General features: G+C 62.6%; 103 protein-coding genes, 2 tRNA genes and 3 pseudogenes (2 of these 108 running past the window's edge). 49 read left to right on the top strand and 59 right to left on the bottom strand.

Annotated elements, in window-relative coordinates; translation table 11 throughout:
* Nucleotides 1-336 carry the 3' end of a tetratricopeptide repeat protein gene (locus tag K2U94_RS06120; RefSeq protein WP_243066358.1) on the top strand. Its footprint begins 519 nt before the window's first position, so 336 of the gene's 855 nt are visible here — the last part of the coding sequence; its start codon lies beyond the left edge, outside the window; it ends in the stop codon at nt 334-336.
* Nucleotides 337-354: 18 nt separating this feature from the next.
* Here the strand turns inward: K2U94_RS06120 and K2U94_RS06115 are convergent, their stop codons facing one another.
* From K2U94_RS06115 to K2U94_RS06080, 8 genes are all read right to left on the bottom strand, one after another.
* Nucleotides 355-852 (bottom strand): RNA pyrophosphohydrolase, encoded by a 498-nt coding sequence (locus K2U94_RS06115; protein WP_243068813.1) that lies wholly within the window; start codon nt 850-852, stop codon nt 355-357.
* A gap of 7 nt (nt 853-859) precedes the next feature.
* A complete protein-coding gene (locus K2U94_RS06110; RefSeq protein ID WP_243066357.1) occupies nt 860-2,080 on the bottom strand; it encodes a divergent polysaccharide deacetylase family protein in 1,221 nt (406 codons plus the stop codon).
* Nucleotides 2,081-2,302: 222 nt separating this feature from the next.
* Nucleotides 2,303-3,826, bottom strand: coding sequence for a S41 family peptidase (locus K2U94_RS06105; protein WP_439329678.1), 1,524 nt, complete (start codon nt 3,824-3,826; stop codon nt 2,303-2,305).
* Nucleotides 3,823-5,175 (bottom strand): murein hydrolase activator EnvC family protein, encoded by a 1,353-nt coding sequence (locus tag K2U94_RS06100; RefSeq protein ID WP_243066355.1) that lies wholly within the window; start codon nt 5,173-5,175, stop codon nt 3,823-3,825. Before K2U94_RS06100 ends, K2U94_RS06105 begins: the two co-directional genes overlap by 4 nt.
* A 113-nt stretch (nt 5,176-5,288) precedes the next feature.
* Nucleotides 5,289-6,659, bottom strand: a complete 1,371-nt coding sequence (locus K2U94_RS06095; RefSeq protein WP_243066354.1) for a PAS domain S-box protein — start codon at nt 6,657-6,659, stop codon at nt 5,289-5,291.
* Between the two features lie 71 nt (nt 6,660-6,730).
* Entirely contained in the window at nt 6,731-7,213 is a 483-nt protein-coding gene (rlmH, locus tag K2U94_RS06090; protein ID WP_243066353.1) for a 23S rRNA (pseudouridine(1915)-N(3))-methyltransferase RlmH, read from the bottom strand.
* A 13-nt stretch (nt 7,214-7,226) separates the two neighbouring features.
* Entirely contained in the window at nt 7,227-7,559 is a 333-nt protein-coding gene (gene rsfS / locus K2U94_RS06085; RefSeq protein WP_243066352.1) for a ribosome silencing factor, read from the bottom strand.
* Nucleotides 7,560-7,755: 196 nt separating this feature from the next.
* Nucleotides 7,756-9,243, bottom strand: coding sequence for a methyl-accepting chemotaxis protein (locus K2U94_RS06080; RefSeq protein WP_243066351.1), 1,488 nt, complete (start codon nt 9,241-9,243; stop codon nt 7,756-7,758).
* Nucleotides 9,244-9,485: 242 nt separating this feature from the next.
* On the opposite strand from K2U94_RS06080, the gene K2U94_RS06075 reads away from it, so the two are divergent.
* The 3 genes from K2U94_RS06075 to K2U94_RS06065 all read left to right on the top strand — a co-directional run bounded on the left by K2U94_RS06075 (nt 9,486) and on the right by K2U94_RS06065 (nt 13,191).
* Complete coding sequence (locus tag K2U94_RS06075; RefSeq protein WP_243066350.1) at nt 9,486-9,989, top strand: hypothetical protein; 504 nt, start codon at nt 9,486-9,488, stop codon at nt 9,987-9,989.
* Nucleotides 9,990-10,011: 22 nt separating this feature from the next.
* Entirely contained in the window at nt 10,012-10,989 is a 978-nt protein-coding gene (locus tag K2U94_RS06070) for a crotonase/enoyl-CoA hydratase family protein (protein WP_243066349.1), read from the top strand.
* A gap of 531 nt (nt 10,990-11,520) precedes the next feature.
* On the top strand, nt 11,521-13,191 hold the full coding sequence (locus K2U94_RS06065; RefSeq protein WP_243066348.1) for a putative bifunctional diguanylate cyclase/phosphodiesterase: 1,671 nt from the start codon (nt 11,521-11,523) through the stop codon (nt 13,189-13,191).
* A 39-nt stretch (nt 13,192-13,230) separates the two neighbouring features.
* On the opposite strand, the gene K2U94_RS06060 is transcribed toward K2U94_RS06065, so the two are convergent.
* Genes K2U94_RS06060 through K2U94_RS06050 form a run of 3 tightly spaced genes read right to left on the bottom strand, consistent with a single transcriptional unit; the run spans nt 13,231 to nt 15,579 of the window.
* Nucleotides 13,231-13,638 (bottom strand): hypothetical protein, encoded by a 408-nt coding sequence (locus K2U94_RS06060; RefSeq protein ID WP_243066347.1) that lies wholly within the window; start codon nt 13,636-13,638, stop codon nt 13,231-13,233.
* Nucleotides 13,639-13,696: 58 nt separating this feature from the next.
* Nucleotides 13,697-14,290 carry a nicotinate-nucleotide adenylyltransferase gene (locus K2U94_RS06055; protein ID WP_336606151.1) on the bottom strand — a complete coding sequence of 198 codons (594 nt, stop codon included), beginning with the start codon at nt 14,288-14,290 and terminating at the stop codon, nt 13,697-13,699.
* Entirely contained in the window at nt 14,287-15,579 is a 1,293-nt protein-coding gene (locus K2U94_RS06050) for a glutamate-5-semialdehyde dehydrogenase (RefSeq protein ID WP_243066345.1), read from the bottom strand. Before K2U94_RS06050 ends, K2U94_RS06055 begins: the two co-directional genes overlap by 4 nt.
* Before the next feature lie 236 nt (nt 15,580-15,815).
* Between K2U94_RS06050 and mgtE the strand changes: the two genes are divergently transcribed.
* Nucleotides 15,816-17,159, top strand: a complete 1,344-nt coding sequence (gene mgtE / locus K2U94_RS06045) for a magnesium transporter (RefSeq protein ID WP_243066344.1) — start codon at nt 15,816-15,818, stop codon at nt 17,157-17,159.
* A gap of 17 nt (nt 17,160-17,176) precedes the next feature.
* On the opposite strand, the gene K2U94_RS06040 is transcribed toward mgtE, so the two are convergent.
* The 6 genes from K2U94_RS06040 to rplU all read right to left on the bottom strand — a co-directional run bounded on the left by K2U94_RS06040 (nt 17,177) and on the right by rplU (nt 23,393).
* Nucleotides 17,177-19,366 carry a carbamoyltransferase C-terminal domain-containing protein gene (locus K2U94_RS06040; RefSeq protein ID WP_243066343.1) on the bottom strand — a complete coding sequence of 730 codons (2,190 nt, stop codon included), beginning with the start codon at nt 19,364-19,366 and terminating at the stop codon, nt 17,177-17,179.
* A 156-nt stretch (nt 19,367-19,522) separates the two neighbouring features.
* Nucleotides 19,523-20,656, bottom strand: a complete 1,134-nt coding sequence (gene proB, locus K2U94_RS06035) for a glutamate 5-kinase (RefSeq protein ID WP_243066342.1) — start codon at nt 20,654-20,656, stop codon at nt 19,523-19,525.
* A 124-nt stretch (nt 20,657-20,780) separates the two neighbouring features.
* Nucleotides 20,781-21,851 carry a GTPase ObgE gene (gene obgE / locus K2U94_RS06030; RefSeq protein ID WP_243066341.1) on the bottom strand — a complete coding sequence of 357 codons (1,071 nt, stop codon included), beginning with the start codon at nt 21,849-21,851 and terminating at the stop codon, nt 20,781-20,783.
* 57 nt (nt 21,852-21,908) lie between these two features.
* Nucleotides 21,909-22,520: a GNAT family N-acetyltransferase gene (locus K2U94_RS06025; RefSeq protein WP_243066340.1), complete on the bottom strand. Its 612-nt coding sequence runs from the start codon at nt 22,518-22,520 to the stop codon at nt 21,909-21,911.
* Between the two features lie 217 nt (nt 22,521-22,737).
* Entirely contained in the window at nt 22,738-23,010 is a 273-nt protein-coding gene (gene rpmA / locus K2U94_RS06020) for a 50S ribosomal protein L27 (protein WP_243066339.1), read from the bottom strand.
* Nucleotides 23,011-23,081: 71 nt separating this feature from the next.
* Nucleotides 23,082-23,393, bottom strand: a complete 312-nt coding sequence (gene rplU, locus K2U94_RS06015; RefSeq protein WP_243066338.1) for a 50S ribosomal protein L21 — start codon at nt 23,391-23,393, stop codon at nt 23,082-23,084.
* 113 nt (nt 23,394-23,506) lie between these two features.
* On the opposite strand from rplU, the gene K2U94_RS06010 reads away from it, so the two are divergent.
* Nucleotides 23,507-23,779: a hypothetical protein gene (locus K2U94_RS06010; RefSeq protein ID WP_243066337.1), complete on the top strand. Its 273-nt coding sequence runs from the start codon at nt 23,507-23,509 to the stop codon at nt 23,777-23,779.
* Nucleotides 23,780-23,878: 99 nt separating this feature from the next.
* Here K2U94_RS06010 and K2U94_RS06005 read toward each other — a convergent pair whose 3' ends face one another.
* Nucleotides 23,879-24,136: a hypothetical protein gene (locus K2U94_RS06005; protein ID WP_243066336.1), complete on the bottom strand. Its 258-nt coding sequence runs from the start codon at nt 24,134-24,136 to the stop codon at nt 23,879-23,881.
* Between the two features lie 762 nt (nt 24,137-24,898).
* Between K2U94_RS06005 and K2U94_RS06000 the strand changes: the two genes are divergently transcribed.
* The gene (locus K2U94_RS06000) at nt 24,899-25,354 is read left to right on the top strand and encodes an ion channel (protein ID WP_243066335.1); all 456 of its coding nucleotides are present in this window, start codon (nt 24,899-24,901) and stop codon (nt 25,352-25,354) included.
* Here the strand turns inward: K2U94_RS06000 and K2U94_RS05995 are convergent.
* Nucleotides 25,351-26,609 (bottom strand): IS3 family transposase gene (locus tag K2U94_RS05995; protein ID WP_243065398.1). Its coding sequence is split into 2 segments (ribosomal slippage): nt 25,351-26,270 and nt 26,270-26,609, totalling 1,260 coding nucleotides; the frame shifts between segments, so codons are not numbered across the junction. The genes K2U94_RS06000 and K2U94_RS05995 overlap by 4 nt on opposite strands.
* A gap of 100 nt (nt 26,610-26,709) precedes the next feature.
* Between K2U94_RS05995 and K2U94_RS05990 the strand changes: the two genes are divergently transcribed.
* The 4 genes from K2U94_RS05990 to K2U94_RS05975 all read left to right on the top strand — a co-directional run bounded on the left by K2U94_RS05990 (nt 26,710) and on the right by K2U94_RS05975 (nt 30,022).
* Complete coding sequence (locus K2U94_RS05990; RefSeq protein WP_272884845.1) at nt 26,710-27,486, top strand: IS5 family transposase; 777 nt, start codon at nt 26,710-26,712, stop codon at nt 27,484-27,486.
* Between the two features lie 143 nt (nt 27,487-27,629).
* On the top strand, nt 27,630-28,079 hold the full coding sequence (locus K2U94_RS05985; protein ID WP_243066333.1) for a Ros/MucR family transcriptional regulator: 450 nt from the start codon (nt 27,630-27,632) through the stop codon (nt 28,077-28,079).
* Nucleotides 28,080-28,258: 179 nt separating this feature from the next.
* Nucleotides 28,259-28,576, top strand: a complete 318-nt coding sequence (locus tag K2U94_RS05980; RefSeq protein ID WP_243066332.1) for a hypothetical protein — start codon at nt 28,259-28,261, stop codon at nt 28,574-28,576.
* An 843-nt stretch (nt 28,577-29,419) separates the two neighbouring features.
* Nucleotides 29,420-30,022 (top strand): alpha/beta hydrolase family protein, encoded by a 603-nt coding sequence (locus K2U94_RS05975; protein ID WP_272884844.1) that lies wholly within the window; start codon nt 29,420-29,422, stop codon nt 30,020-30,022.
* 69 nt (nt 30,023-30,091) lie between these two features.
* On the opposite strand, the gene K2U94_RS05970 is transcribed toward K2U94_RS05975, so the two are convergent.
* Nucleotides 30,092-30,454, bottom strand: coding sequence for a hypothetical protein (locus tag K2U94_RS05970; RefSeq protein WP_243066330.1), 363 nt, complete (start codon nt 30,452-30,454; stop codon nt 30,092-30,094).
* Nucleotides 30,424-30,816: a hypothetical protein gene (locus K2U94_RS05965; RefSeq protein WP_243066329.1), complete on the bottom strand. Its 393-nt coding sequence runs from the start codon at nt 30,814-30,816 to the stop codon at nt 30,424-30,426. Before K2U94_RS05965 ends, K2U94_RS05970 begins: the two co-directional genes overlap by 31 nt.
* Before the next feature lie 91 nt (nt 30,817-30,907).
* Between K2U94_RS05965 and K2U94_RS05960 the strand changes: the two genes are divergently transcribed.
* Nucleotides 30,908-31,570, top strand: coding sequence for an SOS response-associated peptidase (locus tag K2U94_RS05960; RefSeq protein ID WP_243066328.1), 663 nt, complete (start codon nt 30,908-30,910; stop codon nt 31,568-31,570).
* 41 nt (nt 31,571-31,611) lie between these two features.
* Here K2U94_RS05960 and K2U94_RS05955 read toward each other — a convergent pair.
* The 3 genes and pseudogenes from K2U94_RS05955 to K2U94_RS05945 all read right to left on the bottom strand — a co-directional run.
* A pseudogene (locus tag K2U94_RS05955) lies at nt 31,612-32,366 on the bottom strand (IS5 family transposase); the annotation flags it as partial.
* A 1,158-nt stretch (nt 32,367-33,524) separates the two neighbouring features.
* Nucleotides 33,525-33,743, bottom strand: coding sequence for a hypothetical protein (locus tag K2U94_RS05950; protein ID WP_243066327.1), 219 nt, complete (start codon nt 33,741-33,743; stop codon nt 33,525-33,527).
* A 65-nt stretch (nt 33,744-33,808) separates the two neighbouring features.
* Complete coding sequence (locus tag K2U94_RS05945) at nt 33,809-34,186, bottom strand: hypothetical protein (RefSeq protein ID WP_243066326.1); 378 nt, start codon at nt 34,184-34,186, stop codon at nt 33,809-33,811.
* A gap of 357 nt (nt 34,187-34,543) precedes the next feature.
* Between K2U94_RS05945 and K2U94_RS05940 the strand changes: the two genes are divergently transcribed.
* The 4 genes from K2U94_RS05940 to K2U94_RS05925 all read left to right on the top strand — a co-directional run bounded on the left by K2U94_RS05940 (nt 34,544) and on the right by K2U94_RS05925 (nt 37,841).
* Nucleotides 34,544-34,837: a GYD domain-containing protein gene (locus K2U94_RS05940; RefSeq protein ID WP_243066325.1), complete on the top strand. Its 294-nt coding sequence runs from the start codon at nt 34,544-34,546 to the stop codon at nt 34,835-34,837.
* 227 nt (nt 34,838-35,064) lie between these two features.
* A complete protein-coding gene (locus tag K2U94_RS05935; RefSeq protein ID WP_243066324.1) occupies nt 35,065-35,826 on the top strand; it encodes an acetoacetate decarboxylase family protein in 762 nt (253 codons plus the stop codon).
* Between the two features lie 280 nt (nt 35,827-36,106).
* A protein-coding gene (locus tag K2U94_RS05930) for an IS3 family transposase (protein WP_243065816.1) occupies nt 36,107-37,476 on the top strand; the annotation gives its coding sequence in 2 pieces (ribosomal slippage) (nt 36,107-36,443 and nt 36,443-37,476; 1,371 coding nt in all).
* A 273-nt stretch (nt 37,477-37,749) separates the two neighbouring features.
* Nucleotides 37,750-37,841 (top strand) — tRNA-Ser (locus K2U94_RS05925).
* 107 nt (nt 37,842-37,948) lie between these two features.
* Here the strand turns inward: K2U94_RS05925 and K2U94_RS05920 are convergent.
* From K2U94_RS05920 to K2U94_RS05905, 4 genes are all read right to left on the bottom strand, one after another.
* Nucleotides 37,949-38,407 (bottom strand): EVE domain-containing protein, encoded by a 459-nt coding sequence (locus tag K2U94_RS05920; protein WP_243066323.1) that lies wholly within the window; start codon nt 38,405-38,407, stop codon nt 37,949-37,951.
* 101 nt (nt 38,408-38,508) lie between these two features.
* Nucleotides 38,509-39,702 carry an IS256 family transposase gene (locus K2U94_RS05915; RefSeq protein WP_243065387.1) on the bottom strand — a complete coding sequence of 398 codons (1,194 nt, stop codon included), beginning with the start codon at nt 39,700-39,702 and terminating at the stop codon, nt 38,509-38,511.
* A gap of 119 nt (nt 39,703-39,821) precedes the next feature.
* Nucleotides 39,822-40,733 carry an SDR family oxidoreductase gene (locus tag K2U94_RS05910; protein ID WP_243066322.1) on the bottom strand — a complete coding sequence of 304 codons (912 nt, stop codon included), beginning with the start codon at nt 40,731-40,733 and terminating at the stop codon, nt 39,822-39,824.
* Between the two features lie 22 nt (nt 40,734-40,755).
* Nucleotides 40,756-41,127 (bottom strand): VOC family protein, encoded by a 372-nt coding sequence (locus tag K2U94_RS05905; protein WP_243066321.1) that lies wholly within the window; start codon nt 41,125-41,127, stop codon nt 40,756-40,758.
* Nucleotides 41,128-41,214: 87 nt separating this feature from the next.
* Between K2U94_RS05905 and K2U94_RS05900 the strand changes: the two genes are divergently transcribed.
* On the top strand, nt 41,215-41,637 hold the full coding sequence (locus K2U94_RS05900) for a MarR family winged helix-turn-helix transcriptional regulator (RefSeq protein ID WP_243066320.1): 423 nt from the start codon (nt 41,215-41,217) through the stop codon (nt 41,635-41,637).
* Between the two features lie 260 nt (nt 41,638-41,897).
* Here the strand turns inward: K2U94_RS05900 and K2U94_RS05895 are convergent, their stop codons facing one another.
* Entirely contained in the window at nt 41,898-42,110 is a 213-nt protein-coding gene (locus K2U94_RS05895) for a hypothetical protein (protein ID WP_243066319.1), read from the bottom strand.
* Between the two features lie 160 nt (nt 42,111-42,270).
* On the opposite strand from K2U94_RS05895, the gene K2U94_RS05890 reads away from it, so the two are divergent.
* Nucleotides 42,271-42,519 (top strand): hypothetical protein, encoded by a 249-nt coding sequence (locus K2U94_RS05890; RefSeq protein ID WP_243066318.1) that lies wholly within the window; start codon nt 42,271-42,273, stop codon nt 42,517-42,519.
* A gap of 31 nt (nt 42,520-42,550) precedes the next feature.
* On the opposite strand, the gene K2U94_RS05885 is transcribed toward K2U94_RS05890, so the two are convergent.
* From K2U94_RS05885 to K2U94_RS05825, 13 genes are all read right to left on the bottom strand, one after another.
* Nucleotides 42,551-43,306 carry a COG4705 family protein gene (locus tag K2U94_RS05885; protein WP_243066317.1) on the bottom strand — a complete coding sequence of 252 codons (756 nt, stop codon included), beginning with the start codon at nt 43,304-43,306 and terminating at the stop codon, nt 42,551-42,553.
* 117 nt (nt 43,307-43,423) lie between these two features.
* Complete coding sequence (locus K2U94_RS05880) at nt 43,424-44,014, bottom strand: hypothetical protein (protein WP_243066316.1); 591 nt, start codon at nt 44,012-44,014, stop codon at nt 43,424-43,426.
* A gap of 28 nt (nt 44,015-44,042) precedes the next feature.
* The gene (locus tag K2U94_RS05875; RefSeq protein WP_243066315.1) at nt 44,043-44,690 is read right to left on the bottom strand and encodes a nucleotide-binding protein; all 648 of its coding nucleotides are present in this window, start codon (nt 44,688-44,690) and stop codon (nt 44,043-44,045) included.
* Nucleotides 44,691-44,764: 74 nt separating this feature from the next.
* Entirely contained in the window at nt 44,765-45,508 is a 744-nt protein-coding gene (locus K2U94_RS05870) for a hypothetical protein (RefSeq protein ID WP_243066314.1), read from the bottom strand.
* A 73-nt stretch (nt 45,509-45,581) separates the two neighbouring features.
* Entirely contained in the window at nt 45,582-46,139 is a 558-nt protein-coding gene (locus K2U94_RS05865; protein WP_243068922.1) for a hypothetical protein, read from the bottom strand.
* A gap of 111 nt (nt 46,140-46,250) precedes the next feature.
* Nucleotides 46,251-46,814, bottom strand: a complete 564-nt coding sequence (locus K2U94_RS05860) for a hypothetical protein (protein ID WP_243066313.1) — start codon at nt 46,812-46,814, stop codon at nt 46,251-46,253.
* A 12-nt stretch (nt 46,815-46,826) separates the two neighbouring features.
* On the bottom strand, nt 46,827-47,297 hold the full coding sequence (locus tag K2U94_RS05855) for a hypothetical protein (protein ID WP_243066312.1): 471 nt from the start codon (nt 47,295-47,297) through the stop codon (nt 46,827-46,829).
* Entirely contained in the window at nt 47,294-51,064 is a 3,771-nt protein-coding gene (locus tag K2U94_RS05850; protein ID WP_243066311.1) for an efflux RND transporter permease subunit, read from the bottom strand. Before K2U94_RS05850 ends, K2U94_RS05855 begins: the two co-directional genes overlap by 4 nt.
* A gap of 9 nt (nt 51,065-51,073) precedes the next feature.
* On the bottom strand, nt 51,074-52,318 hold the full coding sequence (locus K2U94_RS05845; protein WP_243066310.1) for an efflux RND transporter periplasmic adaptor subunit: 1,245 nt from the start codon (nt 52,316-52,318) through the stop codon (nt 51,074-51,076).
* Between the two features lie 65 nt (nt 52,319-52,383).
* Nucleotides 52,384-52,788: a hypothetical protein gene (locus K2U94_RS05840; RefSeq protein WP_243066309.1), complete on the bottom strand. Its 405-nt coding sequence runs from the start codon at nt 52,786-52,788 to the stop codon at nt 52,384-52,386.
* Between the two features lie 523 nt (nt 52,789-53,311).
* Entirely contained in the window at nt 53,312-54,142 is an 831-nt protein-coding gene (gene fghA, locus K2U94_RS05835) for an S-formylglutathione hydrolase (RefSeq protein WP_243066308.1), read from the bottom strand.
* Nucleotides 54,143-54,223: 81 nt separating this feature from the next.
* On the bottom strand, nt 54,224-54,796 hold the full coding sequence (gene gfa / locus K2U94_RS05830) for an S-(hydroxymethyl)glutathione synthase (protein ID WP_243066307.1): 573 nt from the start codon (nt 54,794-54,796) through the stop codon (nt 54,224-54,226).
* 102 nt (nt 54,797-54,898) lie between these two features.
* On the bottom strand, nt 54,899-55,384 hold the full coding sequence (locus K2U94_RS05825; protein ID WP_243066306.1) for a DUF2380 domain-containing protein: 486 nt from the start codon (nt 55,382-55,384) through the stop codon (nt 54,899-54,901).
* Nucleotides 55,385-55,584: 200 nt separating this feature from the next.
* Between K2U94_RS05825 and K2U94_RS05820 the strand changes: the two genes are divergently transcribed.
* The 6 genes from K2U94_RS05820 (at nt 55,585) to K2U94_RS05795 (ending at nt 60,667) form a co-directional block, all read left to right on the top strand.
* On the top strand, nt 55,585-56,808 hold the full coding sequence (locus K2U94_RS05820; RefSeq protein WP_243066305.1) for an ABC transporter substrate-binding protein: 1,224 nt from the start codon (nt 55,585-55,587) through the stop codon (nt 56,806-56,808).
* Nucleotides 56,809-56,860: 52 nt separating this feature from the next.
* A complete protein-coding gene (locus tag K2U94_RS05815) occupies nt 56,861-57,841 on the top strand; it encodes a PQQ-dependent catabolism-associated beta-propeller protein (protein WP_243066304.1) in 981 nt (326 codons plus the stop codon).
* Between the two features lie 36 nt (nt 57,842-57,877).
* A complete protein-coding gene (locus K2U94_RS05810) occupies nt 57,878-58,489 on the top strand; it encodes a hypothetical protein (RefSeq protein WP_243066303.1) in 612 nt (203 codons plus the stop codon).
* A 271-nt stretch (nt 58,490-58,760) separates the two neighbouring features.
* Nucleotides 58,761-59,465 carry a response regulator transcription factor gene (locus tag K2U94_RS05805; protein ID WP_243066302.1) on the top strand — a complete coding sequence of 235 codons (705 nt, stop codon included), beginning with the start codon at nt 58,761-58,763 and terminating at the stop codon, nt 59,463-59,465.
* A gap of 184 nt (nt 59,466-59,649) precedes the next feature.
* Nucleotides 59,650-60,315 (top strand): hypothetical protein, encoded by a 666-nt coding sequence (locus K2U94_RS05800; RefSeq protein WP_243066301.1) that lies wholly within the window; start codon nt 59,650-59,652, stop codon nt 60,313-60,315.
* On the top strand, nt 60,296-60,667 hold the full coding sequence (locus K2U94_RS05795; protein WP_425332505.1) for a hypothetical protein: 372 nt from the start codon (nt 60,296-60,298) through the stop codon (nt 60,665-60,667). The genes K2U94_RS05800 and K2U94_RS05795 overlap by 20 nt, the downstream gene beginning before the upstream one ends.
* Nucleotides 60,668-60,697: 30 nt before the next feature.
* Here the strand turns inward: K2U94_RS05795 and K2U94_RS05790 are convergent, their stop codons facing one another.
* From K2U94_RS05790 to xoxF5, 3 genes are all read right to left on the bottom strand, one after another.
* Nucleotides 60,698-61,555 carry a quinoprotein dehydrogenase-associated putative ABC transporter substrate-binding protein gene (locus K2U94_RS05790; RefSeq protein WP_243066300.1) on the bottom strand — a complete coding sequence of 286 codons (858 nt, stop codon included), beginning with the start codon at nt 61,553-61,555 and terminating at the stop codon, nt 60,698-60,700.
* Nucleotides 61,556-61,559: 4 nt separating this feature from the next.
* The gene (locus K2U94_RS05785; protein ID WP_425332504.1) at nt 61,560-62,114 is read right to left on the bottom strand and encodes a c-type cytochrome, methanol metabolism-related; all 555 of its coding nucleotides are present in this window, start codon (nt 62,112-62,114) and stop codon (nt 61,560-61,562) included.
* A gap of 143 nt (nt 62,115-62,257) precedes the next feature.
* Nucleotides 62,258-64,018 (bottom strand): lanthanide-dependent methanol dehydrogenase XoxF5, encoded by a 1,761-nt coding sequence (xoxF5, locus tag K2U94_RS05780; protein ID WP_425332543.1) that lies wholly within the window; start codon nt 64,016-64,018, stop codon nt 62,258-62,260.
* Between the two features lie 880 nt (nt 64,019-64,898).
* On the opposite strand from xoxF5, the gene K2U94_RS05775 reads away from it, so the two are divergent.
* The 8 genes from K2U94_RS05775 (at nt 64,899) to K2U94_RS05740 (ending at nt 73,570) form a co-directional block, all read left to right on the top strand.
* Nucleotides 64,899-65,135 (top strand): hypothetical protein, encoded by a 237-nt coding sequence (locus K2U94_RS05775; protein WP_243066298.1) that lies wholly within the window; start codon nt 64,899-64,901, stop codon nt 65,133-65,135.
* 153 nt (nt 65,136-65,288) lie between these two features.
* Nucleotides 65,289-66,410 carry an S-(hydroxymethyl)glutathione dehydrogenase/class III alcohol dehydrogenase gene (locus K2U94_RS05770; RefSeq protein WP_243066297.1) on the top strand — a complete coding sequence of 374 codons (1,122 nt, stop codon included), beginning with the start codon at nt 65,289-65,291 and terminating at the stop codon, nt 66,408-66,410.
* Nucleotides 66,411-66,528: 118 nt separating this feature from the next.
* Nucleotides 66,529-68,034, top strand: coding sequence for a glycerol-3-phosphate dehydrogenase (gene glpD / locus K2U94_RS05765; RefSeq protein ID WP_243066296.1), 1,506 nt, complete (start codon nt 66,529-66,531; stop codon nt 68,032-68,034).
* Nucleotides 68,031-69,512, top strand: coding sequence for a glycerol kinase GlpK (glpK, locus tag K2U94_RS05760; protein WP_243066295.1), 1,482 nt, complete (start codon nt 68,031-68,033; stop codon nt 69,510-69,512). Before glpD ends, glpK begins: the two co-directional genes overlap by 4 nt.
* A 49-nt stretch (nt 69,513-69,561) precedes the next feature.
* Nucleotides 69,562-70,908 carry a (Fe-S)-binding protein gene (locus K2U94_RS05755; protein WP_243066294.1) on the top strand — a complete coding sequence of 449 codons (1,347 nt, stop codon included), beginning with the start codon at nt 69,562-69,564 and terminating at the stop codon, nt 70,906-70,908.
* A 61-nt stretch (nt 70,909-70,969) separates the two neighbouring features.
* Nucleotides 70,970-71,929, top strand: coding sequence for a thioredoxin-disulfide reductase (gene trxB, locus K2U94_RS05750; RefSeq protein WP_243066293.1), 960 nt, complete (start codon nt 70,970-70,972; stop codon nt 71,927-71,929).
* Nucleotides 71,930-72,053: 124 nt separating this feature from the next.
* Nucleotides 72,054-72,422: a response regulator gene (locus tag K2U94_RS05745; RefSeq protein ID WP_243066292.1), complete on the top strand. Its 369-nt coding sequence runs from the start codon at nt 72,054-72,056 to the stop codon at nt 72,420-72,422.
* A 140-nt stretch (nt 72,423-72,562) separates the two neighbouring features.
* On the top strand, nt 72,563-73,570 hold the full coding sequence (locus K2U94_RS05740) for a zinc-dependent alcohol dehydrogenase family protein (protein WP_243066291.1): 1,008 nt from the start codon (nt 72,563-72,565) through the stop codon (nt 73,568-73,570).
* Nucleotides 73,571-73,834: 264 nt separating this feature from the next.
* On the opposite strand, the gene ctrA is transcribed toward K2U94_RS05740, so the two are convergent.
* Nucleotides 73,835-74,536: a response regulator transcription factor CtrA gene (gene ctrA / locus K2U94_RS05735; protein ID WP_243066290.1), complete on the bottom strand. Its 702-nt coding sequence runs from the start codon at nt 74,534-74,536 to the stop codon at nt 73,835-73,837.
* A 512-nt stretch (nt 74,537-75,048) separates the two neighbouring features.
* Between ctrA and K2U94_RS05730 the strand changes: the two genes are divergently transcribed.
* Together K2U94_RS05730 and K2U94_RS05725 are read left to right on the top strand one after the other, a co-directional pair.
* Entirely contained in the window at nt 75,049-75,447 is a 399-nt protein-coding gene (locus K2U94_RS05730) for a flagellar export protein FliJ (RefSeq protein WP_243066289.1), read from the top strand.
* A 127-nt stretch (nt 75,448-75,574) separates the two neighbouring features.
* Entirely contained in the window at nt 75,575-76,609 is a 1,035-nt protein-coding gene (locus K2U94_RS05725) for a putative bifunctional lysylphosphatidylglycerol flippase/synthetase (RefSeq protein ID WP_243068810.1), read from the top strand.
* A 54-nt stretch (nt 76,610-76,663) separates the two neighbouring features.
* Here the strand turns inward: K2U94_RS05725 and sciP are convergent, their stop codons facing one another.
* Nucleotides 76,664-76,939, bottom strand: coding sequence for a CtrA inhibitor SciP (gene sciP / locus K2U94_RS05720; RefSeq protein ID WP_243066288.1), 276 nt, complete (start codon nt 76,937-76,939; stop codon nt 76,664-76,666).
* 417 nt (nt 76,940-77,356) lie between these two features.
* Here sciP and mnmA point away from each other — a divergent pair, with 417 nt between their 5' ends.
* The 3 genes from mnmA to K2U94_RS05705 all read left to right on the top strand — a co-directional run bounded on the left by mnmA (nt 77,357) and on the right by K2U94_RS05705 (nt 79,358).
* Nucleotides 77,357-78,550 carry a tRNA 2-thiouridine(34) synthase MnmA gene (gene mnmA / locus K2U94_RS05715; protein ID WP_243066287.1) on the top strand — a complete coding sequence of 398 codons (1,194 nt, stop codon included), beginning with the start codon at nt 77,357-77,359 and terminating at the stop codon, nt 78,548-78,550.
* Nucleotides 78,547-79,206, top strand: a complete 660-nt coding sequence (locus tag K2U94_RS05710) for a class I SAM-dependent methyltransferase (protein ID WP_243066286.1) — start codon at nt 78,547-78,549, stop codon at nt 79,204-79,206. The genes mnmA and K2U94_RS05710 overlap by 4 nt, the downstream gene beginning before the upstream one ends.
* Before the next feature lie 75 nt (nt 79,207-79,281).
* Nucleotides 79,282-79,358, top strand: a tRNA-Met gene (locus tag K2U94_RS05705).
* A 69-nt stretch (nt 79,359-79,427) separates the two neighbouring features.
* Here the strand turns inward: K2U94_RS05705 and K2U94_RS05700 are convergent.
* From K2U94_RS05700 to K2U94_RS05690, 3 genes are all read right to left on the bottom strand, one after another.
* Nucleotides 79,428-80,003: a zinc ribbon domain-containing protein gene (locus tag K2U94_RS05700; protein WP_243066285.1), complete on the bottom strand. Its 576-nt coding sequence runs from the start codon at nt 80,001-80,003 to the stop codon at nt 79,428-79,430.
* Entirely contained in the window at nt 79,945-80,982 is a 1,038-nt protein-coding gene (locus tag K2U94_RS05695) for a recombinase family protein (protein WP_243066284.1), read from the bottom strand. The genes K2U94_RS05700 and K2U94_RS05695 overlap by 59 nt, the downstream gene beginning before the upstream one ends.
* Before the next feature lie 400 nt (nt 80,983-81,382).
* A complete protein-coding gene (locus K2U94_RS05690) occupies nt 81,383-81,727 on the bottom strand; it encodes a hypothetical protein (RefSeq protein WP_243066283.1) in 345 nt (114 codons plus the stop codon).
* A 225-nt stretch (nt 81,728-81,952) separates the two neighbouring features.
* On the opposite strand from K2U94_RS05690, the gene istA reads away from it, so the two are divergent.
* Both istA and istB read left to right on the top strand, forming a co-directional pair.
* Nucleotides 81,953-83,479 (top strand): IS21 family transposase, encoded by a 1,527-nt coding sequence (gene istA, locus K2U94_RS05685; RefSeq protein ID WP_243066282.1) that lies wholly within the window; start codon nt 81,953-81,955, stop codon nt 83,477-83,479.
* A gap of 11 nt (nt 83,480-83,490) precedes the next feature.
* Nucleotides 83,491-84,237: an IS21-like element helper ATPase IstB gene (gene istB, locus K2U94_RS05680; protein ID WP_243065710.1), complete on the top strand. Its 747-nt coding sequence runs from the start codon at nt 83,491-83,493 to the stop codon at nt 84,235-84,237.
* Nucleotides 84,238-84,298: 61 nt separating this feature from the next.
* Here istB and K2U94_RS05675 read toward each other — a convergent pair whose 3' ends face one another.
* From K2U94_RS05675 to K2U94_RS05640, 8 genes and pseudogenes are all read right to left on the bottom strand, one after another.
* Complete coding sequence (locus tag K2U94_RS05675; protein ID WP_243066281.1) at nt 84,299-84,718, bottom strand: hypothetical protein; 420 nt, start codon at nt 84,716-84,718, stop codon at nt 84,299-84,301.
* 247 nt (nt 84,719-84,965) lie between these two features.
* Nucleotides 84,966-86,152, bottom strand: a protein-coding gene (locus K2U94_RS05670; RefSeq protein WP_243066280.1) for an IS3 family transposase whose coding sequence is annotated in 2 segments (ribosomal slippage) — nt 84,966-85,894 and nt 85,894-86,152 — 1,188 coding nt in all. Because the reading frame shifts where the segments join, the coding sequence is not laid out codon by codon here.
* 356 nt (nt 86,153-86,508) lie between these two features.
* Nucleotides 86,509-87,798: a tetratricopeptide repeat protein gene (locus K2U94_RS05665; RefSeq protein ID WP_243066279.1), complete on the bottom strand. Its 1,290-nt coding sequence runs from the start codon at nt 87,796-87,798 to the stop codon at nt 86,509-86,511.
* A 276-nt stretch (nt 87,799-88,074) separates the two neighbouring features.
* Nucleotides 88,075-88,266 (bottom strand): annotated as a pseudogene (locus K2U94_RS20735) (hypothetical protein); the annotation flags it as partial.
* A 48-nt stretch (nt 88,267-88,314) separates the two neighbouring features.
* Nucleotides 88,315-89,715, bottom strand: coding sequence for an HlyD family type I secretion periplasmic adaptor subunit (locus K2U94_RS05655; protein ID WP_243066277.1), 1,401 nt, complete (start codon nt 89,713-89,715; stop codon nt 88,315-88,317).
* Between the two features lie 102 nt (nt 89,716-89,817).
* Nucleotides 89,818-92,502: a peptidase domain-containing ABC transporter gene (locus K2U94_RS05650; protein WP_243066276.1), complete on the bottom strand. Its 2,685-nt coding sequence runs from the start codon at nt 92,500-92,502 to the stop codon at nt 89,818-89,820.
* A gap of 130 nt (nt 92,503-92,632) precedes the next feature.
* Nucleotides 92,633-96,229: a DUF4347 domain-containing protein gene (locus K2U94_RS05645; protein WP_243066275.1), complete on the bottom strand. Its 3,597-nt coding sequence runs from the start codon at nt 96,227-96,229 to the stop codon at nt 92,633-92,635.
* A 79-nt stretch (nt 96,230-96,308) separates the two neighbouring features.
* Entirely contained in the window at nt 96,309-97,247 is a 939-nt protein-coding gene (locus K2U94_RS05640; RefSeq protein WP_243066274.1) for a DUF4347 domain-containing protein, read from the bottom strand.
* 848 nt (nt 97,248-98,095) lie between these two features.
* On the opposite strand from K2U94_RS05640, the pseudogene K2U94_RS05635 reads away from it, so the two are divergent.
* The 5 genes and pseudogenes from K2U94_RS05635 to K2U94_RS05615 all read left to right on the top strand — a co-directional run.
* Nucleotides 98,096-99,437: pseudogene (locus K2U94_RS05635) on the top strand (IS1380 family transposase); the annotation flags it as partial.
* Between the two features lie 469 nt (nt 99,438-99,906).
* On the top strand, nt 99,907-100,224 hold the full coding sequence (locus K2U94_RS05630) for a glycosyltransferase (protein ID WP_243066273.1): 318 nt from the start codon (nt 99,907-99,909) through the stop codon (nt 100,222-100,224).
* Between the two features lie 26 nt (nt 100,225-100,250).
* Complete coding sequence (locus tag K2U94_RS05625; protein WP_243066272.1) at nt 100,251-104,882, top strand: Stf0 family sulfotransferase; 4,632 nt, start codon at nt 100,251-100,253, stop codon at nt 104,880-104,882.
* 76 nt (nt 104,883-104,958) lie between these two features.
* Nucleotides 104,959-106,038 carry a tetratricopeptide repeat-containing glycosyltransferase gene (locus tag K2U94_RS05620; protein WP_243066271.1) on the top strand — a complete coding sequence of 360 codons (1,080 nt, stop codon included), beginning with the start codon at nt 104,959-104,961 and terminating at the stop codon, nt 106,036-106,038.
* On the top strand, nt 106,038-107,576 hold the full coding sequence (locus K2U94_RS05615; RefSeq protein WP_243066270.1) for a glycosyltransferase family protein: 1,539 nt from the start codon (nt 106,038-106,040) through the stop codon (nt 107,574-107,576). The genes K2U94_RS05620 and K2U94_RS05615 overlap by 1 nt, the downstream gene beginning before the upstream one ends.
* 17 nt (nt 107,577-107,593) lie before the next feature.
* On the opposite strand, the gene K2U94_RS05610 is transcribed toward K2U94_RS05615, so the two are convergent.
* Nucleotides 107,594-108,559, bottom strand: a complete 966-nt coding sequence (locus K2U94_RS05610) for a hypothetical protein (protein WP_243068809.1) — start codon at nt 108,557-108,559, stop codon at nt 107,594-107,596.
* A 490-nt stretch (nt 108,560-109,049) separates the two neighbouring features.
* Here K2U94_RS05610 and K2U94_RS05605 point away from each other — a divergent pair, with 490 nt between their 5' ends.
* From K2U94_RS05605 to K2U94_RS05585, 5 genes are all read left to right on the top strand, one after another.
* On the top strand, nt 109,050-111,155 hold the full coding sequence (locus K2U94_RS05605; RefSeq protein WP_243066269.1) for a caspase family protein: 2,106 nt from the start codon (nt 109,050-109,052) through the stop codon (nt 111,153-111,155).
* 269 nt (nt 111,156-111,424) lie between these two features.
* Nucleotides 111,425-112,165, top strand: coding sequence for a hypothetical protein (locus tag K2U94_RS05600; protein ID WP_243066268.1), 741 nt, complete (start codon nt 111,425-111,427; stop codon nt 112,163-112,165).
* A gap of 216 nt (nt 112,166-112,381) precedes the next feature.
* Nucleotides 112,382-112,633: a helix-turn-helix domain-containing protein gene (locus K2U94_RS05595; RefSeq protein ID WP_243066267.1), complete on the top strand. Its 252-nt coding sequence runs from the start codon at nt 112,382-112,384 to the stop codon at nt 112,631-112,633.
* Between the two features lie 91 nt (nt 112,634-112,724).
* Nucleotides 112,725-114,446: a site-specific integrase gene (locus tag K2U94_RS05590; RefSeq protein ID WP_243066266.1), complete on the top strand. Its 1,722-nt coding sequence runs from the start codon at nt 112,725-112,727 to the stop codon at nt 114,444-114,446.
* Nucleotides 114,447-114,466: 20 nt separating this feature from the next.
* On the top strand, nt 114,467-115,077 hold the 5' portion of the coding sequence (locus tag K2U94_RS05585; RefSeq protein ID WP_243066265.1) for a hypothetical protein. It continues 502 nt past the right edge of the window; the window shows 611 of its 1,113 coding nt (coding positions 1-611); its start codon is at nt 114,467-114,469; the stop codon falls past the right edge of the window.

The raw sequence follows: 115,077 nt of genomic DNA, 5'->3' as shown, positions 1-115,077 counted from the left end.
TTTCACGCCCGCGGCCTGATCTATCAGAAGAAGGGCGACAACGCCCGCGCCGTCACCGATTTCGACAATGCGATCGACCGCGATCCTTTCCACGCCGCGCCTTATGAGGCCCGTGGACAAAGCCTCCTGGCTCTGGGCAAGCCCAACAAGGCGATCGAGGATTTCAACGCCGCGTTGAACGTCAACAACCACAACGCCGACGCCTGGGCTGGCCTTGGCCTCGCCTATGAGAAGCAGGGCGATCGGCAGAAGGCCTTGGTGAACTATCAGCGCGCGCTTTCGCTCAATCCCAACGACCCGGTCGCGCGGGCGGGAATTGGCCGCGTCCAGGGCTGAACCCGGCCCCCTGCCCGTCTATGGCGTCGCAAGAGCGGCGAAGCGCGTGCAAACCGCCTCATAGACCTGGCGCTTGAACGGCACGATCAGTTCCGGCAGGCGCTCCATCCGCTCCCACCGCCAAGCGTCGAATTCCGGTTTGTGCCCGTTGGGCGCGTCGATGTTGATTTCCGTTTCCTTGCCCGTAAAGCGCAGGGCGAACCATTTCTGCGTCTGGCCACGAAACCGCCCCTTCCAGGTTTTCTTGGTCAGATCGCCCGGGAGATCGTAGCTGAGCCAGTCGGACGATTCGGCCAAAAAGCTCACGCTGCGCACGCTGGTCTCCTCACGCAATTCCCGCAACGCGGCGCGATAGGGCGTCTCGCCGTCGTCGATGCCCCCTTGCGGCATCTGCCATTCATGCTCGACCTGGATAAGGTCCGACGAGCGCTTGGTCTTTCGGCGCCCGACGAACACCAATCCTTGCGCGTTGAGCAACATGATTCCGACGCAGGGACGATAGGCCAAGGCTTCGATCAAAACGTCACCTCTTTTCTTTACTGACGAGGGCTTCGGCCTGGATCGCGGCCGAGACGGGGATCAGCGCGACGCCGCGCTTCTTGAGATCGGCGGCGAAACGCGCGATGCGCTCGATGGAGTCCGGCAGACCGGCGGCAAAGCCAATGGCGACGCCATTCTGGCGCGCGAGCGTCTCCAGCCGGAACAAGGCGGCATCGATCGACGCCGGATCGCGCGAGGCGTCGAGGCGGAGATCCGCTTTGGCGAAGCCGACGCCATTGGCGATGGCGACATCCTTGGCGAGGCTTTGCGGCGACGAGCCGTCATCGACATAATCGAGGCCGCGCTCGGCAAGATCCTTCATCAGCAACTGGGTCGCGGCCTGATCGGCGGTGTAGCGCCCGCCGAGAAAATTGACGAGCCCGATATAGCCGGTGAAACGACCCATTTGCCAGTGCAGATCGTCCAGGGCCTTGGCGCCGTTGCCGACCCGCAGAACGTGAGGCCCGGGCGAGTCGGCGGAATTGAAAGGCTCCATGGGCGTCTGCAGCAGAATTTCATGGCCGGCCGCGCGCGCTTCCGCCGCCTGGTGTTGGACTTCGGCGCCATAAGGCGCGAAAGCCAGGCTCACCGCCCCCGGCAGGCGCTGGATCGCGCTCTCGGTCGCCGCGACGTCCAACCCCATGCCGCCGACGAGAATAGCGACCCGCGGCGTTCCCGGCTTGAACGCGGGCTGGAGCGACAGCGGCCGGGCATAGACCTGCGCCGGGGTCGCGCCGTTCCGCGAACGACGCGGCAGCGGGCCGAAGCGGCTCTTTTCCACGAGGCGACGATCGGGCGCCGGCGGCAGCGGCGCCGAATCGCCCGCGTCGGGCACATGAATGATGAGCGCGCCGGGCGCTCCGGCATTGCCGCGAACGACCTTGACCCCGCTTTCGATCGCGATTTGCGAGGAGGCGCCGGAAGCGTCGTCGTGAGCGGCGCCATCTTGTGCGGCGCCGACTTGGGCGCCGACTTGGGCAGCGGGCGCGGGCGTCGGCGACGGAGCGGGCGGGGCCGGCTGGATGACGGCGACCGCCTCCGGTTCGCCACTGGAAGCGTCATTCCTGGCGGAAAAGAGATAAACACCGCCCGCGACCGCCACGACAAAGCCTAGGGCCAGCGCGCCGATCCGAAATGGGCTCTGCCCAGGATCTGGCGGCGGCTTGCGGTCCTGGCCCAGGGGGCGATCGAGATCGTCGAGCATGGCGTCGTCGCAAAGGGGCCGCGAATCACTAGGGCCCAGCCTGCTTAGGTTAGTAAAGCAGGCCGGGCCCGTCGAGACGGCTCATGGTTCATACGGTTTCCCCGGGATTGCTCCGCAATCGGGGAAACGGATCGCGCGGAAATCCCTTGAGAGCGGGCGGATTTCCGTTCGAACGGAATACAGTTTCCCAATGGATCATTCGGAAACTGTATCAGTCGGCGATCAATTCGCCTTGTCGTTGGACGGCCCGGGCTTGAGGACCGGTTCGGTCTGCGATCCGGTGGGCGGCGCCGGCGCAACGACTGGCGCGGGGGTCTTGGGAGCCGGCGCGGCCGCGTCGCTCTTGCCTGCTTCGGGCGCGGCGTCGGATTTGGCCTCGGTCTTTTCGGCGTTCTTCTTGGCCGCTTCGGCAGCCTTGGCGTCGGCCTCGGCAGACTCCTGCTTGAGCATGGCGAGGGTCTTGGAGCCGCGCAGCAGGTCATAAGCCGCATGCAGCGCCTTGTCCTTGGACTCATCGGCCGGGACATAGGCCTGCGAACCGTGCTCCTCTTCCTTGCCGTTCTTCAGATGGCCCTTGAGCGAAGCCTCGCCCTTGGTGTCGTCCTTGCCCTTGAGCTCCGGCGGCACGTCCTCGAGAACGACGACGTCAGGCTCGATGCCCTTGGCCTGAATCGAACGGCCCGACGGCGTGTAGTAGCGCGCCGTGGTCAGGCGCAGCGCGCCATTGTCCTGGCCGAGCGGGATGATGGTCTGGACCGAGCCCTTGCCGAAGGAGCGTGAGCCGATCAGGGTCGCGCGCTTATGATCCTGCAGGGCGCCGGCGACGATTTCCGACGCCGAGGCCGAGCCGCCATTGATCAGGACGACCAGTGGCTTGCCGTGGGAGATGTCCATCATCGGACGGGCGTTGTATCGCTGGGTTTCGTCGGCGTTGCGGCCGCGGGTCGAAACGATCTCGCCATGGTCGATGAAGGCGTTCACCACCGCCACCGACTGGTCGAGCAGACCACCCGGATTGTTGCGCAGATCGAGCACGTAGCCCTTGAACTTGTCGGACGGAATTTCCTTCTGGATCTTCGTCATGGCCTCTTTGAGGCCGTCAAAGGTCTGTTCGGTGAACTGGGTGATGCGGATATAGCCGATGTCCGGCTTGTCGACATGCGAGCGCACCGACTTGATCTGAATGATCGAGCGCGTGAGGTTGACGTCGAGCTTCTGCTTCTTGGGACCGCGCAAAATTGTCAGCTTGACGCTGGTGTTGACGTCGCCGCGCATCTTGTCGACCGCCTGGTTCAGGGTCATGCCCTGAACGTTCTCGCCGTCGATGGCGGTGATGAGGTCGCCCGAGAGGATGCCGGCGCGCGCCGCCGGGGTGTCGTCGATCGGCGCCACGACCTTGACCAGGCCGTTCTCCTGCATGACCTCGATGCCGAGGCCGCCGAAGGCGCCGCGCGTCTGCACCTGCATGTCCTGGAAGCTTTTGGCGTCCATATAGCTCGAATGGGGATCGAGCGAGGTCAGCATGCCCGAGATGGCGGACTCGACCATCTTCTTGTCATTGGGCTTTTCGACGTAATCGTCGCGGACCTTTTCGAAGACGTCGCCGAACAGATTGAGGCTGCGATAGACCTCCGCCGATTCGGCCACGGCCTGGCCGCCGAACGAAACCTTCGAGTGCGAGCCGACGACAACAGCCGACGCGCCAATGGCGACGCCCAGCAGAACCAGCGATGTTTTGCGCATTATCCGCGAACCCTTTGCATTTCCGACTTCGACCACCATGGATTGGGATCTATAGCCGTTCCATCCTTCCTGAACTCGACATAAAGAACCGGCTGCGTCGCGCCGATCGCGACAGCAGCCGCTGTCTTAGCCGTCCCGTCGCCCATGGTCCCGACGGGCTCGCCGGCGAGCACGAATTGCCCGACGGCGACGTCTGTTCGCGCCAATCCCGCTAACACGACATAATAGCCGTCGCCCGCGTTGATGATCAAGAGTTGTCCGTAAGTGCGCCAGGGACCGCTGAAGGCGATATAGCCATCGCTTGGCGCCGAAACAATGGCGTTCGGGCGGGTGGCGAGCGAAAGCCCTTTCTCGACGCCGCCGAAATCGCTCGGGGCGCCGAAATATTTGATGATCCTTCCCGACGCGGGCAGCGACAGCATGCCTTTGGCGTCCGCGAAGGCGATCGCGGGCGCGAGCCGGGCCGGATCGCGCTGCGGCGCATTGGCGAAGCGTTTCTTGGCCTCCTCGATCTGTTCCTGGGTGAGCCTGGCGCGCGCTTCGTCCGCCTTTCGCGCCTCATCCGCCGCCCTGCGCGCCGAATCGAGCTCGCTCTCCATGCGCGAGATGAGATCCTTGAGATTTGACGCCTTGCCGGCGAGCGCCTGCGCTTTCGCCTGTTCCGAGGCGAGCGCTTCCCGCGCCGCGCCGATCGACTGCTGCCGCGCCGCGATCAAGGCCTCCAGCCGCGCCCGCTGGTCGCGCTGGGCCAGCAGCTCCCGAGCAAGATCGGCCCTTTCCCTGGCGATCGAGGCGCGCAGCGAAACGAGGTCCCGCAGATCGTTGGCGAGCGCCTCGGTTTCCGACCGCAATTCGGGCAGTACGGCGCCGAGCAGCATCGAGGCGCGAATTGCGCGCAGCACGTCGCGCGGTTCGGCGAGCAGCGCCGGCGGCGGCTTGCGGTCCATGCGCTGCAATGCGGCGAGCACTTCGATCAGGACGCCGCGCCGGCTTTCGAGCGAGCGCCGGATCGCCGTTTCGCTTCCCGTCAGCGTATCGAGGCGGCTTTGCGTCTCGGCGATCTTCGCCTCGTCGTCGTCGATCTTTTTCTTGGCGTCGATCAGGGCGGACACGAGCTTGGCGCGATCGTTCTGATAGGAGGCGATCTCCGCTTCTATTTTTTTCTTCTGCGCCTCGGACTGGGCGAGAGTGTCCTGCACGCCCTGATAATCGTGACGCCGCGCCTCCAGATCGGCGGCTTTCTCGCCTTGCCCGGGCGGCTGTGGCGACGCCGGCGCGGTCTGCTCGGCCGGCCCTGCTCGCGCCGGAGCCGCGAACCAGACGCTGGCGAGCGCCATAGCGAGCCGCAGCAAGCCTACTCCGCGTTTCCGTCCCTCTTTCGCTTTGCTCGCCATGCCCGCCTGTTCGCCCGAATCGCCGGAGTCACCTTAAAGAAGCGAATCACGCAGGCAATGGGGCGAAAAAGCTACCCCATCACAATTTCAGCAACGGGCGCCGAAAGCCGGTAGCGCAGCCCTTCCGGCGTGAAATCGAGCACGCTTTCGCCCTGGATGGCGAGCGGCGCCATGCGGGTCAGCACCGTTCCGCCGAAGCCCGAGCGCTCCGGCGCCGTCACCGGCGGACCGCCGCTCTCGCTCCAGCTCAGGGTGTAAAATTTGCCGTCGCGGTCGAGATGGAAGGATAGATCGACCTTGCCCGCCGGGGCCGAAAGCGCGCCATGCTTGACTGCATTGGTCGAAAGCTCGTGAAGCGCCAAACCATAGGATTCCGCGGCGCGCGGATTGATCTCCAGCAGGTCGCCCGAAATTTCGATGCGCTCGCGGGCCTGGTCGTCGAGCTGGCTGAACTGGTTGCGGGTGAGATCGGCGATGCGGACGCCGCGCCAGTCGCGCGAGACCAGGAGATCGTGGCTGCAGCCGATCGCCGAAAGCCTGGACATGAAACGGTCGATGAAGGCGTCGGGATCGGCGGAGAGCCGCGCCGTCTGTCTCGCCACCGCCTGAACCACGGCGAGCAGGTTTTTCGAGCGATGATTGACCTCGCGCAGCAGGAATTCGATGTGTTCGGCGGCGCGGGTGAGCGGCGCGATGTCGCGATAAATCATCGAGACCGCGGCGAGATCGCCGCTGTCGTCGCGAATCGGCGCGGTCGAAAGCGAGAGGTCGAGCACGGCGCCATCCTTGCGCCGCCGCCGCACGATCTGCGCCTTCGTCGCGCCTAATGCGGCGCTGGCGAGCTTCCCCTCGTAATCCGCGCGGCACTCCTCGGGCACGATCAGATCGGCGAGATTGGCCCCGGCGATTTCCGCCGGCTCATATTGGAAGATTTCGCTGAAAGCCCGATTGGCGTTCAGCACCCGGCCCTGAGGATCGACGCTGACTATGGCGTCCGCCGATGTCGAGACAATGGCGGCGAGCTGTTCCGCCGCCCTCTTGCCGCGCTCGAGTTCGGCCTCGTGAAAGGCGCGGCTTTCGCCGCGGGTCGCAGCAATGTGGATCGACGCCGGCGCGCCCGCTTCGTCGCGTCGCAGCACGAAATTGACATAGGCCGGCCGCACCTGCCCGGATTCGCCGCGCAACAGGACGAAAACGTCGTCGAGTTCCGGCGCGCGCGCAAGCGCCACGGCCAGTTCGGCGAAAAAGGCCGCCCCCTCGCCCTCGATCAGATCGGCGAAATTCCTCCCTCGGACCCGCTTGGGCTCGGCGCAGCCGATCCAGCGGCAAAAAGCGCGATTGGCCTTCAGGACGACGCCGCCGGGCGAAAGAACCGCCAGCCCGCAAGGGGCGAGTTCGAAATTATCCTCGACGATCATGCGACGGGCGCGCTCCGGGACCATTCTCGCAACGCCCCCGAATAGGGCTGCTGTTTCTTCCTTAGGCCTTTGGCGAGCAGCACTTGAACTGCTTATTAAACACGATGATAGGGATGACCGGAGAGAATGGTCAATGCGCGAAACAGCTGTTCGGCCGCCAAAGCGCGCACAATTTGGTGAGGCCAAGTCATGGCGCCGAAGGCCAGCGTCAGATCGGCGCGGTCGCGGAAGGCGGGATCGAGCCCATCCGGCCCGCCAATGGCCAAAGCGCAGACCGGGGAGCCGCCATCCCGCCATTCCCCGAGCCTTTGCGCGAAATCCTCGCTGGTCATGTTGCGGCCGCGCTCGTCGAGGCAGATTTTCCGCGCGCCCTGGGGCAGAAGGGCGGAAAGCGCCGCCGCCTCCTCGGCCTTGCGGTCCTCGGGGCGGCGCGCGCGCGATTCGTCGATCTCGCGCAGGTCGAAACCTCCAAAGCCGATCTTGCGGCCGCTCGCGACGCAGCGTTCGACGTAACGCGCGACGAGTTCGCGCTCCGGGCCCGCCTTGAGCCGCCCGACGCCAATGAGCAGAAGTTTCATCGCGGACGGACGCTCAAGCCCCGGCCCGTTTCTCGCCCGGGCGGTCCACGCCCCACATCTTTTCGAGATTATAGAACTGGCGGACCTCGGGCCGGAACAGATGAATGATGAGGTCGCCCGCGTCGATCAGCACCCAGTCGCAGGCGGGCAGGCCTTCCACCGCGGGCGTTCCGGCGCCCGAATCCTTCAAAGCCTTGACGACCTTGTCGGCCAAGGCGCCGACCTGGGTGGTCGAACGGCCGGTGGCGACGATCATCCAATCGGCAATCGAGGTCTTTCCGACAAGATCGATCGCGACGATCTCATCGGCTTTGAGATCGTCGAGCGCCGTCAGAACGGCTTGCATCTGCGGGCCGAATGAAGCATCCCCGGCGCCTGGCGTCGGTTGCGGCTCCGCTCCTGTCATCTGCTTGGCGGTCAGTTTCCGGTCCTCATTCGTCGCGCAGGCGAGGCGCGAAACAATTTGTCCGACATAAGATGACTGTCCCCGCGTCAAGAATCAACCTGCGCGGATCATACGAGCCGAATTCGCTCAGCCAAGCTTATGCGGCGCCGCGCGAAAGATCGCGAACCGTTTTCGCGGCGGCGTCGATTTCCGCCGTCGATTGCGCGATGGCCTTCAGCGAGGCCGAGATCGATTCGACGCCCCGCGCCGCCGTCTGCATGTTTTCGGAAATATCGATCGTGACCGCGCCCTGCGCTTCGACCGAGTCGGAGATCGTCGTGGTGATTTCATTGATCGAGGCGATCACGCCGCCGATCACGTCGATCGCCTGGGTCACGCCGGAGGTCGAGGCGCGCACCGAAGCCACCTGGGCGCCAATTTCCTCGGTCGCCTTGGCCGTGTGGGTCGCCAGCGTCTTGACCTCCGAGGCCACGACGGCGAAGCCGCGTCCGGCTTCGCCGGCGCGCGCGGCCTCGATCGTGGCGTTGAGGGCAAGAAGATTGGTCTTGGCGGCAATATCGTTGATGAGGGCGACGATCTCGCCGATCTTCTGCGCGTCGGCGGTCAGGGTCTCGACCAGATTGGCCGCCGACGCCGCGGCCTCGGTCGCGTTGTTCGCGATTTCGGCGGCGCGCCGCACCTGACGGGTGATCTCCTGGAACGAGGCGGAAAGCTCTTCCGCGCCCGCCGCGACCGCCTGGACATTGCCCGCGGCGCCCGACGAAGCGAAGGCGGCCTCGCCCGCCTCGCCCGCAACCGAGGATACGGTCGCAGTGATCGAATCGAGACGGCGATCGACGTCGCTGAACACGCGCTCGCGCTGCATTCTTCGCTCGATCTGGGCCGTCACATCGACCGACATCTGGATGACGCGATGCAATTTGCCGTCGAGATCGAGCACCGGATTATAGGAGCCCCGGATCCAGACCTCCCTGCCGCCCTTGGCGATGCGGCGAAAATCGCCATTGACACATTCGCCGCGCGCGAGCCTGGCCCACAACTCGGCATTTTCCGTCGACCGCGCTTCGTTCCGATCGATCAGGACGGAATGGGCTTTGCCGACGATCTCGTCGCGGGAATAGCCCATGATCGTCAGGAAATTGGCGTTGGCGTCGACGATGCGCCCCTCGACATCGCATTCGACGACCGCCGACGAATGATGGATGGCGTCAAGCTGCGCCTCCATCGCCGCCTGTTGCATCTTCTGTTCGGTAATCTCGGCGAAGACCATGACGACCCGGACGGGTCTGGCCTTGGCGTCGCGCAGAAAAGTATAAACGCAATGGAACCAGCGCGGCGATCCATCCCTGCTGATCCGCTTGATTTCGCGCTCCATCGGCTCGCCGGAGCGCAGGCGGCGCCATAAATCCTCGTAGGCGCGCAGATCGGCCTCGCTTTTCCCGACCGTGACCAGATGCTTGCGGCCAACCAGTTCGTCGCGGCGATAGCCCATGGCATCGAGATATTTGGCGTTGACTTCGAGAATCGTCTCGTCGAGACCCAGTTCCAGGATCCCGCGCGACCGGTTGACGACGTCAAATATTACGTCGTGCAAGTCGGGTTTTTTCAAGCCAAGAAGTTTCATCCGCCCCCTCCCAAACGACGCCCCCGAAGCCCGGAGGCCGCCGCCTGCGCAAAGAATGCAATTCAGAGTTGTATAAATGATTAACTAACGATCCTCATGAAATGGACCTGTCTTCCGCGGCAAAAGGCCGCTCCGCGGCGCCGCGCCATCTGATGATTTCAATCTCAAGTTGTCGCCGGCCGTTAGGCATTTGATGATGTCAGACGCCGAACCGTCTCATTCCGGGCAATCACGAATGGGCAATGCGTACCGAGAACGGCCGAGCGCCGGCCGCAATTTTTGACGGTCCAGGCGCGGCAAAACAATGTCACCCGGCGCCAGTTCATCTCGACCGTCTGCGCCAATCCGCCGGCGCTGTTTTCCTGCCCGGAGTCACGGTCGAACTTCAGGCCCCGAGCGGCTTCGCGTCGGACAATGTGTCGGCGGCGAAGCTCTATTCCGAAGTCAGCGCCGATGGCGGCATTTCCGCGGGCGATGCGGCAGCTTTTCCTGTATGCGGCGGCGACTGCGCCGCATCTGACGCAACGACGCAATTGAGCGGCCTTGCGCGCCGTGACCGATGGAACCGCTCCGGCAGACGCCGCGACTGCGGCGCCGGAACATTGCGCAAGGGCGGCGCGGCCACGAAACATCTTTTTGATTCAACAAATATTTTTGCAATATTAACCATTTTTACGTGTTCAAATTTACAATTTGTTAACCTCAATTACTATCGGACGCGACGACAACGCCACCCGGCGGCGTAGACGCGAAGCGATGACGACTGCCATGCCTCTCACGCGCGATAAATCGATTCGGCTCCATGATTACGCCTCCGACGACGTCCTTGGAGCTATCCACGCCCGTACGGGGCCGACCCCGCAAATCGAGCTCGGATACGAAGCTGAAATCGGGACCATCTGGCTGACGCTCGCCCCCGAACCCAGGCCGGTTTTCACTTTCGAACTGCTATCGAGCGTCAACAAGGTGCAAAGAGCCGTTCACACCTTGTGGAACTCCGGCGTCTCCTCGAAATCGCCGATCAAGTTTTTGGCCTATTTGCATAAGCAGGTCGGACCGATTTCAACGCTTGGCGGCGATATCGAGTTCTACCTGGATTGTATCGCCAAAGGCGATCGCGCCAGGCTGCGCGAATACGCCAGACTTTCGGTCGAAGGCATAATCTGGAACGACTCCTGCCTTCGGGGCTCGGCGATCACCGTCGCCGCCGCGCCGCGCGGCGTCGTTCTCGGGGGCGGGATCGACGCGCCAAGATCATGCAATATCATGATCGCCGAACGTCAGGCGTCGTTTTCCTACCCGGAAGTCAAGTTCAATCATTTCCCGATCGGCGCCGTCGCCGTCCTGTCGCGTTACGTGGCGCCGCGCGTCGCGCATGAAATTCTCGCGGGCGGCAAGGAATATTCCGCCGAAGAATTCGCCCGGATCGGCGTGATCGACGCCGTCGTCGGCGAGGGGGAAAGCGACGCCTGGATACGCAATTACATCACTGGAAACCTGAGGACGCACGCCGCGCAACTCGCCCTCTTCCAGGCCTTTTCGCGGCGCGTCGCCCGCCCGTTCGAAGAAGAACTCGACGATCTCGCGAAACGCTGGACCGAACATATGATGCGTCTGACCCCGATAGAGATTGCTCACCTGCAAAAAATCGTCGTCGCCCAGGATCATTTTCTGTCGCGATCGTTCCGGGAAGCGGAAATGGCGAAGCGAAAGGCCGAAGCCGTCCAGCAAGGGACGAATGCGTGAAGCGTCCGCCGGCGGGCCTCCGGACCGAACGATTGGTTCGGTCCCCCAATCCACACGCCCATCGTTGAAGAACAGCTTGTCGGCTCGCTTTCGTTCAGCGCTCCCATGCTCAAGCAATCGATAACGTTGAAAGGAAAATGACGCGTAATTACGAAAGCAGAGCTTAGCGATTTTGTCACATAATGCACCCCCACCATCATGGTAGCCGGGGGCGGCGCAATGAGTGCGCTCAAATCGATTTGGCGAAAAGCCTTAGGTCTGGACGACCACACAGACGACAACGGTCTTTATATCGATCTCGTAAACTCGCTTTTCACTTCAAAGACGTCGCTTTTCTCTGCGAACGCCCTTGGCGTCGCCACGACCCTGTCTGCCTTCGCCATTACCCGAGATATATTTTTCCTATACGCATTCGTTTTGGTTATCGTGACAGGGCTCGCTAGAACAAAAATCATTTTCGATTATAATTCATCTAACAAGACAGATATGAAACGAACGGACTACGAGCGGTTTGACCGAGATTTTTTTATTGTGTCGCTTCCGTTCAGCTTGATTATTGGGGCCGTCTCGTGGCGTCTCATCAGCTATCCGCCATCGCTGGAAACCCATACGCTGGCCGCGGGCAACACGATTGGCTATGCGATGGGCTTTTTTGCCCGCAACGCCGGACGGCCAAAGCTCGTCGTGGGCCAGGTCACGGCCTGCGCGGGCCTGATTTTCATCGGGTACCTCGTGGACCCCGGACGATTCGGCTATCTGTACGCGGCCTTGCTCATGGGAGTCATCGTCGCCAATTTATATGTCTCGAAATCGCTGTATCGGAACATCGTCAACGCCTATAACGCGACGCGCGAAACCGAATATCTGGCGCGTTACGACAAATTGACCGGAATCGCCAATCGATACACTTTCAACAGAATCGTCGATTGCGCGATCGAAAAAGAGCCCGAAAAGGTTTTTGCGATCATTTTCCTTGACCTCGACAAGTTCAAGGAAATCAACGATACGCTCGGCCATACCGCGGGCGACGCCGTGATCCGCGAGATGGCGCGGCGGATCGGCGAATGCGCCGGCGGGACTGCCCAGATCGCCCGGTTCGGCGGCGACGAATTCCTCATCAAGCTGGACGAATGCGACAATATTTCCGTCGCCGCCTTGGCCTCGCGTCTGCTGGCGGACCTGGGCCTTCCCTATATGATCGATTCGAATGTCGTACGCGCGACCGCCTCGATCGGAATTGCCGTCTATCCATGGCAGGGCAGGAGCACCGAGGCGCTCATCAAGAATGCCGACATCGCGCTCTACGAGGTCAAGAAGGACGGCGGCGGCGGTTGGCGGAATTTCGACGCGAAAATCGAAAAGAAGATCGCCCAGACCCGCAAGATCGAATGCGACATGCGCGTCGCCATCGACGAGGGCGGCCTCATCCCCTTTTTCCAGCCGATTTATTCGCTCAGGACGCGCGAGGTCGCCGGTTTCGAGGCGCTCGTCCGCTGGACCCATCCGACCTATGGTCCAATCAGCCCGGCCGTCTTCATTCCAATCGCGGAAAAGACGGGCATGATCAATGAAATCGGAGCCCTGATGCTCCACAAGGCTTGCGCCGCCGCCATGAACTGGCCGGACCATGTCAGCGTCGCCGTCAATGTCTCGACCAGGCAGTTCTGCCGGGCCGACCGCCTGTTCGCCGCCCTGGTTCGGGCTTTGCGAGACTCCGGCCTGCCGCCACATCGCCTCAACCTGGAAATTACCGAATCCCTGCTCGTCAGCGACCCGAAGGCCGTCCGCCGGATCATTCAGCAATTCGCCCATCTCGGCGTGCAGTTCTCGCTCGACGACTTCGGCACCGGCTATTCCTCGCTGTCCTACCTCAAGGATTTCCCATTCAAGAAGATCAAGATCGACAAGTCCTTCACCGACACATTGGCGTCCAGCACGGCGTCGGCGTCAATCATTCGCGCGGTAAGCCAGATCGCCGCCGATCTCAACCTTGACGTCGTCGCCGAAGGCATCGAAACCACCGAGCAGGAGCAGTTGCTCGCCAGCATCGGCGTCGAATGGGGCCAGGGATATTATTTCAGCGGTCCCGTGCCGCAGGCCGAGACCGCAGGGTTTTTTCGGCCGCCCTCCGCCCTCAGCGGGAACGTCCTCCTTTTCTCCCATTCCGCATTGGGCACAAGGCGGAATGAAGGCGGCGTCTGAACGCCAAGTCGCCGCCAATCGGGCGTCAAAACCGCCCGTTCAAAACGCTTGGGCGGCCTTGCGCGCCATGACCAACAGATCCTCCACCGAGAGAACCGCCTCCGCGCCCGGCGGCGCGACCGCGGCGCCGAAGCTTTGCGCCAGGGCGGCGAGCACAGCCAGCGCGGCCAATTCTTCGCGCGGGTCGCCGCCCCAGCGGATCGCCAGGGCGACGGCGCCGTCGGCAAGGCCAAGTTTCGCGCGGATTTCGGCGGCCGGCTCATCGAAACGCAGATCGAAGCCGGCGTCCTCACCGTCGAGCGCGACCGGAACATAGCCCTTCGTCTTGAATGGCTTGTAATCCTCGTCGAGGACGATTCTGAAACCAAGCGGATCGAGCGCGCCCTGCAGCGCCTTTCGCGAGGGAACGTCGTCTTTCTTCACAAACGCGGTTAAAGCGCGCGCCATATCGCCTCTCCATGACATCCGTCCCGCTCTAGCAGGACTCGGGCCAGCGCCGGAGGGGTCAGCGGCGTTTTTGCGCCCGCAACTGGGTCGAGGACAGGGGCGAGCGCGGGCCGTGCAGCACAATCAGAGCAGGAGGGCGGCGCAGGGGCAGGGTTTTGGCCTGCGATTCCGGCAGGCGGCGCCGCGCGAACCAGGTCGCCGCCTGGCCGCGCTCGGCGCGATGGGTGGCGCCGGGACGGTCGATCGCCAGGATAGGCATGGCGTGCGCAATATCACGCCAGCGCTGCCAGCGGAAAAAGCCGGCAAGATTGTCGGCGCCCATGATCCAGACGAAATGCACGCCCGGACAGGCGCGCCGCAGGAAATCGACGGTCTGGAAAGAATAGCGCGCGCCGATCTCCGCCTCGAAGCCGGTAACGACAAAACGCGGATCGCGCATGATCTTGCGCGCCGCCGCCATGCGTTCCTGCAGCGAAGGCAGGCCCTGGCGCGACTTCAGCGGATTGCCGGGCGACACCATGACCCAGATGCGATGCAGGCCGAGCCGCTTCAGCGCCAGCTCGCAAACCAGGGCATGGCCGGCGTGCGGCGGATTGAACGATCCGCCGAACAAGCCAATTCGCATGCCGCGCGCAAAAGGCGGGAGGCTCACGCTCGCGTCTGCCCCGACCCGTGAACGACATATTTGAACGAGGTGAGTTGCGCCACGCCCACCGGCCCGCGCGCATGCATCCTCCCCGTCGCTATGCCGATTTCCGCGCCGAAGCCGAATTCGCCGCCATCGGCGAACTGGGTCGAGGCATTGTGGATCACGATCGCCGAATCCACCTCGCGCAGGAATTTCTCGGCTTTCCGCGCGTTTTCGGTGACGATGCAATCGGTGTGATGCGAGCCATAGGTCTCGATATGGTCGATCGCGCCCTCGACGCCATCGACCAGTTTCGCCGCAATGATCGCGTCGAGATATTCGGCCGACCAGTCCTCCTCGACCGCGGGTTTTACACGCGCGTCGACCTGTTGCATGGCGGCGTCGCCGCGCACCTCGCATTGGGCGTCGAGCAGCAGCTTGACCAAAGGCTCAAGCAGGCGGTCGGCCCCGGCGCGGTCCACCAGCAGCGTTTCCGCCGCACCGCAGATGCCGGTGCGCCGCATCTTGGCGTTGAGCAGAATCTTTTCCGCCTTGGCGAGATCGGCTTCGCCGTCGACATAGACATGCACAATGCCTTCAAGATGGGCGAAGACCGGAACCCGCGCCTCGGCCTGCACCCGCGCCACCAGACTCTTTCCGCCGCGCGGCACGATGACGTCGATCGCTCCGTCGAGCCCGGCGAGCATGGCCCCGACGGCGGCGCGGTCGCGGGTGGGAACGAGCGCGATGCAATCCTCCGGCAGGTGGGCCTCTTTCAGGCCCTCGATCAGGCAGGAATGGATCAGGCGCGAGGAATGAAAGCTTTCCGAACCCGCGCGCAGAATCGCGGAATTGCCCGCCTTGAGGCAGAGCGCCCCGGCGTCGGCGGTGACATTGGGTCGGCTTTCGAAAATCACCCCGACGACGCCGATCGGCGTCGCCACGCGCTCGATCCGCAAGCCATTGGGGCGCTCGAAAACCTCCAGCACGCGGCCGACCGGATCGGGCAGATCGGCGATGTCGTCGAGGCTCTGCGCCATGCTGGCGATCCTCTTGTCGTCGAGCGCGAGACGATCGAGCATGGCGGGCCCGAGATTCCTGGCGCGGGCGTCGGCCATGTCGAGGGCGTTGGCGTCGAGCAAGGCCTGCTTGCGGTCGCGCAAGGCTTTTGCCGCGGCGCGCAAGGCAAGATTTTTTTGTTCCGGCGCGGCAAGCGACAGCACGCGCGCCGCCGCGCGGGCCCTGCGGCCGATCGCAATCATGATGGCGCCGAGATCGCCGCCCTCGCCCTCCAGAGCCTTCAGATTTTCCATTCGCTCCAACCTCAGCCCCGTCGCAGCGGGCGCCGAAACTTCTATCATCGGCCGCCGTCGCCGCCAAATCGCGGCGCCCCGGCGCCGCCTGCCGGCGCCTGACGCGGACGCGCCACAAACGCGTCATTTCCGTCGCCTCCCCCTTGGCGCGCACGTCATTTTGATCAAGATGGCGGATCGCCAGCCGCCTCTTGGCGCTTCGTCCGAATCGCTCCTTCTTCGTCGCAGGACTCCGAATGACCCTCGTCCAACCTTTCGAGGTCGCCGATCTCGCCGCCATGCATCCCGCCGATGCCGTGGAAGCGCTCAATGACATGGAAGCCGAGAAGGGAGCCGCCCTCCTCGCCGCCATGGATTTCCGTTCGGCGGTCAATATTCTCGAACAGGCGGGTCTCGAAAATGGCGCCGCGCTGGTGGGGGAAATTCCCCGGGCCAAGGCGGCGCCGCTGCTTGCCGAAATCGCCGCCGACCGGCGCGCCGAGATCTTCCGCAAGATGGAGCGGGAGGAAGCCAGGCGGCTCCTGGCGCTCCTGCCGGACCACGCCCGCGTCGAAATGGAGCAATTGCTGACCTATGAGCCGGATACGGCGGGCGGCCTCATGACCACGGAATTCTTCCGCGCGCTCCCCGAATGGACCGTCGCGCAGAGCCTCGAGGCGATAAGAACCAGCGCCGCGACGCTTGAGACCGTCTATGCCGCCTATGTCGTGGACGCGGACGGCGCCCTGATCCGGGCCGTCTCCCTGCGCGAACTGGTCACCGCCGATCCGCAGACGCCCATCCTGTCGGTCGGCTCGTATCGCAAGCCTCTCTTCGTGCATCCGGACGATCCGCGCGAGAAAGTCGCGCGGCTGATCTCGAAATACGACCTCAGCGCCGCGCCGGTGATCGACGCTTCCGGCAAGATCCTCGGCATCGTCACCAATGACGACATCATCGACGCCATCATCGACGACGACACCGAGGACGCCCAGAAACAGGGCGGCATGGAAGCGCTCGACGCGCCCTATATGGCGACGAGTTTCTGGAGAATGATCAAGAAGCGCGCGGGCTGGCTCTCGGCTTTGTTCCTGGCGGAAATGCTGACCGCCAGCGCCATGCAGCATTTCGAATCCGAACTGGAAAGAGCGGTGGTGCTGACATTGTTCATTCCTCTCATCATGAGTTCGGGCGGCAATTCCGGCTCTCAAGCGACGTCGCTGATCATCCGCGCCCTGGCGCTCGAAGAAATCCGGTTGCGCGACTGGTGGCGCGTCGCCCTGCGCGAACTCCCCTCGGGCGTCGCGCTGGGCGCGATCCTCGGCGCCGTCGGCTTCGTGCGTATCGTTCTGTGGCAGAAGCTCGGCGTCTATGACTATGGCGAACATTGGGTGTTGGTCGGCTTCACCGTCTCGGCGGCCCTCGTCGGCATCGTGACCTTCGGCTCGCTCACCGGCTCCATGCTGCCCTTCGCCATCCAGAAGCTCGGCTTCGATCCGGCAAGCGCCTCGGCGCCCTTCGTCGCGACCCTGGTCGACGTCACCGGCCTGGTGATCTATTTTTCCATAGCCCTCGTGATCCTCCGCGGCACGCTGCTATAGCCCGACGGGCGCCGGCGTCATTCGCCGCCCGCCTCAGCAGCGCAACTCTCGGCCTTCCATTCCGCGAGCCATCGGCCGGCCCGACCCTGCGCTTCGGAGCCCGATTTTTTCAGCCAGACGAGCATGGCGGGCCCTTCGGCGGAAAGCATGAAGACGCCATCCATGCCCTTGGCGCGGCGAAGGGTTTCAACCGCCTGAACGGGCGTCTGCGCGATCGGTCCCCCGACATTGAAGGACGTGTTCACCGCGACTTCGACGCCGATCCTCCGCCCCAGCGCCTTCAAAAACGAATGGATCACGGGATCGGTATGCTCGCGCACAATCTGGACCCGGGCGGTTCCATCGGCGTGGATGACGGCAGGAACCCGCTCGAGCGCGCGCGCTTTCGCCCTCACGGTCAGGACCATGTAATTATAGGCGTTGTAGCCGTCGTCCGCGGCGCCGTCGGATAATTCGAACAGGTCGATCGCCGCCGCGAGTGTCGCCATCGGGGCGAGCGGCCGGATCGCTTCCCGATATTTGACGCGCTCGTTCAGCATTTCCCGCGTGCGCGGATTGCACGGATTGGCAAGGATCGAGCGGTGGCCCAGCGCCCTCGGTCCCGTTTCCGCCGGCCCCTGGAAAATCGCGATGACGCCATTCCGGGCGATGATGAAGGCCATGAGGTCGGCGATCGCCTCTCGTCCGGCCGGGTGCGCCGCGTCGCCGATTTCGACCCATTCCAGGTCGTCGGCGCCTGCGAGGACCGCCTCTATCTTGGACCTGGGCGCAGCGCTCCCGCAATAAAACGCATGTTCGAGCCGGGGGCCGAGGCCGACTCCGGCGGTCGCGGCGAAAGCATAGGCTGCGCCGATGGTCGCCCCGGAATCGCCCGGCGTCGGCGGAACCCACAAGTGAAGCCTGGTCGATCGCCCGAGGGCGCGACGAAAATAGGCCTCGTCGAAATGTTCCAGCAGCCGCATATTGGCCACGGCGTTGAGCGCCGCGCCGCCGGTGAGCACGAGACGGTCGCTTCCGGTCGTGCGGATGAATCCATCGACAAGATGAAAGAGGCCGTCCTCGAACACCAATTGGGTCGCCGCGGCCTTGTCCAGCCTCTCCTGCGTGTTCGGCCGGTGGTGAATATCTTCAACGCGCAGCACCGCATCGGGATTCCACATCTGCTCCGGAGGAATCGGCGGCCCTAATATGTCGGCCAGCTCCGCGGCGTAGGGATCGCGAAGCAGGCTCCGGGGCCAGTTGGCCAGCGAGCGGTTGAGACGGACGTCGCCGTCTGGCCGGAGATCGAAGATCTTTCGCAGCCTTTCGTAATAGGGGTTGGTCGCGCGGTTCATGTCGCCATAAGCCGTCGCGCCCATATAGCGGCCCTCGCTGCTGAGCGTGGTCCAGCCGCCCTGAGTCGAGCTGATCACGGCGTAGAACATGCCGAGGGAATCGAAGATGCTGGCGTTGGAGCGCATGGGCCGCAGCGTGCCGCTCTCGCCGACATAATGCGAGATCGAGGCGCAATCGCCCGAGCCGTCGACGACCGCGACCATCACGGGCGATTGCTCCGCCGCGAAGGGCGAGACCAGATAGGAAAAATAGGCGTGCGTGTCATGGTGCGGCACGCCGATGACCGGCGCGGGGCCGTCGAGGCCGAAGCGCGACGCCAGTTCGTCGGCGACGCGCATTCCTGCGACCAGTTGATCGCCGTCGTAGGATGGGGCGTGATCCTGAAAAATGAGATTGAGGCTTGCGGGAAATTCTTCCAGCACCGATCTCAAGCCTGCGGCGACGAACAAAGGGTAGTCGTAGGTCGCGAGCCAGGCGACGATCCTGTCGGGGCCGACGCCGCGGCTCGCCAGGATTTCGCCGAGCGCGTCCAGCGAACGCCCGGGATATTTGTTCGAATGCTTTTCTCCCGAATACCGTTCTTCCTCATTGTTGCAGATGATGCGCGGACCGCCTGAAGGCGTCACCTCGATCAGCGCGGCGCCGGTATTGTGAAAGCCGCCGATGCTGACGCCGGCCAGAAAAACCGTCTCGCCGCGCGCCAGCCGCGCGGCCAGTTCGCGCGCGCGCTCCGCCGCGAACGCGCTTGTCGAACGGTGAATGTTCCTGTGGCGAAAGAAACGCTCCGCCAGAGGCAGGGCCGCCCGAAACCCCGCCGAAGCGAGCCTCGGGCGCAATGGCGTGAAACGTTGGGCCGCGCCTGATTTCCGCATGGAACCCCCCAGACAAGACCGGCGATTGCGGCAATGGCGCCCATCGGGCGCCGCCGTTGAGGTCTCAACGTCGCCGCGTCTGCTTCGTTTAACACTATCGTTCGAGCTTATGGCGGATTTCCGGACGGGAAAGCCGGCCGGACGCTCCGCCTCAGCCTAAACGGAACCATCGCCAGCGAGCGCCATGTCGTCGCGGTGGATCATCTCCACCCGCCCTTCCGTCCCGAGGATCGCGGCGATATCGCGGGAGTTGCGGCCGATGATCCGCGCCGCGCGAACGGCGTCATAGCCGACGAGGCCGCGGCCGATCTCGCCGCCCTGGCTGTTGCGGATGATCACGCAATCGCCGCGCGCGAAATCGCCCTCAACCGCCCTTACGCCCGCCGGCAACAGGCTTGCGCCGGCAATGATGGCGCGGGCGGCGCCAGCGTCGATGGTCAAAACGCCCTGCGGCGCGAGCGACCCCGCGATCCATTTTTTTCGCGCGGTGACAGGCGTCGAAGGCGTGAGAAACCAGGTGCAGGGCTCGCCCTTTGCAATGCGCGCCACCGGATTGGCTTTCTGGCCGTCGGCGATCGCCATATGGGCGCCGCCGGCGGTCGCGATCTTGCCCGCCTCGATTTTCGTGGTCATGCCGCCGCGCGAAAGCTCGGAAGCCGCGCCCCCCGCCATGGCCTCGATCTCGGCGGAAATGCGCGGCACCACGGGAATAAGCCGCGCAAGGGGATTTTGCGCGGGCGGCGCGTCATAAAGACCGGCGACGTCCGACAGCAGGATGAGCAGATCGGCCGAGGCCATGGTGGCGACGCGCGCGGCGAGGCGATCGTTGTCGCCATAGCGGATTTCGCTGGTCGCCACCGTGTCGTTCTCGTTGATCACCGGCACGGCGCGCATGGCCATCAGCCGCGCCAAGGTCTCGCGGGCGTTGAGATAGCGGCGGCGCTCCTCGGTGTCGCCGAAGGTCACCAGAATCTGGCCCGCCACGATCTTGCGCTCGGCCAGAGCCTCGGCCCAGATGCGCGACAGCGCGATCTGGCCGACCGCGGCGGAGGCCTGCGAATCCTCAAGCTTCAGCGGGCCGGACGGCAGGCCGAGCACGGAACGGCCCAGGGCCACGGCGCCGGAGGAAACGACGAGCACATCCGCGCCGCGCCGGTGCAAGGCGGCGAGGTCGTCGGCGAGGCCCTCAAGCCATTCGCGCTTCACCACGCCGCGCGCGCGATCCACCAGCAGCGAAGAGCCGACCTTGACGACGATGCGCTTGAATTGGTCGAGGCGGGGCAGATCCATTTTTTATCCGGAAGTCTAGTTCGACATAGGAAAGGCGCGACACCTCCCCTCCCCATGCGCGGCGAGGGAGAAGAGCGCAATGTGGAGAGCGCGCGGCCGAAGCGAAATCTTTCAGTTTCCCACCTCACGGCCGCCATGCCGGCTGCGGCGTCCGCTCCGCTTCTTCCTGCCGGCGCGCCTCGATGACGCGCCACACGGCGCGAAGAACCTCCGTCACGCCCTCGCCCGCGATCGACGAAATTTTTTGGGGCGCACGCGGCTTTTCGCCCTCTTCCAAAGGCGGTCCGGCGCTGCGGATCGCGCGTTTCAGGCGCTCGACCTGCTGCTTGAGCGCTTCGGGATCGACCGAATCCATCTTCGACAAAGCGACGATTTCCGGCTTGTCGGCCAGCCCATGGCCATAGGCCGCAAGCTCGCCGCGCACGATCTTGTAGTCCTTGCCGGCATGCTCGCCGGTGGCGTCGATCAGATGCAGGATCACGCCGGTGCGCTCGACATGGCCAAGGAAACGGTCGCCGAGGCCATGGCCCTCATGAGCGCCCTCGATCAGGCCGGGAATGTCGGCGAGCACGAATTCCTTGCCATCGACATGGACCACGCCGAGATTGGGATGGAGCGTGGTGAAGGGATAATCCGCGATTTTCGGCCTGGCCGCCGAGACGGTGGCGAGAAAGGTCGATTTCCCGGCGTTGGGCAGGCCGACGAGGCCTGCGTCGGCGATCAGCTTCAGGCGCAGGATGATGGTGCGCTCCTCGCCCTCCTGCCCCGGATTGGCGCGGCGCGGCGCACGATTGGTCGAGGTGGTGAAATGGAGATTGCCGAAGCCGCCATTGCCGCCCTTGCAGATCACCGCGCGCTGGCCGACCTCGGTGAGATCGGCGATCTGGGTCTCGCCGTCCTCCTCAAAAATCTGGGTGCCCTCCGGCACTTTCAGCACGGCGTCGGCGCCGCGCCCGCCGGCGCGGTTCTTGCCCATGCCATGGCCGCCGGTCTTGGCCTTGAAATGCTGCTGATAGCGATAGTCGATGAGCGTGTTGAGCCCCGCGACACATTCGGCGACGACATCGCCGCCGCGGCCGCCGTCGCCGCCGTCCGGCCCGCCGAATTCAATGAATTTTTCGCGGCGGAACGACACGCAGCCCGCGCCGCCGTCGCCCGAGCGCACGTATATCTTCGCCTGATCGAGAAATTTCATCGGTAATTCCGGCGCGGCCCGCGCGGGAAGCGCGGGCCGCTAATTTCCTATTTTATCCTAGGACAAGCCTCTACCGAAGGCGAGCGCGGGCTGCAAGCCGGTCGCGCGGCGGGGCGCATGCCATTCGTTACGCGGCAGGACCATTCCCAGCGTCGGGCTGTCGCCGTGCCGGCCTGGTCCGCCATCAAGACAATCCGTTACGGCAAAGCCGCATTTTTCGAGCATGGCCCGGGCGGCGGTGTTTTCGGCAAGGACCAGCGCCGACACTTTCTCCGCCTCGGTGATTCGGAACAAGGCGTCGGTCACAGCCTCCAAAGCCTCGCCCATCAGGCCGCGCCCCCAATAGGGCCGGCCCAGCCAGAAGCCGAGCCGCAGACCATATTCGCATGGATCCATCCCGACGATGCCGACGATCTTGCGCGGAAAGGTTTTCAGGGTCAGCGCCAGGCGCAGCGCCGCGCCGCGCGCATTGCAGGCTCGCGCCGCGATGATGCAGCGCAGGGCGTCATCCTCGGTATAGGGATGCGGGATGGAGGCGGTCCAGCGGGCGACATCCCAGTCTCCCGCCAATGCGGCGATGGCTGGCGCGTCCGATGCGCGCGGCCAGCGCAGCCACAGCCGCCGGGTTTCCAATCGGAAGACGTCGTCACGGGCGATATCGGGAAACATGCAAAGGCTCCGGTCAAAGCAAAAAGGGGAAACGCGCCGTTCCCCCTTCAGCAACTGGCTCCGGAAGTTATTCCTGACGGAAGAATATGGCCTTCTTCTCGCCAGAACGTGGCCATTTGTCGTTTCCCCGGCGCGCCCGCCGGACTTGGAAACAAAGGCTTTCGGAACCAATCGGGGGCATGCGCCTCGCGAGGTCCCGAAAAAATCGCGACCTCTGTTATTCCGCGGCCGCGGCCGCCGGGGCCGGAGTTACCGTAATCACGGAACGGGCCCCTTGGGTCTTGAACAATACCTTGCCGTCTACGAGGGCGAACAAGGTATGGTCCTTGCCAATGCCGACATTGGCGCCGGGATGCCATTTGGTCCCGCGCTGACGGACGAGGATGTTGCCGGCGACCACGCTCTCTCCGCCGAATTTCTTCACGCCAAGGCGCCGGCCTTCCGAGTCGCGCCCGTTGCGGGACGAACCGCCTGCTTTCTTGTGAGCCATTTTCCTGCTCCGAAACTCTTCTCTCGCCGCGTCCGACGCGGCCGTGAATCAATGCTTGAATCGCGAACCGGTCAGGCGACGACTTCGGTGATGCGCACGATCGTCAGGTCCTGACGGTGGCCGCGCTTGCGCTTGGAATTCTTGCGGCGGCGCTTCTTGAAGGAAATGACCTTCGGGCCGCGGGCCTGCTCGACGATCTCGCCCTTGACGGAGGCGCCGGCGACGAAAGGCGCGCCGATCTGGGCGGCGCCGTCCTTCTCGACCATCAGGACGTCGGAAAAGGTCACGGCCTCGCCGGCTGCGCCGGCAAGCGACATGACGGTGATCTGCTCATCGGCGGCGACGCGATATTGCTTGCCGCCGGTTTTGATGACTGCGAACATCGTTCTTCCTCGTGTTCGATCCGGCTCTGCGCCCAAGGACGCGGCCGGCTTCTTTGCAGTTGAACCGGGTGGTGGATAGGACCCCTGCGGCCGTTTCGGCCTGGGGGATCCGGTTGCGGGCGAAGATCAGCCTGGCTGAAAAATTCAGCGGGGCTGAAAAACGCAAATGTCGCGGCAACGAGCCACGACAAACCGTTGGGTTTCCTAAGCCGCGCGCGCAGCCAAGTCAAGCGCCGATATCCTTCGCGCATGAAGCAGCCGACAAATTCCGCATTTTGCGCAATGGCGCTTGCGCGTTGGCGCGCGGCCTGATATTGCGCCGCTTCGCCACACAACGGGCCATGCCCGCCAATGCGCCCCGGATGGAGAGGTGGCTGAGTGGTTGAAAGCACCGCACTCGAAATGCGGCTTCATTATTGAAAATAAACGATTTTTCTGATATTTTAGGGACGGTAGGGACAGTCTTTAGGGACAATCATCACCATCTAGTGCAGCGCGCCCTTCTCCACCCCGCCTTCCAAAAAACTCTTGATCCCTTCCTGCTGAATGGCGCTCACGGCCTCAGCAAGCGCCTCCCCGTCAGATTCAAACGGCTCCTCCCAAACTGTGGAGCATCCGTCGGCGGCGACGATCTCAAGCGTCCATTCCGCGCCTTCAATACGATAAATCAAAATCTCGACGCGCTCGCCGTCTTCTTCAACGACACGCGAAAGCGGAGAGTCGATGAGCTTTGGGTTGGGCATGGGCGAAACCCTGAAACGTTGAGCAGCGGATTGATAACACGAAGGGGGTCGCTGACGCACATGACACCATCGTCAAAATTGACAAAGCTGGCGATAAACTTGCCCTTGTCTAAGGCTGGGACACGGCTGGCATAGATAGCGGAACTTTCCTCCGCTGACGTGGTGGGAAAGACGGCGTAATTCGCTGAACCCGAAAGTCGGATTTATTCCGAGAATCGATCACCGTTTCAGCGTTATCGATGATTGTGATCAGCGTCCCATTTGGACATCCTGCATGGTGCAAACTGCATCCGCCTCATCTGAAGAACGATGCGCGGATAGTGGTCGGGGTGCCGACGCCGTCAATTTGCCTGCGCCTATTTCCGCAAAACGCGGCGACGCCGAGAGGGCCATGCGATGAATAAACTTTATGGCGATAGCTTCATTCTTAGATTTTTGTACAAGTTTGGCAACTTATGGGTCAAGCACCTTTCTATTCTCGCAATACCGCCATTGCGTCTCACAAATAATAACACGCCATACAAGCAACAAACCAACAGGGACATATTTATAACAGGCATGCTAACGCTATCTTTGCTTTGTTTTTTTATTTTATATCGATGGGAACCGACACAACAGAGTTTGATCACAAGACTGATGGCGTCGCTCGGTTTATACAGAGCAATCGATTTGCTTATTATGATATTGAAGACCGGTGTTTTCTTTATTTTTCGGGGCGATATCGAATTGAACAAAGAGCCATTTTGGAGGATCAGGAGGATATTGATCGGCATCATTTTTAATTACGTCGAGCTTATCATGTGGTTTTCAGTTATATATTTTCAAATTGCACTTACGTCGTCGTGCCAATTTAGCGACCATATTTCATCGGCGAGTCAGGCATTTAACGTGAGTTACAGCACAATGACAACAATTGGCTACGGAAAATACACGCCGAATTCAATGCTTTCTGAGCTTATATCATTTTTTCAGGTTATAACTGCCATGCTGATGTTGACATTGGTAGTTGGCGCCCTTCTCGCGTTATTAACGCGCGACGAAAGCTCAGTCGCAACTTCGACGAGCACAAATTTAGAAAACGCATCGTGGTCTCTACCGATAGCTATTTTCGGAATTTGCTTGACCGTATCCTATTTTTTCTTTGGTATAACCTATTGCGATATTATTCAAACTGATGTCCGTCTGCCATTCGCCGCACCAACTGTTGTAGCCCCTTAAGTTTCGGACAGACACTCTCCGGCTTCGGCGGCCAAGCGATCCGCGATGAACTCGCGGGGTGAACGATAGCCAAGCGCGCGATGCGGATGGCGTGTGTTGTAATGCTCGAACCACGACGGCAGCAAGCGGATCACGGTTTCGGCGTCCGGCAGTGGCGACACGCGCGCGTAATCGCGTTTGATCGTGCGGACGAAGGCTTCGGCCATTCCATTCGATTGGGGGCTTTCGACCGGCGTGGTCAGCGGCTCAAGGCCGATTTCGCGGGCAAAATGTTTCGTGTCGCCAGCGATGTAGCAAGACCCGTTGTCGGTCAGCCATTCGATCGGGCTGGGCAGGCGATTGACCGGGCCAAAGCGATATTCGACGGCGCTGACCATCAGGTCGCGGATGTCCTCGCCCTTGACGCCCGCCGTCGTGGCGACATGGCCGAGGGCTTCCCGGTCGCAGCAATCAAGCGCGAAGGCGACGCGGACTTTTTCGGCATTGTCGCAAGCGATCTCGAAGCCGTCGGAACACCAACGCAGGTTGGAGCGCAGAACGGCGATCTTGCCGTCATGCCGGCGGTTTTCGCCGCCGCCGGCATGACGTTGAAGCAACAGGCCGTGCGCCCTCATCACCCGATAAACCCGCTTGCGGTTGACCGGCGCCGCGCCCTCGGCGCGTCTTTTGCGGCGCAGGTCGGCCCACACGCGGGCGTAGCCCCAGGACGGCTGTTCGGCGATGATCCCCTTGATCTCGCAGAGCAGATCGTCTTCCGGCAGGGGCGGTCGGCCCATGCGTTTGGCCGCGCCGCCGGCAATGCGCGCGGCGACATTCGAGCGGGCGACGCCGAGGGTTTCGCAGACGGCCTTCATCGCGAACCGTCCCGTGGATTGAGCGTCGGCAGCGACAACGACCGCAACATCCGTTTTTTTGAGCCTACGGCGACTTCAAGCGCCTCTTTGAGGATTTCGGCCTCCATCGACTTCTTGCCGAGCAGGCGCTGCAGTTCGCGCACCTGGTCGACCAAAGCCCTGTAGGCGGACGCCGGAACGACGTCCTCCTCGGCCTGCGTCGCGGTCAGGGCGCCTTGGTTCGCCAGCCGCCGCCAGGTGAACAGCTGATTGGGGGCGATGCCGTGACGGCGCGCGACAAGGCTAACCGTCATGCCCGGCTCCATCGTCTCGGCAATGATCGCCAATTTCTCCGCCGACGTGCGCCGACGCCGTCGTTCTCGGCCCGGCAGGACCTCACTCTTCGGATTGTCACCAGTCATAAACACCACATTACTCCTACCTCTTAGCGAAGTGGGAGTGCCTGTCCGGCGACTTACGGGGCTATTTCATGAAGTCATTCGGGCGCGCTATTCAAGCGATATGTCGGAGGCCGAACTGGCGCTGATTTCGCCGCTGTTGCCGCCGCCCAAACGGCGCGGACGCAAGCCGACAGATGCCCAGATCATTCTCAACGCCTTGTTTTATTTGATCCGCTGCGGCTGCCCATGGCGATATCTGCCGAAGGATTTTCCGCCGTTCACGACCGTGCAAAACCGCTTCTACGCGTGGCGCGACAGCGGCGTGTGGGCGCAAATCATCAGCGTTCTCGTGATGGACGCCCGCGAAGCGGAAAGCCGTGAGGCCGCGCCGACGGCTGTCGTCGTCGACAGCCAATCTGTCAAGACGACGGAAGCCGGCGGCCCCCGTGGTTTCGATGCGGGCAAGAAGGTCAAGGGGCGCAAGCGCCATCTCGCCGTCGACACGATCGGTCTGCCCATCGAATGCCAGATCACGACCGCCGACGTGCAGGACCGCGACGCTCTCGCGCCGTTGCTGAAGGCCGTGCATCGCAAGAGCCCGTGGGTGAAAATGTCCTTCGTCGACGGGGGTTATCAGGGTGATGAAGCCAAGCGCGCAGCCTTCGAGGCGAGCCGCATTTCCATCACCGTCGTCAAGCGAACCGATAAAGAGGTGAAAGGATTTACGGTGCTGCCGAAACGCTGGGTCGTCGAAAGGACGCTCGGTTGGATCAATCGCGCGCGCCGTCTGTCAAAAGACTTCGAGGCGACCATCGAATCCGCCCTCGCGTGGCTGCAATTGGCCCTGGCTTTCCTTCTCATGCGAAGGCTGGCGAGGGCAAAAGCCAGTCAGAATTGAAATTCGAGTCGGGTTCTAAGCGTTCATTGAAGAAAACTTGATTATAGCCGATATCGGACGAATAGGCGCTTTCGTTTGCGCATTCTGATTGCTTCTATACAAGCTCCGATTGGAGCCAAACAACTGAAATCCATGAGGACCAAGTGGCCGAATCCAACGAGATTGAACTCGCCGCCGTCATTATCTCGGCGTATGTGAGCAAAAATGCCGTTCCTCCGGCTGATCTTCCGGGCCTGATCGCCGAAGTCCATGGCGCTCTTGTTCGTATTTCCGCTGGCGCCGATCCGGTGGTGGCCGAGGCCCCCAAACCAGCGGTTCCGATAAAAAAATCAGTTTTTCCTGATTTCATCGTCTGTTTGGAAGACGGCAAGAAATTCAAATCCTTGAAACGACATCTGAGCACCGATCACGATATGACGCCTGAGCAGTATCGCGAGAAATGGGGCTTGGCGCCTGACTACCCAATGGTGGCGCCGAACTATGCGGCGCAAAGGTCGGCATTGGCGAAGTCCATGGGACTCGGCCAGCAGCGCAGGGGTAAGGCCGCAGTCGTGGCTGAAAAGCCGTCCAAGGTCGCCCGGAAGCCTGCATAAGCGGTTAAGGCGGTAAACGATCCCGCCAGCGGGTGAAACCGAACGATGGCTGGCGTCGATTCACGCCTTGATCCGGGCGATTGGCGCCGTCTTTGCTTTCTCGGAAATGTCAACTTCTGAACGGTGGTCGGACTTTACGACGTCGGGGGTGTCAAAAATCCTTTTCAGCAACCCGCTATATGGCGAAAAAAATCCAAAGAATGTGGGTCACGCCGGGAGTGAATATCGTGATTTCCATGCGGGAGTGCGCCGAATTCGCGGGTCTTGCGCCTGACGAAGTAGCGACGGACGTCGCCGTGTCCAAACGACATACCGCATTGCTCGCGAGTTATCTGCTGAACATCCATCGGGGCGCTGTGAATGTGCGCCAGATGATCATCGTCGATCTGCGTGGCTTTCTCGATCTTGGTGTGCGCGACAAAGCTTCGGATGCGTTGGTCGTGCTGAGAATGTTTCTGGTGGCTCACCCAAATGCGCGCCGGGCGCCCGCCGGTTAGCGAAAGAGGCGGAATCGCCGTGTTCGGCGAATGCCAGCGCCGCGCTGACGGGCCAGCCGACCAATGATCGCCAAGCGAAGGATTGAGCCTCACTTAGAATTCCATTTAAGGTTCAGCCTCCGGTCAAGCTTGAACGTTGCAACGGCAAATATGCAACAGCGCCTCGTAATACCAAATATCGTGACTGAATTAGAATTACGGATTGGTGTTTTTGTGATATTAAATAGTTGTCCTCGCAGCGTGGGGAAGTGAAGAACGCGGCACGGCAGGGAGTCCGATTCTTCGCGAACTTTGGAAGTGTGTATTCTGCAACCTCTCGCAATCGCGCTCGACGTTGAGTCGAAAGCGAGAGCAAATGATTATTATTCCTCCCTATGACTAGACCTGCCCCGGCGGCCCTGCGCGTCGGGGGTCTTTTTTTTAGGGCGGCAGCATCGTTCGAAACTGTTGTAGAAAGTGTTTTGACGCCGCCGTTCGTCCAGTCAGTCACGTTCGGCGTTTCAGCCCCCCGCCGAAAGCCTTCAAAGTTGATGGACCCGCGCGTGCTCCTTCAAGAGCGCGTTCATTTCTTCGATGCACCCCTTGATCCGGTTGATTGTCGCCGTCTTCTCGTTTTCGGAAATATAAGATTCGGACGACGCTTCCCCGGATTGGAGCATTTTGAGTTGCCGCTGAAGCGTCGAGCGGATTTGTATCCAGTCCTCGACCAAGTCATGGATGACCGTCATCGGATCGTTCCCCGCGCTTGTTGTTAACCCGCCTGGGTTGCCGCCGGTTCCGTGAGCACTCAGAGTAGGTGTCTGATGAAACCGGGAGCAAGGCGAGAGGTCAAATCATTTCCAGATGCCGGGCCAAAACATTGCCTTCCTGCTCGCTCCCGGCGCCGGGGCGCCATCGTCGCACCCGCGCATGCAGATGTTCGCGCGTCTGTTGGGCAGGTTCGGATCAGTCCACCCGTTCGACTATCCCTATATGATCGAGGGTCGGAAAAGTCCGGACCGCCTGCCGCATCTGATCGAGGCCCATCGCGCCGCTCTCCATGCCTTGCGGCAAAATCACGCCGGGCCGATCATCCTTGTCGGGAAGAGCATGGGTGGGCGCGTCGGTTGTCACGTCGCACTCGTCGAGAAGGTGGCGGCGGTCGTCTGCCTCGGCTACCCGCTATGCGGTGGCGGCGATGTGTCCAAGCTGCGCGATCAGGTGCTGCTCGAACTCACGACTCCCGCGATGTTCGTTCAAGGGACGCGTGACCATCTCTGTCCGCTGCAAATCTTTGAGGACGTGCGTGGGCGCATGTCGGCGCCAACCAACATTCACGTTGTCGAGGGCGGCGACCATTCGCTGCTGGTTTCGAAGACGGCGCTCAAGGCGCGCGGCATCACGCAGGAGAACGTGGACCTCGGCGTTCTTGGCGCCATTGAGGATTTCGTTCGAAAGATGGCCTGATCGCGGCGTCGTTGGGGCGGTTGGGAGCGGGGCCTCGGTAGTTTCAACAGCTTGAATTTTGCCATCCGATCAATAATATAAGATAAAAATAAGAAAATCAAAAACAACCAAAATGGTCGGGGAGGACCGCTCATGTGCGATCTGCAAAATAATATTGACGTGGCCGCTGGGCACATAATTTGGATGAAGAATGTTATTGCGGAGTGGCGCATAATTGTTGCCGATCTTAGACGCGCAGGCTGTCGGACTGAGTGTGCGGAAAATACGCTTGAGGCGTTCATCAGCACGTTGATAGCTCTTGAGTTTTATGAGATGTGCTTGCGCGAAGAGATCAATAAGCAAGATGACCGACGTCGCGAAACGATTGCGGCCTAATCGCCGCGTCGGCGCGGCGGTTTGATTCAGCCGATGAACGCCACCACCGCCACCCATGCGCCGAAAATCGTGGCCGGGATCATGAGGAGGCGAAAGCGCGCTGGAGAGTTTAGGAATCTGTATGAGGCGATCAGCAACCGGGGCGGCATCGCCATTAGGACGACGCCCTTGATGAGCATCAGCCATCCCAGCACCGTCACGGCAATTGGCAGGGCGCCGCCCGACCAGACATTGTGGCCAATCACCACCGCGACCCCAGCGGCCATTGTGAAGATGCCCGACATCAGCAGCAGGCCGGAATCCTCGGCCATCGAATTGGCCGCGTCCAAGGTCGCCTTGGGCCGGGCCATGCAAACGACGCAGGTGATGAGGTAGCTAAGGCCGAGGAACTTCCCGAGAAAAATCGTCAGGGGCGACATATTCGCTGATCCTTCGCGGCGGCGTTTCCCGAAGCGCGGTGGAAAGCGATGGCAGTTTGCCGCCAGCCGCTTCGCCCTCCATAATTTGCCGATGTGCAACCTGTATTCAATGACGAAGCCGCAAGCGGCGGTCCGAGCGACATTCCGCGTCACCCGCGACCTGACCGGCAACCTGCCGTCAATGACGGGCATCTTCCCGGACTATCCCGCGCCTATCGTCCGCGTGGCTGACGGCGACCGCGAATTGACGATGGCGCGGTGGGGGATGCCGTCGCCGGTTTTCGCGCTCAAGGGCCGGACGGCCGATCCGGGCGTCACCAACGTCCGGAATATCGCGTCGCCGCACTGGCGTCGATGGCTGGGCGTCGAATGCCGCTGCATCGTGCCCTTCACCTCCTTTTCGGAATATGAGGCTGGCCCCGACGGCAAAAAGGTCCCCGTCTGGTTCGCGCTCGACGATAGCCGCCCGCTGGCAGCCTTCGCGGGAATCTGGACAAACTGGACATCAGTGCGCAAGGCCAAGGAAGGCGAAGTCACCGCTGACATTTTCGCCTTTTTGACCACCGAAGCGAATGCGGACATCGCGCCAATTCATCCGAAGGCCATGCCAGTGATCCTGACCACCTACGAGGAAGTGGATATCTGGCTCAGGGCGCCGATGTCAGAAGCCAAGGCGTTGCAGAGACCGCTTGCGGATGGCGGGCTGCAAATTGTCTCGAAAGGAGCACGGCAGGATTCCGATGTCGAATCGTAAATTGGCGCGGCCTTGGTCGAACACATTAGGGTCCAGACACATAACCAGTAGCTGACGGCGGCGGCGATGCAAACGGCGGCGAGAAAATTCGTGGCGTTTCGGTCGTAGCGCGTCGCCACGCGCCGGAAGTCCTTCAGTCGGCAGAACATTCGCTCAATGGCGTTCCGGTTTCGATAGAGGAAGGGCGAGAAGCAATTTTTCCATTTGCGATTGGCCTTCGGCGGAATGTTCGGCATTGCGCCGCGCTCTTCGACCTGCCTTCGGATCGCATTCGTGTCATAACCCTTGTCGCCATGCAGGATTTCGCAGTCCGGAAGCCTCGCAAGCAGCGCCGCGCCCGCTGTGCAGTCGGCGACCTGGCCGCCCGTGAGGATGAAGGCGAGCGGCCGGCAGTGCGCATCGGTCAGCGCGTGGATTTTCGTCGTGCGTCCGCCGCGCGAGCGACCGATGGCCTGATTTTTCTCCCCCCTTTTCCGCCCGAGGCCGAGCGATGCGCCTTCACGGCGGAGGAGTCGATAAGAACCTCGGTGGGCGGATCGCCGGCTTGGGCAAGCGCCTGGAACAGATCGGACCAGACGCCCTTGGCGGCCCAGCGCACATAGCGGTTGTAGAGCGTTTTCTTCGGCCCATATTCGGGCGGCGCGTCGATCCAACGGCCGCCTGATTTCAACACATGGACGATCCCACTTATGACGCGCAGATCATCAACTCGCGGCTTGCCGCGCGTATCCGTGGGAAGATGCGGCGCAATCTTCAGAAACTGAGTGTCCGTCAGCCAAAATTGATCCCGATTCATCAGCGATTCCTCTCGGAATCCGTGAATCACAACGCCGCGATCATGCCAACCATTTTATGGGTCTGAACCCTAAAGGAGAACTACGCAACGCGTATTCACGCTCATTCAATCTGAAAAAAGGACGCAAATATCCATTAATGTATAGGAAGAAACCTTTCGAGGCCTTGCCTTCGGCAAGTCCTATTTCCTCACTCACTCAATTGGCTTTCTCACTTCGCTCGAAAGACCAATTTCGCTCCTTTCGGAAATGTTTTTTTCTCGAAATTTGAACAGCAATTTTTGAAAGCCTTCAGGCAATTTATATTCGAAACACTTGTGGTAATCGTTCGAAGTGCCTATCGCTTTATCCCCCCTTCGATAAGACAATGAAGAAAAGAAATAGGTCTTATCGAAAGGGAGGATGATATTGCTTTATTGGTTGACCTTGGGTCCAAACGTCCCGAATGGCAATCGTAGACTTCGTCACGTAGTGGTTTTATCCACTGCTGACGGTTTCCCTTGACCAGCATGTAGCGACGTATCCCGCCAGATTTCTCTGGCAAACGGTTATTAAAATTTTGTGGAAATGAAAGCTCAGATGAGAAAGCCAGTCTAACGACTTCACATCTGGTAGCATGGTCCAATCGTCAGGACCGAATGCTACTCTTTTATGGTAGTGCCTTTTTCTCAATCGCGATCCGCGTGAGACGGGGGCCGTTTAGGGAGACACCCGCATTTGGAGTTTGTCTCGATTCCGCCCGTGCGATCCGACTATCTCATTGCTCCCGGTCTGGCGGCTGACAGCGTTATCTGTCCTTGCCTAAATGTCCCGGTGCAGTTTCGCGGCAGGATGGCCGCTGTAAATCCGTGTCGGTTATGTTTTGTAGTATTATTTATCATATAAGATGGTCATATTGTGCCTCAATATTATTTTTGAGATGCTACGTCTATTTTTACTTCGCGCCTATTATCTACGTGACGCCCCGCTTCACTGCGCCGATGCGCCAAAATCCTAAGCAACAGTTTCGGCGTGACGAAGCGCCCATTTCCGGAACTTCTGGACGTCAAATGCCCAAAAGGCCCGCCGATCAACGCTTCAGCACTTCGACAATTTCTTGGAGTTCATCCGCAAGTTGGCCAACGCTGATTGCGATAGCGCCGCCCGACGAGGCCGACTGTTCATGACGGATCGGCAGACCCACGAAGCTTGAAAGGCAGGAGATTTCCCCGGACATAGCCGCGTGAGACGGCTGCCTCGGCGTCCAAGGCGATCTGCGTCAGGTCGTGAAGGAGCGCCCTGATAGCCTGCCTCGCGTCGCCACCAAACTCAGCGACGATTGCATCAATCTCTTCATCCGTGGCGTCGGCCACGTGTTCTCGCTCGGACGCTGCCGACATGATTCCGCTCCATCTGCACGAGAACATAAATGGAACATTATGCCGCCTTGGAGTCAAGGTCGCCATCAGTCGTCTGTGTGAGCAAGGAAAGCCGCCCGCGTCTGGCGCGATGAGAAGGTGATCTCAACGCATTCCGTCAATTCGACGCCCCCTCGATTCAGCAGAAATTGGCGGGAAACGAGGTTATCGGGCAAAATCCATACGATCCGCCCGTCCGGGTCCTCGACCATCCGCGCGTTTGGCCAAACGAGAACGAAAGCAATTTGGCTCTCGCGGTCGGTGAACCGCGCGATCCAGAATTGGATCAGGACGGACTCTGTATCGTTTATCAACGCGAGGGTTTCCTTGGCGCGCGCGTAGGTGCCGATAAACCAGTCGGTGAAGGACGTTTTTGTTTCTCGGTGCTGTGGTTTTCGTTCCTCGTATATTTCATTCGCAATCATTTTAAGCTCGTCCGCATAAAATATTATTTATCAATGCGGTGAGCATCTGAAATTAAATTAGATCACGATGTTTTATAGTTATGATTTGGCGTCGATCTGTTCGTGGGTCGGTTTAAGGTCGCGCCGTATCCAATAACCTTGATGCTGGGCGTAAAATTGGATGGATGAAGTTTGCGATTGGCGTGGCTATCACGGAATCGTGTTCCGTATACAAGCTTCAGAGTTGTATATTCAGAGCGCGAGACGTCTCTGGCCAACCGAAGGCATTAATTTAAAGAATAGACAGGAGATGTCTCCGTTTAAATGCGCTTCACATTAGCTGTTATGAGCCTAAGTTTTAAAATGTGGGAGGAGTCTATGTCTACATATATCACCGCCATGAATTGGACGGAACACGGACTGCGCGAAATTAATCATTCGCCCGAGCGTCTTGATGCAGCCAAAGCTCTCGCAAAGCAACTTGGTGGAGAAATGAAACAATTTTTCATGACCATGGGCGAATACGACATGGTTGCAATCAGTGAATTTCCTGACGACAAGGCGGCAGGGCAGTTTATGTTGCGGCTTTCGATGGCGGGTGCGGTAAGGGGCAAGACCCTCAAGGCGTTTCCTGAAACTGAGTATCGCGAAATCATGAAGTCGCTGGGATAACAAATCCTCTTATGGGCGGCCTGCAAGCCGCCCATCGGTCGGCGGATGAAAGAAGGTCTGGTTCCCGCCAGAAGCCTCCGTCATCCCGTGTCACCGCGAAGGCCGCCAGTCGGCCCGAAGCGGGCCTTGCTCGATGGCTCCAGCAAGCGAAGCAAGTCTTCGAACATGCGCGTGGTGAGGAAACAGGCGCAATCTTTCCCCGTTGAGACCGCTTTGGGAGACGTATGATGAGCGGCAAAGATATTTTCGCGGACGTTAAGCAAATGCCTTTTGCGACTTCGGCTGGACCGGTTGGCCTTCCAGTGCTTTACCGTGATGGCTCCATGCTGCTTATTGGGTATCGCATAGACCCCGCTGTCGCCAAGTCGGTGCTGGGAAACCTGCCACTTGAGCCGCTTGTCGTACTCGGCCGCGTTATCGTTCTGCTGATCCTTTTTGAATACCGCGATACGACAATTGGACCCTATAACGAAATTTGTCTCGGGGTTATGGCGCGGCGTCCGGGGACTTCGCCATCGTTATGGAGCCTCTTGAGCGATCTGCGGAAGGTAGAGGACGCAGCGTTATATGTAACCAACCTGCCTGTTACCACCAATGCGGCGCTGACCGGCGGCATAGAAATCTGGGGCTACCCAAAATATTTGACGGGCATCACGACCTCGTTCCGACCGGACGGCATCAGGGTCACTCTCGAAAATGAATTCGTTCTGACCCATTCGCCGGGTTTTGGTTTGGAGGTCCCCAGCATTCCCTTTGTTTCATTTACGGTGCTGAACAAGCGGCTGTTGCGGACCGTCGTCGAAGTTGACAGTCGCGTCCGGTTTGGCGGGGCCAACACCGTTCGCCTGACGATAACAGGGGACGGACCGACGGCCAAGACAATCAAGGCCTTGAGTCTCGATACAATCCGGCCAAGCTTCACGTTTCGCACTGATGCGCTGCATAGCGTGTTGCCTTCGGGTAAAGATATCGGCGCCGTCGCAATTTGAAATTGCCAACGGTTGTCCGTCGTCAGAAGATTTGAGACAATTCGCGACGCTCGGGAACGGAGGCTCTGGCTCACTGGGGTTAGATTTTACGCGGCCTGAGCGCGATGCTGCAAGCGGCGGTTTCGCATAGTCTGGCGTTTGATGTTTTCGCGTTCGAGCAGGATGGCGTCTCCGCGCCCGAAGTAGACGTCGGCTGTCCGGCGTCAGCGCGAGTGGGACAAAACAGGTCGTTTTGTGAGGGGAGGATTTCTGGCTCATCATAGCTGATCAAGGAGCGAAGATGAGACAGAAATCCGGACCGGCGAAGGCGCCGGCAGAAGCTGTTTTGAAGGATATCCGTCGGGCGACGCGGCGGCATTTCTCTGCCGAGGACAAGATCCGCATTGTGCTGGAAGGCTTGCGCGGCGAGGAAAGCATCGCCGAACTGTGCCGGCGCGAAGGCATCGCCACCTCGATGTATTACGGCTGGTCGAAGGAGTTCCTTGAAGCCGGCAAAAAGCGTCTGGCCGGCGACACGGCCCGCGCCGCCACCTCGGACGAGGTCAAGACGCTGCGCCGGGAGGCGCAAGCGCTGAAAGAGGTCGTGGCCGATCTCACCCTCGAAAACCGCCTGCTCAAAAAAAGCGTGATCGCGGATGGGGTCGAGGACCTGGAGGACGAGGCATGAGATATTCGCCCTCCGAAAAGTCCGAGATCATCCGCCTGGTTGAGGAGTCGCATCTTTCCGCATCGAAGACCCTGGAAAAACTCGGCATTCCCCGTTCGACCTTTTACCGCTGGGTCGAGCGGCTGCGAGCGGGCGGCCCCGAGGCTTTGGCCGATCGGCCGTCGCGCCCTGAGCGCAACTGGAACCGCATTCCCGAGGAGACGCGCCAGGCGATCGTGGCCATGGCGCTGGAGCAGCCGGAGCTCTCGCCCCGCGAACTCGCGGTGCGCTTCACCGACGAGGCGAAGTATTTTGTCTCGGAGGCCTCGGTCTACCGCCTGCTCAAGGCCCACGACCTCATCACCAGCCCGGCCTATATTGTCATCAAGGCCGCCAACGAGTTCAAGGACAAGACGACGGCGCCAAACCAGCAATGGCAGACCGATTTTACGTATCTCAAGATCACCGGCTGGGGCTGGTATTATCTGTCGACGATTCTCGACGACTACTCGCGTTTTATCGTGGCCTGGAAACTCTGCGCCACGATGAAGGCCGAGGACGTCACGGCGACGCTCGATCTCGCCCTCCAGGCGGCGAAGCTCGATCAGGTCGCGGTCGTTCATCGGCCGCGGCTGCTGTCGGACAATGGCGCGTCTTATATCGCCGAGGACCTCGCCAATTATCTCAAGGCCAAGGGCATGAGCCACGTGCGCGGCGCGCCCTATCACCCTCAGACACAGGGCAAAATCGAACGCTGGCATCAAACGCTCAAGAACCGCATCCTGCTGGAAAACTATTACCTGCCCGGCGAACTGGAGCAGCAGATCGCCGCCTTTGTCGACCACTACAATCATGGCCGCTACCATGAAAGTCTCGACAATCTAACGCCCGCCGACATCTACTTCGGGTTCGGGCGCGGAGACGCCATCCTGCTCGAACGCGAAAACATCAAACGCCAGACTATGCGAAACCGCCGCTTGCAGCATCGCGCTCAGGCCGCGTAAAATCTAACCCCAGTGAGCCAGAGCCTCCGTTCCCGAGCGTCGCGAATTGTCTCAAATCTTCTGACGACGGACAATTGGAACCGAACGCTGAATTTGTTGCCCCGCCTTTTGAGATATGTGTCGCCCCTTGCCATTGAACGAATCCCTGTGTATTTACCGCCCCGGAGCCGCAACGCTCCTGCCCATAGGGACGCCTGATAGGGAAATCTATAGGGACAGTATTAGGGACAATCAAGCCAGACAGAATGTCCTTAAGTAACAGATAGTTACGACGGAGAGGTGGCAGAGTCTGGCTTAACGCACCGCACTCGAAATGCGGCATACGGGCAACCGTATCGGGGGTTCGAATCCCTCCCTCTCCGCCATCCCGCCGATTGCCCTCTATGGCCCGATATTGCCGCCGATCATCGCACACCACCGTGCGGTATAGCGAACCAGACGGAAATCTTATCGAGATTTCCTCTTATCGCCGCTATGCGCTAGGTCGGCCTCGGGAAGCCTCGAATTCCGCCAGAATGCCCATGGCCTCCGCGATTCGGCGCATGTCCTCTTCGTGAAGCACCCGCTTCGGGCCGCGCATCACGATGCCCCAATTGGCATCGTGATCGCGTGTCAGCCGCAGATCGCCGAGAAGCGGCCTGATCGGAAATGCCCTGGCAGCCTTCAGATAGTCCACATCGACGCGGTACGGATTGAAGTCCATCGCCTGCTCGAAGCGGTATGGCGCGTCCGAGGTAACACGACCGATTGTCGTGAATGCCTGCACCGTCGCGCCTTCACCCATGCCCTCGCGCGGAGAGTAATAGACGATCCAGTCGCCTTTCTTGAGAGACTTCACGGCGATATGCTTGCCATGCCCGAGTTGAGCAAAGCCACCGTCACGGCCTCCGCGCGCGTGTTCCGCCGATGCAACACCCATCCAGAACGTCATGATCCAATCCCTCAGGCGCCGGTTGGGTGAATCTGCGCGAGGCCACGGAGGTCACGTCCGTCAAGGTGGTGGAAATTGTGGGGCGGTCGTTGCGCCTTTTCTCAGGCTGCGATTTTTGGCGGCGCGGCGGCTTCGTCGGCGAGGCCGGCCATCGTCTCCAGGCTCATGTAGCGATGCTGTAATTGCCACTCATCATTTTGTTCGAGCAGGATGGCGCCGAGGAGCCGCCTGATCGAAGTTTCGTTGGGGAAAATGCCGACCACGTCGGCGCGCCGTTTCACCTCCTTGTTGAGGCGCTCGATCGGGTTGGTGGAATGCAGCTTCGGCCAATGCGCGCGGGGAAACGCCATGAAGGCGAGCACGTCGGCCTCGGCGGCGTCCAGCATATCGGCCAGCCGCGAAAATCGCGCCCGCAATTGGTCGGCGACCTGGCGCCAGGTCCGTGACGCAGCGGCCTGATCCTCCTGGGCAAAGACGGAGCGGATCGCCGCCGACACCATGCCATGATGCGCTTTGGAAACATGAGCGAGCGCATTGCGCATGAAGTGCACCCGGCAACGCTGCCAACTCGCCTTGAAGACTTGGGCGATAGCCGCTTTCAGGCCTTCATGCGCATCGGAGATGACCAGCTTGACGCCCTTGAGGCCGCGGCTTTCCAGCGAGCGCAGGAAGCCGAGCCAAAACACCGCCGCCTCCGACGGCCCCAGCCCGAGCCCAATGATCTCACGCCGCCCTTCGCCGTTCACCGCTGTGGCTATTATTGCGGCGACCGAGACGATCCGGCCGTTCTCGCGCACTTTCAGATAGGTCGCGTCGAGCCAAAGATAGGGCCACTCGCCTTCGAGCTTGCGATCGAGGAACGAGTTCACCCGCTCGTCGATGTCCTCGCAGAGCTTCGACACCTGGCTTTTCGAGATGCCCGACATGCCCATCGCCTGAACGAGATCGTCGACCTTGCGTGTCGAAACGCCCTGGATCCAGGCCTCCTGAATGACGGCGACAAGCGCGCGCTCGGCGGTCTTGCGCGGTTCGAGGAAGCCAGGAAAATAGCTGCCCTTGCGCAGCTTCGGGATTTTGAGTTCCAGCGTGCCGAGCCGGGTGTCGAGTTCGCGCGGGCGATAGCCGTTGCGCTGCGTCGTGCGCACATCTGAACGCTCGTAGCGTCCGGCGCCGATCAGGTTGTCGACGTCAAAATCCATCAGCTTCTGCAACACCGCTTCGGCGAGGTCCTTCAGGAGGTCCTCCCCGCCGCGCTCGCGCAGTTGATGAAGAAATGCCATTGTGTCGTCGGTCATCATGTCCTCGTTTCGGTGGGGTCAAGCTTCAGCAACTCGACCATAACCAAAGAGGGCGCGGTGACCGCCCCGGCCCGCCGGCGGGCTCCGCTAAGCGGAGCTCCGCCCGCCGGCTTCACTCAGAAATCTCCACCACCTTCGTGGACGCTACCGCCACGGACCGTCTGTTCAACCACCTGACGATAATCAGCCGTCGGGCGGCCGATCAGTGCGCTGAGTTGGCGGCCATTGTCTTCTAATGCCCCCTTGGAAGCCGCGACATCGGAGTCCGCGATAAGTTCGGCCACGCTCTCGGGGAGACCCATACCGATGAGCGCATTCTTGAAGACCGCGCCGGGCATATCCTTATAGACTATGGGCTTGCCGGCAGACGCGGCGATCGCGTCGGCAACATCGGCCAAGCTGTAGCTTTGGTCGCCCGCCAACTCGTAGATGCGTCCCGCGTGACCCTCGGTCGAGAGTACTATGGCTGCGGATTCGGCGAAGTCAGCACGGGTGGCGGTTGAGAACCGCCCTTCGCCCGCACTGCCGATCACCGCCCCGTGATGAAGCGCCGGGGGCACCGCCGCCATGTGGTTCTCCATGTACCACCCATGCCGCAGCAGCACGACCGGAAGGCCAGACGCTTTCAGAAGGGCTTCGGTCCGCAGATGGTCCTCACCAAGACCGAGGGGTGAGGTGTCGGCATGAAGCAGGCTCGTATAGGCGAACAAGCCGACGCCTGCAGCCTTCGCGGCCTCGATGACATTCTGGTGTTGGGAAACGCGGTCACGCTGTGCGCTCGACGAGATCAGCAACAGCCTGTCGATGCCGGCGAAAGCCGCCAGGAGGGTGTCGGGCCGCGAATAGTCAGCGATGCGGAGTTCGACGCCATGCGCGGCGATCTGCTTGGCGACGTCGTGGTCAAGCGACCGGACGCCCGCAACGATGCTGCTCGCCGGAACTCTCTTGAGAAGTTCTGTGATCACGAGGCGGCCGAGCGCGCCGGTCGAGCCGGTGACAAAGAGTCGAGGCCGGTTGGAGTTCGTCATGTCGTTTTCCTTGGTCGCCAAATCAGGACTTCATGACCGTATGGGCCGTGATCGAGTAGCCGAACGGATCGCGGAACGCGAAATATCGGCCGAACGGCCCGTCCTTTGGAGCGAACTCGATTTCGATGCCTTGATCGACGAGGTGGTCGTGCAGTGCATCAGCGTCGTCACAGCCGAACCAGATGGCAATGCCCCTGCCCAGCTTGTCGGTCGCCCCCAGGTCGATAACAGGCGTGCGGACGGCAAACGGAACCGGCTTGGTATCGAACACGATGGCTCCCGGCGGACTCATTGACGCGGGGCGAAGCCCGACGACGTGCGTGTAGAAGGCGCGCGCGGCTTCAATGTCCTTGACTTGAATGCCAATGAAATCAGGTCCGATCAGATGCGGCATGACGGGGTTTCCTTGTATTGTTGGATTTGATAATATCAGTGCGCTGATATAATGTAAGGGCCCTGATATGTCAATGCGAGTTTACTGATGGACGACCCCTATGCGACGATAGGCTTCGCGCTGAAGCTGGCCCAACAGGCGCTCCGGACGCGCATGGATGCGGAATTGCGCCGGATCGGCCTGACCACGCCACAATATGCGGTGCTCGCCTACTTGAAGGTCGAACCCGGAGCTTCGAACGCCGCGCTGGCGCGCCAAGCCTTCATCACGCCGCAGACAATGCAGGCGATTCTCGTCACGCTCGAGAAGTCGGGTTTCATCAAGCGCACTCCCCATCCAGAGCACGGGCGCGTTCAGAAGACCGAGTTGACGCCCTCGGGCGATCAAGCCCTGGAGGCAGCCTCTGAAATCGTTGCCGATGCCGAAAAGCGCCTTGTCGATGCCGCGGCGCCGCTCGATCCTCAGCTTGTTGCAACCATGCTAATGCGGTTGGCAAATGCCCTCCGATAGCTGGCAGCTTTCAATATTGGGCGAGCAACAGCAGCCAGGCAGGAAAGGCCCCAGTTGCCGACCTAAGCAGGCTGAACGAGCGCATATCCAGAGAGCGATTGCATCGTAGCGATCAGTGGGCAAAGCAAAAAATGCCCCGTCTAACGTCCGAAATGGCCGCCGTTATCCACCCAAATGCCGCCGAAACCCGCCGATAGCCGCATAACTCGGAGTATCTGCATAATCATCAACGGGTTATGACGATCTCGTAGTGCTCATCTTCATCGGGCGCTGCCCGCCACTTCGCCGCCGAACCTGCGCCGCCGCCCGCATCGAACCATTGCCAATCGACGGGAAAGCGGACCCAAAAGCCGGCTCGCCGACAGTGCCTTCGTCTCGCCTTTTTCCTTGACTGGATTTTCTTTCCAAATCGCCGACTGAAGCTCGCGCAGAGTGTTGTCGGGGCGAGGAATGCAACGAATATTTGCGTTCATTGCCGGCGCGAGCGCTGTCGCGCTTCTGACCGGCAAAGTCTTTCCACTCAAGCTGGAACAATTCGCCATATCGAGTGTTCGTCGAATATGAACCGCTTGTTCCTGATTTGGGCGGCGCGCTCGCCGCCGCTACGACTCATTTGAAAGAATGGAGGAAAAAATGGCCAAAAAATTCTTGATCCTGGCGCTGAGTCTTGGAATGTCGATGATTGGCGCGACCGCCTATGCCGGCCGCCTGGTTGACGGCGCCCTCGGCGCCGGCGCGGGCGCGATTGTCGGCGGCCCGGTCGGCGCCGTCGCCGGCGGCGTCGTCGGCTATACCGCGGGCCCGACAATCTCATGCGGCCTGCGCGGCGGCTGCCGCCATTATCATCATCACCGCTACCACCACTATCATCATCATTACTGATGGCGGTGGCGCGCGGATTCCACCTTTCAGGTCAACGGGCCTCGGCGGCGCGCATGCGCGGCCAGGCAGAGGTGAGCAGCGCGAGAATGAGCAGCGCGAGAAGAAGAAACGCGGCGCCGCAGGAAACGGAAAAACCGAGGCCGAGGCCATCGGCGAGATAATCGCCGAGATTGGTCGCGACGGCGCGGATCAGCAGAACCACGGCCCAATAGCCGAATTTGGATGAAGACTGGCCGGCGACGCGCAGCATGACGGCGACGGCCGCCGCCGGAGCGGTGAGCAGCATGGCCTGGCCGACGCCGAACCTCAGCTCGTCGGCCAGATAATCGCCAGCGATGGTCCCGAAAGCGTTGGCGAGGATCATCGCCGTCCAATAGGCGGCATTGGCCGTGGGGAACGCCATCGCGGGGCCGTCGGCGGCGTCGACCGTCCTGATCGTGTTCTGACCGAGGCGCCCCGTGATCGCCAGCGTTGCGACCAGAACGGCCAGGGATCCAATGATCAGCGCGGGATAGGAGAGACGCAGCTGATGGGTGGCGAAGTCCGCGACATCGGTCGCGCCGGCGCGCGAAACGACGATCGCCACCCAATAATAGGCTTCGCCCAGGAAGGCGATACGGCGCGAGGCCACCGCCATACTCAGGAAAATAACGGAAAAAATCGCAAAAGCCCCGAGAAAGCCGAGGCCCAGCTTGTCCGACGCCAGATCGCCGAGATTTGTCCCGCAGACGCTCGCGATCAGCAGAAGCAGCCAATAACGGGCATTGATCTCGGGCAGTCCCTGCATGACGCGGCTCGCGACGCTTTGAGGCGCGGGCCGCGCCGGAACCGTTAAATTCCTTTTCGCCGACAGTTTCGCTACGGCTGGATGACGTTTCGGAGAACGTCAGGGCGCGTTCGCATCCTATCGCGGCATTGGCGCGAAGGGGGGCGCGCCCGGCCAGCGGTTGCCCCCGGCGCCGAAGGGCATGAAATTGTTCATCGTGCCCATCGCGGGCCCAATGCTGGCGTCGAGATTGCGGGCCGAATGCTGGATGAGGGCGACGGTCAAGGACATTTCGCGGGTGGAGGCTTCGACCGCGGCCACATGTCGGTTCATCTCCTGGAAATTCGCGCGCATATTGCCCAGATCGCTTCTCATGCCGCCCAGATCGGCGCGCATTCCGCCGATATTTGTTTCCATGTCGCCCATGATGGTGGCGATCAATCGCATCTGCTGCGACATCACATCCATTTGAGCGGTCATGCGCTGGGTCTGCTCCGCCATGATGCGCGCGTCGCTGGTCAGCAGATAGATCAGGAAAAAGCCATAGGCCGCCAACAGGACGAAGGCGCCGAGACCGGCATAGACCACCAGCCGAACAGAGCGCAGCGCCATGGCCGCCTTGTCAAGATAGGCGACATATTCCGGCGGTCGTTCCGGAGGGTCCGGGAAAACATGCTTGGGATAGTCTTTGACCATTTCGACTTTGGCCGGGTCTTGCGTCGAGGGCATGGATTATTTTCCCTTCTTGGGCCGAAGCTCAAAGCAAGGCCGCGACCGAGGCGGCGAAGCGTTCGAATTCCCCCGCCGCCTTTGTCTGGCCCTTCATCTCGAACACGCCGAGGCCTTCGCTGAGGCTGCGGCAATAAGCCACCCGCCGGCCGAGCACGGTCGGGAGCACGACGGCGTTGTCACACATGCCGGCCATGGCTTTGAGGACGGCGACAGTCTCCCGGGTTTCGCGCGATGTTTCGACGGATTCGGCGCGATTGACAAAGAAGGCGATGCGGGCGCTGGCCTTGCGATGCGCCAGCACCAGTTTGAGATAGCGCTGGGTCGCCCAGACGTCGGCCTGGCTCGGCAAAACCGGTATGAGAACGAGATCCGCCTCCGGAATGACCTGCGCCATGCGCGCCGCGTCGGCGGCGCCGAAATCCACCAGAATCCGACGCCCCTCCGCGGCGGACAGAGTGTCTGCCGGAGGCGCGACCTGCGGCGTCGCGCCAATCTCCTCGCGCACCGACACGAGATCGGTCAAGGTTTTCTGCGGATCGAGATCGACCAGCACGGGATGATCGCCCGCGGCGGCCAGCCACACGGCAAGGTTGAAGGCGATGGTGCTTTTGCCGCAGCCGCCCTTGAGATTGCCAATGATCGCCACCTTGCCGTCGGCGGCGAGCTTTTTCATCAATTTGGCGCTTCCGCGCGGTTTTTTTCTATTTGCGATCGCCACGGGGCCTCCCGTCAGCCGCAATCCGGCGACTAATTCTTCTTTTGTTGCGCCATATCGATGCGCCGCATGAGTTCGTCGGCGACAACGGGGTCGCTCATGATCACCGGGCTGATCAGGGCGATCGCGCCGGGGATGTCGCCCGCCTCGAGACGTTTTATAGCGCATTCCGAATACATCTGCGCCGCGTCGCGTTTGCGGCCTTCCGCAAAATAGATGTTTCCCAATTCGCCGCGCGCTTCGCAGGTAGCGGGGTTGCGGTCGATATAGGCGCGATAGGCGCTGATGGCGGCGGCGGCGTCATGGCGCGCATAAGCTGCGCGGGCGCGCGCGAGTAGTTCGCCGTTTTCCTTCGCATCCAAGGTCTTTTCCTTCGCATCCGAGGCCTGCGCCGCCGGAGCCTGTGGGGCGTTCGTCGCCTGGGCTTGCGGCGCGGCGGCCGCCGGAGCTTGCGGCTTATCCGCGGCCGGAGATTGCGGCGCGGTCGCGGCCTGATGCTGACTTTCGGCCTGAGGCGCGGCCGCCGCCTGGACCGGAGGCGCCTCGCTCGCCGGCGGCGGCGCGGCGGCAGGCTGATCTGAATTGGGCCTGGAGACGTCGGGCGGGATCATCAGTGTGCCGGACGTCCAGTCGCGCATCTTGTCGAAGCCCTTTGCGCCGGCGTCCGACGCGTGGTGCAACATGCCCCTGAAATGGGGCGACACCGACGCCGTCCACGCGCCGAGAAAGAAAAATACGATGGCGTAGAACAGTCGGGTTGCGAACCAGGAAAACATCGCCAAGCCTCAGTCATCGAGAATGAGCGCCGGCGGCAGGCAGGAGCTCCGCCTGCCGCCGGCTTCGTCGTCATCAACGCCAGGGACTGCCGCCCCAAGGACTTCCGCCCCACGGACTGCCGCCCATTGGGCTCCCCCATGGGCTACCTCCCCAGGGACTGCCCCAGGGCCCCCCGGCATAGGGCGTCATGCCTGGCCCGCCGCCCCAAGGGCCGCCGCCGTAGGGCGTCATGCCTGGCCCGCCGCCCCAAGGACTGCCGCCGTAGGGCGTCATCCCAGGCCCGCCGCCCCAAGGACTGCCGCCCCACGGACCACCGCCATAAGGACCACCGCCATAAGGAGCGCCGCCATAGGGGCCTCCCCAGGGGCCTCCTCCCCATGGCCCGCCCCAGCCATTGTTGCCCCAGCCATTGCCCCAGGCGCCGAGGTTGGTGGAGAAGTTCATATTGCCTGTTCCCCGACCCCAGCCGTTATTGTTCCAGCCGTTGTAATTATAGGGATAGCCCCAGGGCCCCCCGCCCATCGGGCCGCCGGTATAGGGAGTTCCTGCCCACCATTGCGCCTGGGCGGCGGTCGATCCCATCAGGGTTGCGACGGCGGCCGCCGCGAGCCACGTCTTGACTCTTCGCATCCTTCACCTCCCGACGGGAAACAGCCCGCGGCAAAAGGGATATGTCGATGGCCGCCGGCGGCGCCGCCGGCCATCATCTCATGCCCGCCGGCGATCAGGCCGGCGCGGGTTTCACCACCAGCCGGGACCCCAGCCGCGACCGCCTCGGTTATAGCCGTTCCAGTCGTTGTTGCCCCAGCCGTTCATGTCGGTGTCGGCGTCGCCGCCGAAGCTGAAGTTGCCCTTCATATGGCCCCGGCCGGTTCCGCGGCCGTAGCCATAGCCGCGGCCGTAGTAGCGGTCGCCGTAGTAGGGGTCATAGCCATAGGGGCCATAGCCGTAATGCGGGCCATAATAGCCGCCATAGGGCGGCGGCGGGGGCGGCGGGGGCGGTCCCCAGGCCTGTTGGGCCGGAGGCGTCGTCGTGCCGGTCTTGGAGCCGGGCTGAGCCTGAGCCGCCGGCGGCGGATAAGGATAGCCATAGCCATAGCCGTAAGGCGGGGGCGGCGGAGGCGGAGGCGCGGCTCCCCAATTGGGGTTCTGAGCTTCGGCCTTATTGCCCGGCGCGGTCGCGGCGGGTTGCTGCTGCCCGGCGCCATAGGGGCCGGAGGGCGGCGGCGGCGTCTGTTCGGCGAAAGCCGCCCCCGCGAGGCCGGCGACGCCGAGGAAAACCGCGATTCCAATTGCTTTTTTCATTGAACACTCCCCTTACCAAAAGGGCGGCTGAACGCCTGCGCGTTCATGCCACCAGTTCCACGTTTGCGCATTGGACCAGGCCGACAGCGGCGTGCTCCAGGGCACGAACATGAAAGGCGTGCTGAGACCCGCCATATTGAACGGGTCCGTCGTCGAATTCGTCTGGCCGAAGCTCCATACCTGGAGCCGCCGGTTCGGCAGGTCGCCGGCGGGGCCAAAGGGCAGATAGGCCTGGGGCGGCGTCCAGCCGCCGGGCGGAACCTGGGCGGAAGCGGGCGCGTCGAGAGGCTGCGGAAAGGCGCCCTGCGGCCCGCCGAACCATGTGGACGCGCCGCCCGGGGCAGCGTTCGCCGGGCCATAGGCCGGCGGTTCCGCGCGGCCGCCGGCAAGGTCTCCGAAAGTTGCGGCGTCGGCGCCCGCGATCATCGCCGCGATCGCCGCCAGCGCCACAAGTCCCGTCGATTGGATCCTGTCGCGTTTCATCCCTGGGCTCCCGGATCGGAGGAATCGTCTTTGAGGCGGATGCCGCGCGCATTGCGATCGCGCCTGGCCGGCGCGCGACGCGGCGGCTTTGCCGGCGCGCGCGCCGGAGGTCGAGATTCCGGCATGGCGGCCGAAGGCTCCGGCGGCTCGGGCGCCGGTGCAGGCGCGGCGGGCGCCGGCGGCGGAGGCTCGGGCGGCGGAGGCTCGGGCGACGCAACCTCGGCCTGTTCGGATTTTTTCACCAGACGCGGCGGCCGGCCCGGCGCCGCCGCGAGCGGCTCGGAGGGCTCTGGCGCGGCGGCGGGCGCTTCCGATTTTTTCACCAGGCGCGGCGGACGGCCGGACGTTTCCGGCGCCGGCGGCGGCGCGGCCTCGGACCGCCTGACCAGGCGGGCTGGGCGCGCGGGCGCGCCGGCGCCCGATGGCGAGGGACCTTCGGGCGCGGGGCCTTCGGGCGGCGCGGACGGCGGCGGCGGAGCCGGGCTGGGGCTGACCGGGGACGGCGGAATGTCGTCGTCCCCGTCCCCGTCCTGCCCACGCGCGTTGAAATATTTGCGCGCAGTAATGCAGCCGAGCGGAATCACGATCAGGGTCAGGAAGGTGGCGACCAGCGAGCCGAACAGCAGCGAAACCGCCATGCCCTGAAAGATCGGGTCGCTGAGCAGGACCATCGAGCCGATCACCAGGGCCAAGGCGGTGATCATGATCGGGCGCAGGCGGACGCGGCCGGCGGTGAGCACCGCGTCGCGGACCTCCCAGCCTTCGTGGACCTTTTCGCGAGCGAATTCGACCAGCAGGATGGAATTGCGCACGATGATGCCGGCGAGCGCAATGAAGCCGATCATCGAGGTCGCCGTGAAATCCGCGCCGAGCAGCCAATGGCCGGGCACGATGCCGATCAGGGTCAGCGGGATCGGCGTCATCACCACGGCCGGCAGCATGAAGCTGCGGAATTCGGCGACGACCAGCATGTAGATCAGCACCAAAGCCGCGCCGAAGGCGAGGCCCATGTCGCGGAAGGTGACATAGGTGACCTGCCACTCGCCATCCCATTTGAAGGCGCTGACATTGGTGGTCGGCGGCCGGCTGAAAAAATATCCCTGCAGATGGACGCCGTCGGGCGTGACGTAATGTTTCAGCTCGGATTCGACGTCGAGCATGCCATAGAGCGGCGCGCCCAACTTGCCGATGACGTCGGCGGTAAGATATTCCACCGCCCGCAAATCCTTGTGATAGATCACCGGATCGACCGGGCGGGTGCTGAAGTGGCCGAGCTCGCCGAGCGGCACCATGGCCCCGGTCTGGCTGCGCACCGGCATCACGAGGAGATTGCCGATATTGCCGCGCGTCGCCATCGGCGTCTGCAGGACGATCACCGCCTGTTCGAGATTGCGCCGCCGTTGCAGCGGTCCGGCCTCGAAGCCGCCGGTCGCCATCATGATTTCGCGGTTGATGTCCTCCACCGACACGCCGAACATGGCGGCGCGCAGTCGATCAACGTGGAATTCGATATTGTCGTGCGGCGCCTCCACGAAGGTGTTGACGTCGACGAGATGCGGCGTCTTCGTCAGGATGCCGAGCACGTGGCGCGCCACCTTGCGGCGGATTTCGGCCGTCGGGCCGTAAAGCTCAATCACCATCGGCGCGAGCACCGGCGGCCCGGGCGGCGCCTCGGCGACGGTCAGCCGCGCGCCAGCCGAAGCCGCGATCGGCTCGAGAACGGAGCGCACGTAAAGCCCGATTTCATGGCTGGAGCGGCGGCGCTTCGACTTGTCGAGCAATTGCACCGCGATGTCGCCCTGCCAGGGCTCCGCACGCAGGAAGTAATGACGGACCAGGCCGTTGAAATTGAAGGGCGAGGACGAGCCGACATAGGTCTGGAAGGCGGTCACCTCGGGGACTTTGCGCAATTCCGCGCCCAATTGATGAGCGAGATTGGCGGTCACGAACAAATCCGTGCCCTCCGGCATGTCGATGACGACCTGCAGCTCCGACTTGTTGTCGAAGGGAAGCATCTTGAACGCCACCGCCTTGAAGACGAACATCGAGACCGCGCCCATCATCGCGGCGATGATCAGGAACAGGGTGACGAAGCCGACCAGCCTGTTGTCCATCATCGGAGTGATGATTGAGCTGTACCAGCGGCCGATGGCGGCGGATTGCCGGTGCTCGCGCTCGGCGGCGCGTCGCAGCGCCGACATGCTCGGCTTCACCCGCGCCGCAAGCCAGGGCACGAAGACGAAGGCCGCGAACAGCGAAAAGAGCATCGCCGCCGAGGACAGGACCGGGATCGGCAGCATATAGGGGCCCATCATGCCGCTGACGAAGCCCATCGGCAGCAGCGCGGCAACCACGGTGAAGGTCGCGAGAATGGTCGGATTGCCGACTTCGTCCACCGCCTCGACGGTGATCCTGTCGGACGTCCTGCCGGATTCGAGCCAGCGCCGGTAGATGTTCTCGACCACCACGATGGCGTCGTCCACCAGAATGCCTATGGCGAAGACCAAAGCGAACATGGAGACGCGGTTGATGGTGAAATTCAGGACGTAGGCGACCGCGATCGACATCAGCAGCACGGCCGGAATGGTCACAAGCACGATCATCGCCGGACGCGTGCCCATCGTCACCAAAGCGAGGACCGTCACCAGCACCGAGACGATGAACAATTTCATGATCAGGTGGGAGACCTTGTCCTGCGCGGTCTCGCCATAGTCGCGCGTCACCGTCACCGTGACGGAATCGGGGATCATCCGCCCCTTCATCGCGTCGAGTTCGTGGATCAGTTCATTGGCGACGTCGATGCCGTTCGATCCGTGCTTCTTGGCGACGGCGACGGTCACCGCCGGCGCGGTGACGAAACCGTTCTCGCCGCGCACGCTGTTGTCTTCAATGCTCTTGGTTTCGGACGCGCCATGAGTGACCGCGGCGATGTCGCGCAGGAACACCGGCCGGCCGTGGTCGACGGCGATGACGAGATTTTTCACGTCGTCGACATTGGCGAGGAATTCGCCGGTGTAGATATTGAACCATTTCCCGCCGTCGACGACATTGCCGCCAGGGGCGCGCTGGTTGGCGGCGGCGACCGCGTGCGCGATCTGGCCCAGGGTGACGCCGTGGGAGGCCATGCGCGGCAGGTCCACGTCGATGCGCACCTGCTCCCGGCTGCCGCCGACGACGAAACTCTGGCCGGTGTTGGGCAAAGCCTTGAAGCGCTGGAGCACGTCGAGCCCGAGCTTGCGCAACTGAACCAGATCGAGCTTGGACGAACTGAGCGTGACGGTGACCACCGGCACGTCGTCGATGCTCTTGGGCTTGACCAGGGGCTGCATGACGCCCTTGGGAATCAGGTCCATGTGCGAATAAAGCGTCGAGTAGAGCTTGACGAGCGACGGCTCCATCTGCTGCCCGACCTTGAAGCGCACCGTCACCATGGACATGCCATCGCGCGACATGGAATAGACGTGCTTGACGCCCGAAAGCTCGGACATCAGCCGCTCCAGCGGCTCCGACACCAGATTGGCGACCTCGCTGGCCGTCGCGCCGGGATAGGCGACGAAAACATCGACCATCGGCACGGAGATTTGCGGGTCTTCCTCGCGCGGCGTGATCACCATGCCGAGGAGGCCGACCAGGAAGAAGGCGATGAGGAGCAGCGGCGTCAGCGGCGATTCGATGAAGGCGCGCGCGACGCGGCCGGCGAAGCCCAGTTCAGCGTGATGGCGAGGACGTTCCGGCTTGGGGGCTTCGTGCGCGGCAGTCTCGGTCATTGTTCCGCCTCAGCGCCGCAAGGTGGTGAGGGGATCGCCGGATTTAAGATCGGAGGCGGGATGGGCGACCACCTTGTCCCCGATGCTCAGACCGGACAGGACCGCGATGCGGTCGCCCATGGAATCGCCGAGCCGCAGGATGCGCATTTCCGCCGTCCCGTCGGCACTGACGATAAAGGCGGCGGGCAGAGAGCCGCGATAGACGATGGCGCTGCGCGGAATCCCGGGCGCCACGGCCTGTTCGCCGCCGCCGCCGGGCTGAGGGATCCAGGCGAGCCCATACATGCCGGGAGCGGCGGCCACGCCCGGCGGCAAAGCGGCCTTGATCGTGACCGTATGGCTCGTCTGGTCTGCGCCGGGGAAGATTTGCGACACCACCGCCCAGACATTGCCGCGGTCCAGGCTGACCGGCAGTTTGTCGCCGATCTTGACGTTGAGAGCGAGATCGGCCGGCGCCTCGATCCTCAGGTCGAGCTGGTCAGGGTCGGCGAGATCGACCAGAGGCTGGCCCGGCTGCACGACGTCGCCGACGCGCACATGCCGCGTCATGATGACCGCGGCGAAGGGCGCGATCGAACGGCGGTCGCGCAGGCGCTGGTCGAGCGAGTCGAGACGCGACTGGGCCGCCACCAGCGCCGCCTGCTGGCGCTCGTAGTCCGCGCGGGCGTTGTTGACGGCGGAAGGCGAGGTCTGCGCCTGGCCCTGGGTCATCATCGGCGGCGAGCCGGTCCCCGGAACATTGCTGCCCATGAAGTTCTGGAACATATTGTAGAAGGGCGTGAACGTCCGCTCATAGGCGTCGTAGCCCGGCCCGCCCATGGCCGGCTGGCGTGGCCCGTAAAGCTTCTGGTAGAGCTGGGTCTGGGCGTTCTGCTGCGCCGCCATGTCCCCGCCGAGCGCCGCCCAGGCCGAACGATATTCCGGCTTGAGCGCGGCGTCGTCGAGGGCGACGACGACCGCTCCGGCATCGACCCTCTCGCCCTCCTGCCCCGCGATGAAAGCGACGCGGCCGGGCTGCTGCGCGGTCAGATGCACGATTTCGCGCGCCTCGACCACGCCGCCGAGCTTGTAGCGCGAGGCCGTCTCCATCGGGGTCGCCTCGACCATCGGCACGGAGACGACAGACAGCGGCGCATAGGCCGACGGCGCCGGGCTCTCGTCCGAGGGCCCGTGGCCGCCCAGCCAGATCGCAACCAGACCGCCGAGAACGGCGGCGAGCAGAATGGGCAGGGTTTTGAGCAGGAGGGAAAGCATTGCCGCGCAGTCCTTCAATCAACGCGCGCCGAAGCGGCTCCGAACAGAAAGGAGCCGCCGCGGATTCAGCTGCGCGGAACCTTCCCCATGACTTCAAAGCTCTTGATGAAGGGGCTGGCCATGGCGGGATTCTTGATCATGGCGCCATAGTCGCCGACCTTGAACTTGATCTTGCCCGAAGTATAGGCAAGGCCGAGCCCCATCATGCCGATGCCGCTTTGGCACCATTTTTCCCAGTTCGCGGGGCTCGCACGCAGATCCCAGTTCAAGCTCTGGCCCTTGAAAGCGCCGGCCTCGACCACATAGCCGTTCTCGACCTTGATGGCGCCGCGCGGCTGCTCCTCATTGTCGAAGCCGTAAGCGATGACGGAATTGAAGCCGATCTTGGCGAGGGCGTCGCCCAGGTCCTTTTCGTCATTCCAGGCATTGCCGAAATCGACCATCCAGTCGTCGGAAAATAACGCTGGCATTTTCTCCTCCTCGAACTTTATTACTCGCACACGACTTCCTTGGCCGCGACGACGCTCGGCGCGGCAAATATTCGACAGGCGAGATCGAGACGCGAAAGTCGCGCCGGTCAGAGCGCCGCTGGCAATTTTTTTACGGGAGTTGGCGCAACAGGCCGCCGACCATGCGCAATACATCGGAGTTTGCTTTTGAATACGCGAATATATCCGCGCAATGCGCCGATCTTGCCCTCGGTCATTTGACCCTCCCCCTCGCTCCGGTGCATTGCCTGGCGAGGTTTATCATTCGTTTGTATTATTCACATTCGTTTCTTTTGTTATGATGATGCTATTTGAAGGGCCGCGCCGCTGTCAAGCTGAAAGACTTGGTGAATTTGGAGGATCGCCCTGCCCCAAACTGGGCAGGAAAAAATTGGAAGCCGTATAGAGCAAAGCCCTCCGGCAGCGGGGGCCGGAGGGCTTTTCCTTGAGACTGCCAAGTCAAAGTTTGGGAGACCGCCAAGTCAAAGTTTGGGAGACTGCCAAGTCAAAGTCTGGCGGCGTGCCAGGCGATATGGTCGGCCATGAAAGTCGAAATGAAATAATAGGAATGGTCGTAGCCGTCGCGCATGTTGAGAACCAGCGGGACCCCCGCCTTGGCGCAGGCCTCCTCCAGCAGCCAGGGTCTCAGCCCGTCCTGGAGAAAATTGTCGGATGAGCCCTGATCGACCAGGAAATCCTTGAAACGCGCGCCGTCGGCGATCAGCATGGTGGCGTCATAGGCGCGCCACGCCTTCTCGTCGGCGCCGAGATATTTTTCCAAGGCCGGTTTCGACCAGCCCGCGGTCGAAGGCTGGACGATCGGGGCGAATGCGGAGCAGCTCTTGAAACGGTCGGGATGCTTGAGGGCGATGGTGATCGCGCCATGGCCGCCCATGGAATGGCCGAATATGCCCTGCCGGCTCGTATCCACCGGGAATTGGGCCGCGACGAGCTCCGGCAACTCCTTGGTCACATAGGAATACATGCGGTAATTCTTGGCGTAAGGCTCCTGCGTGGCGTCCACATAAAAGCCTGCGCCGGAGCCGAACTGCCAATTGTCGGGCTCGTCCGGCACGTCGGCGCCGCGCGGCGAGGTGTCGGGGGCGACGATGACGACGCCATGTTCGGCGGCCGCCGCGCGGAACTCGCCCTTTTCGGTGACATTGGCGTGGCTGCAGGTCAGGCCTGACAGATACCATAGCACGGGAACCGGGCCACGCTCGGCCTGCGGCGGCGTGAACACGGAAAAGGTCATCGGGCAATTGGTCTCGCGCGAGTCATGGCGATAGACGCCTTGCACGCCGCCATGCGACTTGTTGGTGGAAACAGTCTCCATCGTCGAACTCCGAGCGGAAAAGAATGCGTCGGGGCGCCCTGACGGGCGCTCCGACGCTGAAACGAAAAGCGTTTGACGGGCTCAGGCGGCGAGTTTGCCCGAGGCTTTCGCGATATGGGTCGCGATCGCGTCCATCAGCGGCGGGGAGAGCGCATCATAGGGTTCCAGGTGCAATTCCTTCAGGCGCGAGCGAACCTCGCCCATGCGCGACGGCGGGAAGCCGGATTCGATGATCGAGGACACGAAAGCGGCGAATTCCGGCGGCGCCCAGCCGTCGTCCGAGGAAAGTTCGGTGTGGATGAAATCGAGCCCATAGAAGGGATGGCTCTTGTTCTCGATCCGGCCGAACATATGCACGCCGCATTCCTTGCAGGCATGGCGCTGAATCGTCGCGTTGGGATCGACGATATAGAGCTTTTCCGGATGCGCGATCACCGTGACGTTCTCGCGCGGCACGACGCCGACGACGGAGAAGACGGCGCCGCCCGGCTTCCAGCACTTGGTGCATCCGCAGGCGTGGTTATGCGCGACATTGCCCTTGATGGCGACCTTCACCGGATCATGGGCGCATTTGCAGGTCAGGGTTCCGCCTTCGAAATCGGCGCGTCCGGGCTTGAGCCCGCTATCGACTGAGGGGTGGATGCTGACAGTCATGACTTCCTCCTCGGGTTTCTGATTGGCCCCGGAACAACCCGAAACATCCGAGGCGTCAACGGCGGGCGCAGGACGCGCGGGCCGCGTCCTTTGCGCACACCGTCAATAGGGCGGCGGCGAGGCCGAGACTTCGTCGCCGAGAAAGGCGGCCGCGCGGCGCCACGAATCGTCGCTGTCGCCGCGGAAGGTCGATTGCCAGTGAAGCAGGCGCCGACCGTCGGCGGCGTCGAAGAGGCCAAGCCAGACATTCGAGGCTTGCGCGCCCACGTTCTGGACGGCGCCGGCGAGAACGAAAGCGGCGCCGAGATCGCGTGCGCGCTGCAGCACCCGCGCGCTGTCGCCGGAAATGAAATCTTCGGTGAATTCCGGCGAGATCGTGCGATAAACGCCCTTGCGATCGATTGCGACGCGCAGCTCGTTCAGCATCAGCTCGACCTGGTCGGCGTGGCCGTCCGCCTGGAGAATGGCGTCGCCATCCGCGAAAGCAAAGGGCATCACAAGCAAGGGAGTCGGCGGCGCCTTGGCGTAAACCGGTAATGACGCGACCAGCGCGGGCAAGGCCACGGCCGCGAGCCAAAGCACGCTCATCTCTAACTCCGAAGTATTATTCACCATGGCGACTACAGACAGCATCTCGATATTGGGCAAGTCTTGCGCAACTTCTAAATTGAGCGGATTATGGCACAAGGGCCCGTGACGCGCATTCGGCGCCGTCTTAATAATCTCTTATGATTTTCACATTGACGTCTCAGCATTGGATCACAAATAATCTTCATATGGAAAGTAGTTTGCAAGAATATGCTGCTTTGCGGCGCCGCACCTTCGCTTGGACGGCGTTGCGCCTCTTCTATCTTTGCGTCTGCCTGTGCGTCTCACAGCCATCCGGCGCCCGGGCGCAGGGCAAGCTTCAGGTCAATATCGGCTATATCGCATATGCGAAGCCGGCGCCGGCGCTATACGATCTTTACGCCGTCCCCAAGGACGAAGGCGAGCGCGGTGCCGCGCTGGCGATCGCGGAGAACAACACGACCGGGTCCTTTGTCGGCCAGACCTACGAGCTGACGACGACCGTGGTCGAGCCCGGCCAATCGCCGGTCGCGGCGGCGCGCGCTCTTGCCGACAAGGGCGTGCGCCTGTTCATCGCCGACCTGCCAACCCCCGATCTGATCCAGGTCGCCGACGCCCTGCGGCCGCTCGGCGCGCTGGTGTTCAACGCCGCCGCGCAGGACAATTCCCTGCGCGGCGCGGACTGCCGGCCCAATCTTTTCCACCTCGCTCCGAGCAGGGCGATGCTCACCGACGCTCTGGCGCAATTCCTCGTCGTGCGTCAGTGGCGACGCATTCTGCTGGTCATCGGCCCCCGCCCCCATGACGCCGAATACGCCGCCTCCTTCTGGAATTCCGCGAAAAAATTCGGGCTCAAAATCGTGGCGCAAAAGCCCTGGACCTTCGGGCCGCTGGCCAAGGCGCGCAGTGACAGCGTGACGGAAGCGGCAGCGCTGACCTTCGCCCGGGGCATCGACTATGACGTCATCGTCGTCGCGGACGAGGCCAATGATTTCGGCGATTATATTCTCTACCGCACCGCGGAGCCCAAGCTGGTTCTGGGCACGCAGGGGCTCGTCGCGACCTCATGGAGCCCCGTTCACATCGCCTGGGGCGCCGAGCAATTGCAGACCAAGTTTCTGCGCTTCGCCGGGCGCCACATGCGGCCGATCGATTATCAGGCCTGGATGGCGGGGCGTGCGATCGGCGACGCGGCGGTCGCCCTCAAGAAAGCCGACGCCAGTGCGATCCGAGCCTATCTCGTGGGGCCGGATTTCAGCATCGGCGTATATAAGGGGGTCGCCGCCACCTTCCGTCCCTGGGATCTGCAACTGCGTCAGCCGGTGCTGCTCGCCCAGCCGATGTCCATCGTCGGAATCGCGCCGCAGCCGGGCTTTTTGCATCAGCGAACGACGCTCGACACTCTGGGCTTCGATCTGCCGGAAACGGCCTGCCACTTCAAATAGGCGCCAAGAAAAATCCAAAAAGTTAAATTCAAATAGCCGCCAGGAGAAGATCATGCATTGCTTTAGGGCCTGCGCGTTGGTGTTGAGCGGCGCGCTGGCGAGCGTCGTCTCGGTTCCGGCCGTCGCCTACCAGATTTACGTCACCAATGAAAAAGGCAATTCCGTCAGCGTGATCGATTCGGAAAAGCTCGCGGTGACGAAGACCTTCCCGGTCGGGCGGCGGCCGCGCGGCGTCACCATCAGCCCGGATGGCAAGCAACTCTATGTCTGCGCCAGCGACGACAACGGCATCGACGTCGTGGACACATCGAACCTCAAGATCCTGCGCACGCTCAATTCCGGCTCCGACCCCGAGCAATTTGCTCTCAATCCCTCTGGAAATCCGCTCTATATTTCGAATGAGGACAATTCCGAAGTCACCGTGCTCGACGTCGAGAAGAACCGGATCATCGCCCGCGTGCCGGTCGGAATCGAGCCGGAGGGCATGGCCTTGAGCCCGGACGGCGACACGCTCGTCAATACGTCGGAAGTGACGAGCATGGCGCATTTCATCGACGCGCACAGCTTCAAGCTGATCGACAGCGTGCTGGTGGGCAAGCGTCCGCGTGTCGCAATTTTCAGCAAGGACGGGTCGCGCCTGTGGGTCAGCTCCGAACTCGGCGGGATGGTCTCCGTCATCGACCCGAAGACGCACAAGATCATCAAGCAAATCCGTTTCGACGTGCCGGGGCTGACCCAGCAGGAAATCCAGCCGGTCGGCATCCGCCTGACGAGCGACGGCAAGACAGCCTTCGTCGCCCTGGGACCGGCCAATCGCGTCGCGGTCGTCAACGCCCAGACCTTCGAGGTGGAAAAATATTTGCTAGTGGGGTTGCGCGTGTGGCATCTGACGCTGACGCCGGACGAAAAACTGCTGTTCACCACCAATGGCAATTCCAACGACGTCTCGGTGATCGATGTCCCGAACCTCACGGTGGTCAAGAGCATTCCCGTCGGCCTCGCGCCGTGGGGCGCGGTTTCGTCACCGCATTGAGGCGCCGGCGCACGGCTTTCGTTTTGGGAGGATGGAATGGTTCGGCTCGTAACATGCGCCGCTTTGATGTTTCTGCTTGGCTCGGCCGCTTCATGCCTGGCGGGGCCGGCGGACGATGCCCAATGGCCCTGCGCCCAGGCCAAGACCGGACCCGTCAGCGCCGCGGCCGTATGGACGGGGCCGGATATCGCCAAGGCGGGAAACTGGGAGGATGACCAAGACGCCGCCGAATTGGCTCACAAGCTGGCGTCGCGCCGCACGCCGCTGACCGACGCCGACGGGCTGATCGCCGCCTTCGCCGCCAAGGCCGGCGCCGACAAATCCGCTCGTCTGACCCATGTTTTCGCTGGTGTGCTCGACATCATCAATACCGAGCGCAACCGCGTCATTTCGGGAATCGTGCGCTATGCGCGCGGCCAGAACCGGCTGGCCGAAAAAATTCGCGATGAGGCCGACAAGATCGGCGACCAACAGGAAGCAAAAAATCTGACCGCGGTCGAGACGCTGAAGGACGCACAATCGAGTCTTGCCTGGGACAAGAGGATCTTTGAGGCGCGCTCCCAATCTCTGACTTACGTTTGCGAAACGCCGATGTTGCTTGAAAATCGCCTGTTCGAAATCGCCCGCAAGATTCAACAGCGACTCTGATACAATGCGTTCGCGACTTGCCGAGCGACGGTTTTTGCTTTAAGTTGCTCAAGCACGTGGCGGAAATACACGTTTATCATTATATCAATATATTCAAACTAAGAAATCTAAGATTAATTTAATAAGATTTTTGTGGCCGGAAGGGACCCAATCGGGCCCTCCCGCGTTGTGACAACGAGCGCGAGGCTCTATCTTCGCGGACGCTGAACGGTCGAGCGGAAGTCTCAAAAAGGACCGGCGGCAGGGAATGTGAAACCCGGGGCATGCTGCGATGAATGTTCTGATCATCGAAAACGATCTGGTCGCCGGAGGCGAACTCGCCGAAGGCCTCAAAGCCGAGGGCTTCGACGTCACTTTCGTTGCCGAAGGTGAAGATCCGGTCGAAACCGCGAAAGCGCTCAATCCGTGCGCGGTTTTGTTCGATTCCGCCTCTCCAGACAAGCACGACTTCGAAATGTGCCGCGCCATGCGGCGCAACGGACGCACCGAACCGATCCTCTTTCTCAGCGCGCGCCATGAAGCGACCGATCGAGCCAGCGGGCTCAGTGCGGGCGCCGACGACTATATCGCCAAGCCCTTCCTGTTCGACGAACTGGTTGAGCGGTTGCGCGCCCATCTGATTCATCGTTCGATCTCGGCCGATTCGAGCGAGCGCCGCAAGGTCGGCCAACTCGTGCTCGACCTGCGCACCCGTCAGGCTTTCTTCGGCGGCGCCCATATCCGTCTGACCCAGCGCGAGACCGAGCTTCTCGCCATCCTGATGGACAACGCCAATCACCCGGTCGGGCGCGGCGACATTTACGACCAACTTTGGGGCGATCAGGGTGGCACGTCGCTCAATGTGGTCGATGTCTACCTCGGCTATTTGCGCACCAAATTCACCGAGATCACCCGCGTCGGCGGCCCGTTCATCAGCACCGTGCGCGGGCGTGGCTTCATGCTCGACATGGCGGGCTACAAATCCGCCGCGCGCTGAGCGCGGGACGCGGGCCGAGCTTTTCGCGCCGCGGGGCCTTCCGGCTCCAGAGCGGCGAGCGAAGAGGTCGTCACCCGCATTTCGCAAATGCGCCGCGACAGCAAAGGAATTCAGGGACGGCAACGGTTCGACCGGATCGTGGCCGTCTCCAACGCTTCAACCCACTCCCGCCAAGGAGAAATGCATGAAGCTCCGCCTGGGGCCTTTTTTCGCTTGTCTTCTGTTCGCTCAAGCGCCGCTGGCGCTCGCCAACGACAAGCCTCCCTCCGCCGCCGATCTTCTGTTCGACACGCCGCAACTCACCAACACCAAGCCGGGCGACGAACTGGATTATTCCTATAGCCAGAAGTCCAGCGATCCCGCCAAATATGGCGACGCCTTCGACGACAAGATCAAGCTGATGATTCAGAAGGCCAGCCATGCGCCCGACGAGCGCACGGTGGATGTGCAGATGTTCTCAGGCGAAAGGCGCAAGCCGGCCGGCCCCTTCGAGGACATGACCGGCAATCCCGCTTTGGTTCTGATGCTGGAGAACAACATCCAGCAATTATCCGCGCTGCTCCACGGCAATCCGCGTTATTTCAAGAGCGCCATCCGCCGCGCCTTGCGCAGCGCGCAAAGCGCGCCGGACAAGATCGAGGGTCAGGACAAGGCGTGGCGGGTCGAGGTCGCTCCGTTCAAAGACGATCCGCAAAAATCCCGCATGCTCGGTCTGGACGGCATGACCTATGTCTTTCGCGTTGCGCCCAATCTGCCCGGCGTCATCTACGAGATCGACATCGCCGCCCACGACCCGTCCGGCGCCGTGCTGATGGAGGAGAAATTGCGCTATGACGGCAAGAAGAGCTGATCTCGCCGCGCTGGGTCTCGCGCTGGCGATGGCCCTGGCCCTGGCGGCGCCGGCCCGCGCCGGCGATAACGACGCTGTAAATGATTATCCGACCGAGGCGCGCGCAGATTATGTCTTCGCCTGCATGGCCGCCAACGGCGAGTCGCGCGAAATGCTGCGCAAATGCGCCTGCTCGCTCGACGTGCTGGCGTCGATCCTGCCCTATGACAAATATGTCGACGCCGAAACCGTCCTATCGATGCGCCTGGGCGTCGGCCAGGCAGCCAATGCCTTCCGCAACACGCCGCGGTTCAACGACATTGTCGCCGATCTCCGCCGCGCCCAAGCCGAGGCGGAGATCCGCTGCTTTTGAGGCGATGCGGGCGAGCGCGGACGGCTTTGCTTAATGCGGGCCGCTGCGTTCGCGCCGCCCGACGTCGATCGGCGCCGCCGCGATCGGCATAAGCGGCACGCCATAGCTTTCGAGGATCGCGTCAATATCTTTTTGGCGCTTGCGGATGATCGCGTTCAGCTTTTCTTTCCAGTCGGTTTCACCGCGTCGCATGCCGAAGGCGATGCGATAGATGAATTGCGGCCTTTTGTCCGTGACCAGCGGTGTGACCGTTAGCGGAATTTTAGCCACTTTTGCGAAATAGCCGCCGATCGGCCCCCAGAGGATGACAGCGTCGTTCTCCCCTGCCGCGAGATCGCGCAGCGCGTCCTCGGCCGGCGACGAATAGCGCCGGTCCACGAGCAGCGAATAGCTCTTGACATGGTCGTAGACGCCGAGCGCCATCAGATGATCGACGGGCGGCGTGGCGGCGATGACGCCGAGCTTCGCGTTCTTCAGGCGCGGGTCGCTGAGCCGGTTGACGCCGTCGAGCGGTCCGCCCTTGCGCGTCACCAGAACATAGGTCGATGCGTAATAGGGATTGGAATGATCGACCAGATCGGATTCCGACGCATAGCCGACGATCAGGTCGCACATGTCCGACAGCAAAGTGTTGTGGACGAAGCCCGGTCCCTCGGGCATCCAGAAATAATGAAGCGGAACCTTGAGCTCTCCGGCCACGAGTTCCGCGATCTTATTCTCGAAGCCTTGCTGCGCCTTGTCGGAAAACGGCATGTTGGCGGGCGGCGCGCAGACGCGCAAACGGTCGCGCGAGACGAGATCGGGCATCGTCTGCGCAACCGAGGGGCTGGCGCCAAGAAGCGCCAGCAGGCCGAAGGCGGAGAGGAGGCCGCGCCAGTTCAGGCGCATGGTGTCACTCGGAACCCATGCAGGAATCCTGCGCCGCCGCCCAGGCCTTGGGCTTGGGCTCGTGTTCGGCCGGACGGTTGCGGCCAAGCGCACCATCGGACCGGGCCTTGAGATAAACATAGATGTCATCGATGTAGCACATCACGTTCTTGTCTGTGCCAAGCGACGGCATGACCCGTTCCTGGCCTGCCCCGAGGTTCCTCTTGCCTCCCGCGACCGTGGCAAGGAAGGTTGGATAATCGATCGTTTTCAGGGAATCGACCAGCGCCGGGGCGTAGCTGGAGCCCATGCCGTCCGGACCATGGCAGCGCAGACATTCGGAGCTGTAGCGCAGGAAACCGGAATAGGTGTACCAGTCAACCTTGCCGTCGGGGCTGATATGATAGGTCGGGTTGCCTTTGGCGTCAAAATATTCCCCGTCCTTGCTGCTCGCGGGCTGCTTGGTTTCGCAATGGGCGGCGGCGCCCCCCAGGATGAAAGCGAAGCAGGCGGCGAAAAGGGAAGCTGCGAGGCGCGTTTTTATCGCCGGGCGCGCAGGGGCGTAAGCGGGAACGTTCACGAGTTGGAATCCATTCATTATTCTTGGGCTCGCCATTCCCTGCGTCCGCCGGCGTCGGGCGGCCCGGAGGCGAACGCCATTGTGAGAGCGACGAATAACCGGGCGGGTTGCAAAACCCGCCCGGTTCGGACGAATGCCGGCGATCAATCGGGGAGGGCGAAGACCGTCAGCGTGCCGCCGAGCGCGGTGTAATTGTTCAGCGCCGCATAGCCGCCGACCGCGCCGAGACCGGCGTGGGGATCGGTCAGGCCCGCCGCGAGGCCGATGCCGGCCCAGCCGCCGACGCCGGACAGAACGGCCACATATTGCTTGCCCTTGTGCTCATAGGTCATCACGTTGCCGATGATGCCCGACGGGGTCTTGAACTTCCAAAGAAGCTTGCCCGTCTTGGCGTCCACCGCCTTCAGATAGCCTTCCAGCGTGCCGTAGAACACGACATTGCCGGCGGTGGCGAGGGCGCCCGACCAGACCGAGAAGCGCTCGGGGTCAGACCAGACGATCTTGCCCTTTGTGGCGTCCCACGCGATGAAATTGCCCATGTTGCTGCTGCCTTCCGGCGGATACATGGACAAGGTGGCGCCGACATAGGGCTGGCCCGGAGTGTAGCTCACCCGGAACGGCTCGTAATCCATGCAGACATGGTTGGTCGGCACGTAGAACAGGCCGGTCTTGGGCGAGAAGGCCGAAGGCTGCTGGTCCTTCGTGCCGAGCGCCGCCGGGCAGATGCCCTTGGTGTTCACGTCCTCGCCATTGTCCTCGGTCGAATATTTGGAGACGACCAGCGGACGGCCATAGGTCGGGCTGCTCTTGTCCATGTCGACCTTGGTCGCCCAGTTTACGGCCGGGTCGTATTTCTGGGCGACGAGCAGTTCGCCATTGGTGCGGTCAAGCGTATAGCCGAAGCCGTTGCGGTCGAAATGCACCAGCAGCTTGCGCATCTTGCCGTCGATCTTCTGGTCGACCAGCGGCATTTCGTTGATGCCGTCATAGTCCCACTGGTCATGCGGGGTCATCTGATAGACCCATTTGGCCATGCCGGTGTCAGGATCGCGGGCAAAGATGGTCATCGACCACTTGTTGTCGCCCGGACGTTGCTTGGGGTTCCAGGTCGAGGGGTTGCCCGAACCGTAATAGATGAGATTCAGCTTCGGATCATAGGAATACCAACCCCAGGTGCAGCCGCCGCCGGTCTTCCATTGGTCGCCCTTCCAGGTCTTGAGGCTGGAATCCTTGCCGATGGGTTTGCCGAGTGCGGTGGTCTTCTCGGGATCGACCAGCAATTGATCGTCCGGACCGACCGAATAGGCGCGCCATTCGCGCTTGCCGGTCTTGAGGTCATAGGCGGTGACATGGCACTGAACGCCGAACTCGCCGCCGGAGATGCCAACGATGAGCTTGTCCTTGACGGGAAGGACCGTCGCCGTATTGGTTTCACCCTTCTTGGGATCGCCGTTGACCGCCTTCCAGACGACCTTGCCGGTCTTGCCATCGAGCGCAACCACAGTGGTGTCGGCCTGATGCAGGAAGACCATGCCGTCGGCATAAGCGAGACCGCGGTTGACGGTGTCGCAGCACATCACCGGAATGACGTTCGGATCCTGCTTGGGCTCGTATTTCCAGATGATCCTGCCGTCGTTGTTCAGGTCGAGGGCGTAGACGATGTTCGGGAAGGGGGTGTGAACATACATGATGTCGCCGACGACGATCGGCGCGCCTTCGTGGCCGCGCAGCACGCCGGTGGAGAAGGTCCACGCCGGAGCGAGTTTGCTGACGTTGTTCTCATTGATCTGGTTGAGCGTGGAATAACGGGTATTCGCGTAATTGCCCGCCTGGATGACCCATTCCGCCGGGTTCTGCTCGGCTTTCAGGACGGAATCATTGGCGAACGCCGGCGCGCACAACATCAGCGCGGTGGCAGAGAGCAGAGATGCGTAAAGCCTCTTCATAGGGTTTCCTCCGAAACGCAACGGCGTCCGCTGTTTTTTCCAGCAGCCGATATATTAGCTGGCTTCAGCCAGTCTTTAACGTCGCCATTCGACGTAGGGCGTAGACTTGCCATTCCGTCGAAATCAGGGGCTCGGTCTTATTTCTGACGAAAAAGTTGTACTCGGGCCGTTCGAGCCTCGCAACGAGCAGCCAAGCTATTTGATTATTATATTTGGCTTAGAGCCTTCAGGGCGAATGCGTCGGCATCCGCCCAACCTGCGCTATTTCATTTCGCTAATGCGAAGACTCTATTCCCGGTCCGATCCGGCGCGGGCGGAAAACCGGGCGATAAGACGCCGCCCGCTCCGCGCTGCGGCGCCCGCGAATTCAAAAGGGCTCAGAAATAGGGCATGTCCGCTCAAAAGCTGAGCAGAGAGAAGCGCAAACCTGACGGCAGGCGCGCAAGGCCCCGACGACCGCCCCCATTCGCGCGCCTTTCCGGCGCGGAGAGGCCGATGCAGAGGCTGGATTGCGCCCGATCCATCGGCGCGCCGGCTTTATCGGGCGCTCGGGCGAGCATTGCCGATCTGGCCCAAATTTTGTATTGTCATAGATGCTTACGCTCAGGCGTGCAGGACGCCAGAACGCAAGGTCCGCGATAACAGGCCACATGACCGCGGCGCGCATTAGCGCCCGCCAGCACTGCCCCCGGCCAAGAAACTCTGCGCGGTGAGAATGCCGAAGAGGAACGTCCGCCATCCCTTCCCGTCCCGCGACGGGGAGACGCGGCAACGTGAGGGCTTTTTGCTCGAAAAGCCTGCCGGCGCCCTGGCGTCGGAGGGGACATTGGAGAATGTTATGGCCGTTTTCACCGCTGTGGTTCTTTTCTGTCAATTGTCGGTTCCGCCGCAGAACTGCGACGAAACGCGGGCCATCGACGTCATCTCGACTCGCGTCGACAACCAGTTCGCCTGCCTGCGCGGCCTGCAGGAGACGATGGCGCGCGGCGCTTTGCGCGAGGGCCTCGGCGAGACCGTCTACATGAAGACGCAATGTGTGCGGCGCCAAAAGACTTCGTCGCTCACGGGCGAGTAAAGCGCGGCGGCGGGTGCGCCGCAATGTGTTTTGCTATGTTTTGCCGAGGGGCGTTCTGAAATTGTCCTTATAATCGGCGACGGCGATTGCGCGGGGAGTCTCGGGCGACTTTAATGGGCAAGTAAACACTTCCCCATTCAAAGGCTCTTTTCCATGAAGACCCGTGCTGCAGTCGCCTGGAAGGCGGAAGCGCCCCTCACCATTGAGACGATCGATCTGGCCGGCCCCAAAGCGGGCGAGGTGCTGGTGGAGATCATGGCGACCGGCGTCTGCCATACCGACGCTTACACGCTTTCGGGCCTCGATTCCGAAGGCAAGTTCCCTGCTATTCTCGGCCATGAAGGCGCGGGGATCATCCGCGAAGTCGGCGCCGGCGTCACGTCCGTGAAGCCCGGCGACCATGTCATTCCGCTCTACACGCCGGAATGCCGCCAGTGCAAAAGCTGCCTGTCGCAGCGCACCAATCTCTGCACCGCGATCCGCTCGACCCAGGGCCAAGGCCTGATGCCCGACGGCACCAGCCGCTTCTCCTGCGAGGGCGCGAGCAACCAGCCCATCTTCCACTACATGGGCTGTTCGACCTTCTCCAACTTCACCGTCCTGCCGGAAATCGCCGTCGCCAAGGTGCGCGAGGACGCGCCCTTCGACAAGATCTGCTATATCGGCTGCGGCGTCACCACCGGCCTCGGCGCGGTGATCTACACCGCCAAGGTCTGGCCGGGCGCCAATGTCGTGGTGTTCGGCCTCGGCGGCATCGGCCTCAACGTCATCCAGGGCGCGAGAATGGTCGGCGCCGACAAGATCGTCGGCGTGGATCTGAACCCGGCCAAGGTCGAGATGGCCAAAAAGTTCGGCATGACCCATTTCATCAATCCGAATGAGGTCGGCCGCGACAAGGTGGTCGAGGCCATCATCGACGTCACCGGCGGCGGGGCTGATTTCTCCTTCGAATGCGTCGGCAATATCCACACCATGCGGCAGTCGCTGGAATGCTGCCACCGCGGCTGGGGCACGTCGATCCTCATTGGCGTGGCGCCTTCGGGCCAGGAAATCTCGACCCGTCCGTTCCAGTTGGTGACGGGCCGCAACTGGCGCGGTTCGGCCTTCGGCGGCGCCCGCGGCCGCACCGATGTGCCGAAGATCGTGGACTGGTACATGGAGGGCAAGATCAACATCGACGATCTGATCACCCACACCATGCCGCTCGAAAAGATCAACGACGCATTCGACCTGATGCACAAGGGCGAATCGATTCGCTCCGTCGTGATCTTCTGATCGCGCGATTTAGCGTCGCGGACGAAACGCCGTCGGCCTGCCCGGCGGCGTTTTGTTTTGACGGCGCCCCGCGCCCGTTCGATGATCGAGAAAAAGAGATTCGAGCCTGGGAGAGGGCGTGAGCGGCGGGGCGACTTTCTACGACCTCTTCGTGATCGGCGGCGGCGTCAATGGCTGCGGCGTGGCGCGCGACGCCGCCGGGCGCGGCTTTTCGGTTGGCCTGGCGGAAAAGGACGATCTCGCGAGCGGGACTTCGTCGAAATCGACCAAGCTCGTCCACGGCGGCCTGCGCTATCTCGAAACGCTCGAATTCGGCATGGTGCGCGAAGCCCTGCGGGAGCGCGAGATTCTTCTCACGATCGCGCCGCATCTCGTGCGGCCCATGCGCTTCATCCTGCCCGTCGCCCCAGGCGCGCGGCCGGCCTGGCTGCTACGTCTCGGCCTGTTCCTATACGATCGCCTGGGGGTCCGCCAAAAACTTCCCGGCGCGAAAGCGCTCGATCTGCGCAAGGCGCCGGAAGGGGCCGCGCTCCGTCCCGACCTGCGCAAGGCCTTTTCTTACTGGGATGGACGCGTGGACGATTCGCGGCTCGTCGTGCTCAACGCCCGCGACGCCGCCGACCGCGGCGCCGACATTTTGACGCGCGCCGAGGTTATGCGCACACGAGTCGAGGATGGAGCCTGGCGCATCGCATTACGCGACCGGCAGACGAGCGCCGAGCGCGAAATCGCCGCGCGTCTCGTGGTCAATGCGGCGGGACCCTGGGCGGAGTCTGTTTTGCGCGGCGCGATCGGCGCAAGAAATCCGCCGCGCCTGAGGCTGGTGCGCGGCAGCCATATCGTGACGCGCAAATTGTTCGACTCCGACGCCGCTTTTCTATTCCAGGCCGACGACGGCCGCGTGGTCTTCGCCATTCCCTATCAGAACGATTTCACCTTGATCGGCACGACCGACGTCGATCATTCCGGCGCCCCCGAAAAGGCCGCCATAACGGCGGAAGAAACCGCCTATCTCTGCCGGGTTGCGAGCGCCTTTCTCGCGCGGGGCGTGGCGCCGCCCGACGTCCTATGGTCCTTTTCCGGCGTCAGGCCGCTCAATGACGATGGCGGCGGAACGGCGGCGAAGGTCAGCCGCGATTATGCGATCGATGAAACAGGGATCGAAGGCGCGCCCCTCATCAGCATTCTCGGCGGCAAGCTGACCGCCTTTCGCCACGTCGCCGAACAGGTCGTGGACCGCGCCGCCGCGCATCTCGGCGCGCGCGGCCGGGCCTGGACCGCGACGCCCCCCCTGCCCGGCGGCGATTTTTCCAATGGCGATCTTGCCGCCGTCGAGAAGGATCTCGCGGCGAAATATCCCTTTCTCCGCGCCGCCGAAGCGCGCCGCCTCGCCCACGCCTATGGAACTTTATGCGACGAAATTCTTGGGGCCGCGCGCAGGCGCGAGGACCTCGGCCGCAATTTCGGCATGGGCCTGAGCGAGGCCGAGCTCGACTATCTCGCTGGACGGGAATGGGCGCGCACGGCCGAGGACGTTTTGTGGCGGCGCTCGAAGCTCGGCCTGCACGCCGACGCCGAGAAAATCGCCGCGATCGACGCTTTTCTCGCCGGGGAGGAAAAATGACCAGATATGTCGGCGCGATCGACCAGGGCACGACCAGCACCAGATTCCTCGTCTTCGACCGCGCCGGCGCCATCGTCGCCGGCGCCCAGAAGGAGCATCGCCAGATTTTCCCCCAGCCCGGCTGGGTCGAGCACGATGCCGAAGAAATTTTTCGCGCGACCTGCGAAGTTATTGGCGAGGCCCTGGCGGGCGCGTCCTTAAGCCCGTCCGACCTTGCCGCCGTCGGGATCGCCAACCAGCGCGAGACGGCCTTGATCTGGGAGCGCGACACGGGGCGCCCGCTTCATAACGCGCTCGTATGGATGGATACGCGCACCGAAGCTTTGGTTGCGGAAATGTCGCGCGACGGCGGCGCGGACCGTTTTCGCGCCAAAACCGGTCTGCCGCTCACGACCTATTTTTCCGCGCTGAAGTGGCGCTGGCTGCTCGATTGCCTGCCCGAGGCGCGCCGCCGCGCGGAAGCCGGCGAGGTCCTGTTTGGCACAATGGACTCCTGGCTCGTCTGGCGCCTGACGGGACGCCATGTCACCGACGTCACCAACGCCTCGCGCACCCTGTTGATGAATCTGACCACTTTGGACTGGGACGATTCTCTGCTCGCCGCTTTCGAGCTTCCTCGCGCAGCCCTGCCCGAAATCCGTTCGTCCAGCGAGATTTTCGGCGGCGCAATGGGGCCGCTCACGGGCGTTCCCCTCGCCGGCCTGCTCGGCGACCAGCAGGCGGCTTTGTTCGGACAGGCCTGTCTGCGGCCGGGTCAGGCCAAGAACACTTATGGCACCGGCTGCTTCCTGCTGATGAATTCCGGAGAGACGCCTTTTCCCTCGCGCGCCGGTCTGCTGACCACGCTCGGCTACAAGCTCGGCGAGGCGAAGCCAGTCTATGCGTTGGAAGGCTCGGTTGCGATCGCCGGCGCTTTGGTGCAATGGCTGCGCGACAATCTCGGCCTCATCCGCTCGGCAAGCGAGATCGAGGCCTTGGCGGCGAGCGCGCCCGACAATGGCGACGTCTATATCGTGCCGGCCTTTTCCGGCCTTTATGCGCCCCATTGGCGATCGAACGCGCGCGGAATCATCGCCGGCCTGACGCGATTCGCCGACAGGCGCCATCTCGCGCGCGCCGCGCTCGAAGCCACCGCCTACCAGACCCGCGACGTGCTCGACGTCATGATCAGGGAATCCGGCGTGGCGATGCAGGAAATGCGCGTGGACGGCGGCATGGTCGTCAACGACCTGCTGATGCAGTTCCAGAGCGACATCCTGGGCGCGCCCGTGGTGCGGCCGAAGATCGTCGAGACCACGGCGCTCGGCGCGGCTTACGCCGCAGGCCTTGCGGTCGGCTATTGGCGCTCGACCGGCGACATCGAGGAAAACTGGGCCGCCGACCGGCGCTGGTCGCCGCGAATGGACGAAGGCTTGCGCGAAAAACTCTATACCTCCTGGGGCAAGGCGGTGCGGCGTTCGTTCGACTGGGTGGAATGATCCCTCATGGCGGACTTTTTGCTTGCTCACGGCGATTCTGGGAGCAGGCATGAAAACGCATCTCGATTGGTCCGGTTACGACACTTACGGCATTGGCGACGCCTATTCCGGCATTCCTGCCCGCGGCGGCAATTACGCCAAGGCGGTGGCGGTCTGCATGCACAATCGCGCCTGCCAGGCCGAGGGCCGCGGCGTGATGTGCCCCAGCTTCCGAATCACCCATGATCCCGCCCATTCGACCGAGGCGCGCGTCGCGGCCTTCAAGGCGGCGCTCAATGGCGAATTTGGCGACAAACCCTTCGGCGACGAAAGGCTGGCCGCCGCCATGGACCTTTGCGTTTCCTGCAAGGCCTGCAAGAAGGAATGTCCCAGCGCCGTGGACATGGTGCTGATCAAGACCGAATATCTCGCCCAGCGCAACGAGGCCCATGGCGTCTCGTCCCGCACCAGGCTTTTCGCGGGTCTGCCGGCCTGGCTCGGCCGCTGGCGCGGCCTGGCGCGCTGGCTGGTCACGGCCCGCAACGCCTTTCCGCCCGTGGCCTGGGCCGCGGAAAAGCTGCTTGGCCTGACCTCGCGGCGACCGCTGCCGCCGCCGGCGGCGCAGCCTTTTTCCGCCGAGGGACCATTCGGCGACGGCGAGCGCGGAAATGTCTGGCTGTTTGTCGATACTTTCGCCCATCATTTCGATCCCGAGATCGCGGAAGCCGCGATCTCGGTGCTGACGGCGGGCGGCTATCGGGTGCGAATCGCGCGGCCGGCGGAGGACGACCCCGAGCCCGGGCGCTCATTGTGCTGCGGGCGCACTTATCTGTCGATGGGCATGGTGAGCAAGGCGCGCGCCGAAGCCCAACGCGTCTTGGCGGCGCTGAAGCCGGCGGTCGCCGCCGGGGAGGCCATCGTCGGACTGGAGCCGTCCTGCCTGCTGTCGATGCGCGATGAGTTTTACAGTCTCGGCCTCGGCGAAGAAATCGGCAAGCTCGGCAAGAATCTCTATCTGTTCGAGGAATTCATCGCGCGCGAGGCGCAGCGCGGGCTGAAACTGCCGCTGGAAACGCCCGCGGGCGTAAAGATCCACGTCCACGGCCATTGCCACCAGAAGGCCTTCGGGGTGATGAAATCGGTCCGCAAGACGCTCGGCCTGATCCCGGGGCTGGATTTCGAGCTGATCGAGGCGGGCTGCTGCGGCATGGCGGGCTCGTTCGGCTTCGAGGCCGAACATGTCGAGGCGTCGAAAAAAATGGCGGAGCTGGCCTTGCTGCCGGCGGCCCGCGCCGCCAAGCCTCAGGACGTCATCGTCGCCGACGGCTTTTCCTGCCGCCACCAGATTCTCGACGGCGCCGGACGCAAGGCCGTCCACATGGCGGTGCTGCTGCGGGACGCGCTCGCGGCGCCTTGAGGAAAGCCGTGCTTTCGCTTATCTCCAGCAGACATTCATCGCGTCCGCCCGTGGAGAGTTCATGTCGAAGGAATCGTCGCCCATCCACGCCAAAGTCGTCGTCATCGGCTCCGGCCCGGCCGGCTATACCGCCGCCATCTATGCCGCCCGCGCCATGCTCAAGCCGATTCTGATCTCGGGTTTCGACGCCGGCGGGCAATTGATGATCACCACCGAAGTCGAAAATTACCCCGGCTTCGCCGAGCCGATCCAGGGGCCCTGGCTGATGGAGCAGTTGCGGCTCCAGGCCGAACATGTCGGGGCGCAGCTCGTCAGCGACCATATTATCAAGGTGGAGCTGGGCCAAAGGCCGTTCCGGCTCACCGGCGATTCGAGCCAGATCTATACCGCCGAAGCCCTGATCGTCGCGACCGGCGCCAAGGCGCAATGGCTTGGCGAAAAGAGCGAGGAAAAATTCAAGGGTTTTGGCGTTTCGGCCTGCGCGACCTGCGACGGCTTCTTCTTCCGCGGCAAGAAGGTGGCGGTGATCGGCGGCGGCAATTCGGCGGTCGAGGAGGCGCTCTATCTCTCCCATATCGCGGAAAAGGTGACGCTGGTCCATCGCCGCGATTCTTTGCGCTCGGAGCGAATCCTGCAGGAGCGCCTGTTCGCGCGGCCCAATATCGAGATGCGCTGGGACAGCGTGGTCGATGAAATTCTCGGCCGCGAGAATCCGCTTTCGGTGGAGGCGCTGCGAATCAAAAACGTCAAGACCGGCGCGCTGGAGACGATTCCGCTCGACGGCGTCTTCGTCGCCATCGGCCACAAGCCGGCGACCGAGCTGTTCGCGGGCCAGATCGAGCTGAAAGGCAACGGCTATATCAAGACCGCGCCCGATTCGACCGCGACCAATATCGAGGGCGTGTTCGCGGCGGGCGACGTCGCCGACGACAAATATCGCCAGGCGGTGACCGCGGCGGGACTCGGCTGCATGGCGGCGCTGGAGGCCGAACGCTGGCTGGCGTCGCAAAAAGGCGGCTGACCCTTCGAAAGTTCGAATTCCTTTAGCTCTTTGTTCAGGGCCGGGCGGCATAATCCCGGACCGAGAATCCTGCGCCCTCTCCTCCGTCGAGACCGGCGCGGGCGAAGAACTTGAGGGATTCCAAATGAGGCGGGGTCTGATCGTCGACGATTCGGCGGTGATCCGCATGGTGGCGGGTCGCATTCTAGGGCTTTTGCATTTCCAGAGCGAAGAGGTCGACAACCGCGCCAAGGCGCTGGCGATCTGCGAAAGGCTGATGCCGGACGTGATTCTGCTCGATGGCGGCAGGCCGGGCGCCGAAACGCTGGACTTCATGCGCACCATCCGCCGCATGCCCGGCGGCGAGGCGACGAAGATCATCTTTTGCGCTACCGAAAACGATCCGATGGCGATCGGCCGGGCGCTGCGCGCCGGCGCCGACGACATTTTGTTCAAGCCTTTCGATCGCCGCACGATGCAGGAAAAATTCGAGGACGTCGGCCTGCTGGCCTGATCCCGCCCGGCGCCTGCGAAAAAATCCGCCATCCCCGCGTCCTTGCGGAAAACCGGAATCGCATTTGCGGGAACTGCTCCCAAAGACCTGTTGCCCGAACGTCCAGCCTTGGCTGAAATGGCGGCAAAAGGGAGATTGGCATGAGCAAGGCGATGATCGTGCAAGCCGGTGGCGGCTTCGACAAGGTGATCCGGGGTGAGCGCGAGGCGCCTCCGCCCCAGGCCGGCGAGATTACCGTGCGCCTGCACGCCTGCTCCCTGAATTATCACGATTACGCCGTGGTGAGCGGCATGTGGGGGCCAAAGGAGCCGCGCATCCCGATGGCCGACGGCGCCGGCGTCGTTACGGCGGTCGGACCGGGGGTGAGCGAATTCGCGATCGGAGACGCTGTCGTCAGCGCCTTCTTTCCATCCTGGGAAGATGGCGAGCCGGAGGTCGAGGGTTTCGCGACCGTGCCGGGCGACGGCGTGGACGGCTACGCCCGCGAACTGGTGACAACGACGGCCGCCGCCTTCACGCCTGCGCCAGAAAAATATTCCCATGCCGAAGCCGCGACTTTGACCACCGCCGGCCTGACCGCCTGGCGGGCGTTGCATGACGACGGCCGCCTCAAGGCGGGCGAAACGGTTCTGGTCCAGGGCACCGGCGGCGTCTCCATCTTCGCGCTGCAATTCGCCAAAATGGCGGGGGCGACGGTGATCGCGACGTCGTCCAGCGCGGCAAAGCTGACGAAACTCGAAGCCCTCGGCGCCGACCATCTCATCAATTACAAGGAAAATCCGAATTGGGGGCAGATCGCGCGCGATTTCACCGGCGGTCGCGGGGTCGATCATGTCGTCGACATCGGCGGACCCGGCACGCTGGAGCAATCCATGATCGCGGCGCGCGTCGGCGGCCATATTGCGCTGATCGGCATTCTAACCGGGCTGACGGGCGAATTGCCCGTGGTCATGGCGCTCATCAAGCAGATCCAGCTCAAGGCGGTGCTCGTCGGCAACCGCCGCCAGCAGAGGGATATGATTCGCGCGATCGACGCCAATGGCATGAGGCCCGTGATCGACAAGAGTTTTGGTCTGGAGGAAATCGTCGAGGCTTTCAAATATCAGGAAAGCAACCGGCATTTCGGCAAGATCTGCCTGGAATTCTGAATTCCTTTGTTACCGCGGCGTTTTTGCGAAAAATCGGCCTCCGCCTTTTTGCACGCCGCTATGGCGCGCCGACGAAAAACCCCGCCTCGTCGGCGGGGTTTCCAGTCCAGCGGGATCGTCACCCTGGCGGGGGCGGGGTTGTTTGAATCCCACAGCCATCATGCGGAAAGCGGATCGCCTTGGCCAGATAAACGATTATCCAAGGTGAAGAATTTCTCGCCAAATTCAGTGGCGCATTTCTTCTGACGCTCCCTTGGCGTCCAATCAGGCGGTGATTCGTTCGTCCGCGTCGGACGGCTCTCTCAATACGTAGCCGCGACCCCAGACGGTTTCAATATAATTGCGGCCTTCGCTGGCGTTGGCGAGCTTTTTGCGGAGCTTGCAGATGAAGACGTCGATGATCTTCAGCTCCGGCTCGTCCATCCCGCCATAGAGATGGTTGAGGAACATTTCCTTGGTCAACGTCGTGCCCTTGCGCAGCGAGAGCAGCTCGAGCATCTGATATTCCTTGCCGGTCAGATGCACGCGGGCGCCAGCCACTTCGACGGTCTTCTGGTCGAGATTGACGATGAGGTCGCCGGTGGCGATCACCGATTGCGCATGGCCCTTCGAGCGGCGGACGATGGCGTGGATGCGGGCGACCAGTTCGTCCTTGTGGAAGGGCTTGGTGAGATAGTCGTCAGCGCCGAAGCCGAGGCCCTTCACCTTGTCCTCGATGCCGGCGAGACCGGAGAGAATCAGGATCGGCGTCTTGACCTTGGCGACGCGGAGATGGCGCAGGACTTCATAACCAGACATGTCCGGCAGGTTCAGGTCGAGCAGGATGATGTCGTAGTCGTAAAGCTTGCCTAGGTCGATGCCCTCTTCCCCGAGATCGGTCGTATAGACATTGAAGTTCTCGGACTTGAGCATCAGTTCGATGCTTTGCGCGGTGGCGCTGTCGTCTTCGATCAATAATACGCGCATGTGAAGTCCTCACCCGCCCCAAGGAATTGCGACGCGGGCCGAAATCGCAGCCGGGCCAGCGGCTGGTCGACGGCCCTAGACGAGCGCCCACGCAAATCATTTCCGAAAACCCTTAACGCCGAATGGTTAACAAAGTCTGATTCCCTCTGGCAAGGGGACATCGGCGCGAATTTCGTCAGATTGCGCAAGCTCCTCGACCGCAAGCAAAAAATCCGGTGGAAAGGCGTTCCGACAGCCCCTTGCGCCGGCGGGCCCGCCTTTCCGCTCCCCCCTCCGCCATGATCGGCGCATGGGCGGGAACTTAACAAGGATTGTTAAGCACGGGGGTTAACGAAGCCTTATCGCGACCACCGCAAATACCTCTAATCGCAAGAAATTTGGCGAAACCGCGGTTTTGCGCGGCGCGGGTAAGGAAACGGCAACCTCCATAAGGCAATCTTGCGCTCGTCTCGCGGAAATTTTGTCTGGTGGTTGAAGGAATCTTTCAGCCTGCGTTTTTGGAGTTAAATGTGATGAAGTCGCGAGATACGCTCGTCCGTCTCAAGCGTTTCCAGGTGGAAGAGAAACGCCGCCGCCTGTCGCAGATCGAAATGATGATCGCCGAATTCAATCGCATGGCCGCCGAACTCGATCGCGAGATCGCCACGGAGGAACAGAAATCGGGGGTCAAGGACGTCGCCCATTACGCCTATTCGACCTATGCCAAAGCGGCGCGCGCGCGGCGTGACAATCTGCTCCATTCGGCCGACGAGCTGAAAGGCCAGCTCGACGAGGCCAAGGCGCTCTATGACCAGGCCTGCGAGGAGCTGGCCAAGGCGCAGGCGCTCGAAGGCCGGGACAAGGTTCCAACGGCTGGCGAGATCGCGCGCGACATGCCGGGCTTCGGGGCCCTGCGCGGCGCGCGGGCCTGACGCCGCCTTCCGGGACGCATCCGCCAATCCGGGCTTGCGCTCGACCGCCGCCTGTTGCAAAGGAAGCACAGGCGGGCGCCCGCGGGGGCCGCCTGCGTTCGAGCATTGCAGGGCCCGGATGGATTTCATCAAACGCAATCTCGACTATATCTGGCCTGCGCTTGGTTTTGCCGCCGTCCTCGTTTCCTTCTGGCTGCTGTTCCAGGAATTTCGCGGCCAATCGCTCGGACCCCAGCTGATCGCCGCCTTCGAGGCGATTCCGATGCACCGCTATGCGCTCGCCTTCGGCGCGACCGTCGTGGCCTATGTCGCTTTGGCCTATTACGACTGGATCGCGCTGCTGCACCTGAACGTGCGCCATATCTCCTGGCGCTTCATCGCCGCCTGCTCCTTCACCACTTACGCCCTGTCGCACAATATCGGCGCTTCCGTGGTTTCAGGCGCCATGGTGCGGTATCGCGGCTATGCGACCAAGGGGCTCAAAGCCGCGCAGGTCGCGGTGCTCGTCGCCGTGTGCTCGCTGACCTTCCTGCTCGGCGAATTGCTGGTCGGCGGAATCGCCCTGCTGATGCGGCCTCGGGCGCTCGCCCAGCTCGACGACCTGCTGCCCGCCTTCCTCACCCATCCCGCGACCGCCCGGGTGATCGGCCTCGCCTGTCTCGGCGTCGTCGCCCTTTATATCGCTGGATCGCTGGTCAAAATGCCGTCGCTGACCCTTTCCGGCGTCCGCATCGCCTATCCGAAATGGGGAATCGTCGTCCGCCAGCTCATCGCCGCGCCGGCCGAGATCCTTGGCGCCGCCGGCATCATTTATTACGCCCTGCCGGCCGCGGGCAATCCGGGCTTCCTCGTCGTCGTCGCGGTGTTCATCTTCTCCTTTTCCGCCGCTTTGGCCTCCAACGCGCCGGGAGGGCTGGGCGTTTTCGAAATTGTCTTCCTCAAGAGCATGCCGGGCTCGCCCCAGGACGGCGTGCTGGCCGCCCTCCTCCTGTTCCGCCTTTTGTACCTGCTCATCCCGCTCGGGATCGCGATTTTCGTGGTTTTGAATTTCGAGCGCCGCCGGCTCGCCGAGGCGATCGAGCATCATCACCACATGGCGGAGGGAAAGGCGCAGCCGGCCGGGGAAAAAGAGCGGGAGAAGCTCGGCCAGGCGCCGAAATAGCAAACGCCGGCCTCACGGGCCGGCGTTTCGGAAATCCTGAGTGCGCTTGCCCCGTCACATGCGATATTGCTGCAGGCGGGTCGTGCGCAGACCGGCGAGGCCGTGCTGGTCGATCGACATCTGCCAGGAGAGGAACTCATCCACCGTCAGGGTATAGCGGCTGCAAGCTTCCTCCAGCGATAGCAGGCCGCCGCGAACGGCGGCGACGACTTCCGCCTTGCGGCGGATGACCCACCTTTTGGTCGAGGGCGGCGGCAGGTCGGCGATTGTCAATGGACTGCCATCGGGTCCGATGACATATTTGACCCTCGGACGGTGGGGCTCGGTCATGATCAATACTCACGTTACGCGGAGAACCCTGACTGAAGCCTGACGTCCCGAATTGAGCATCAGGGCCTGATCCGGAGCGTTGGGCTCTACGTCACGACCCTAGCGCGTCCTATTTAAGAAACGCCTAAGCGAAATGGCCGCAAATGAGCTATAAATCATTGTTTGTAGGCCTATTTCTTGCCAAATCCTTAGCGCAGTGCTGAAAATGTCCTGCTTCGAAACAGGCGCTAGGCCAGCGTTAACCATGTTTTCTTCGCTGGCGCTGCGCCTTCCAACGTCCCATATTCGTTGAAAAGCGGCAAGCGACGGCCTATTGAAGAAAGTCCCGCGGCGCGAAAATCGGGAATGCCCCGGCGCTGGCCGCGCGCTTTCGTCCACGGGGGATCGTCCGGGGGAGTTTCGCGAGATTCTGGATTCATGAGCGCTGGTTCCACCCTTCTCAACAGCCTCGACCTGCCGGGAGCGCCGGAGAGATGCCGCGTGGTCGTCGCGATGTCGGGCGGCGTCGATTCGTCCGTCGTCGCCGCGCTGCTCAAGGAGCAGGGCTATGACGTGATCGGCGTCACCATGCAGCTTTACGATCACGGCGCGACGGAGCACCGGCCGGGCTCGTGCTGCGCGGGCCAGGACATTTTCGACGCCCGCCAGGCCGCCGCCCTGCTCGGGATCCCGCATTATGTGCTCGACTACGAGACGCGGTTCCGCGACAAAGTGATCGACGCCTTCGCGCAATCCTATGCCGAAGGCGAAACGCCGATCCCCTGCGTGACCTGCAATCAGGAACTCAAGTTCACCGACCTGTTCGACGTCGCGCGCGACCTTGGGGCCGACTGCCTCGCCACCGGCCATTACATCGCCTCCCGCGCGGAAGGCGCCGAACGCGCGCTCTATCGCGCCATGGACCCCGACCGCGACCAGAGCTATTTCCTGTTCGCCACGACCCGCGCACAGCTGCAGATGCTGCGTTTTCCGCTCGGCGAAATGACCAAGCCCGAAGTGAGGGAGCACGCCCGCCGCTTCGGCCTGCCCAATGCCGACAAGGCGGACAGCCAGGACATTTGCTTCGTTCCGACCGGGCGTTACAGCGACATCGTCGAACGTCTGGCGCCGCAGGCCGCTCAGCCGGGCGAGATCGTCCATATCGACGGCCGCGTGCTCGGCCGCCATTCGGGGGTCATGCATTTCACCATCGGCCAGCGTCGCGGCCTCGGCCTCGGCGCGGCGGGGGCCAGCGCCGGCGAGCCGCTTTACGTCGTGAAGATCGACGCCGCGAAGGCGCGCGTCACCGTCGGGCCGCGCTCCGCTTTGGCGACGCGGCGGGTGGTTCTGCGCGATGTCAACTGGATCGGCCCCGGCGAAATGGCCGACGCCGGGCGCGAGATCGCGGTGCGGGTGCGCTCGACCCGTCCGCCGGTCCCCGCGATCCTGGAAATGCGCGACGGCGAGATCGTCGTGGAGTTCGTCGACGACGAAAGCGGCGTCGCGCCCGGCCAGGCCTGCGTCTTCTATGACAGCGCCGAACCGCGCGCCCGCGTGCTCGGCGGCGGCTTCATCCGCAGCACCGAGGCGGCGACGCCCGCCGTCCCGTCGCCGCGCGCCGCCGCCGGATGACGGAAACGCGCCGCGAAATCGCGCAATTGGAAAATGCGCATGTGGAGGAGGCCTACGCCCGCTGGGCGCCGGTCTATGATCTGGCGTTTGCGGCGGTCATGGCGCCGGGGCGGCGCGCGGCTGTCGCCGCCGCGCAATGTCGGGGCGGGCTGATCCTCGATGTCGGCGTCGGCACGGGGCTCGAACTGCCGATGTTCGACGCCAAGGTTTCCGTGGTCGGCGTCGATCTCTCCGAACCGATGCTGCGCCGGGCCCAGACCCGCGCCGCGCGCGAAAAACTGCTTCAGGTCGCCGGGCTTTGCGTGATGGACGCCACAAGGCTCGCCTTTCCTTCGGGCGCGTTTGATTCGGTGGTTGCGCCCTATGTGCTGACCGTGGTTCCCGATCCTGCCGCGACGCTCGACGAATTGGCGCGGGTGGTGAAGCCCGGCGGCGAGATCGTGCTGGTCAATCATGTCGGCGCCGAATCGGGGCCGCTCGCCTGGATCGAATCCTGGCTCGGCCAGAAATCCGCCTCGCTCGGCTGGCGGCCGGAATTTCCGTGGGCGATCCTGGGCGACTGGATCGCCTCCCGCCCCGACTTGCGCCTCGTCGAAAGGCGAAAGATCCCGCCGCTCGGCCTGTTCACTCTCGCACGGATCGAGCGGATTAAATAATGCCGGTTCCTTGACAATGGCGGCGCGGGCGGACTATTAACCGCCCACTTGAGGCGCGGCCCGGTCGCGCATCGGGGCGGAGTAGCTCAGCCGGCTAGAGCAGAGGAATCATAATCCTTGTGTCGGGGGTTCGAGTCCCTCCTCCGCTACCAAAAAACCCCCAACCGACGCGCCGGCGATGTTGGCGGGGGCGCCGAGGCCCTTTAGGTCCAGAAGGGCGGCTAATTTCCGATGATCTCGATCTTCGGCTCCACGCCCGCCGGCGCAGGATGGACGATCACTTTCGCGACGAGCTCGCGGAAGGCCTGGTTCGCCAACGGCCGATCGTTCGATAGCGCCACGGAGAGCGCGTCGAGCGCCTCGCGGAACCGCCGCACGGCTTGGGGATGGAGCGCGACGACAACCTTCTGTTCGTCGGCCGTCGCCAATCGCGCTTCGACCTCCCGGCGTTCTTGCTCGAGCGCCTCCATTTTTCCCCGCATGTCTGCGAAGGCCGCGCCGCCTTCCGCAAGCATGTCGACGATTCGCGTCATCTGGGCGCGGATATTGCCGAGGCGAGTCTCGTCTTTCGCCCTGGCCCGGACGTTGGCGCCGGCCAGGCGTTGGCGCTCGTCGTGATAGGTGCGGACAAACTCCGCAATCAGCTCAGGCTGGTCGAGCTCGGCCCGGAGGGAATCGAGGACGCCCGCTTCGATGCGGTCAAGGTAATAGCGACGCTTGTTGTCGCAGCAGCCCGACTCAGCGACGCGGCTGCAGCGGATGCGGGGCCGGCCGGACGAGTTGTCGTGCTTGACCATGCCGGCGCCGCAGGAGCTGCACTGTAGCAGCCCGGAGAGCACTGAGCGGGTATAGCGGCGCGGGCCCCTTGGCTCCTTCGCTTGCCCGCCGCTTTTTCGTGCGTGCGCCGCCTCGAGCAAGTCGGCATCGACGATCGATCGCCAGCTCGGGCGCGGCGCAGCGCTGCCATTCGCTTCGCGGATTGGGGCGCGAAATGCGTTTCCCGGTCGACGGATCCTTGATCATCCGGACCTTGTTCCAGACGATCTCGCCGCCATAGATGGAGTTTTGGATGATGCCGGTCCCGCGCTCGGCGTTGCCATTAATCGTCGAAGCGTTCCAGGAATCGCCCCGCGGCGGCGCGATGCGGTCCCGATTGAGGCCGGCGGCGATATCCCGAGGCGAAATGCCGCCGGCATATTCCGCGAAGATGCGGCGCACGGTTTCCGCTTCGGCCTCGACGATGCGCAACTTGCCAGGCTCGCCAGGCGTCGGCATGTAGCCATAGGCGCGGCCGCCGGCATAGCGTCCCTCGCGGACGACGCCCGCCATGCCGCGCCGCACCTTTTTCGCGCCGTCCTCGCGAAAGAGCTGGCCGACCAGGCCGCGAAGGCCAATCGTCACCGTATCCGCAACGCCGTCATGAACGGCGCGCAGCTCGATATTCCGGAATTGGAAATCGCGGAAAATGAGCGCGAGATCCGCCATGTCGCGCGACAGTCGGTCGAGGGCCTCGACGATCAGGACGTCGAAGACGCCGGCCTTGGAATCCTTGTTGAGCTTTTGCAGTCCGTCGCGGCCGAAGATCGACGCGCCGGATTTCGCACGGTCGGAATAGGTGGCGACGACGGACAGGTTTTCGCGATGGGCGACGGACGTGCAAAGCCCGACTTGATCTTCGATCGAGCGATCTGATTGGAAGTCGGTCGAAAACCGCGCATAAATGGCCGCGCGCCTAGCGCCTGGCGGGGGATTTCTCATCTTCGACCTGTTGGTCATTGGATATATGCCGCCGCTTTCGATCAGCCGCATCATCCGCGCGCGCCGCCTCGATTGCAAGCGCGCGGACCATGGCCAGTAAAGCCGGGTCCGGCTCGCAACCCGAGTTATTATGGTGTGCGCGGGTTCGCATCAGGTCAGGCCGCGCCCTCGGATGAAATTGCGAACAACATTTCGCCGTCTCCAAACCGCTGGAAATTCGGTCGAGCGATTGTTCAGCAGGGTTTCGGCTCGGGCCGTTCGCAAATTCGCCCCCGGGTTAACGGGAGAAAGTTAGAAGAACGAATGCGTGACGGGAATGAGAGACGGCGCGAGGCTTCGCCGTCGCGGCTCTCATCTTTCAGGCAGTGCTATATTTGGCGGCTTTTTCAGGATGGGGCGGCTCCCCCGCGCGAGAATTTCAGCTTCGCCTGGCGAAGATCGTTCTCGGCCGGAGCCAGCGGTCTACCTGCTTCCGTGTCGCAGACGTTATGTCGAGGTCGTCGAAGATCGACTCCGAAGCTTTCGTTCCGTCCGCATGGGCGGCCGGGAAATCAACGCCGAAATGTCTTGCCTCGCTTTCGCTGAGGGTTTTCACAAAACGGCGGACCGCGGGGCCTTGCCAGTTGTTCAGGGCGGATTTGATGTTCATTCCGGCGGCAATTGTTTGGGAAAGCGGCAACTGTTCGTCGTTCGCGACGCGCCGCCATTCCGCAAGGGCCTCGTCGCGCCAGATTTCACGGCGGCGGAGCTCGAGCGGCGTCAATGCCCGCGGGTGTAGATTCCTGACGAAGGCGCCCCCCAATTCCTGGATGATGGCGCCCCCCGTGACGGAATGATCCCGCCCCCCCATTCCGAGATGATGGCGCCCCCCAATTACGAGATGATCCCGCCCGGGTGATTTCGTGAAGGACGGGGGCCGCCGCTGGCATGTTCAAGTCGCTCTTTTGGCGATCCAAGGGAGCAATCGATGCCAGCGGAGCGAATTTCCATGCGCCAGGCGCGCGCAATCATTCGACTGAAATTTTCTTCTTTCTCGGCGCACGAAATCGCCCGGCGGCTCGGCATGGCGCGTTCGACGGTGCGCGAGATGCTGCAAAGAGCCGAAAGCGCGGGGCTTTCCTGGACGCAGGCGGAAGGCATGAGCGACATCGCATTGGAAGGCGCTCTCTACGCCAATCGCCGCAGCAGGCGGGGGCATCGGCGTGTCGCCGAGCCGGATTGGGTGATCGTCCATCGCGAGTTGAAACGCAAGCACGTCACCCTGACGATTCTTTGGGACGAATATATCGCCGTCAATCCGGGCGGCTACAGCTACTCGCGGTTTTGCGACCTCTACCGGGGCTTTGCGAAGACGCTATCGGTGACAATGCGGCAGACCTATGCCGCCGGCGAGCGGCTGTTTGTCGATTACGCCGGCGACACCGTGCCCGTCGTGATCGATCGTCTGACCGGAGAAGTTCGCGAGGCTCAGGTCTTTGTCGCCGTTCTCGGCGCGTCGAGCTTCACGTTCGCCTGCGCCGGCTGGACGCAGGCGCTGCCGGATTGGATCGACGCCCATGTCCGCGCTTTCTCGGCGATTGGCGGCGCCCCCGAACTCCTCGTTCCGGACAACACGAAGACGGCGGTCATCAAGGCCTGCTTCTACGATCCCGACGTCAACCGAACCTACACTGAGATGGCGACCCACTACTCAACCGCCATTCTGCCGACGCGGCCCTACAAGCCGCGCGACAAGGCCAAGGTCGAGCGGGCGGTGCTGATCGTCGAGCGCTGGCTCCTGGGGCGGCTGCGGCGGCGCACCTTTTACAGCCTGGCCGAACTGAACGCCGCCATCGTCGAAATGATGAGGCAACTCAATGACGAACGGGCGATCCGGCGCCTTGGCGTCACCCGACGGCAATTGCTGGAGGACGTCGATCGACCGGCGCTCAAGTCCTTGCCGGTCGAACCTTACGAGTTCGCGCAATGGAAAACCTGCCGCGTCGGCGTCGACTACCATGTCGAAGTCTCCAGCCATTATTACTCGGTTCCCCACCGCTTCGCCCGCGCCGAGGTCGAAGCCCGGATCACCGTCAGGACGGTGGAGATATTCCTCCGGGGCGAGCGGATCGCCGCCCATCTTCGCATGAGCGGCAATCACGGCCACACCACCGTGGCCGACCACATGCCTTCCAGCCATCGCCGCTACAAGAACTGGACGATCGACAAAATCCGCGCCGACGCCAAGCGGATCGGGCCGACGACGGCGGCCTTGTGCGAGCAGATCATCGAGCGTCGCCCCCATCCCGAACAGGGCTTCCGCGCCTGCCTGGGCATCGTTCGCCTGGCGAACTCCTATGGAGACGAGCGCGTCGAGGCGGCGGCCGAGCGCGCCATCGCCATCGGAGCGCGCACCTATTCCTCCGTCAAATCCATCCTCGACAAGAAGCTTGATCGTCGGCCCGCCGAAAAGCGCGCCGCGGAGGCGCCGACGATCCTGCACGCCAACATCCGCGGCCCGCGCTACTACAATTAGGAGAGAAGCTTTTGCTCAAACATCCAACCCTCGACCAACTCCACACCCTCGGCCTGCACGGCATGGCCAAGGCCTTCGTCGAAGTCGCGGCGTCCGATGAGGCCGGCGGCCTCAGTCATCCGGAATGGCTGGGCCTTTTGCTCGATCGCGAGGCCTCCCTGCGCCAGGACAAGCGACTGGCCGCACGGCTGCGCGTCGCGAAATTGCGCCAGCAGGCCTGCGTTGAAGACATTGATTATCGCAGCCCGCGCGGCCTCGACCGCGCCATGATGCAAAAACTCATCAACGGCGGCTGGATCGACGCCCACGACAATCTGGCCCTGATCGGTCCGACCGGGGTCGGCAAAAGTTGGCTCGCCTCGGCGCTTGGCCATAAGGCTTGCCGGGATAATAAGTCCGTCATTTATCAGCGGGTCCCCCGGCTGTTCGAGGAACTCGCCCTGGCGCGCGGCGACGGTCGCCATGCACGCCTGCTGCGCTCGCTCGGGCGCGCCGATCTCCTGGTGCTGGACGACTGGGGGCTTGAACCGCTCGACGCCGCGGCGCGCCATGACCTTCTGGAAATCCTCGAAGAGCGCTATGGCCGCAAATCCACCCTCGTCACTTCGCAGCTTCCCGTCGATCGCTGGCATGAAATCATCGGGGATCCGACTTATGCCGACGCCATCCTCGACCGACTGGTCCACAACGCCCACCGCATCGAACTGACCGGAGAAAGCATGCGGCGCGCTCGCGCCAAGAGCACGATCGCCTCTTGACCAGGCGCCGTCTCAGGCGCCAAGAAATTGTCAGCCAGCAAACCCCACGACCCGGGCGCCATCATCCCGTTACCGGGGGGGCGCCATCATCCAGGAATCGATGGGCGCCATTATCTCGTAATTGCCGGGCGCCTTCGTCGGAATCGACACGCGGGTCGGGCAGCCAGACCGCCGCCGCCGCTAGGCGATGTTTTTCCCGGGAAAAAAGCCGGACCTGTTCACCTGTCAGATCGGCACTGGATAGCTCTCCCGCGTCCATTAGCTTTTGCAGGCGCAGGAATTCGGGGTCCGGTTCTATCGGCTCGACAGTCGAAACCCGTCCGGAAAGCAAGGCGATGTCGAATGGGGCATCCAGGTTTTCGGGAAGGATCTGCGACGGGTCGATCATTGTAAGTCGATAACCGGGCCACTCGTCGTCGAGCGGCGCAGTTTGCTCAATCGTCAAGTCCGCGGCCGTGATTTCCCCGGCATCGATTTTCATTTGCAGCTCCGGGTATTCGGGACGCGCACGCAATGGCTCAATCGTTGAAAGCATACCGAAGAGCTCATTTTTTGCTGACAGGGCCGCCATTTCAATCGAGCTCAGACCTTTTGCTAAAAGCCGGTATTTTGGCAAAAGGCCAAGGGTCGAACGGTTCCAACAGAAGAGGTGTGATCGTTCCTGGATGTTTTCGAAAAAATTGATGGCCTCTTTGCAGATCGAGTTCCAGTGACCTTGCCCCCAACTTTTATCCAGTTTTGAGTTCGCTCTGGCGGTCGGATTTGCCCTGATAGGCGGGTTGAGCGGCGTGAGCTGGCGCGGAGCTGGCGGGATTGCGCAGCGCCGGCTCACGCCGCGGGAAGGTGTGGGCGAATTCGGCTGGCGTTTGCCAGCCGAGACCGGAATGGGGCCTGTTGACGTTGTAGTCGGCGCGCCAGCTTGCCAGCATGACGCGAGCGTGGGCCAACGACGAGAAGAGCGTCTCGTTCAAGAACTCGTCGCGCAGCCGGCCATTGAAGCTTTCGATGAAGGCGTTCTGGATCGGCTTGCCCGGCGCGATGTAATGCCAATCGACGCGCGTCTCGTCAGCCCAGCACAAGATGGCATTGCTGGTGAACTCGCTGCCATTGTCGCTGACCACCATCTTTGGCCGACCACGCTCAGCGATAATGCGGTCCAGTTCGCGGGCGACGCGCTGGCCGGACAGCGAGGTGTCCGCCACCAGGCCAAGGCATTCGCGGGTGCAATCGTCGACCACGGTCAGGACTCGGAAACGCCGACAGTCGGTCAATTGGTCCGACACAAAATCCAGCGACCAGCGCTGATTGGGCGCGAGCGGGATCAACATCGGCGCCCGAGTCCCGATCGCCCGCTTTCGGCCGCCGCGCCGCCGAACGCTCAGCCTTTCCTCGCGGTAGAGCCGGAACAGTCGCTTGTGATTGATGACATAGCCCTCCCGGCGCAGGAGGACATGCAGACGCCGATAGCCGAAGCGCCGTCGCTCATGGGCGATCGCCTTCATCCGCTCGCGCAACGCCAGATTATCCAGTCGGATCGCGTCGTAGCGAACCGTCATCCGGCAGCAGCCTATGGTCTTGCACGCCCGCCGCTCGCTCATTTCGAAGGCTGTTCGAAGATGCGCGACCGCCTCTCGCTTTGCAGCGGGCGTCACCATTTTTTTCCGAGCAGATCCTTCAACGCGGCGTTGTCGAGCATGGCGTCGGCCAGGAGGCGTTTGAGGCGGGTGTTTTCGTCTTCCAGCGACTTCAGCCGCTTGGCCTCCGAGACGTCCATGCCGCCGTATTTGGCCTTCCACTTGTAAATGCTGGCATCGCTGACGCCGTGTTTGCGGCACAGTTCGGCCACAGCGATCCCGGCCTCGTGTTCCTTCAGGATCGCGATGATCTGTTCTTCGCTGAAACGGGTGCGCTTCATTCCCTGGTCCTCAAGCTTGGGCCAGAGCTAACTTCAAACCGGATAAGCCTCAGGGGGCAACGTCAGCTCAAGTCCGATAGAATCCTCCACCCCGCCATCTAGGCTCAACCGCCTATCCCTGCGGCCTTCGGCGGAGGGAGACCCTTCGGGCCGAGGTGCGCGGCGGAACTGGCGGCGATTCTGCGACTTTCGGGGCCCGAAAACGCAAAAGCTCCGGCTGGAGGGCCGGAGCTTTTGGTTGAGCAAATCAAGATGGTTGCGGGGGCAGTAAACCACCGAAATTTGACGATTGGCTGCAAGTTGTAAGATGGCCAAAGGTGTCAGCGGGGGCTTGTGCGACCTTGACTCACCGCGGCTTACATATCCTTCGAATTTTCTCCGGGAGCCTCCGAACCGGGGCGAGTGACGGCGGGCGGCGCCGCGCGTTCAGAACAGGAACGCGCTTCCGCGCGGCCGCGCTCGCCTGCGACGCCGTCGGCTAAATATTTTGCGAGCATAAGCCGCGCCTCTGCGTGGCCAGCTTCCGCCGCGGCGTGAAACCAGCGCTCGGCGACGGCGCGGTTCGTGGGCAAGCCGTGGCCGCCGCCATGGACGGCTCCCAGCGCGAACATCGCGCCGCCGTGGCCTTTGGCCGCCGCCTTCTCGAACAAGGCGACAGCGCCGTGAATGTCGCGAGGGCCACCGCGGCCGTTCAGCATCATTTCCGCGAGGGAAACTTGCGCGTCCATTATTCCCGCATCGGCGGCCATGTGGAACCAGGACCGAGCGCCTCGCGGATCCGCCGGCGCGACGACGCCTTCGGCCAACATCTGGGCATAGGCGTGCTGGGCTTCCGGCAAGGCTTCCGCCGCCCATCGCATCCACTGCATCGCGAGCGCCTCATCGCGCGCGACGCCAAAGCCCTTGACCAGGCAAAGCCCGAGATTGAATGCGGCGACAGGGTCGCCCGCCGTCGCTGCCTGTCCGAACCAGCCGATGATTCTGCTCGGGTCGTCGGCGTTTCCACCGCCCTTCAGAATGAGATTTGCGAGATCGACTTGCGACGAGCAGTCCCCGGCGTCCGCCGAGATCCTCAACCAATTCGTGGCTTCGCTCTCGTCGCGGGCGACCCCAGCGCCGGTCAGATAAAGCGTTCCAAGCGCTTTGGCGGCGGCTCGGTGGCCGGATTCCGCCGCTTTTCGATACCAAATCGCCGCCTCGGCATAATCGCCCGACGACGCGCCATTGCGGCTGTAGAGATCGCCGAGTGCGGCCGCCGCTTCGGAATCGCCCGCCAGTGCAGCGCGGCGCAACCAGGATTCGCCAGTTATCGGATCCTTCCTGACGTGGCGTCCCTCGATGAGCGCCCGTCCCCACTGAACCTGAGCGGCAGGTACGCCGCCTTCGGCGGCGCGCCGATACAGTTCAGTGGCGGCGTGTGAATCGCGCGTCACGCCGATTCCGTGTTCCGTGACTGAGCCCAGCAAATGGATCGCGGTCGGCAGACCAGCCTCGGCCGCCCGCCGAAGGTGCACAGCCGCCTCACGCTGCGTGGCCTCGTCGGACGCGCGCTGGAGCAGCGAGAGCGCATAACCAAGCGCGCCCTGCGGGCACCCGCCGCTCGCAGAGAGCCCGTACCAGCGATGCGCGTCCTCGAGGTCGCGCATTCCTTCCGGCCCATGGGTCCGGAGATAACCGACGAGCGCCTGGCCTTCGCCAGAACCAGTATCAGCTGCCATGCGCGCCCATTTCATGGCGGATTTGAAATCCGGCTCCCGCAATGCGACAGTTGCAAAAAGCCGGCTCGTCGCAGGAGCTTCCACGGCTTTATCCGCTTCTTCGCCGCCAGCCAGTCCATGCAGACAAAGGACTCCCAGAGTCACCTGAGCCTCGACGCTACCGCGCTCCGCCGCTTTTCGCAGCCAATCGACGCCCTCGGATTGACAGGCAGGAACTCCAAGACCCCGGAAATAGGCCAAGGCGATCCGATAGTCGGCGTCGTCAATTCCGGCCCGCGCCGCCACCGAAAGAAGAGGAAAGGCTTCGACAAAGCGGCGCTGCTCGGTGAGTTCGATGGCGCGCCGCAACGCCGCTTTGGGCGAAGCGAGGCCAATTAACCGATCAACGAACGCCATTATCCTTCCCTTTCTCTTCCCTCTCCCAGCTGCGCTGGCGGCCGGTGATCACGGTTCCCGCATCGCCTCATGGGCGACCGGCATCACCGCGCCAAGCAAATATTGGAGAACTGTTCGCTTACCGACTTTGATGTCCGCGGTTACCGGCATTCCGGAAATCAGATGGAATCCGGCGGGCACGCCGTGAAGAGACAGGCGCGTGAAATTGATCCTGGCGCGGTAAAATAGTTCAGGGCCGTTTCGCTCCGGCGCCCGGCCGCTGGGATTGCGCGCCTCTTCATGTATAGTGAAGCTGCTCGGGCTGACGATTTGCACCGCGCCCTCAGCCATTCCGTATTGGCTATAGGGAAAAGTGTCGAACTTGATCGCCACGGGGTCATTGACGTGGACGAAGCCGCTTTCGCCGCCGGGAATATCGGCCTCGACCTGAAGGACGGCGTCCGTGGGCACCAAGGTGATAAATTGCTGCCCCGATTGCAGTACAGAACCCACGGAGACTTTTGCGACAGACTGAACGATGGCGTTGCGTTCGGCGCGAAACTCCACCAGATTGCGGAGCAATTTCGCTTTTCTCAACTGTTCGCGGTCCGCGACCGCTTTGTCTTTCGCCTCCGATAATTGTTCGGCGATCTGCGCCTTCCACCCGCTGACGAAGGCCTCCTGTTCCGCCGCCAGGGCTTGCTTGCCGAGAGTGGCTTCAACCTCGGCGTGCTCCGCGCTGGCCAGGGAACGCGCCATTTCCGCCCGATTGTCCTCGGCGATCAGCGTATTGAGCTTGGTGCCCACTTGTTTTGCCTGGAGCGTGGCGCGCATCTGTTCGACGGCTTGAGCGACCCGAAGCCGCTCCTGGAATCCCCCAATGTCGGATTTAGCGCGTGCGATCTGGGCGTCGAGTTCGCCCAATCGGTGCGCGAAGTTCTCCGTCTTTGCGTCGAACTCCGCCTTTCGTTGCCTGTAAATCGACGCTTCCAGGGCCCAGTCCGCCTTGGCGCCCGAATATGTGAATGGCGTGCCGTCACCTTCGGCGGTCAAACGTGCCACCTTCGCCTCGAGCGCCGACGCCTGGGCTTTGAGCGAAGCGAAATCGGCCGCGGCGAATGTCGGATCGAGCTTCGCTAGGAGCTGTCCAGCGCGCACCTCCTCGCCTTCATGCACGTCGATCGAGCGTACGATGGAGGTCTGCAATGGCTGCACCAGGATCGTCGGCGATTGAGAAACAACCGTTCCTTTCGCCGTCACCACCCGATCGACGGGCATCACGCCAGTGACAAGAATCAAGGTGAGCACCATGCCGGCGATCACCCAAATGACTCCTTGGGCCGATCGCGGGACAGGAGCGTTGACGATGGCTGTCGAGGGCTTCTGAAATTCGAGAAGGACCGGCAGAGTGGGATCCCTCCGATTTCGCCGTTCCTCAAACGGGACAATTTTTGCGGAGGATTTTTTCATCGCGTAATCGCCATGTCGAGGCCGCCTGCGGTCATCAGACACGAAATCCGCCGTGTCCGCGACACTTGGTGTTTGGACCTAATCTCTCCGGCATGCGCCCGGCTAGACGCTCGGCGCCAATCGAGGCCTGATCGCTTCATGATGCTGATCTTTACTATCGAGATGACGGTTCTGCTGCCGCCAGAGTTGCTGATAGATCGAACAGCGCTCCAGCAATGCGGCGTGCGGCGCGATGTCCTTGACCTGTCCGCCGTCGAGAACCAGGATAAGGTCGCAATCCACTAGCGACGATAGCCTGTGCGAAACGATGACCATCGTTCGCCCGCGCGCGATACGCTGCAAATTGGCAGTGACGACGGCTTCGCTTTCAGGGTCGAGAGCGCTTGTCGCCTCATCGAGGATGAGAATGCGCGGGTCGTGAATGATCGCACGCGCGATAGCTAACCTCTGCCGCTGTCCTCCCGAAAGATTGGGAGAGCCTTCCTCGATGTAGGTGTCGTAGCCATTGGGCATACGCTCGATGAATTCTTCGGCGCCCGCTAGGCGCGCCGCGCGCACGGCGTCAACCAAAGTCAAGCCCGGGCGGCCCGCGATGATGTTGTCGCGAACCGAGCCGCGAAACAGGAAATTATCCTGCAAGACGACCCCGAGGTTTTGACGGAGATAGCGAAGGTCAATTTCGCGGGCGTCCGTTCCATCGATTTTCAGGAACCCAGTATAATCCCGATTGATCCCCTGCAAGAGGCGGGTGATGGTCGATTTTCCCGAACCGCTTCGCCCGACAACGCCGACCATGGCACCCGCCGGAATGGAAAAATTGATGCGATCGAGCGCCGGCGTCCTGGTTCCAGAGTAGCTGAACGTGACGTCCTCAAAGCTGATGGCGCCAGAAAATTTCGGGCGCAAGCCGACCGCCCCTGCGGTCGTCTCGAGCGGACGATTCAGGACCGATCCGGCCTCGCCAATGGCGGCGCCCACCTCTTCAAAATCTTCGACGAGGCGCGCGAGTCCAACGAGGGGTTGCGCTACCCGCCCGCTCAACATCATGAACGCGAAAAGGGAGCCGACCATATATCCCGACGTGTCGTGCAACGCCAGATAGGCGCCGAACATCATCGTGCCGAGCACCATGAAACGCTCGATTGGCGTGACCAAGGTTTGCGGCCAGTTCACCAGCCTCGCAAAATCGAGCCGCCCCTTGCCCGCCTCGGCGATCCGCTCGTCCCAATGCGCCTGGCGCTGCGGCTCAAGCGCGAGCGCCTTGATCGTCTTCATGCCGACGATCGTCTCGCCCAGGGCCGCGGACTTCAATGTCTCCGCGGTAGTCACGCGCTGATAGCGCGCCCGGAGCGGTTTCAAATAAGCGAAGATGACTAGCGAGATCGCGCCCGCGCACACGAGGACGATCGACGCCAGGATGGCGCTCAAATAGAACAGGAACGGCAGCAGCACGGCCAAGGTGACCAGATCGAGAAACGTCATCAGCAGCCGCCCGGTCAGGAACTCGCGCACGCGATAGACTTGGGCAATCTGGTACATGGTCTGGCCGGCCGGATGGCGCTCGAAATAATCGAGCGGCAACCGAAGGAGACGGCTAAAGACATGCAGGTTGAGTTTGGCGTCCAGCCTCGCCCCGATGACCGCGACGATCAATCGCCGCGCATGTCCCAGAAACGCTTCGTAAGCGATGAAAACCACCATCACCACCGAAAGCAGCTCCAGCGTCGAAACGCTATGGAATTGCAGGACGCGATTGACCGTGGTCATCACCAGGAGCGGCGGAAAGATCGTCAGGAGACTGATGGTGAGAGAGGCGAATGCGATATCGCGCAGCGGCTTGCGTTCTTGCAGAATGAGATCCGCAAGCCAGCTCAGATTGAACAATTTGTCGGTCGACGCCTGCCCGCGCAGGCCACGCAACAGGATCGCGTCGCCGTCCCAGGCTTGCGACAATCTCAATTCGTCGATCTCGACCGACGCGGCTCCGGCTGGCGCGTTGGGCTCTTTCAGCCGCACGGTCCTCTTGCCCGCGTCGACGCCGGTCAGCAGCGCGGCGTTCCCATCGGCCAGCAGCAGCACGACGGGACCGGAATCGCCGAATTTCATCAGATGGCGCCAGCCGATGCGAACCGCGCGGGACCACAGGCCGCCGTTCTCCGCCCAGGCGGAGAGCGCTCCCGGGGTCGGCGCCGATTCGTCGGTCCCGTCACGAAATTCAGCCACATCAAGTTCAACGCCGTGATATCGCGCGGCCTCGATCATCGCGCTCAAGCGCGGATGGCGCCGGGGTTCCTTGACGCCGGATCCAGCTTCGTCGCCCCCTTCAGCGCCGGCCTCGCTCGGCGAACTGCCGTGAATGACGATCAGTGCCGGCTCACTGGCCCCCTCTTCGGCCACTGTTTCCGCAACGCCGTCAAAAATGCCTTGCTCAAATCGCAGCGTTGCCTCGAATTCGATCTGACGCAGGGCGATTTCGAGCGCTTCGATCTCACGCTCCACACGTTTCGGCGTGAAGGACGCGTGATGTTCCCTCATCTGGTTCATCAGTGCGGCGCGCGCCCGCTGGTAAACGGCTCGCCGTCGTGCTTTCGTATTTGGTTCGAGAGAGGCGACGAAACGCGACACGACCGAATAATAGTCGACCTTATTTGGCGCGCGCGCCGTGCCCCCGCCTTTTTCGTTGGTGACGAACAGCCGCCGCGCTTGTTCGCCAACCCGCCTGGGCAAGGGTGAGAGGACCTCTTCGACTGCCTGGCTCCACATCGAACTGATATTCTGAATGAGCACGATTGCTTCCCCATGACTGTCGAAGGCGCATGACCGCCACTCTGGCGTCACCCGCCGTCAACCGGCGGATGAGCGGATTACCGGAGACGGAGCCATCAAGGCTCCGTCTCACAGAGGACGTCAGAGCTGTTTAGCCCTGAGGGACGTTGTGGTGGTGGCCACCCAACGAGTTATTCTGCCCGTTGCCGTTGTTGTCGAGGCTGCCGGAGACACCGAGGCCGGCTCCGGAAACGTGATCCGTCGTCTGCGGGGTCACCCCCGACGCCGGCGTTCCGGACGACTGCCCCAAGGCCCGGAGCACGCCGCTGAGCGCGTTGCTCAAAGCCGTCAGCTCGTTAACCAGGGTCTGCTCGATACTGACGAGGCTGGCGAGCAGGCTCTGCACGCCGGTCGCCGGGTCGGAATTGCCGCCTCCGCCGGTTGTGACCGACGAAGTCCCGCCGCCTTGCAGGAATTGCGTCTGGTCGAGGCCTCCCTGTGATCCCGACACCGATTGCCGGTTGACCGAGCTATACAGCGAGTCGTGATCACCGTTATTGCCCCCGTCATGGTGGTGATGGTGATGGTGATGGTGACGGTGATGGTGATGCTCGCTGTCGCCCGTCGCGCCTGTGGCTCCAGTTGCGCCGGTGTCGCCCGTCGCGCCGGTGGCTCCGGTTGCGCCGGTGTCGCCCGTCGCGCCCGTGGCTCCGGTGGCTCCGGTTGCGCCGGTGTCGCCCGTCGCGCCTGTGGCTCCGGTTGCGCCGGTGTCGCCCGTCGCGCCGGTGGCTCCGGTGGCTCCGGTGTCGCCCGTCGCGCCGGTGGCTCCAGTTGCGCCGGTGTCGCCCGTCGCTCCGGTCGCGCCCGTGGCTCCAGTTGCGCCGGTGTCGCCCGTCGCGCCGGTGGCTCCGGTTGCGCCGGTGTCGCCCGTCGCGCCGGTGGCTCCGGTGGCTCCGGTGTCGCCCGTCGCGCCTGTGGCTCCAGTGGCGCCGGTGTCGCCCGTCGCTCCGGTTGCGCCTGTGGCTCCAGTGGCGCCGGTGTCGCCCGTCGCTCCGGTCGCGCCGGTGGCTCCAGTTGCGCCGGTGTCGCCCGTCGCTCCGGTCGCGCCCGTGGCTCCAGTTGCGCCGGTGTCGCCCGTCGCTCCGGTCGCGCCCGTGGCTCCGGTTGCGCCGGTGTCGCCCGTCGCGCCGGTGGCTCCGGTGGCTCCGGTGTCGCCCGTCGCGCCGGTGGCTCCGGTGGCTCCGGTGTCGCCCGTCGCGCCTGTGGCTCCAGTGGCGCCGGTGTCGCCCGTCGCTCCGGTTGCGCCTGTGGCTCCAGTGGCGCCGGTGTCGCCCGTCGCGCCGGTGGCTCCGGTGGCTCCGGTGTCGCCCGTCGCGCCGGTGGCTCCAGTTGCGCCGGTGTCGCCCGTCGCTCCGGTCGCGCCCGTGGCTCCAGTTGCGCCGGTGTCGCCCGTCGCGCCGGTGGCTCCGGTTGCGCCGGTGGCTCCGGTTGCGCCGGTGTCGCCCGTCGCGCCGGTGGCTCCGGTGGCTCCGGTGTCGCCCGTCGCGCCTGTGGCTCCAGTGGCGCCGGTGTCGCCCGTCGCTCCGGTCGCGCCCGTGGCTCCAGTTGCGCCGGTGTCGCCCGTCGCGCCGGTGGCTCCGGTTGCGCCGGTGGCTCCGGTTGCGCCGGTGTCGCCCGTCGCGCCGGTGGCTCCGGTGGCTCCGGTGTCGCCCGTCGCGCCGGTGGCTCCGGTTGCGCCGGTGTCGCCCGTCGCGCCCGTGGCTCCGGTGGCTCCGGTTGCGCCGGTGTCGCCCGTCGCGCCTGTGGCTCCGGTTGCGCCGGTGTCGCCCGTCGCGCCGGTGGCTCCGGTGGCTCCGGTGTCGCCCGTCGCGCCGGTGGCTCCAGTTGCGCCGGTGTCGCCCGTCGCTCCGGTCGCGCCCGTGGCTCCAGTTGCGCCGGTGTCGCCCGTCGCGCCGGTGGCTCCGGTTGCGCCGGTGTCGCCCGTCGCGCCGGTGGCTCCGGTGGCTCCGGTGTCGCCCGTCGCGCCTGTGGCTCCAGTGGCGCCGGTGTCGCCCGTCGCTCCGGTTGCGCCTGTGGCTCCAGTGGCGCCGGTGTCGCCCGTCGCTCCGGTCGCGCCGGTGGCTCCAGTTGCGCCGGTGTCGCCCGTCGCTCCGGTCGCGCCGGTGGCTCCAGTTGCGCCGGTGTCGCCCGTCGCTCCGGTCGCGCCCGTGGCTCCGGTTGCGCCGGTGTCGCCCGTCGCGCCGGTGGCTCCGGTGGCTCCGGTGTCGCCCGTCGCGCCGGTGGCTCCGGTGGCTCCGGTGTCGCCCGTCGCGCCTGTGGCTCCAGTGGCGCCGGTGTCGCCCGTCGCTCCGGTTGCGCCTGTGGCTCCAGTGGCGCCGGTGTCGCCCGTCGCTCCGGTTGCGCCTGTGGCTCCAGTGGCGCCGGTGTCGCCCGTCGCGCCGGTGGCTCCGGTGGCTCCGGTGTCGCCCGTCGCGCCGGTGGCTCCAGTTGCGCCGGTGTCGCCCGTCGCGCCTGTGGCTCCAGTTGCGCCGGTGTCGCCCGTCGCGCCTGTGGCTCCGGTGGCTCCGGTGTCGCCCGTCGCGCCCGTGGCTCCAGTTGCGCCGGTGTCGCCCGTCGCGCCGGTGGCTCCGGTGGCGCCGGTGTCGCCCGTCGCGCCCGTGGCTCCAGTTGCGCCGGTGTCGCCCGTCGCGCCTGTGGCTCCGGTGGCTCCGGTGTCGCCCGTCGCGCCCGTGGCTCCAGTTGCGCCGGTGTCGCCCGTCGCGCCGGTGGCTCCAGTTGCGCCGGTGTCGCCCGTCGCGCCTGTGGCTCCGGTTGCGCCCGTTGCGCCGGTCGCTCCCGTGGCTCCGGTGGCTCCCGTTGCGCCGGTCGCGCCCGTGGCTCCGGTGGCTCCCGTTGCGCCGGTCGCGCCCGTCGCGCCGGTGGGTCCGGTTGGGCCGACCCCGCTCTGCACGGTCGTTGTAGTGAAAGTAAAACTGCTTGTAGTGTCCGTTCCATTGGAACTATCAATTACAAATGCACTTGTTAGAGTCGTGGGGGGAACATCGACAACAACGACAATTTTAAACGTATCTCCCGTAAAACTCGATCCGTTCGGGACGACAAATTCGCCGACGATAGTGGTTCCTAAAAGGATGTAGTAGTTACCTTGACCCGGTGCAGTGGGACCGGTCAGACTGGCCGTAATCTCGGCGTATTCGATATCTAAAATTCCGGAATATTGCTGAACGCCGGCCTCTGTCAGCGGCGGGCGAGCAAAACGCGAGTCCTTGCCGTTCGAAAGTTTCCACGAGCCGCCAAGTGTTTGCGCTCCGACACGCGCGGGCGCGGCGAACACATCGATCCGCAAGGCTTCAGCCAAAGCCGAAACAAGCGCGTCGCCTTCCCGCCCGGCCGCCGTCTCGCAGCTCCACAGGCGAAGTTCGCCGCCGTCGCGCAAGGCCCGGCCGATCGCCGCCAAATCCGCCGCGTCATCACGTAGGGTCGCGGCGGACCATTCGCCGGCGGCGAAGGCGACGCGACCCGGCGCCCCGTGCGTCATGATGTGGATAGCCTCGAGCCTTTCACGGCCGGCGAGCGCCGCCGCGATCTGCCGCGCCGCGGGGCGGGCAGCGTCGAGCAGCGCCGCCTCGACGCCGGGGCGCAAGTTCGAGAGAACTGTGGAGAGATCGGGGATCGTCGCGTCGACGAACAGGATCTCGGCGGGATCCGCTGTGCGGAAGGGAATGGAGGCGTCAATCGAGCTGGTCATAGTAAACTCCCGAATTCGCGTTCGTGTCGAGGTTTGGCCAGCGGACTGCGCCGGCCGGTTCTTCGAAGGCAAAAGGGATTCAGCGGCCAGCGCCCGGCGCTGGAGCGAGAGTGATGCGGACCGGGGCGCCGGGGCTCGCCGGCACGATCGCGCCGTCGCGGCCGAGCAGAATTTCGGTCGCTTTCCGGCTGTAGGAGCCCGAGGGATCAAGGATGCAGACGCCGCCCTCGGGGATGACGCCCGACTCGCCGGCGTGAACCCGATAGCTATCGCGGACGTCCGAAACGCCGACAAACATGTCGAGGCCGTACCCAGGGAGGAAGGAGAACTGGCCGACGACCTTGTTCGCGCCGCCGACGTTGGCGGCGACGAAATACGTCCCGCGCGCCAGAGCCGCGGTGCCGTCGACCGGCGAAGCGGTGGCCTTGACCTTGATCTTGCCATCCAGCAGCAGCCCGGCGTACGCAGCCGTCCCCGCTGGCGTCATCGGAGCGAGCGCCGTCTCGCGGCCGGAAAGCTCCCACGTCCCGCCCAGCGCCGCCGCGCCGATGCGGGCCGTCGGCGCCGCGACCTCGACGCAGGCAAGCTCGGCGAGCCGAAGAACAAAAGCTTCGCCCGTCGCCCCGCGCGCCGTCTCGCAGCTCCACAGCCGCAATTCGCCGTCGGGACGCAGCGCGCTGCCGATAGCAGCCAAATCCTCCGCGTCCTGACGCAGGGTCGCGGTCGACCATTCGCCCGACGCAAAACATACCCGCCCCGGCGCGCCATGCGCCATGATATGAACGGCGGCCAGACCGCGGCGGTCCGTCACTTCCTCGGCGATCTGCTGGATCGCAGGCCGGCCTGCATCGAGCGAGACGACTTCGACCTCTGGCCTGAGATTGTGCAGGATCGTCTGGCGATCCTGGACACCGGGGTCGAGAAATAGGATTTCCTTGCCTCTCGACTGGTCGCCCTGCGCAAGCGTTGAAGCGGAAATCCGGTTCAGACCGTCTGATTTGTTGGTGTGGAAGCTCATTTCACACTCCCGTCAGAAACGTGACACCGCGGGCCGGGCGGCCAAGCCGAGGCTTCGCGGTGGTTGGGGGACCAGAAGCTGATTGCTGCTTTCGGTGGAACGTCGATTTGCTATTGGCGGCAAGAATATGAGGCCGCCCTCGGAGACTCGGGGGCGGCTCAATAACGATCGAATATTCGGCAAACGAAGCAGCGCGCTGGCGCCCGCAACCATCCAGCCCGCCGTTTCGATGGCCGGCCTGTCCGGGCCGGGCTTGCGACGTCGCCTTCGCAGGCTTGACCGCGTAAGCGCGTTAAGGCCGCCTAAGCTGACGCGCCCGCCGGCGGACTCTCCATCGCGCAGGCAACAGGCGAAAGCGCACGCTTCCGCCAACGCGTCGTCGAATGTGGCGCGGGATCTGCACTTAAAACAATGATGGCCGAACATGAACACGATGGCCTCATCAACATGCAAACGCACCTTGCTTCCCTAAACAAAACCTTTACACGTGGGGCGACGGTATCCAATCACGGCATTTCCGCCTTAGTCAAGGCGTAGAAGCTTCACAAATCCGGGATGATTTTATAACATCTTGATGCGATGACGATTTAGCAAATTATTAGGCATAATATACCTCAAAAGAGGTATATTATGCGCAACTGTTTGAATCCAAGCTGTAGGCGCCGCGTTTTTATCGCTGGCTTGGCTGTTTGCGCCGCCCCGCCGGGGCAGAAGCTTCGGTGCCGCGGGGCGCCGGCGGGCTGACTAGCCTGAATTATGCACCGCAGGCTGGCGGATATGGCTCAAGCATATGATCTATCGTAGGATTCGGTTGTCGAAGCCAATCCACGCCATTTCTGCGAGGCCACATCCGCCATAAAGGGACTACACTTCCACTTCCTGGCCTGTCACCCGTCGCCGGCAAGTCCGTTGTGGCCAAATTCGATGGTGGTTTGCAGTCGTCAGACGGCGGCGTCTTGGCCTTGCGAGAAGTAGAGCAGCGGCTGCGCGTCGCCGATCGTTTGGCCGCTTGCATCGACGACCCGCGCGCTCCCGACCAGATCACGCACAGTCTTTCCGACATCATTCGTTTCCGCCTGTTGATGATCGCCGCCGGCTACGAGGACGGCGTCGACGCCAATCGCCTGCGCGGCGATCCGGTCTTCAAAATGGCGCACGACCTTGCCCCCTCCGACCGCGAGCTGTGTTCGCAATCGACGATCTCGCGGCTGGAGAACCTGCCAGGCGTCCGCGCCTTGCTGCGCATGGGCCGCGCCATGGTCGATTTGTATTGCGCCTCGTTCAAGCAGGTTCCCAAACGCATCGTGCTCGACATCGACGACACGTTCGACGCCGTCCATGGCGGCCAGCAGTTGCGGTTGTTCAACGCCTATTATGACGAATACGGCTTCCAGCCGATCGTCGTTTTCGATGGCGAGGGCCGCTTCATCACGGCGGTTCTGCGCCCCGCCAAACGCCCGAAGGGCGTTGAGATCCGCGCCTTGCTGCGCCGCCTGTTGCGCGCGCTGCGCGCCATTTGGCCGCGCACGCAAATCCTGTTTCGCGCCGACAGCCATTATTGCTGTCCCGAGGTTCTCGATTGGTGTCGCGCCAACGGCCTCGATTACATTCTCGGCGTCGCGCCGACCCCGACATTGCGCGCCCATGTCAAAACGCTGGAAGCGAGTACGAAAGAGCGCTTCGACGCCGCGCTCAAGGACGGCAAGGTCCGTCGCTTCAAAGAGTTCCTGCACGCCGCCCGGAGTTGGAGCCGCGTCGAGCGCATCGTCGCGCGCGTCGAAGTCGGCGTGGACGGCCCCGACACGCGCTTCATCGTCACCAATCTGGAAACGCGCACCCCCCGCGGTCTCTACCAGGATGTCTATTGCCGGCGCGGCCAAGCGGAAAACCATATCAAATCCTGGAAGACGCATCTGGCCGCCGACCGCACGTCGTGCTCGAAGGCGACCGCCAACCAGTTCCGGCTTTTTCTGCATGCCGGGGCGTACTGCCTGATGTGGGGCCTGCGCGCCTCAACGCCCAAACGCTCGCTCTGGCGCGTCGCCCAGTTCGATACTTTGCGCCTGCACCTGATCAAAATCGCCGCCCGCGTCGTCGAGATGAAGACCATGATCAAGGTTCACTTGCCGACCGCGTGTCCCGGGCAGGACGTGCTGAAAACTCGCGCTGACACGCATCCCGCGGCTCGTCACATGGTCCACGGGGCGGCGCGCCCCGACCTCAACCCTATCCAGTCAACCTCAAGCCTCGACCGCTCCCATCTCCGCATCGCCACAGGAGAAAATGACCCGTGTCGAGGCAAACCCGCCAGAGCCAACCAAACCCGACGCAAGCCCGAAATCCCTCACAGCGGTGCATAATTGCGGCTAGAAGCCGGCGGGCGGAATACAAGAGTGAATGACCGCATGTTCCAGTCGCGCAAGGATTGCGAAAGTGGATGCGCCAGCCATCGTGGCGCTCGTGGGCGCTCAAGAAACCCCGGCTCCATCATCGCCGCGGCTTATGTCGCGCGGCCTTCGCCCCTCAAATGTGCGTCCATCCCCCTTTCGGGAGGTCGCAAAGTCCCTTCCCGCGGACCCGACAATATGTATGCTCTTTCCGGACGCAACGGAATCCCGGCGGCGCCGAAAACTGCTAAGGTCAGACCAGAAAACGCACATTGGATGAGTGGTTGAGCCTGATGAAACATGCGGATCACATTCCCACGATCGGGCTGTGCATGATCGTCAAGAACGAAACCGCGGTCATCGAGAGCTGCCTCGACAGCCTGCGGTCGCTGGTCGATTACGAACTGATAGAGGACACCGGCTCGACCGACGGAACCCGGCAGTTCATCCGCGCTTGGCTCGCCAGGAACAAGATGCCGAGCGAGGTGATTGAGGAACCGTGGCGCGACTTCGCCTATAACCGCTCCTGTTGTAACGATAGGTGGTCACGAACGCCTATGATCTGCCCCACAGAGAGAGCGCCAGAATAATTGGTCAGCCAGCGCGGAAGACTTTCATGACAGGCCCGAAAATCCTTTGCCTTAACATGATTGTGAAGAACGAGATTGCGAATCTCGAGCTCTGTCTATGCGCCGTCGCGCCCTACGTCTCGTGTTGGGTGATCGGTGACACCGGGTCGACCGACGGCTCGCAGGAATTCATCGAGTCGTTCTTCGCCAAGCGCAACATTCCGGGGGAGTTGCACAGCTTTCCTTTCGTTAACTTCGAACAGGCCCGCAACGCCGCGCTCGACTGCGCGTACGGGTCGAGCCTAACGTACGACTATCTCTTGCTAACCGACGCAGACATGGAGTTGGTTGTCGAAGACAAGGATTTTCGCACGACATTGGAAGGGGCGGGCTATCGGCTGTTGCAGCGAACGCATTCCGGACTCGCCTACTGGAATACGCGCCTGGTCCGGCGCGACCTCGGCGCACGGTATCACGGGGTCACCCACGAATATCTCGACGTGCCCGGCGGCGTGAAGGAACTGCGCGGAGTCTGGTATAAGGACCACGCCTCGGGCTCCAACCGCGTCGACAAGTTTGAGCGCGACATCAAGCTGTTGCTGGCAGGGCTCAAACAGGAGCCGGAAAACCAGCGATATTTATTCTATCTCGCGCAGTCCTATCGCGACGCCGGACGCACCGCGGAAGCGGCCAAGGCTTACGCCAAGCGCGCCGAGAGCGGCCGCTGGGAAGAAGAGGCGTGGTATGCGCGGCTCCAGGAGGCGCGCTGCCTGAGGAAGCTCGGCGACGAGGCTGGTTTCCTGCGTCAGGCGCTTGCCGCGTTTAACCAGCGTCCGCAGCGCGCCGAGCCGCTTTACGACCTCGCACGGTTCTACCGCGAAAAGGGCATGAACGCGGCGAGCATTCTCTTCTCGGAAGAAGGGCTCGCGATCAAGCGACCCGACGAAGATATTCTGTTCATTGAAGACAATGTTTATCAGACGGGTTTGCGGGAGGAGTTTTCGATCGCGGCGAATTATGCGCGCGATCCCGCGCGAAAGCGCCGTGGTTTCGAGCTCTGCGACAGTTTGGCGCTCGACCGCGCCGCGCCGCAGGCGACGCGCGATCTCGCCGTTTCCAACCTCCATTTTTATGTTGAGCCGGCCGAAAAACTCTTGCCGTCGTTTTCGTCGCGGCCCATCGGCTTCAAGCCGCCCGAAGGATGGCTGCCGACAAACCCGTCGATAGCGAGGAACGGTGACGAGATCGTTCTCGTTCAGCGCGCGGTCAATTACACGATCGATCCAGCGTTCCCCGATGGCGACGACCGGCGATATGTAGCCAAGGACGGCTCGGCGCCGCACACTCGAAACTTCCTGCTGCGGCTTGATGTCGACCTCCGGACTTTGCGTTCCGCTGAGATCCTCGATCCGGTCGATCTGCCAGAACCGGTCTGGCCCAAAGTGCTGGGCTTCGAAGACATGCGGCTCTTCACATGGCGCGGCGATCTGTGGGGCGTCGCGTGCGTTCGACAGATGTCGAAGGAGGGCTGGTGCGAGCAGGTCTTGGCGCGTATCGACGAGCAGGGCGACGCGACCCGACTCACCGACTGGAGGGTGCTGCACCCCGAAAGCCCGCAGACGCACGAGAAGAACTGGATGCCGCGGGTCGATGGCGACGCTCTCGAGTTCGTCTATGATTGCGATCCGACTCGCGTTATTGACGATCAGGCGCGAATAGTCGTCTCGATGACGCCGCCGATCCTGGCTGACCAGTTCCGCGGCGGTTCGCAATTGATCGCCTTCGATGGCGGTTGGCTGGCCCTTGTGCACGAGACCCGCGTCCGCGACGGACAGCGGCATTACCGGCACCGCTTCGTCTGGTTCGACGAGGGAATGAAGCTGCGCGGCGTGAGCCGGCCGTTCTTTTTCCAGAAGCGCGGCGTCGAGTTTGCCGCCGGGCTTGCCTGGCATCCCGACGAAAAGCGCCTGATGATCACCTATGGCGTCAACGACAGTGAGGCGTGGATCGCTACTGTTAAGGCAGAAGACGTGGGCATGCTGCTAGCCGATGCCGATCGGTTGCCGTCTGGGGCAACGGGAACCAACGGGGTGTGCAAGCTAGCACTGCCGACGTCAGGATTGGCGCTCGACAAATCGGGGACCAACAAACGCGGAACGACCAAATACGAAGCGCCAGCAACACGACAAAGCCGAGCGAATGTCGAGCGAGCCGCTATTTCTGAACTGGCCGTCAGCTCCGAAGCCTTCGACCAACCTCTTTGTGAGCCTCGCAGCAAGGTCTTGATCTGTACTACGGGGCGAACGGGAAGCTTCTGGTTATGCCGCGCGATGATCCATAGCGGAATCGGAGTTCCCCACGAATATTTCCATGACTTGCATGCAAGAGTCATTGGTCCGCGACTCGGTGTCGACGAGCTTCGCAACAGCCGTCTGCTGGAAACCGACAGTGCCGTCCGCAGAGCATATATAGAGGTTCTGCTCAAACGACGAACCGTCAACGGAATTTTCGCAGCCAAGATCCATCAGGGGCAACTCGAACGCTACCTCAACAATCCTGAAGGTCTTGATCTGTTTCAAAACGCTTACTTCATATATCTTCACCGTGAAGACCTGCTGGCGCAGGCAATCTCATATCGTGTTGCGATGCTTACCGGACGTTGGGGGCTTGACGGCACGGTCACGTCGAGCCGAGTAACGGACCCGCAGTTCTTCGACAATGCCCAAATCGCGAGGGATATGGAGATGTTCGCGGCTGACAACACAGCTTGGCGTCTCTTTTTTGCTCGAAACGCAATTACGCCGCTTACAATCAGCTACGAAGAGATGAAGGATGATCTGCCCGCGACACTTCGCAAAATAGTCGAAACTTTCGGGCTTGAAGTGCCGCTTAAGGACTTTAATTATGGCGAACCGGAGCCGATCGAGTTTCGTGATCCGGGAACACCATCGAAGCTCGAAATCAGGAAGAGGTTTGTACAAGCCAATCAGAAGATTGTCGCTGCTTCTTTTAGACCCTCGCGAACTACACTGCCCCCCCAGGCGCCTTGCATAGAGGCAAACAAGGCTGAAAGCGATCGAACGATGCGGAAAGCCGAGATAAGCGCCGCGACGACGTCCGTTGAAGAAAGATTCCTCTCGATTGCCCCTTTCCTCCTCTCCGCCGACTCGCCAGAACTCCGGCGGGAGCAGTCGCGGGCGTTCGACGAGCGGATAAGTTCGTTTCTCGACGCCGACGACGGCGCCGCCCTGCCGCAGATCCATTGCTTTTATGAAATCCAGTCGGACGGCGGGAGGCATGACGGCCTCGTCGCCGCGACCGCCTCCATGCGCGCGGCGGGCCATCCGGTCAAAGTATGGAGCTATTCGCCGCAAAAGCTCGAATTCCTGCGGCCCCACGGAGTCGAATTGTCGTCTGCCGACGACATTGTGCCCCGAAGCTTGTTCGAAAAAATTATGGTCGGCTCTGGAATCCGATATTTCAGCGACGTGTTCCGATACGCGGTCCTCTATGAATACGGCGGGCTTTGGATGGACTCGGACGTCATCCTCCTGCGCCCCTTTCCGTTTTGCGGCGAGCATTTCTTCAACTTGCAGTGGCGCAGCGGCAGCAAAAACGAACATTTCGTTTGCGGCAACGTGATCTTCGCCAAGCGCTACAGCCGACATCTTCGCAATCTTTACGAAATGTCGCTCGAACGCTTCTTCGCCTCGCGCGAAACCGCGTTCGGCGACATCGGGCCCAAGCTCTTGTCGGATTATATCGCCTCGGACGCGGGCGCCGAACTGCGCGATTCGGTCTTCAGCCCGGTCTTTTTCAATTCGATCGACTGGACGGAGATCGACCAGTTCAAACAACCAATTTCGCAACTGGCGGACTATCTGAACGACGAACGCGTGTTCGGCGTCCATCTATGGAACGCCCGCACCAATCCCGAAGCGCGCAAGGATGACGACGCGCTGATTTCCATATTGTCCGACCCGTTTGTTCGCCTGCCGCGTTTGACCTACCTCGCAGACCGCTTCAATACGGACAAGAACCGCCACACCGGCAACCGTCACTTCTATTCGAGAGCCTATGATAAACTGCTTTCGCCAAGACGATTTTCGCTTCGGCGCCTGATGGAGATCGGGCTTTGCCGCATTCACGGTGGCAAACAGACTGAGACCCCGTCCGTCGCCCTCTGGCAGTCCTATTTCCCTTACGCCCATGTCGTCGGCGTTGACCTGACCGATTTCTCGGCGCTCAACAATGCGCGGTTCACATCTTTCGTCTGCGACCAGTCTAAGCCGGGAGCGCTGCGCGAGGTCGCGGCGAAACTCGAGCCGCAGTCCTTCGACGTGATTATCGATGACGGAAGCCACGCATCTTACGACCAGCAAATCACCTTGCTCGAGTTTTTTCCTCTGCTCGCCGAGGGGGGATGGTTCTTCATCGAGGACCTTGATTGGCAGCCGCCTGGCGAGGATCTCCAGAAGATCACGCTGACCAAAACTTTGTTGCGGGAGATTCAGGAATATGGCGCCGCACGATCGATCGATCCGCTGGGAGTGAGCGCCTTGGCGCAGGAATTCCAGGAGATCCTTTTCTTCGACAGCCATTACGAGCTTTCCCGCGCAAAGCTGATGGGTGGGCTCGTGGCGATCCGCAAGCGCGGGGGCGCCGGGCTTGCGGGGTAAGAGTGTCTGAAATGGAATGAGCGCTCGCCCACGGAACGAACCAGCGCCATGGACGACTTCGATCAGGAGCCTTGCTATGAAGGTGGCGGTATACACGATTGCGCTTAATGAAGCCGCACATGCGGAACGTTGGGCGAATTCGGCGACGGACGCCGATTATCGCATCGTGGTCGACACCGGCAGCACCGACGACACTGTCGAACGCCTCACCAAGGCGGGCGTGACGGTTCACCGAATCGCCATCCGCCCATGGCGCTTCGACGACGCCCGCAATGCGGCCATGGCGCTGATTCCAGCGAACGTCGATATCTGCTGCAGCATGGATATGGACCGGTTTCTCGAACCCGGCTGGCGGCCGAAGCTCGAAGCGGCCTGGACGGCCGACACGACCGCGCTCTACTGCCGAACCGTCTACCGTTCGAAACCAGACGACCCGACAATCCTGCGGGGATGGCCGACCAAGAATTTTCACTCCAGGTGGGGCTATCGTTTCAAGCGGCCGGTCCACGAAGCGCTCGTCTTCGCCGGCGACGAAGAGGTTACTCGCGAATGTCTCGACATCGTCATGTGCGAAGTCCAGGACCGCGGCAAGGAGACTCGCCGCCAATATCTGCCGCTGATGGAGCTTGCGCATAAGGAAGAGCCGGAAGATGCGCAAATCTGCTTTTGGCTCGGTCGCGAATATATGTGGGCGGATCGGCGCGATGAAGCGGGCGCCCTCCTGCAACGTTATCTGAGCCTCCCGACGGCCACCTGGGGAGAAGAACGCTCGGAGGCCATGCGCTACCTCGCGCGGGTGCAACCGGATAAAAAGATGTCCTGGCTCGACAAGGCGAGGATTGAGGCGCCGCACCGCCGGGAAATCTGGCTCGATCTCGCCGAAGAACTGCACGGCCAATCAGATTGGCTGAATCTATTCTGGGCCTGCGCCAACGGCATTGAGAAGACGCGCCGAACCAACAGCTACCTGGACGACAGCCAATGTTGGGGTTTCCGATTGTTCGATCTCGGCGCTATTGGCGCTTGGCATGTCAACGTAATGGACAAGGCTGCCGATTGGGGGCAAAAGGCCGTCGAACTCGACCCCGGGAACCAACGGCTCAGAAGCAATCTCGATTACTTCATTAGGCTGCGCGGCGAGAGGAGGGCCGGATAATGTCCGATCTACGAAACTCCATGTCGCGATCGGTTGACAAACTTGGCAACGAGCGGCCGGCGCCTCAGGTTGGTGGCGACCAGAAGGACGTAGATCGCGCCATTTTCGCCCCCAAGAACGGCATCCGTATCACTGCGACCTGGGGCTCAGTTGTCTATCTCGATACGCAGACCGACCTTCTGCGCCACGGCGATCCGGCGACGGCGCCGGCCAATGTGGCCTTCATTCCCGATCCGCAAGGCGACGGCTGGGCAGGCTGGCTGATATGCGAAGGTCCCGAAGGGTTACGCATGGCCGCTCCTGCAGCAGACGGCGGGATCGCATTGCTGGGCGATATTCGTAATCGCGGTGAGACCCGCGTCGTCCCCTTGGAGCGCGGCCTCGTCGCAATCGAACGCGACGGCCGCTATCTGCAAGCGATTCCGAATGGATCGATAGCATGGGGGGCGACACGCGCCAGTAGGTGGGAGTTTTTTCTGCCTTCCAGGCGACCGCCGACAACGGCGCCGCCGATCACGCCAGCCCATTCGATCGACACTCGTTTCCTTAAGCATTTCATCGTCGATCCTCGGGTGAGAGCCCGGAGTTCCTCCACTGAGGTTAGAAAGCCCCGCATATTGATTTACGGCTACCCCAAATGTTCGCACGGGCGTGTATATTATGACTTATGTAAACGCTTATACGAAGACGGATATACGTTGGATATTATTAATTGGCGGGAAAACCACCGTGCATATATCGACTCTCTAAAAGCCGCATACGATCTATTCATGACTGCGCCTGACGGCGCCGCCTTGTTAGGCGACGCTTACGGTGTTCCCTTTGAGCGCATGATAGTTGTTTCGCACGGGGAAATGGATATCCGAATGCTGCTCGAGCGTAAAGGTGCAGAAATATTCAATCGTTTTGCCGCTTACGGCGTCGTGAGCGAATTTGTCTATTGCGCCTCATTAATGCGAGGCGTGCGGCGCGAACCGCGCGTTGTGGCGCTCGGCATTAATTACGATGAATTTTTCATGCCGCCCGCCGAGCAGCTTGAAGCCGTAGGCTATGCTTCGTCAATGTCATTGCTCACGTATGGCGTTGAATTGAAACGGGGCTATTTGGCAGAGGCCGCGGCAAAAAAGGCCGGCCTGCCGTTCCTGGTCGCTGGTTCGACCGGATGCCAGGCGTCGTTCCATGACATGCGCGAGTTTTACCGTGGCGTCGGAGCCATTCTTACGAGTTCAATAAGCGAGGCGGCAGGATTGCCGGTCATGGAGGCGGCCGCGGCCGGACGACTCGTGATCGGAACGCCAGTTGGGCATTTTCCCCGCAAGGCATATGAGGGTGGTGGAATCCTGGCCCCGGTCGAGGGAGACAAGTTTGTCTCCTTTGTCGCCCAGCAACTCCGCCATTATCATGACGACCCGGGGGCCTATCGAGCGAAATGCCTCTCGATCCAGCAAGCCGCGCGGCAGTTCGACTGGCAATATACGATTGGAGGCTGGGTCGACCTCATTGAGGAAGCCGTGAAAAGTGTTCGCATGACGCCGTGATTTTTACGTAAGACGGTTCAAACTCTCAGCAACTCCTGAAGCCGTACTGGCAAATAGGAATCGGCGGCCAATTGGGCGCAGCTTTCCACCCACGAACGGAGATAAGCATCGATCGGTACGGCGGTGCGTCCTTTCCAACGGTTGAGCGCGCCCAGTGCTTCGACGCATTTGGGCCGGCGTTCGTATTCGGCGAGAATTGTCAGAGATGCCGCCTTAGCGAAAGGGCCAAGCGCGCTCGCCTCGATTACGGCGCGATTATTGCGCAACCAGGCGGCGAGGCCCTCCGCCATGCCCTGCTCGCGGCCAAGTTGCGAATAGCGGTCGATAATGTTTTGGCGATATTTGGCGATGGCGTCGCCAAAGGCGTTATCGTTCGGAAACGGCGGGTTGCGCTTCCAATCTTCGGCGAGTTTCCCGAGCCCGCGAATGGAAAAGGCTTCCACGATGGCTTCCTCCAGCCATTGGCAGGGCCGAGCCGGCCTTGCGTCGAACCGCCAGCTGTTGGCCAAAACATGCCCAAGTTCATGGCCGAACTGGTACGCCAGCTTCGACCAGTCGCGCTCGCCGATATCGACGATGACCCAGGCCGTCGTCGGCTCGGCGGCATGCAGCCAGACGGCGGGCGGGCCGAACAGATGTTCATCCACCCGCAAAACAGTGGGCTGGCGATCCGAAACCAGACGCACGCCTGTGAGGCACGCCAGCCTCATGCGGCCGACGACTTTCATCGCCGCCGCAGGAATCATGTGGTCCCAATTCCCAGAGAGTTCTATCGGGGCGGAAAGCAGGTTCACTCTATCCGTGCGACCTCGGGCAAACGAAGGGCTGTCAACGAACGGAGAAATCACCCCGAACGTTCCCGCCAACAGGAACGTGCGCCGGCACAGCCGCGTTCGCTTCGATCCGGCTCGCGCGCCAGCCTCAGCAAGGAAATTATCTCCAATTCCATATTTGTTCCATTTGGGCGGGGAGGGATCGGCCATCGGGATCAAAATCTCCGCATGTGCCGTCGGTAGGCAATGCGCCGGCCGACTATCCGTCGCCCGATTATAGGGGACATTAGCTCCACGCGGTCCGCGCTGTCGAGTGTGCTCGGAAAGAGCGCGATGTTCGCTTCAATCGGAGTTGAACCGGCCTTGTGGAGAGCAAGTTAAGATGCTTGATGAGATGGCAGGTGGATCGTTCCGAAAGGGCGATTGAACCACCGCGCGGACGGCCGATGATTTTATTTTTGTACTGCAGACACTGATGAGAAACACTCCAACACAATATCTTGTGTATTCTGAATGCTCAGTTTTCTAGCTTTATTCCCGCGCGAACCACGGCGACAGAATTTGATTGGACCAGCATTGAGATCCAAGGGGGCTGTTCATCCGTCACGACGGTGATCGGCCCTCGGCGCGTAAACCATTCATGGGCCGTTCACGCTGGCTGACGGAATTTGGACGCGGCCGCGATACACGGAGGCTACGAATGCGCTCCTCTCCTGTTGCCGCTCTTTTCGGCGTCGTCGCGCTCTTTGGCGCCATGATTGCGCCCTCGTCCGCGCAGCAACTCGAAAAACGGATAGCGCTCGTGATCGGCGAGGGCGGCTACGCCGCTAGTGCTCTTGCGACGGCGCCGAACGACGCCGGCCTCGTCGCGCAGACCTTGCAGGCTGCCGGCTTCGATGTCGTCGGCGCGCGCGACCTCGATACGCAAGGATTGCGCGAGGCGCTGCGCGAATTCGTTGGAAAAGCGCAGAATTCCGGGCCCGACACCGTGGCCATGCTCTATTTCGCCGGCTATGGACTTCAATCCGGCGGCGAAAATTATCTTGCCGGCGTCGACGCCCATATCGCCACAGCTGCAGATGTCGCCATCAATGCAGTTCGGGTCTCCGATTTTCTCCAGCCTCTGGCCGCGCTGCCCCTCAAGGCGCGCATCGTCGTCCTGGACGCTGCGCGCAAGAATCCCTTCGCCGCGTCCGGCCAGCCCCTCGCGGGCGGCCTCGCCCTGATGCAACCGGACGACGGAACGCTCATCGCCTTGAATGCTGCGCCGGGAACGATCGGCCCGGAAGAGCCCGGACCCTTCGGCGTTTACGCCAAGGCTTTGGTCGAAATGATCAAAGCTGGCGGCGCGCCGGTCAACGACATGTTCGATCGGGTCCGGATGCGCGTCAGCGAAGCGACGCAGGGCGCGCAAATTCCGTGGAGCGCCTCGCGCGTCGCTCTTCCCTTCATGTTTTTCGACCATACCGCCGAGGCGCCGACCGATCAGCGCGACATGTTCGGCCAGTTGCTCTCCAAACCCATCGCGAGTTTCGGTCCGCGCGACGCTTATCTCGCCGCCGTCGCGCGCGACACGCTGGAGGGCTATCAGGAGTTCCTCACGGCTTTCCCTAACGATCCGCTCGCGGCGCGCGTCCGCGCCATTCTCGCGGCGCGACGCGAAGCAACCATCTGGCGAGAGACTTGCGCCGTCGGAACGGCGCCCGCCTACTGGACGTACGTCAAGCGTTATCCGCGCGGACCTCATGTTTATGACGCCAGGCGCGCGCTGGTCCACTTGGACACCGCCGTCGAGCCGCCGCCGACCTTTGAAGAAATCGATTACGACGTGCCGCCGCCGCCGCCTGACGAAATCATCTATGTCGAACAGCCGGTGATCTATTTCGACGATCCGATCTGGGCATTTCCGCCGCCGCCCCCGCCGCCAATCATCTATTTCGTCGCGGCGCCCTTCTGGTTTGCGGCCCTTCCGCCCCCGCTGCCGCCCGTCGCTGCTTTCGTCCTGCCCATTCCGACCTATTACCCGGTCGCGGCCTGGGTCGCTCCGCCGCCCTATGTCGCGCCCGCGCCGACGAATGTCTTCATCGCCAACATCCACAACACGGTGGTGGTCAATCAAGCCGCGAATACGGTGACGGTCACCAACGCCGCCGGCCAGATCCTTCCGACCTCGCCGGCCAATATCGCTTCGCCGCCCGCCGGAGGAGGACTGCATCCCGGCGTCGCAGCGGCGGCGGTTGCGCTGCCGGCCGCGGCCGCGCTTCGGGCAATGACGCCAAAGGCTCCGGCGCTTCCCGCCGCTGGTCATGCTTTACCGTCGCCCGGTCCGACGGGCGCAGGCGGCGTGGCTTCGCCCCTCGGCGGAGCAGGGCGTGTCGCGCCGGGCGCAAGGCCGAGTTTGCAGCAACGGGGAATCGCGCCATTCAGGCCTTCGACCATGCCCCCGGCTACGGCCGTTCACCCCGCCAGACCGGCAGCGCCACGGCCGCGGGGTCTGTATTCCGGGGCGCCGGCGCCCCGCCCTGGACCCCATTTCGTGGCGCCTCATCGCGCCCCCCGGTTCCAGGCGCCCGCCGTCGCCCCACGCTTCACGGCGCCGCATCGCGCGCCAACATTTGCTGCGCCCCCTCGCCTTCCGCATTATGGAGCGCCGCAGCCAGCGCCGCATTTCGCGGCGCCGCGACCAACTCCCCATTTTGCCGCGCCACGATCAGCCCCGCATTTTGTCGCGCCCCCCCATTTTGCGGCTCCGCATGCGCCTGCGCCGCGACAGACCGGCCATGGCAATGCGAAGCCTCATTGGTGAGGAACAACGCAACCTCCCGGCTCTTGGGGTTTCGATGATTTCGCTGTCCGGCGTCAGCGCGAGTGGGACAAGTTGACGGTGGAAACGATCGCCCCAGCGAGCGACGACCCCGTCGCCTCGGGCTACCGGCAGCGGTCGCCTGACCATCCCGGTCCTCGCCGGCGATCATGCCTATCGCGGAGCCTCAGCTACACCACCCCCCGGGGGAACGACCCGTTATTGGCCTACTTCCGGTTTCGCGGACACGGAGAAAACGTGTTTGATAAAATATGACGCTGATCATGACCAGACGGCAATTCAGTCGCATTCCAAAACACCGCACCCTGATGGCCATATACACGCAAGACAATTTCGAGCAGATCGCCGCCGCCATCGACATGGAGGTTGAGGCGATTGCGAAGAATGCGAAGGTGTTCGAAGCAGCGGCCCAGTGGTATCGGCTGGATCGCAATTCGCCGAAACGCACCGCTCCATCCGTCCTGTGCCGGAAGCTCGATCAGATCGCTAAAAACGCGCGCCAGCTATTGAAGAGCCTCGGCGTTGCCGACCTCGACGAGGCGGCTGATGGTCCCGGCGATCCCCAGATTCTCGACGCGCTTATTTTGATGGACGATCACGATGAGACGCCTCTCGTGCGAGCTACGCAACGCATCGGCCGTTTGGCGGAGATCATGGAAGGCGTCGCTGCAGCGGCTGAACTGAGCCGCCGTGCAATGAAAGCGGCCGCCGAGGTTGCCGAGGTCGGAAAGTTGACCGTGGCGGAAGGAAATCGTGGCGATCGGGCGATCAATGACTGGGTGGAAGCGATGATGAGCGCCTATCGCGCCATTACCGGCAACGAGCCAGCGACCTCTGTCGGGGGACCTGACCGGCCCGATGAGGGAATCGCCGGGGGCCCCCTCATTCGCTTCCTCATCGCCGCAGGCAAGCCGCTGGAAATAGAATTCTCCGAGGACGCCTGGCGCAGCCGCGAGCGCACGGTGCTGAAGGGCGCCTCATTGCAAGACTGACAACGATTTGGCCATTTAGGCTCCGACCGCCGACTCGCTTAAGCGGTCGGGCATGAGAGCGCGTCGCCCCACATCCCCCGAGACGAACCACCCGACGGCGACCGACGCGCTGATCGTGCTCGTGCGTTTGCTTGCGCGCGAGGCTGCCCGGGAATGTCTGAGTCAGACGCCACCCTCTCCTGAACGCCAGGAACAGCTTCGATCGGACGACCGGACGTGACGATCGCGCGCGAATATATGCGCGCCGACGAGATCGCGCGCCTGACCGGGGTCTCGCTGAGGACCGTGCGGCGCTGGATTTCCGAGGGGAAGCTGCCATCCGCGAAAATAGCCGGCGTTCGCTTGGTCGCGAAAAAGGCGGTCCTGCAAATGCTCGCGCCGGCCATGCGAGAGTGGGACGAAAACGACCCTGAAAATGAAGATAATACAGATCCTCAGGATAGCATCGGGAGATCGTCACCAAAATAATCGTTCCATCTACTCTGTTATACTATTCCCGAATGTCACTCTTTGACACGTCTTGTCACTGCTTACCAAATCATGAGACCAGGAGACAAAAATGACGACGCTGAACGGCAAGCCGAACACATTGGCGGACGTGCTTGCAATTGTCGCGGAGGCCGGCCTCACCGCCTCGCGCAAGCGCGATCTGATCTCGGCGATCAACCGCCTCTGCGAGATGGCCGGGCGCACGCCGTCGGACATGCCGGCGGAGGCGAGCGCATTGAGGGCGGAGTTGCGCAAGATCCTTCCGGCGAGGTTTGGCGTCAGCGCCAAGACATTCAGCAACCAGAGAAGCCTCCTGGCGGCCGCCCTGCGGCAAGCTGGCGCGCTCGACGACATGGGACGCGGATTTGCGCGGCGCCATCCGTCCTGGGGCCCTCTCATGCAGGCCGTCGGCGCCGACACGCAGTTGGACGATGGTCTCGCCGCTTTCGCCAACTGGTGCGCCAGGAGCGGAATATCCCCGGACGAAGTGACCGACGAGTCCATGAAGCTGTTCGCGATCTGGTTGGAGACCCGCACCCATTGCCTCAAGCCGCGCGACGTCGTGCGCCGGACGCCCCTGCTCTGGAACAGGGCTGGCGCGACGATCGACGGCTGGCCAAAGACCAGGCTGTCGCCGGTTTCGTTCAGAGGGCCCCGCAGGCGGCTGGCCTGGGACGATCTCAGTGAAAGCTTTCGCCGCGACGCCGAGGCCTATCTCGGCAAGCGCGCCGCTCCGGATATTTTCCACGAGGAGGCCGCGGCGCCGCGCCGTCCCCTGGCGCCCAACACGTTGCGACAGCAACGCGAACACCTGCGCCTCGCGGCGTCGGTTCTCGTCGAGGTGGGAATGGCTGTGGCGGACGTGGCTTCACTCGCGGACCTGGTCGAGCGGGAGCGCTTCAAAACCATTCTGCGCCACTACCACGGCCAGCAGAACGGAAAGCCGAACGCCTTCGCCGTCGCCCTCGCCAAAACGCTGGTCCAGGTCGCCAAGCATCACGTGGGCGCCTCGGCGGAGCAGGTGGCCGACCTCAAAGCCCTAGCCGCCAAGTTGCCGCCCGTGCCGTTCGATCTGACGCCGAAGAACAAGGCGCTCCTGCGTCAACTCGAGTCGGACGGACCGCGCGCCGGGCTACTGTTTCTGCCAGAAACATTGCTGGCCAAGGTCGCCTCGGAAATGGAGGCGCCGCGCTTGCCGTTTGTCGAAGGGCAAGTCGCGATTGCGATCGACATTCAATTGGCTTGCCCTCTCCGTCCCCAAAACCTGAGTAATTTGCATTGGCGACGCCACTTCCTGGAGCCGGATGGGCCGAAGGGTCGATTGCTGCTGCATATTCCTGCCGAGGAGACCAAGACCAAACGCCAGGATCTGACGGTCGAGATTCCAGAGGACGTCGCGCGGCGGCTCCGCTGGTATCGACGTCACATGTTGCCGCGGGTTGGCGGCGATCCGAACGGCTTTCTTTTCGTCACGAAAAACGGCGACCCCAAGAGCCAGGAGACGCTTACTCAGCAGATCATCGAAACGATTGCGAGACACGTCGGGGTTCACATGACGCCGCACCAGTTCCGTCACTTCGTCGCAACCATCTATCTCGACGCCAACCCGGAAGACCATCAGACGGCGCAGGCGATCCTGCATCACGCGTCAGCCAAAACCACGCTGATCTATGCGGGCTCCGCCAGCCGCCGCGCCAGCCGGGCCTATGGCAAGATTCTGTTCGAACAGCGCGAGCAGCTCGAGTTGGCTCGCCGCGGCAAGAAAGCCGGCCCGAGAAGAGCGATCAATTAGTCCCGACGTCGTGAGAAGCCATGCGCCTCTTGAAGCATCTCCCCGAAAATCAGTGGCCGGCCGCAGACCGTCAGGCTTTCGAGGCGGCCTTCCGGCCCGGCGACCTGTTCGACGAAACGGGCGGGGCTGGAGCCCGCCTGGCGGAGGGCAGCCGAAATTGCATCCGGATGGGCTATCGTCGCTGGCTGGGGTTCCTGCACTCCGCTCATCCCGACGACCTGCGCAAGCCGCCGGCCGATCGGATTTCGCTTGAGCGCGTTCGCGACTTTATCGCCACGCTCAGCACTGAAATGCGTCCGTCCTCGGTGGCGCTGACGATCCAGAGCCTTTGCTATGCGGCCCGCCTGATCGCCGGCGAGCGCGACTGGCGATGGCTTTCTGCGATCAAAGCGCGACTCGTCGCCCGCGCGCGGCCAATCGACCGCTTTGATCGGCTGGCCCCGCCTTGTCGGACGCTCGACTTCGGCATCGAGCTGATGGACACCGCTCTCGCCCTGCCGATTACGAGCCGCAAGACGCGCGAGCTCCAATATCGGGATGGGCTGCTTCTTGCTCTGCTCAGCCTCTGGCCGATCCGGCGCCGGAGCCTGGCGGCCCTGACGGTCAGCCGGCATATCGAGATGGAGGCGGG

The organism is Candidatus Rhodoblastus alkanivorans, assembly GCF_022760755.1.
Taxonomy (GTDB): domain Bacteria; phylum Pseudomonadota; class Alphaproteobacteria; order Rhizobiales; family Beijerinckiaceae; genus Rhodoblastus; species Rhodoblastus alkanivorans.
This window is presented reverse-complemented; position numbering and strand designations above follow the sequence as displayed.

Coding starts and splice junctions, on each gene's coding strand:
- K2U94_RS05885 (WP_243066317.1), bottom strand. CDS start 43,306: ATGCAGGGACTGCCCGAGATCAATGCCCGTTATTGGCTGCTTCTGCTG.
- K2U94_RS05815 (WP_243066304.1), top strand. CDS start 56,861: ATGCATTGCTTTAGGGCCTGCGCGTTGGTGTTGAGCGGCGCGCTGGCG.
- K2U94_RS05645 (WP_243066275.1), bottom strand. CDS start 96,229: ATGACCAGCTCGATTGACGCCTCCATTCCCTTCCGCACAGCGGATCCC.
- K2U94_RS05915 (WP_243065387.1), bottom strand. CDS start 39,702: ATGACCGACGACACAATGGCATTTCTTCATCAACTGCGCGAGCGCGGC.
- K2U94_RS06040 (WP_243066343.1), bottom strand. CDS start 19,366: ATGCGGAAATCAGGCGCGGCCCAACGTTTCACGCCATTGCGCCCGAGG.
- K2U94_RS05700 (WP_243066285.1), bottom strand. CDS start 80,003: ATGGTCAAGCACGACAACTCGTCCGGCCGGCCCCGCATCCGCTGCAGC.
- K2U94_RS06070 (WP_243066349.1), top strand. CDS start 10,012: ATGCCTCTCACGCGCGATAAATCGATTCGGCTCCATGATTACGCCTCC.
- rsfS (WP_243066352.1), bottom strand. CDS start 7,559: ATGCAAGCCGTTCTGACGGCGCTCGACGATCTCAAAGCCGATGAGATC.
- K2U94_RS05640 (WP_243066274.1), bottom strand. CDS start 97,247: ATGAGCTTCCACACCAACAAATCAGACGGTCTGAACCGGATTTCCGCT.
- K2U94_RS05730 (WP_243066289.1), top strand. CDS start 75,049: ATGAAGTCGCGAGATACGCTCGTCCGTCTCAAGCGTTTCCAGGTGGAA.
- gfa (WP_243066307.1), bottom strand. CDS start 54,796: ATGACTGTCAGCATCCACCCCTCAGTCGATAGCGGGCTCAAGCCCGGA.
- K2U94_RS05880 (WP_243066316.1), bottom strand. CDS start 44,014: ATGCCCTCGACGCAAGACCCGGCCAAAGTCGAAATGGTCAAAGACTAT.
- fghA (WP_243066308.1), bottom strand. CDS start 54,142: ATGGAGACTGTTTCCACCAACAAGTCGCATGGCGGCGTGCAAGGCGTC.
- rplU (WP_243066338.1), bottom strand. CDS start 23,393: ATGTTCGCAGTCATCAAAACCGGCGGCAAGCAATATCGCGTCGCCGCC.
- mnmA (WP_243066287.1), top strand. CDS start 77,357: ATGAGCGCTGGTTCCACCCTTCTCAACAGCCTCGACCTGCCGGGAGCG.
- K2U94_RS05870 (WP_243066314.1), bottom strand. CDS start 45,508: ATGTTTTCCTGGTTCGCAACCCGACTGTTCTACGCCATCGTATTTTTC.
- K2U94_RS05695 (WP_243066284.1), bottom strand. CDS start 80,982: ATGACCAACAGGTCGAAGATGAGAAATCCCCCGCCAGGCGCTAGGCGC.
- K2U94_RS05810 (WP_243066303.1), top strand. CDS start 57,878: ATGGTTCGGCTCGTAACATGCGCCGCTTTGATGTTTCTGCTTGGCTCG.
- K2U94_RS05615 (WP_243066270.1), top strand. CDS start 106,038: ATGTCCGATCTACGAAACTCCATGTCGCGATCGGTTGACAAACTTGGC.
- K2U94_RS05800 (WP_243066301.1), top strand. CDS start 59,650: ATGAAGCTCCGCCTGGGGCCTTTTTTCGCTTGTCTTCTGTTCGCTCAA.
- proB (WP_243066342.1), bottom strand. CDS start 20,656: ATGGATCTGCCCCGCCTCGACCAATTCAAGCGCATCGTCGTCAAGGTC.
- K2U94_RS05620 (WP_243066271.1), top strand. CDS start 104,959: ATGAAGGTGGCGGTATACACGATTGCGCTTAATGAAGCCGCACATGCG.
- obgE (WP_243066341.1), bottom strand. CDS start 21,851: ATGAAATTTCTCGATCAGGCGAAGATATACGTGCGCTCGGGCGACGGC.
- K2U94_RS05990 (WP_272884845.1), top strand. CDS start 26,710: ATGTCGGAGGCCGAACTGGCGCTGATTTCGCCGCTGTTGCCGCCGCCC.
- K2U94_RS05795 (WP_425332505.1), top strand. CDS start 60,296: ATGACGGCAAGAAGAGCTGATCTCGCCGCGCTGGGTCTCGCGCTGGCG.
- xoxF5 (WP_425332543.1), bottom strand. CDS start 64,018: ATGTTGTGCGCGCCGGCGTTCGCCAATGATTCCGTCCTGAAAGCCGAG.
- K2U94_RS05980 (WP_243066332.1), top strand. CDS start 28,259: ATGGCGAAAAAAATCCAAAGAATGTGGGTCACGCCGGGAGTGAATATC.
- K2U94_RS05710 (WP_243066286.1), top strand. CDS start 78,547: ATGACGGAAACGCGCCGCGAAATCGCGCAATTGGAAAATGCGCATGTG.
- istA (WP_243066282.1), top strand. CDS start 81,953: ATGCGCCAGGCGCGCGCAATCATTCGACTGAAATTTTCTTCTTTCTCG.
- K2U94_RS05900 (WP_243066320.1), top strand. CDS start 41,215: ATGGACGACCCCTATGCGACGATAGGCTTCGCGCTGAAGCTGGCCCAA.
- K2U94_RS05840 (WP_243066309.1), bottom strand. CDS start 52,788: ATGCCAGCGTTATTTTCCGACGACTGGATGGTCGATTTCGGCAATGCC.
- K2U94_RS06005 (WP_243066336.1), bottom strand. CDS start 24,136: ATGCCCAACCCAAAGCTCATCGACTCTCCGCTTTCGCGTGTCGTTGAA.
- K2U94_RS05860 (WP_243066313.1), bottom strand. CDS start 46,814: ATGAAAAAAGCAATTGGAATCGCGGTTTTCCTCGGCGTCGCCGGCCTC.
- K2U94_RS05590 (WP_243066266.1), top strand. CDS start 112,725: ATGACGACGCTGAACGGCAAGCCGAACACATTGGCGGACGTGCTTGCA.
- K2U94_RS05940 (WP_243066325.1), top strand. CDS start 34,544: ATGTCTACATATATCACCGCCATGAATTGGACGGAACACGGACTGCGC.
- K2U94_RS05970 (WP_243066330.1), bottom strand. CDS start 30,454: ATGGGTGGCGGTGGTGGCGTTCATCGGCTGAATCAAACCGCCGCGCCG.
- K2U94_RS05890 (WP_243066318.1), top strand. CDS start 42,271: ATGGCCAAAAAATTCTTGATCCTGGCGCTGAGTCTTGGAATGTCGATG.
- glpK (WP_243066295.1), top strand. CDS start 68,031: ATGACCAGATATGTCGGCGCGATCGACCAGGGCACGACCAGCACCAGA.
- K2U94_RS06060 (WP_243066347.1), bottom strand. CDS start 13,638: ATGGCGCGCGCTTTAACCGCGTTTGTGAAGAAAGACGACGTTCCCTCG.
- K2U94_RS05905 (WP_243066321.1), bottom strand. CDS start 41,127: ATGCCGCATCTGATCGGACCTGATTTCATTGGCATTCAAGTCAAGGAC.
- K2U94_RS05910 (WP_243066322.1), bottom strand. CDS start 40,733: ATGACGAACTCCAACCGGCCTCGACTCTTTGTCACCGGCTCGACCGGC.
- K2U94_RS05845 (WP_243066310.1), bottom strand. CDS start 52,318: ATGCTTTCCCTCCTGCTCAAAACCCTGCCCATTCTGCTCGCCGCCGTT.
- K2U94_RS05975 (WP_272884844.1), top strand. CDS start 29,420: ATGCCGGGCCAAAACATTGCCTTCCTGCTCGCTCCCGGCGCCGGGGCG.
- K2U94_RS05855 (WP_243066312.1), bottom strand. CDS start 47,297: ATGAAACGCGACAGGATCCAATCGACGGGACTTGTGGCGCTGGCGGCG.
- K2U94_RS05755 (WP_243066294.1), top strand. CDS start 69,562: ATGAAAACGCATCTCGATTGGTCCGGTTACGACACTTACGGCATTGGC.
- K2U94_RS06095 (WP_243066354.1), bottom strand. CDS start 6,659: ATGGTCCCGGAGCGCGCCCGTCGCATGATCGTCGAGGATAATTTCGAA.
- K2U94_RS05675 (WP_243066281.1), bottom strand. CDS start 84,718: ATGAAAATCGATGCCGGGGAAATCACGGCCGCGGACTTGACGATTGAG.
- K2U94_RS05950 (WP_243066327.1), bottom strand. CDS start 33,743: ATGTCGGCAGCGTCCGAGCGAGAACACGTGGCCGACGCCACGGATGAA.
- K2U94_RS06080 (WP_243066351.1), bottom strand. CDS start 9,243: ATGAAACTTCTTGGCTTGAAAAAACCCGACTTGCACGACGTAATATTT.
- trxB (WP_243066293.1), top strand. CDS start 70,970: ATGTCGAAGGAATCGTCGCCCATCCACGCCAAAGTCGTCGTCATCGGC.
- K2U94_RS05600 (WP_243066268.1), top strand. CDS start 111,425: ATGACGCTGATCATGACCAGACGGCAATTCAGTCGCATTCCAAAACAC.
- K2U94_RS05740 (WP_243066291.1), top strand. CDS start 72,563: ATGAGCAAGGCGATGATCGTGCAAGCCGGTGGCGGCTTCGACAAGGTG.
- rpmA (WP_243066339.1), bottom strand. CDS start 23,010: ATGGCTCACAAGAAAGCAGGCGGTTCGTCCCGCAACGGGCGCGACTCG.
- K2U94_RS05790 (WP_243066300.1), bottom strand. CDS start 61,555: ATGCGCCTGAACTGGCGCGGCCTCCTCTCCGCCTTCGGCCTGCTGGCG.
- K2U94_RS05875 (WP_243066315.1), bottom strand. CDS start 44,690: ATGAAAAAGCTCGCCGCCGACGGCAAGGTGGCGATCATTGGCAATCTC.
- sciP (WP_243066288.1), bottom strand. CDS start 76,939: ATGACCGAGCCCCACCGTCCGAGGGTCAAATATGTCATCGGACCCGAT.
- K2U94_RS05935 (WP_243066324.1), top strand. CDS start 35,065: ATGAGCGGCAAAGATATTTTCGCGGACGTTAAGCAAATGCCTTTTGCG.
- ctrA (WP_243066290.1), bottom strand. CDS start 74,536: ATGCGCGTATTATTGATCGAAGACGACAGCGCCACCGCGCAAAGCATC.
- K2U94_RS05745 (WP_243066292.1), top strand. CDS start 72,054: ATGAGGCGGGGTCTGATCGTCGACGATTCGGCGGTGATCCGCATGGTG.
- K2U94_RS06025 (WP_243066340.1), bottom strand. CDS start 22,520: ATGTTTCCCGATATCGCCCGTGACGACGTCTTCCGATTGGAAACCCGG.
- K2U94_RS05825 (WP_243066306.1), bottom strand. CDS start 55,384: ATGAGCGTGCTTTGGCTCGCGGCCGTGGCCTTGCCCGCGCTGGTCGCG.
- K2U94_RS05805 (WP_243066302.1), top strand. CDS start 58,761: ATGAATGTTCTGATCATCGAAAACGATCTGGTCGCCGGAGGCGAACTC.
- K2U94_RS05605 (WP_243066269.1), top strand. CDS start 109,050: ATGCGCTCCTCTCCTGTTGCCGCTCTTTTCGGCGTCGTCGCGCTCTTT.
- K2U94_RS05865 (WP_243068922.1), bottom strand. CDS start 46,139: ATGCGAAGAGTCAAGACGTGGCTCGCGGCGGCCGCCGTCGCAACCCTG.
- K2U94_RS05770 (WP_243066297.1), top strand. CDS start 65,289: ATGAAGACCCGTGCTGCAGTCGCCTGGAAGGCGGAAGCGCCCCTCACC.
- K2U94_RS05920 (WP_243066323.1), bottom strand. CDS start 38,407: ATGACGTTCTGGATGGGTGTTGCATCGGCGGAACACGCGCGCGGAGGC.
- K2U94_RS06050 (WP_243066345.1), bottom strand. CDS start 15,579: ATGGAAAATCTGAAGGCTCTGGAGGGCGAGGGCGGCGATCTCGGCGCC.
- K2U94_RS05850 (WP_243066311.1), bottom strand. CDS start 51,064: ATGACCGAGACTGCCGCGCACGAAGCCCCCAAGCCGGAACGTCCTCGC.
- K2U94_RS05895 (WP_243066319.1), bottom strand. CDS start 42,110: ATGAACGCAAATATTCGTTGCATTCCTCGCCCCGACAACACTCTGCGC.
- K2U94_RS05655 (WP_243066277.1), bottom strand. CDS start 89,715: ATGAAAAAATCCTCCGCAAAAATTGTCCCGTTTGAGGAACGGCGAAAT.
- rlmH (WP_243066353.1), bottom strand. CDS start 7,213: ATGAAACTTCTGCTCATTGGCGTCGGGCGGCTCAAGGCGGGCCCGGAG.
- K2U94_RS05965 (WP_243066329.1), bottom strand. CDS start 30,816: ATGTCGCCCCTGACGATTTTTCTCGGGAAGTTCCTCGGCCTTAGCTAC.
- K2U94_RS05610 (WP_243068809.1), bottom strand. CDS start 108,559: ATGGCCGATCCCTCCCCGCCCAAATGGAACAAATATGGAATTGGAGAT.
- K2U94_RS05960 (WP_243066328.1), top strand. CDS start 30,908: ATGTGCAACCTGTATTCAATGACGAAGCCGCAAGCGGCGGTCCGAGCG.
- K2U94_RS05665 (WP_243066279.1), bottom strand. CDS start 87,798: ATGCGCGACCTCGAGGACGCGCATCGCTGGTACGGGCTCTCTGCGAGC.
- K2U94_RS05945 (WP_243066326.1), bottom strand. CDS start 34,186: ATGATTGCGAATGAAATATACGAGGAACGAAAACCACAGCACCGAGAA.
- mgtE (WP_243066344.1), top strand. CDS start 15,816: ATGACCCTCGTCCAACCTTTCGAGGTCGCCGATCTCGCCGCCATGCAT.
- K2U94_RS06110 (WP_243066357.1), bottom strand. CDS start 2,080: ATGCTCGACGATCTCGATCGCCCCCTGGGCCAGGACCGCAAGCCGCCG.
- K2U94_RS05775 (WP_243066298.1), top strand. CDS start 64,899: ATGGCCGTTTTCACCGCTGTGGTTCTTTTCTGTCAATTGTCGGTTCCG.
- K2U94_RS06075 (WP_243066350.1), top strand. CDS start 9,486: ATGCGTACCGAGAACGGCCGAGCGCCGGCCGCAATTTTTGACGGTCCA.
- K2U94_RS05625 (WP_243066272.1), top strand. CDS start 100,251: ATGACAGGCCCGAAAATCCTTTGCCTTAACATGATTGTGAAGAACGAG.